At 37.9% G+C, this 107,946-nt stretch carries 94 protein-coding genes, 2 tRNA genes, 1 other RNA gene, 13 pseudogenes and 1 riboswitch; of the genes and pseudogenes, 25 read left to right on the forward strand and 85 right to left on the reverse strand.

What is annotated here, in order from left to right:
• The coding region (locus LEUFL_RS13300) for a helix-turn-helix domain-containing protein (protein ID WP_010007183.1) at positions 1-136 on the reverse strand (136 nt) is incomplete at its 3' end.
• A 41-nt stretch (positions 137-177) separates the two neighbouring features.
• Positions 178-2,354: pseudogene (locus LEUFL_RS11045) on the reverse strand (LTA synthase family protein).
• 66 nt (positions 2,355-2,420) lie between these two features.
• Between LEUFL_RS11045 and LEUFL_RS0102250 the strand changes: the two are divergent.
• A complete protein-coding gene (locus LEUFL_RS0102250; RefSeq protein ID WP_010007186.1) occupies positions 2,421-2,861 on the forward strand; it encodes a GNAT family N-acetyltransferase in 441 nt (146 codons plus the stop codon).
• Between the two features lie 39 nt (positions 2,862-2,900).
• On the opposite strand, the pseudogene LEUFL_RS13470 reads toward LEUFL_RS0102250, so the two are convergent.
• A pseudogene (locus tag LEUFL_RS13470) lies at positions 2,901-3,694 on the reverse strand (DUF6681 family protein).
• Positions 3,694-4,173, reverse strand: a complete 480-nt coding sequence (locus tag LEUFL_RS0102260) for a hypothetical protein (RefSeq protein WP_010007188.1) — start codon at positions 4,171-4,173, stop codon at positions 3,694-3,696. Before LEUFL_RS0102260 ends, LEUFL_RS13470 begins: the two are co-directional and overlap by 1 nt.
• Before the next feature lie 282 nt (positions 4,174-4,455).
• Here LEUFL_RS0102260 and LEUFL_RS0102265 point away from each other — a divergent pair, with 282 nt between their 5' ends.
• A complete protein-coding gene (locus LEUFL_RS0102265) occupies positions 4,456-5,232 on the forward strand; it encodes a TIGR01457 family HAD-type hydrolase (protein WP_010007189.1) in 777 nt (258 codons plus the stop codon).
• Here LEUFL_RS0102265 and LEUFL_RS0102270 read toward each other — a convergent pair.
• Positions 5,212-5,868: a GntR family transcriptional regulator gene (locus tag LEUFL_RS0102270; RefSeq protein WP_010007190.1), complete on the reverse strand. Its 657-nt coding sequence runs from the start codon at positions 5,866-5,868 to the stop codon at positions 5,212-5,214. The genes LEUFL_RS0102265 and LEUFL_RS0102270 overlap by 21 nt on opposite strands.
• 136 nt (positions 5,869-6,004) lie before the next feature.
• Here LEUFL_RS0102270 and LEUFL_RS0102275 point away from each other — a divergent pair, with 136 nt between their 5' ends.
• Together LEUFL_RS0102275 and LEUFL_RS0102280 are read left to right on the forward strand one after the other, a co-directional pair.
• Positions 6,005-7,204 carry a quaternary amine ABC transporter ATP-binding protein gene (locus tag LEUFL_RS0102275; RefSeq protein WP_010007191.1) on the forward strand — a complete coding sequence of 400 codons (1,200 nt, stop codon included), beginning with the start codon at positions 6,005-6,007 and terminating at the stop codon, positions 7,202-7,204.
• On the forward strand, positions 7,197-8,906 hold the full coding sequence (locus LEUFL_RS0102280; protein ID WP_010007192.1) for an ABC transporter permease/substrate binding protein: 1,710 nt from the start codon (positions 7,197-7,199) through the stop codon (positions 8,904-8,906). The genes LEUFL_RS0102275 and LEUFL_RS0102280 overlap by 8 nt, the downstream gene beginning before the upstream one ends.
• A 63-nt stretch (positions 8,907-8,969) precedes the next feature.
• Here LEUFL_RS0102280 and LEUFL_RS0102285 read toward each other — a convergent pair whose 3' ends face one another.
• From LEUFL_RS0102285 to LEUFL_RS0102310, 6 genes and pseudogenes are all read right to left on the reverse strand, one after another.
• Positions 8,970-10,151 (reverse strand): MFS transporter, encoded by a 1,182-nt coding sequence (locus LEUFL_RS0102285; RefSeq protein WP_010007193.1) that lies wholly within the window; start codon positions 10,149-10,151, stop codon positions 8,970-8,972.
• A gap of 391 nt (positions 10,152-10,542) precedes the next feature.
• A complete protein-coding gene (locus LEUFL_RS0102290; protein ID WP_010007194.1) occupies positions 10,543-11,760 on the reverse strand; it encodes a DUF2075 domain-containing protein in 1,218 nt (405 codons plus the stop codon).
• An 83-nt stretch (positions 11,761-11,843) separates the two neighbouring features.
• On the reverse strand, positions 11,844-13,190 hold the full coding sequence (locus LEUFL_RS0102295; RefSeq protein ID WP_010007196.1) for a DEAD/DEAH box helicase: 1,347 nt from the start codon (positions 13,188-13,190) through the stop codon (positions 11,844-11,846).
• Between the two features lie 37 nt (positions 13,191-13,227).
• Positions 13,228-14,180 (reverse strand): annotated as a pseudogene (locus LEUFL_RS11055) (DHH family phosphoesterase).
• Between the two features lie 44 nt (positions 14,181-14,224).
• The gene (gene dinB / locus LEUFL_RS0102305; RefSeq protein ID WP_010007199.1) at positions 14,225-15,310 is read right to left on the reverse strand and encodes a DNA polymerase IV; all 1,086 of its coding nucleotides are present in this window, start codon (positions 15,308-15,310) and stop codon (positions 14,225-14,227) included.
• 41 nt (positions 15,311-15,351) lie between these two features.
• A complete protein-coding gene (locus LEUFL_RS0102310) occupies positions 15,352-15,990 on the reverse strand; it encodes a hypothetical protein (protein ID WP_141557407.1) in 639 nt (212 codons plus the stop codon).
• A 167-nt stretch (positions 15,991-16,157) separates the two neighbouring features.
• On the opposite strand from LEUFL_RS0102310, the gene LEUFL_RS0102315 reads away from it, so the two are divergent.
• From LEUFL_RS0102315 to LEUFL_RS0102325, 3 genes are read left to right on the forward strand one after another with little or no spacing between them, the layout of a single operon-like run.
• The gene (locus LEUFL_RS0102315; RefSeq protein WP_050792570.1) at positions 16,158-16,985 is read left to right on the forward strand and encodes a sulfite exporter TauE/SafE family protein; all 828 of its coding nucleotides are present in this window, start codon (positions 16,158-16,160) and stop codon (positions 16,983-16,985) included.
• An 8-nt stretch (positions 16,986-16,993) separates the two neighbouring features.
• Complete coding sequence (locus LEUFL_RS0102320; RefSeq protein ID WP_010007204.1) at positions 16,994-17,350, forward strand: DUF1634 domain-containing protein; 357 nt, start codon at positions 16,994-16,996, stop codon at positions 17,348-17,350.
• An 8-nt stretch (positions 17,351-17,358) separates the two neighbouring features.
• Positions 17,359-18,579 carry an LCP family protein gene (locus LEUFL_RS0102325; protein ID WP_029508610.1) on the forward strand — a complete coding sequence of 407 codons (1,221 nt, stop codon included), beginning with the start codon at positions 17,359-17,361 and terminating at the stop codon, positions 18,577-18,579.
• A 50-nt stretch (positions 18,580-18,629) separates the two neighbouring features.
• On the opposite strand, the gene nrdF (LEUFL_RS0102330) is transcribed toward LEUFL_RS0102325, so the two are convergent.
• The 4 genes and pseudogenes from nrdF (LEUFL_RS0102330) to nrdH all read right to left on the reverse strand — a co-directional run bounded on the left by nrdF (LEUFL_RS0102330) (position 18,630) and on the right by nrdH (position 22,564).
• Positions 18,630-19,610 carry a class 1b ribonucleoside-diphosphate reductase subunit beta gene (nrdF, locus tag LEUFL_RS0102330; protein WP_010007208.1) on the reverse strand — a complete coding sequence of 327 codons (981 nt, stop codon included), beginning with the start codon at positions 19,608-19,610 and terminating at the stop codon, positions 18,630-18,632.
• A gap of 2 nt (positions 19,611-19,612) precedes the next feature.
• Positions 19,613-20,053: a class Ib ribonucleoside-diphosphate reductase assembly flavoprotein NrdI gene (locus tag LEUFL_RS0102335; RefSeq protein WP_010007210.1), complete on the reverse strand. Its 441-nt coding sequence runs from the start codon at positions 20,051-20,053 to the stop codon at positions 19,613-19,615.
• A 67-nt stretch (positions 20,054-20,120) separates the two neighbouring features.
• Positions 20,121-22,288: pseudogene (nrdE, locus tag LEUFL_RS11060) on the reverse strand (class 1b ribonucleoside-diphosphate reductase subunit alpha).
• Between the two features lie 45 nt (positions 22,289-22,333).
• Positions 22,334-22,564 carry a glutaredoxin-like protein NrdH gene (gene nrdH, locus LEUFL_RS0102345; RefSeq protein ID WP_010007211.1) on the reverse strand — a complete coding sequence of 77 codons (231 nt, stop codon included), beginning with the start codon at positions 22,562-22,564 and terminating at the stop codon, positions 22,334-22,336.
• A 477-nt stretch (positions 22,565-23,041) separates the two neighbouring features.
• Here nrdH and LEUFL_RS0102350 point away from each other — a divergent pair, with 477 nt between their 5' ends.
• Positions 23,042-24,391 carry a hemolysin family protein gene (locus LEUFL_RS0102350; RefSeq protein ID WP_010007212.1) on the forward strand — a complete coding sequence of 450 codons (1,350 nt, stop codon included), beginning with the start codon at positions 23,042-23,044 and terminating at the stop codon, positions 24,389-24,391.
• Positions 24,392-24,436: 45 nt separating this feature from the next.
• On the opposite strand, the gene LEUFL_RS11065 is transcribed toward LEUFL_RS0102350, so the two are convergent.
• The 18 genes and pseudogenes from LEUFL_RS11065 to LEUFL_RS0102440 all read right to left on the reverse strand — a co-directional run bounded on the left by LEUFL_RS11065 (position 24,437) and on the right by LEUFL_RS0102440 (position 44,979).
• The gene (locus LEUFL_RS11065; protein WP_010007213.1) at positions 24,437-25,012 is read right to left on the reverse strand and encodes a hypothetical protein; all 576 of its coding nucleotides are present in this window, start codon (positions 25,010-25,012) and stop codon (positions 24,437-24,439) included.
• A 160-nt stretch (positions 25,013-25,172) separates the two neighbouring features.
• The gene (locus LEUFL_RS0102360; protein WP_010007215.1) at positions 25,173-26,081 is read right to left on the reverse strand and encodes an XRE family transcriptional regulator; all 909 of its coding nucleotides are present in this window, start codon (positions 26,079-26,081) and stop codon (positions 25,173-25,175) included.
• 501 nt (positions 26,082-26,582) lie between these two features.
• On the reverse strand, positions 26,583-27,368 hold the full coding sequence (locus LEUFL_RS0102365) for a hypothetical protein (RefSeq protein ID WP_029508611.1): 786 nt from the start codon (positions 27,366-27,368) through the stop codon (positions 26,583-26,585).
• 39 nt (positions 27,369-27,407) lie between these two features.
• Positions 27,408-28,157 carry a hypothetical protein gene (locus LEUFL_RS0102370; RefSeq protein ID WP_029508612.1) on the reverse strand — a complete coding sequence of 250 codons (750 nt, stop codon included), beginning with the start codon at positions 28,155-28,157 and terminating at the stop codon, positions 27,408-27,410.
• A 38-nt stretch (positions 28,158-28,195) separates the two neighbouring features.
• Positions 28,196-28,573, reverse strand: a complete 378-nt coding sequence (locus tag LEUFL_RS0102375; RefSeq protein ID WP_010007217.1) for a hypothetical protein — start codon at positions 28,571-28,573, stop codon at positions 28,196-28,198.
• A 643-nt stretch (positions 28,574-29,216) separates the two neighbouring features.
• Complete coding sequence (rpsI, locus tag LEUFL_RS0102380; RefSeq protein ID WP_010007218.1) at positions 29,217-29,612, reverse strand: 30S ribosomal protein S9; 396 nt, start codon at positions 29,610-29,612, stop codon at positions 29,217-29,219.
• Between the two features lie 19 nt (positions 29,613-29,631).
• Complete coding sequence (rplM, locus tag LEUFL_RS0102385; RefSeq protein WP_010007220.1) at positions 29,632-30,075, reverse strand: 50S ribosomal protein L13; 444 nt, start codon at positions 30,073-30,075, stop codon at positions 29,632-29,634.
• 209 nt (positions 30,076-30,284) lie between these two features.
• Positions 30,285-30,357 (reverse strand) — tRNA-Lys (locus tag LEUFL_RS0102390).
• A 75-nt stretch (positions 30,358-30,432) separates the two neighbouring features.
• Positions 30,433-31,299, reverse strand: a complete 867-nt coding sequence (locus tag LEUFL_RS0102395) for an ROK family protein (RefSeq protein WP_010007221.1) — start codon at positions 31,297-31,299, stop codon at positions 30,433-30,435.
• Between the two features lie 164 nt (positions 31,300-31,463).
• Positions 31,464-32,746: pseudogene (locus LEUFL_RS11070) on the reverse strand (glycoside hydrolase family 32 protein).
• 5 nt (positions 32,747-32,751) lie between these two features.
• Entirely contained in the window at positions 32,752-34,713 is a 1,962-nt protein-coding gene (locus LEUFL_RS0102405; RefSeq protein ID WP_010007222.1) for a sucrose-specific PTS transporter subunit IIBC, read from the reverse strand.
• A gap of 162 nt (positions 34,714-34,875) precedes the next feature.
• Positions 34,876-35,946 carry a glycosyltransferase gene (locus LEUFL_RS0102410; RefSeq protein ID WP_010007224.1) on the reverse strand — a complete coding sequence of 357 codons (1,071 nt, stop codon included), beginning with the start codon at positions 35,944-35,946 and terminating at the stop codon, positions 34,876-34,878.
• Positions 35,947-35,991: 45 nt separating this feature from the next.
• The gene (locus LEUFL_RS0102415) at positions 35,992-38,478 is read right to left on the reverse strand and encodes an ATP-dependent Clp protease ATP-binding subunit (protein ID WP_010007226.1); all 2,487 of its coding nucleotides are present in this window, start codon (positions 38,476-38,478) and stop codon (positions 35,992-35,994) included.
• A gap of 146 nt (positions 38,479-38,624) precedes the next feature.
• Positions 38,625-39,739, reverse strand: a protein-coding gene (gene prfB / locus LEUFL_RS11075) for a peptide chain release factor 2 (protein ID WP_133264180.1) whose coding sequence is annotated in 2 segments (ribosomal slippage) — positions 38,625-38,839 and positions 38,839-39,739 — 1,116 coding nt in all. Because the reading frame shifts where the segments join, the coding sequence is not laid out codon by codon here.
• Between the two features lie 66 nt (positions 39,740-39,805).
• Complete coding sequence (gene secA / locus LEUFL_RS0102425) at positions 39,806-42,220, reverse strand: preprotein translocase subunit SecA (RefSeq protein ID WP_010007227.1); 2,415 nt, start codon at positions 42,218-42,220, stop codon at positions 39,806-39,808.
• Positions 42,221-42,365: 145 nt separating this feature from the next.
• Positions 42,366-42,914, reverse strand: a complete 549-nt coding sequence (gene hpf / locus LEUFL_RS0102430; protein WP_010007228.1) for a ribosome hibernation-promoting factor, HPF/YfiA family — start codon at positions 42,912-42,914, stop codon at positions 42,366-42,368.
• 81 nt (positions 42,915-42,995) lie between these two features.
• Positions 42,996-43,571: a ComF family protein gene (locus LEUFL_RS0102435; protein ID WP_237697873.1), complete on the reverse strand. Its 576-nt coding sequence runs from the start codon at positions 43,569-43,571 to the stop codon at positions 42,996-42,998.
• Between the two features lie 94 nt (positions 43,572-43,665).
• Positions 43,666-44,979, reverse strand: a complete 1,314-nt coding sequence (locus tag LEUFL_RS0102440) for an ATP-dependent helicase ComFA (protein WP_033192892.1) — start codon at positions 44,977-44,979, stop codon at positions 43,666-43,668.
• A 34-nt stretch (positions 44,980-45,013) separates the two neighbouring features.
• Between LEUFL_RS0102440 and LEUFL_RS0102445 the strand changes: the two genes are divergently transcribed.
• The 4 genes from LEUFL_RS0102445 (at position 45,014) to LEUFL_RS0102460 (ending at position 47,887) form a co-directional block, all read left to right on the forward strand.
• Positions 45,014-45,649 (forward strand): YigZ family protein, encoded by a 636-nt coding sequence (locus LEUFL_RS0102445; protein ID WP_010007231.1) that lies wholly within the window; start codon positions 45,014-45,016, stop codon positions 45,647-45,649.
• Positions 45,650-45,697: 48 nt separating this feature from the next.
• Positions 45,698-45,769, forward strand: a tRNA-Arg gene (locus LEUFL_RS0102450).
• 79 nt (positions 45,770-45,848) lie between these two features.
• Complete coding sequence (gene proB, locus LEUFL_RS0102455) at positions 45,849-46,646, forward strand: glutamate 5-kinase (RefSeq protein WP_010007232.1); 798 nt, start codon at positions 45,849-45,851, stop codon at positions 46,644-46,646.
• Positions 46,643-47,887: a glutamate-5-semialdehyde dehydrogenase gene (locus LEUFL_RS0102460; RefSeq protein WP_010007234.1), complete on the forward strand. Its 1,245-nt coding sequence runs from the start codon at positions 46,643-46,645 to the stop codon at positions 47,885-47,887. The genes proB and LEUFL_RS0102460 overlap by 4 nt, the downstream gene beginning before the upstream one ends.
• Positions 47,888-47,935: 48 nt before the next feature.
• Here LEUFL_RS0102460 and LEUFL_RS0102465 read toward each other — a convergent pair whose 3' ends face one another.
• The 4 genes and pseudogenes from LEUFL_RS0102465 to trpS all read right to left on the reverse strand — a co-directional run bounded on the left by LEUFL_RS0102465 (position 47,936) and on the right by trpS (position 52,049).
• Positions 47,936-49,147: an NADH-dependent flavin oxidoreductase gene (locus tag LEUFL_RS0102465; protein ID WP_373419063.1), complete on the reverse strand. Its 1,212-nt coding sequence runs from the start codon at positions 49,145-49,147 to the stop codon at positions 47,936-47,938.
• 25 nt (positions 49,148-49,172) lie between these two features.
• Positions 49,173-49,703, reverse strand: coding sequence for a hypothetical protein (locus LEUFL_RS0102470; protein ID WP_010007238.1), 531 nt, complete (start codon positions 49,701-49,703; stop codon positions 49,173-49,175).
• Between the two features lie 96 nt (positions 49,704-49,799).
• Complete coding sequence (gene adhP, locus LEUFL_RS0102475; protein WP_010007240.1) at positions 49,800-50,858, reverse strand: alcohol dehydrogenase AdhP; 1,059 nt, start codon at positions 50,856-50,858, stop codon at positions 49,800-49,802.
• 163 nt (positions 50,859-51,021) lie between these two features.
• Positions 51,022-52,049 (reverse strand): annotated as a pseudogene (gene trpS / locus LEUFL_RS11080) (tryptophan--tRNA ligase).
• Between the two features lie 111 nt (positions 52,050-52,160).
• Here trpS and LEUFL_RS0102485 point away from each other — a divergent pair.
• Complete coding sequence (locus tag LEUFL_RS0102485) at positions 52,161-53,147, forward strand: ketopantoate reductase family protein (RefSeq protein ID WP_010007242.1); 987 nt, start codon at positions 52,161-52,163, stop codon at positions 53,145-53,147.
• A gap of 109 nt (positions 53,148-53,256) precedes the next feature.
• A complete protein-coding gene (locus LEUFL_RS0102490; protein ID WP_010007243.1) occupies positions 53,257-53,925 on the forward strand; it encodes a phosphatase PAP2 family protein in 669 nt (222 codons plus the stop codon).
• 109 nt (positions 53,926-54,034) lie between these two features.
• Here the strand turns inward: LEUFL_RS0102490 and LEUFL_RS0102495 are convergent, their stop codons facing one another.
• From LEUFL_RS0102495 to LEUFL_RS0102540, 9 genes and pseudogenes are all read right to left on the reverse strand, one after another.
• A complete protein-coding gene (locus LEUFL_RS0102495) occupies positions 54,035-54,508 on the reverse strand; it encodes a universal stress protein (RefSeq protein WP_010007244.1) in 474 nt (157 codons plus the stop codon).
• Positions 54,509-54,532: 24 nt separating this feature from the next.
• Positions 54,533-55,914: pseudogene (locus tag LEUFL_RS11085) on the reverse strand (Nramp family divalent metal transporter).
• A 461-nt stretch (positions 55,915-56,375) separates the two neighbouring features.
• A pseudogene (locus LEUFL_RS11090) lies at positions 56,376-57,295 on the reverse strand (cation diffusion facilitator family transporter).
• 56 nt (positions 57,296-57,351) lie between these two features.
• On the reverse strand, positions 57,352-58,056 hold the full coding sequence (locus LEUFL_RS0102515) for an NAD-dependent protein deacylase (RefSeq protein WP_010007250.1): 705 nt from the start codon (positions 58,054-58,056) through the stop codon (positions 57,352-57,354).
• Positions 58,057-58,086: 30 nt separating this feature from the next.
• Positions 58,087-59,033: pseudogene (locus LEUFL_RS11095) on the reverse strand (nitrate ABC transporter ATPase).
• Positions 59,030-60,259, reverse strand: a complete 1,230-nt coding sequence (locus LEUFL_RS0102525; protein WP_010007253.1) for a hydroxymethylglutaryl-CoA reductase, degradative — start codon at positions 60,257-60,259, stop codon at positions 59,030-59,032. Before LEUFL_RS0102525 ends, LEUFL_RS11095 begins: the two are co-directional and overlap by 4 nt.
• Positions 60,252-61,178 (reverse strand): Ppx/GppA phosphatase family protein, encoded by a 927-nt coding sequence (locus LEUFL_RS0102530; protein ID WP_010007254.1) that lies wholly within the window; start codon positions 61,176-61,178, stop codon positions 60,252-60,254. Before LEUFL_RS0102530 ends, LEUFL_RS0102525 begins: the two co-directional genes overlap by 8 nt.
• A gap of 127 nt (positions 61,179-61,305) precedes the next feature.
• Entirely contained in the window at positions 61,306-63,291 is a 1,986-nt protein-coding gene (locus LEUFL_RS0102535) for an ABC transporter ATP-binding protein/permease (RefSeq protein ID WP_010007255.1), read from the reverse strand.
• 77 nt (positions 63,292-63,368) lie between these two features.
• The gene (locus LEUFL_RS0102540; RefSeq protein ID WP_010007256.1) at positions 63,369-64,355 is read right to left on the reverse strand and encodes an NAD(P)/FAD-dependent oxidoreductase; all 987 of its coding nucleotides are present in this window, start codon (positions 64,353-64,355) and stop codon (positions 63,369-63,371) included.
• 109 nt (positions 64,356-64,464) lie between these two features.
• Between LEUFL_RS0102540 and LEUFL_RS0102545 the strand changes: the two genes are divergently transcribed.
• The gene (locus tag LEUFL_RS0102545; protein ID WP_010007258.1) at positions 64,465-65,421 is read left to right on the forward strand and encodes a nucleoside hydrolase; all 957 of its coding nucleotides are present in this window, start codon (positions 64,465-64,467) and stop codon (positions 65,419-65,421) included.
• Positions 65,422-65,453: 32 nt separating this feature from the next.
• Here LEUFL_RS0102545 and LEUFL_RS0102550 read toward each other — a convergent pair whose 3' ends face one another.
• The 9 genes from LEUFL_RS0102550 to LEUFL_RS0102585 form a co-directional block, all read right to left on the reverse strand.
• Complete coding sequence (locus LEUFL_RS0102550) at positions 65,454-66,092, reverse strand: deoxynucleoside kinase (RefSeq protein ID WP_010007259.1); 639 nt, start codon at positions 66,090-66,092, stop codon at positions 65,454-65,456.
• Positions 66,093-66,257: 165 nt separating this feature from the next.
• Positions 66,258-66,500, reverse strand: a complete 243-nt coding sequence (locus LEUFL_RS12355) for a hypothetical protein (RefSeq protein ID WP_050792567.1) — start codon at positions 66,498-66,500, stop codon at positions 66,258-66,260.
• A complete protein-coding gene (locus LEUFL_RS11100; RefSeq protein ID WP_050792568.1) occupies positions 66,475-67,485 on the reverse strand; it encodes a zinc ribbon domain-containing protein in 1,011 nt (336 codons plus the stop codon). Before LEUFL_RS11100 ends, LEUFL_RS12355 begins: the two co-directional genes overlap by 26 nt.
• A 2-nt stretch (positions 67,486-67,487) precedes the next feature.
• Positions 67,488-67,796 carry a hypothetical protein gene (locus LEUFL_RS12360; protein ID WP_050792569.1) on the reverse strand — a complete coding sequence of 103 codons (309 nt, stop codon included), beginning with the start codon at positions 67,794-67,796 and terminating at the stop codon, positions 67,488-67,490.
• Positions 67,797-67,805: 9 nt separating this feature from the next.
• On the reverse strand, positions 67,806-68,696 hold the full coding sequence (locus LEUFL_RS0102565) for a hypothetical protein (RefSeq protein ID WP_010007260.1): 891 nt from the start codon (positions 68,694-68,696) through the stop codon (positions 67,806-67,808).
• 108 nt (positions 68,697-68,804) lie between these two features.
• Complete coding sequence (locus tag LEUFL_RS0102570; protein ID WP_010007261.1) at positions 68,805-70,244, reverse strand: amino acid permease; 1,440 nt, start codon at positions 70,242-70,244, stop codon at positions 68,805-68,807.
• A 112-nt stretch (positions 70,245-70,356) separates the two neighbouring features.
• Positions 70,357-70,526: riboswitch (Lysine riboswitch) on the reverse strand.
• Positions 70,527-70,567: 41 nt separating this feature from the next.
• Complete coding sequence (locus tag LEUFL_RS0102575; protein ID WP_010007262.1) at positions 70,568-71,746, reverse strand: MFS transporter; 1,179 nt, start codon at positions 71,744-71,746, stop codon at positions 70,568-70,570.
• A 242-nt stretch (positions 71,747-71,988) separates the two neighbouring features.
• On the reverse strand, positions 71,989-72,522 hold the full coding sequence (locus LEUFL_RS0102580) for a GNAT family N-acetyltransferase (protein WP_010007263.1): 534 nt from the start codon (positions 72,520-72,522) through the stop codon (positions 71,989-71,991).
• Positions 72,523-73,008 carry an MscL family protein gene (locus tag LEUFL_RS0102585; RefSeq protein WP_010007264.1) on the reverse strand — a complete coding sequence of 162 codons (486 nt, stop codon included), beginning with the start codon at positions 73,006-73,008 and terminating at the stop codon, positions 72,523-72,525. It abuts the gene before it with no gap.
• Positions 73,009-73,517: 509 nt separating this feature from the next.
• Between LEUFL_RS0102585 and nrdI the strand changes: the two genes are divergently transcribed.
• The 4 genes and pseudogenes from nrdI (at position 73,518) to nrdF (LEUFL_RS11115) (ending at position 78,160) form a co-directional block, all read left to right on the forward strand.
• A complete protein-coding gene (gene nrdI / locus LEUFL_RS0102590; protein WP_010007266.1) occupies positions 73,518-73,973 on the forward strand; it encodes a class Ib ribonucleoside-diphosphate reductase assembly flavoprotein NrdI in 456 nt (151 codons plus the stop codon).
• 19 nt (positions 73,974-73,992) lie between these two features.
• A pseudogene (gene nrdE, locus LEUFL_RS11105) lies at positions 73,993-76,202 on the forward strand (class 1b ribonucleoside-diphosphate reductase subunit alpha).
• A gap of 92 nt (positions 76,203-76,294) precedes the next feature.
• Positions 76,295-77,184: pseudogene (locus LEUFL_RS12365) on the forward strand (ribonucleotide-diphosphate reductase subunit beta).
• Between the two features lie 20 nt (positions 77,185-77,204).
• Positions 77,205-78,160: pseudogene (gene nrdF / locus LEUFL_RS11115) on the forward strand (class 1b ribonucleoside-diphosphate reductase subunit beta).
• A gap of 36 nt (positions 78,161-78,196) precedes the next feature.
• On the opposite strand, the gene LEUFL_RS0102615 reads toward nrdF (LEUFL_RS11115), so the two are convergent.
• From LEUFL_RS0102615 to LEUFL_RS0102635, 5 genes are all read right to left on the reverse strand, one after another.
• Positions 78,197-78,859 carry a Crp/Fnr family transcriptional regulator gene (locus tag LEUFL_RS0102615; protein WP_010007270.1) on the reverse strand — a complete coding sequence of 221 codons (663 nt, stop codon included), beginning with the start codon at positions 78,857-78,859 and terminating at the stop codon, positions 78,197-78,199.
• A gap of 18 nt (positions 78,860-78,877) precedes the next feature.
• Positions 78,878-79,420, reverse strand: a complete 543-nt coding sequence (locus LEUFL_RS0102620) for a ferritin family protein (RefSeq protein ID WP_010007271.1) — start codon at positions 79,418-79,420, stop codon at positions 78,878-78,880.
• 2 nt (positions 79,421-79,422) lie between these two features.
• Entirely contained in the window at positions 79,423-79,650 is a 228-nt protein-coding gene (locus LEUFL_RS0102625) for a heavy-metal-associated domain-containing protein (protein ID WP_010007273.1), read from the reverse strand.
• Between the two features lie 43 nt (positions 79,651-79,693).
• Complete coding sequence (locus LEUFL_RS0102630) at positions 79,694-81,541, reverse strand: heavy metal translocating P-type ATPase (RefSeq protein ID WP_010007275.1); 1,848 nt, start codon at positions 81,539-81,541, stop codon at positions 79,694-79,696.
• 158 nt (positions 81,542-81,699) lie between these two features.
• A complete protein-coding gene (locus LEUFL_RS0102635; protein WP_010007277.1) occupies positions 81,700-82,071 on the reverse strand; it encodes a DUF1304 domain-containing protein in 372 nt (123 codons plus the stop codon).
• Between the two features lie 240 nt (positions 82,072-82,311).
• Here LEUFL_RS0102635 and LEUFL_RS12955 point away from each other — a divergent pair.
• Positions 82,312-82,571: pseudogene (locus LEUFL_RS12955) on the forward strand (SemiSWEET family transporter).
• A 539-nt stretch (positions 82,572-83,110) separates the two neighbouring features.
• Here LEUFL_RS12955 and ssrA read toward each other — a convergent pair.
• The 18 genes from ssrA to LEUFL_RS12370 all read right to left on the reverse strand — a co-directional run bounded on the left by ssrA (position 83,111) and on the right by LEUFL_RS12370 (position 96,978).
• Positions 83,111-83,467: a transfer-messenger RNA gene (gene ssrA / locus LEUFL_RS12595) on the reverse strand.
• Between the two features lie 71 nt (positions 83,468-83,538).
• Positions 83,539-84,321: a carboxyltransferase subunit alpha gene (accA, locus tag LEUFL_RS0102645; RefSeq protein ID WP_010007279.1), complete on the reverse strand. Its 783-nt coding sequence runs from the start codon at positions 84,319-84,321 to the stop codon at positions 83,539-83,541.
• 1 nt (position 84,322) lies between these two features.
• Positions 84,323-85,165 carry an acetyl-CoA carboxylase carboxyltransferase subunit beta gene (locus LEUFL_RS0102650; protein WP_010007280.1) on the reverse strand — a complete coding sequence of 281 codons (843 nt, stop codon included), beginning with the start codon at positions 85,163-85,165 and terminating at the stop codon, positions 84,323-84,325.
• A gap of 3 nt (positions 85,166-85,168) precedes the next feature.
• Positions 85,169-86,545, reverse strand: coding sequence for an acetyl-CoA carboxylase biotin carboxylase subunit (gene accC, locus LEUFL_RS0102655; RefSeq protein ID WP_010007281.1), 1,377 nt, complete (start codon positions 86,543-86,545; stop codon positions 85,169-85,171).
• 1 nt (position 86,546) lies between these two features.
• Positions 86,547-86,978, reverse strand: a complete 432-nt coding sequence (fabZ, locus tag LEUFL_RS0102660) for a 3-hydroxyacyl-ACP dehydratase FabZ (RefSeq protein WP_010007282.1) — start codon at positions 86,976-86,978, stop codon at positions 86,547-86,549.
• Positions 86,979-87,077: 99 nt separating this feature from the next.
• Complete coding sequence (accB, locus tag LEUFL_RS0102665; protein ID WP_010007284.1) at positions 87,078-87,539, reverse strand: acetyl-CoA carboxylase biotin carboxyl carrier protein; 462 nt, start codon at positions 87,537-87,539, stop codon at positions 87,078-87,080.
• Positions 87,540-87,542: 3 nt separating this feature from the next.
• Positions 87,543-88,796 carry a beta-ketoacyl-ACP synthase II gene (gene fabF / locus LEUFL_RS0102670; protein ID WP_010007286.1) on the reverse strand — a complete coding sequence of 418 codons (1,254 nt, stop codon included), beginning with the start codon at positions 88,794-88,796 and terminating at the stop codon, positions 87,543-87,545.
• Positions 88,797-88,819: 23 nt separating this feature from the next.
• Positions 88,820-89,548 carry a 3-oxoacyl-ACP reductase FabG gene (gene fabG, locus LEUFL_RS0102675; RefSeq protein WP_010007288.1) on the reverse strand — a complete coding sequence of 243 codons (729 nt, stop codon included), beginning with the start codon at positions 89,546-89,548 and terminating at the stop codon, positions 88,820-88,822.
• A gap of 1 nt (position 89,549) precedes the next feature.
• On the reverse strand, positions 89,550-90,494 hold the full coding sequence (locus LEUFL_RS0102680) for an ACP S-malonyltransferase (RefSeq protein WP_010007289.1): 945 nt from the start codon (positions 90,492-90,494) through the stop codon (positions 89,550-89,552).
• A gap of 44 nt (positions 90,495-90,538) precedes the next feature.
• On the reverse strand, positions 90,539-91,507 hold the full coding sequence (locus LEUFL_RS0102685) for a DUF561 domain-containing protein (protein WP_010007290.1): 969 nt from the start codon (positions 91,505-91,507) through the stop codon (positions 90,539-90,541).
• A 46-nt stretch (positions 91,508-91,553) separates the two neighbouring features.
• Complete coding sequence (locus LEUFL_RS0102690) at positions 91,554-91,793, reverse strand: acyl carrier protein (protein WP_010007294.1); 240 nt, start codon at positions 91,791-91,793, stop codon at positions 91,554-91,556.
• Positions 91,794-91,862: 69 nt separating this feature from the next.
• On the reverse strand, positions 91,863-92,834 hold the full coding sequence (locus tag LEUFL_RS0102695) for a beta-ketoacyl-ACP synthase III (protein ID WP_010007295.1): 972 nt from the start codon (positions 92,832-92,834) through the stop codon (positions 91,863-91,865).
• Positions 92,835-92,843: 9 nt separating this feature from the next.
• Positions 92,844-93,290, reverse strand: a complete 447-nt coding sequence (locus tag LEUFL_RS0102700) for a MarR family winged helix-turn-helix transcriptional regulator (protein WP_010007296.1) — start codon at positions 93,288-93,290, stop codon at positions 92,844-92,846.
• An 8-nt stretch (positions 93,291-93,298) separates the two neighbouring features.
• Complete coding sequence (gene fabZ / locus LEUFL_RS0102705) at positions 93,299-93,748, reverse strand: 3-hydroxyacyl-ACP dehydratase FabZ (RefSeq protein WP_010007297.1); 450 nt, start codon at positions 93,746-93,748, stop codon at positions 93,299-93,301.
• A 137-nt stretch (positions 93,749-93,885) separates the two neighbouring features.
• Entirely contained in the window at positions 93,886-94,695 is an 810-nt protein-coding gene (locus LEUFL_RS0102710) for a metallophosphoesterase (RefSeq protein WP_010007298.1), read from the reverse strand.
• 54 nt (positions 94,696-94,749) lie between these two features.
• Complete coding sequence (locus tag LEUFL_RS0102715) at positions 94,750-95,505, reverse strand: tyrosine-protein phosphatase (protein WP_010007299.1); 756 nt, start codon at positions 95,503-95,505, stop codon at positions 94,750-94,752.
• A gap of 93 nt (positions 95,506-95,598) precedes the next feature.
• Entirely contained in the window at positions 95,599-95,865 is a 267-nt protein-coding gene (locus LEUFL_RS0102720; RefSeq protein ID WP_010007301.1) for a hypothetical protein, read from the reverse strand.
• Between the two features lie 75 nt (positions 95,866-95,940).
• Positions 95,941-96,978, reverse strand: a complete 1,038-nt coding sequence (locus LEUFL_RS12370) for a glycosyltransferase family 2 protein (protein WP_010007303.1) — start codon at positions 96,976-96,978, stop codon at positions 95,941-95,943.
• Positions 96,979-97,167: 189 nt separating this feature from the next.
• Between LEUFL_RS12370 and LEUFL_RS0102730 the strand changes: the two genes are divergently transcribed.
• Positions 97,168-98,346, forward strand: a complete 1,179-nt coding sequence (locus LEUFL_RS0102730) for a hypothetical protein (protein ID WP_010007304.1) — start codon at positions 97,168-97,170, stop codon at positions 98,344-98,346.
• A gap of 29 nt (positions 98,347-98,375) precedes the next feature.
• On the opposite strand, the gene LEUFL_RS12375 is transcribed toward LEUFL_RS0102730, so the two are convergent.
• The 7 genes from LEUFL_RS12375 to LEUFL_RS0102760 all read right to left on the reverse strand — a co-directional run bounded on the left by LEUFL_RS12375 (position 98,376) and on the right by LEUFL_RS0102760 (position 104,828).
• Positions 98,376-98,879, reverse strand: a complete 504-nt coding sequence (locus tag LEUFL_RS12375; RefSeq protein WP_010007305.1) for a GGDEF domain-containing protein — start codon at positions 98,877-98,879, stop codon at positions 98,376-98,378.
• On the reverse strand, positions 98,849-99,487 hold the full coding sequence (locus tag LEUFL_RS12380; protein ID WP_010007307.1) for a hypothetical protein: 639 nt from the start codon (positions 99,485-99,487) through the stop codon (positions 98,849-98,851). Before LEUFL_RS12380 ends, LEUFL_RS12375 begins: the two co-directional genes overlap by 31 nt.
• 1 nt (position 99,488) lies before the next feature.
• Positions 99,489-100,040 carry an EAL domain-containing protein gene (locus tag LEUFL_RS11130; protein WP_237697876.1) on the reverse strand — a complete coding sequence of 184 codons (552 nt, stop codon included), beginning with the start codon at positions 100,038-100,040 and terminating at the stop codon, positions 99,489-99,491.
• Positions 100,007-100,177: a hypothetical protein gene (locus LEUFL_RS13030; protein ID WP_010007311.1), complete on the reverse strand. Its 171-nt coding sequence runs from the start codon at positions 100,175-100,177 to the stop codon at positions 100,007-100,009. Before LEUFL_RS13030 ends, LEUFL_RS11130 begins: the two co-directional genes overlap by 34 nt.
• A gap of 46 nt (positions 100,178-100,223) precedes the next feature.
• On the reverse strand, positions 100,224-102,212 hold the full coding sequence (locus tag LEUFL_RS0102750) for a glycosyltransferase family 2 protein (RefSeq protein ID WP_010007313.1): 1,989 nt from the start codon (positions 102,210-102,212) through the stop codon (positions 100,224-100,226).
• 2 nt (positions 102,213-102,214) lie between these two features.
• Positions 102,215-103,282, reverse strand: a complete 1,068-nt coding sequence (locus LEUFL_RS0102755) for a family 8 glycosyl hydrolase (RefSeq protein ID WP_010007314.1) — start codon at positions 103,280-103,282, stop codon at positions 102,215-102,217.
• A 130-nt stretch (positions 103,283-103,412) separates the two neighbouring features.
• Positions 103,413-104,828, reverse strand: a complete 1,416-nt coding sequence (locus LEUFL_RS0102760; RefSeq protein WP_010007315.1) for an MFS transporter — start codon at positions 104,826-104,828, stop codon at positions 103,413-103,415.
• Positions 104,829-104,965: 137 nt separating this feature from the next.
• On the opposite strand from LEUFL_RS0102760, the gene LEUFL_RS0102765 reads away from it, so the two are divergent.
• The 4 genes from LEUFL_RS0102765 (at position 104,966) to LEUFL_RS0102775 (ending at position 107,935) form a co-directional block, all read left to right on the forward strand.
• Positions 104,966-105,940: a VOC family protein gene (locus LEUFL_RS0102765; RefSeq protein ID WP_010007316.1), complete on the forward strand. Its 975-nt coding sequence runs from the start codon at positions 104,966-104,968 to the stop codon at positions 105,938-105,940.
• Between the two features lie 81 nt (positions 105,941-106,021).
• A complete protein-coding gene (locus LEUFL_RS13035; RefSeq protein WP_237697874.1) occupies positions 106,022-106,645 on the forward strand; it encodes a hypothetical protein in 624 nt (207 codons plus the stop codon).
• Positions 106,642-107,001, forward strand: coding sequence for a phosphatase PAP2 family protein (locus LEUFL_RS13040; RefSeq protein ID WP_373419064.1), 360 nt, complete (start codon positions 106,642-106,644; stop codon positions 106,999-107,001). Before LEUFL_RS13035 ends, LEUFL_RS13040 begins: the two co-directional genes overlap by 4 nt.
• Positions 107,002-107,092: 91 nt before the next feature.
• Complete coding sequence (locus LEUFL_RS0102775) at positions 107,093-107,935, forward strand: NAD(P)H-binding protein (RefSeq protein WP_010007317.1); 843 nt, start codon at positions 107,093-107,095, stop codon at positions 107,933-107,935.
• The last annotated feature ends 11 nt before the right edge of the window (positions 107,936-107,946 follow it).

The following is a 107,946-nucleotide window of genomic DNA, read 5'->3' on the forward strand; positions in this document are numbered from 1 at the left end:
CTGGTTGCGTCATCCCTAACGCACGCGCTATTTCCCGAGTTGTTGTTTGTTCATACCCATTTTTCAAAAATAAAGTTGTTGCCGCGTCCAAAATATGTGTCTTTGAATCACTCGCTACATGTAGCGTATCAGACATGTTCAACCTCCGATATATTTTTACTTTAATCTATCTTAGTGTTACTCTGCACTCCAATCATCAGGGTTTCGTGGTTTAATTCTTGTTGTGTCGCCCTCTTCATCTTCTGCCTCAGGTGCATCTGTGACGTACTGGGACAGTGTTGAGCGATTACCATTCTTAGAAAAAACACTCGTCGACTTGCTTCCTAATGATTTATTAATTCGATTCAAACGATTCAAAGTTGTTTGCTGAGCGTAATCATACTTATCGCTTTGAACGGCTTTAAAGCCCTCTGGTGTATAAAAGCGTAATAAGTTTTTCTGGTTTAAATTATCAGAAATTGCTAATTTTTGATTCACTTGTTTTTGTAATTTAGCAACGCGCTTTGCCGTCTTTTCGTCAGATCCATCAACAACCTGACCAGTCTTAGTATTCCATATTTTACCGGAAATAACAGCTAAATCTGGTGTAATAAAATCTTTATTTCGAAAAGCTACAAGTTGTTGATGCTGATCACTTAGCAGATCTTGCCCTAATTGCATGTAACGCTGTGTACTAATACCCAATAAATGTTCAACAGTAGGCGCAACATCTATCTCCCCGCCATAGGTATGGTTGACATGTCCGCCCTTATAGTTGGGAATATGAACAATGAAGGGTACGCGTTGTAAGTTAGTATTGTCAAGATCCGTCCATTCATTTGAATTTTTACCTAAGACACCTGCAAGGTACTTATTATCTGTATTAGAGATACCATAATGATCCCCGTACATAACCACCATCGAATTCTTATACAATCCCGATTTCTTCAAATACGTAAAGAATTCTTTTAATGATTGATCCAAATAATGATTCGTTAAGAAATAATTATCAACTAACTTAGATCCAGAGTTCGTTGTTTGAAAATTAGGGTCGCGATCAATCTTATCTAAATTATACGGCGTATGGTTGGTAACCGTTAAGAACTTTGCATAAAACGGTTGTTGCAACTTCTCAAGATAGGGTACAGAATCGTTAAACAACAATTTATCCTTAAGTCCCCAGCCAGTTGCTTTAACACCACTAATGTCAAAGTAAGAACTGTCAATAAAGTTCTGGTACCCCATGCGTTTGTAAACAACATTTCGCTGATAAAAAGTACCGTTATTACCATGGAAAACTGCGCTTGAATACCCAGACCGCTGATTTAAAATTGCGGGCATCGCTTGAAATGTCTGATTTTCACCAATTTTTGAAAACAACGAGCCTTGTGGTAAACCAAATGTTGACGTTTCTAACATGTTTTCAGCATCAGAAGTTTTCCCCTGTCCAACTTGATGGAAAAAGTTATCAAAACTAATCGTCCCCTGTTCGTTAACTAAACTATTTAAAAACGGTGTGATTTGTTGACCATTAATTTTTTTACCAATGACAAACTGTTGAAAACTCTCCAAATGTATCACAATCACATTTTTATTCTTAGCAATCCCATAATACTTAGCATTAGCATCCGCATGATGTTCTTTTACATATTCTTTAACCGATTGAAGCTCCTCGGGTGTAGCGCTTTTACGAATCTGGTTCGTTTTGTAGGTGTTAATCCCATCATAAATGGTAAATGGTCCAATTCCCAAATACTTCACCATATATTCTCGATCAAATTGGCGGGTCAATAATTGTGGTCGATCTATATCTGCCAAAAGAAGATTCACAGCACAAATGAATAATCCTAAACTCGTCATTGCTAGTGGGACCAGTTTGGGTACATGCTTATCCGAGAAACGAATTTTACGTATGACAAACAATACCAAAATAATGATGATATCTAACCAAAATAAAATATCATGGACCCCAAGAGCAATCGAACCAGCGACTTTTGAACCTTGATTGACTGCACTATACCCCAAAATAGTATTGACAGACATGAAGTCCGAAAATTCACGAAAATAAACGACATTCAAGTAAAGTAACATCGTTAAAATTAAATCGATAAGAATTAATGCGCCATAATATAGCACTTTTGGGCGAATAAATAGTGCCAAACTAAATATTAAAACCGTAAAGCCAATCGGATTGGCTAACATCAAGAATACTTGTAATGGATCTTGAACATGCAACCATTCAAAATCAGCACCGTACGCCAAAATTGTTTTCATGGTAAACAAAATAATCAACCACCAAAAAAACCAATTCGTGTATTGAGCTGTTTTTGCCAATTACTTGGTGCTAATGTTGTCGTCCAAAAATTTTGCAAAATTTTTTCATAATCTTTATTATACCAATATCATTCAAAATAATAATAAAACTTTGTTAAAATATAGACATGACAATTAAAATTAAACATGCCTATGGATTAGGTGAAATTCAACAAGATGCCCGTATGATTCGCCAAGCAGTCTTTGTTGAGGAACAAGGCTTTAGTGCACAAGATGAATACGACCATTTAGATAGTACTACAATTCACATCGTTGCCTATACGAATACCCAAGCCGTCGCTACTGCACGTCTACATGAAGAACAATTAGGTACATGGCATATCCAACGTGTTGCAACACTAGCTAGCATGCGTCATCAAGGTATCGGTCGCTTACTCTTTGATGAAATCGAAGCATTAGCGCCACAGTTTAACATTCATACATTAACTTTAGGTGCGCAGCTTCAGGCGCGTCATTTCTATGAGCAACTTGGCTTCAACAGTCATGGTGATATATTTTTAGATGCCAATGTACCACATATCGAAATGATTAAGCTCTTAAACAGATAAAAATACGCTGCCGTAGCAACGTATTTTTATTTTAAGCAACTATCCTTTTTTGTCATCATATGCAATTTCAACATGTAATCGATATGGCAACGTCACGGTCTGGAGCTCTCGTCGACCATTAACATGACTTGGACCGCCTAAAATGAGGACCGTAGCTGCAGCTAAATTATACTGAGCGGCTACAGTTTCAACATCCGTCAAACCAATTTTACGGACATAACCAACTGGCATTGCACGTAATTGATTGACCCCAGCCATTATAACGGTATCACTTGCTATCTTTTCAATAGTAAAATAAGGTACTAATGTTCCGGGATAATTGGCACTAATAGCACCTTCTTGCGCAATAATTGCACGTTGTGCCGTTTCATCAAGTTCACCAAAATCTTGATGCAATACACCACTCTCCTGTAAGGATTGGGCTAACATATCAATATTTCTTTGATGAATATCATTTATCTCTACCGATGCTTCCATCACATGATCGCGCTGATATAAGCCATGAATCGGCATAATAACTGCTCGCTTTTTTCTACTTTTTCTTCGTGTGGTCCACCAAGCAGTTTTTCCACATGCGGTGAAATATCCCACTTTGTTCGCTTATTCGTAAAGTAATATAAAATATTTAATATTACAAAATATAATAAACCAATAAATAAGCCAAGTAGCAACGTTCCACGTAACCAACGCCCATTATCGTAAAATCGCCAAGCAAGATAAAGTAAATACCATATACCACCTGCACCAACGATTGTATAAATACGCCCTCGCGTTTTACTAGCAGTTGTGAAATATCCCAAATAATGATTAACTAAGTCTAAAATTGTTAGCATTACTGGTCTCCTTGAGCATTAGCAGCATTTTGATTGTTGTTAACTGTAGAACTCGATTGCACTGAACTTGAAGATTGAACACTAGAACTTTGCGTATCACTTGCTGAACGATTTTGAACAGAACTACTATCCGCGGCCGATTGTTCACTATTAGCTGATGAGGATTGCGTCGAGTTGCTAGCTGATGATGTGCTGTCGGAAGTAGCACTACTTTGCGAAGAAGACTTGTCTTGTGATGCATCACTTTCACTACTTGACGTCTCATCATCATCGGTTGAACTGCTACTTTTTGAATTATCAGATTGTGATTCACCTGATGATAATGTACTGCTACTTCTTTGAACCGTTGTCTGCGATTGGACAGTACCACCCTCAGACGTGCCAGTTGCCACGTTAACTGCTAAATTGGCAGCACTAATTGCGACAACTAATGACACAATAGCTGATGGTGTTAAAAATGGGGGTGTTCGATAAGCCATATTCGTTTCCTTATAAATTACTTCTCAAAATTGCAATTTCTATTTTAGTGTAGTTACTATTATACGCATTTCTGGGTTAAACAGAGATAAAATACAAACGAAAACCCGCAAATAATTGCGGGCGGACCAGTTTATAAAATATTTTTGGGAGATTTTTATTTTTTGGGAGATTGAGATTGGAGAGAGAGAAGTCCGTTGATTCGTTTTTGTATCAACTTTTGTTGATGGTTATACTATAATAGGTGTAAATTAAACGAAAATAAAAAGGACGGTATCACTATCATGACAGCATATAAAACTTATTTAATTGATCTAGATGGGACGATTTATCACGGTCAGAAACGCTTACCCAGTGGTAAACGCTTTATTGAACGTTTAAAAGAATCCAATGCGCATTATTTATTTGTCACGAATAATTCAACTTTAACAACTGCTGATGTGGCTAAAAATCTCTCCGAAAATCATGATATTCCGACCACTGCAGACCAAGTTTATACGAGCGCTTTAGCCACTGCTGATTATCTTAAAAGTCATGCCGAGCCAAACCAAAAGCGCGTCTTTATGGTCGGTGAGGCAGGACTAGGTGAAGCACTGACAAGTAGAGGTTTTGAACTTGTCAATGACGAACAGGCTGATTTTGTTGTCGCTGGATTAGACCGCCAATTCACTTATGAAAAATTAACAACAGCTACTTTAGCCATTCAAAACGGTGCCCAATTTATTGCAACTAATCGCGATACGAATTTACCGAATGAACGTGGTATGTTGCCTGGTGCTGGTTCTTTGATCGCCGCCATTGAAACAGCTACTGCAACACACCCTGTTGTTATTGCTAAGCCAGAACTTCCCATCATGACTGGCGCATTGGCTCTTGCTAATGTCGCACCTAGTGAAGCACTTATGGTTGGTGATAACTACAACACAGATATTCTAGCTGGTATTAATGCACATATCGATACTTTATTAGTTTATTCAGGCGTATCAACGCCGGAAGAAATTGCAAAAGTTTCAACAAAGCCAACATATACTGTCACAACATTAGACGAGTGGAAAATTTGATTTTCCGCTTTTTATTTTACACATCATAAAAAAGCCACGAACAGACTGTACACTCGTCTCAGAACCCACAAAATAAATAATATCGTGCAGTTCAATAACAGAATAAGGACCAGGTGAGATGACTAACTCACCTTCATGCATAATAGCAACCAAAGTGGCACCCGTCTTTTGCCAGAAATTCATATCCCCAATAGATTGTCCTAATTGAGGTGATACTTCCGACATTTCTAATTCATAAGGTGTCAACGGATTATGCCGTTGCATTTGTTCTGTTCTTTCCGTTAATTTAACGAGAATATTGGAAAGATGTGTTAATTCTTGTTTTTGGTTTTCAATACTTGTATGTACATCATCTTGTAATTGCTTCAAATCTGATGATTGCTGCATCTGGCTGATAAATGCTTTGGCTTTATCTCTTGATGTAATGGTTACACCACTACCCTGTTGTGTGCTAACAATACCCAAATCAGCAAGAATACTAATCGCTTTGCGCGCCGTTTCAGAAGACACACCATACGTCGTTGCTAATGTAGAGCGTGCATGTAATTTTGTACCAACGTCAATTTGACGATTGATAATTTGTTCAGCAATCAAATATGCAATTTGCCGATATCGTGGTTGTCTGATTTTTTTCATAATTAATTCATACCATATCTCTTGTCTATTTACAATCAATTCTATAAATTTGACACAAAGTGACAACTTGTGTAAAATTTTAAGTGGTCACTTTATCTTTTACAAAAAGGATAAAGTAGAGTAATTTGGAGGATGTATGCCTAAAGTAGAAATAAAACACTTAACAAAAATATTTGGCAAACGAATTAAACCCGCACTAGAACTTGTTAAACAACGCGTCTCTAAGAATGAAATCTTAGAACGTACCGGCAGTACCGTCGGTGTTTACGATATCAATATGTCTATTAACGAAGGTGAAATTTTCGTTATTATGGGATTATCCGGATCTGGAAAATCGACATTAATTCGGCTACTTAATCGACTAATTGAGCCTACCTCAGGTACCATGATGATTGATGGTTCTGACATCGCAAAGCTCAATAAGAAAGAAATGATTGAAGTTAGACGTAAAACAATGAGCATGGTGTTCCAAAATTTTGGACTATTTCCACATCGTACTATTTTAGAAAACACAGAATATGGTCTAGAAGTGCAAGGTGTTCCCGTTAAAGAACGTCGTGAACGTGCTGAAAAGGCCTTAGCTAACGCTAAACTATTGGACTTTAAAGACCAGTACCCTGACCAATTATCAGGTGGTATGCAACAACGTGTCGGCTTAGCAAGAGCTTTAACAAACGACCCCGAGATTTTATTAATGGATGAGGCTTTCTCTGCTTTGGATCCATTGGTGCGTCGTGAAATGCAAGATGAATTGCTTGATTTACAAGCCAGTGTTCAAAAAACGATTATCTTCATTAGTCATGATTTAAATGAAGCGCTTCGTATCGGTGATCGCATTGCCATCATGAAAGATGGTCAACTCATGCAAGTTGGTACTGGTGAAGAAATCTTGACACAACCAGCTAATGAATATGTCCGCTCTTTCGTTGAAGATGTTGATCGTTCTAAAGTGCTGACAGCTGAAAACATTATGATTCCAGCATTAACAGCAAATATAGAGGTCGATGGTCCTACTGTCGCCCTACGAAAAATGATGGCAGAAGAAGTTAGTGGGTTAGTTGCTGTTGATCGTCATCGTCATTTACATGGTTATTTATCTTCGGATAGCGCTATTGAAGCACGTCGCGAGAAGGTACCATTGAAGGATGTTTTGGATAAAATGCCGTCAGTGAGTCATGATACAGTTATCATGGACCTAATGCCTTTGATTTACGATTCTCCTACCCCATTAGCTGTTACTAAAAATGACAAATTAATTGGTGTTATTATTCGAGGCCGTGTGTTAGAAGCATTGGCAGATAGTACATCAGACGAGGAGGAGACGATCGATGTTTAATATTCCTAAAATACCATTGGGACCTTGGGTCAAAGACGGTGTTGATTGGTTAACAGATAATTTAAACGGTTTCTTTTCAGCTATTCAGCATGCTGGCCAAACGGTTATGGATGGCTTGACAACCGGTTTAACTGCAATACCAATACCAATCATGATTATTGGTATAACATTAATCGCTGTCCTTACTGCAAACAAGAAATTTGGCTTTCCTATCTTTGCTTTCTTTGGCTTAGTTCTAGTCGCTAACCAAGGTTTGTGGGAAGACCTAATGAACACGTTAACTTTAGTTGTTATGGCCAGTGTGATTTCACTGATTATCGGTGTACCACTAGGTATTTTAGCCGCTAAATCTGACCGTGCACGTGCCATTATTCAACCAATACTAGATTTCATGCAGACAATGCCTGGTTTCGTCTATTTGATACCAGCCGTTGCATTCTTCGGTATTGGCGTCGTACCAGGTGTTTTTGCCTCAATTATCTTCGCCCTACCGCCAATGGTACGCATGACTAATTTAGGTATTCGACAAGTACCAACTGATTTAGTCGAAGCCGCTGATTCATTTGGTAGCACACCGTGGCAAAAATTAATTAAATTAGAATTACCAACTGCTAAGAATACAATTCTTGCAGGTGCTAATCAAACTATTATGCTAGCGTTATCCATGGTTGTGACTGCCTCAATGATTGGTGCGCCTGGACTTGGTCGTGGTGTTTTGGCAGCTGTTCAGCATGCTGACGTTGGTTCAGGTTTCGTCAATGGTCTGGGCTTGGTTATTTTGGCCATTATTATTGACCGCTTCACTCAAAAACTCAGTAGCAATTCACGGCAACAGTCTGATAGCAGGTCACCGATCAAGAAATGGTTAGTTTTAGCTACGGCCATTGTCATGATCGGTAGTGGTGTTGTCAATCACTTAATGTCAAATCAAAGTACTGGTAAACAGGTTAACCTTGTTTATGTTGAATGGGATTCAGAAGTTGCTTCTAACAATGTCTTAGCAGAGGCAATGCGCCAGCATGGCTATAAAGTTAACATGACGCCGCTGGACAATGCTGTTGTATGGCAATCAGTCGCCAGTGGTCAAGCAGATGCTTCAATCTCTGCTTGGTTACCTAATACTCATAAAGCATTAGCCCAAAAATACAAAAATGATGTCACAAATCTTGGCCCTAACCTTAAGGGTGTTAAAACCGGCCTTGTCGTGCCTGACTATATGGACGTTAATTCAATCGCCGATTTATCTAATCAAGCTAACAAAACAATTACCGGTATTGAACCTGGTGCCGGTATTATGACATCTACAAATAAGGCTATGAAAGACTATAGTAATTTATCAGATTGGAAATTAACTTCTTCTTCTTCTGGTGCAATGGCTATTGCCTTAGAGCGTGCCTATAAGAATCATCAAGATATTGTCATTACTGGTTGGTCCCCACACTGGTTGTTTAGTAAATATAAGTTAAAGTACTTAGAAGATCCAAAACAATCAATGGGTAAAACTGAAAACATTGAAACAATCGTTCGTAAAGATCTTAAGCAAGATAAGCCGGACGTCTATAAGATTTTCAATAATTTCCATTGGACTTCTCAAGATATGCAATCTGTTATGTTAGATGTTCAAAACGGTAAGTCACCCGAACAAGCTGCTAAAAATTGGATAAGCCAACATAAATCCGAAGTTGATAGCTGGTTCAAATAATTAAATGATTGCAATAAAAAAACTACCTTAATCATTAAGGTAGTTTTTTATATGCTCATAATATTACATTACTTTTGTATCGACATATTTTGGTCGATAGAATAACGCATAAAGTATTGCACAGATAACTGGAATAATTGCGCAGACGATATATAGTTGACGGAAACCTAATATCGCATGTAAATCACCCAAAACGTAAGGACCAACCCCTAAGCCTAAATCTAGACCAATAAAGTATGTGGATAATGCAATACCAATACGGTGGCTTGCCACTAACTTCAAAACAATGGCCTGTCCATTAGACATAAATGTACCATAACCCAAACCAATAAATGCACCAGCCACTAACAACACTATACCATCAGTCGTAGCTGCCAAGACAAGTAATCCAAGTGCCAAGAAAATGTAACTTGGATACATGACATAATTTTCACCCTTTAAATCAAAGATTCTACCAGACATTGGTCGTGTTAATGTTACCACTAATGCGTACACAACGAAGAAGAATGAGCTGATGCTAACCAAATTGATTTCTTCGGCATATGAAGAAAGGAATGATAGCACGCTTGAGTAAGAAAGTCCCATTAAGAAACCGATTGCAGCAATAAACAATGCTTTTGATTCAACAAAACTACTAAAAGTCCACTTTTTCAAGCTTTCTTTGTGTTCATCTGTTAACTTGATATTAGTGATTTTGATACTAAATATAGCAATTGTAGATAACAGAATTAAAATTGATGAGAAAATAACAATAAAATCAAAGTTAGTTGTGCTTAACAAAATCAAACCAATGAACGGTCCAATTGCAGCAGCCAAACTTGTACTTAAGCCATAATAATTAATTCCCTCACCCTTTTTACGTTCGGGAATATAAGCTGTCACAATTGCATTTGCAGCAGTTGAAGTCATACCGTAAGCAAATCCGTTAAGTAATCTGATGAGATACATCACAGATATTGAAGGAATAAACAAGTACGCAATTGTCGTCACTAGATAGAAAATTGCACCTGCACGAACAACGAACTTCCGTCCCCATAACTCTAATTGTTTTCCCATAATGAGACGGGCTAACAGCGTACCAATAATATAAATACCAGAAGCAAATCCGGCTTCTGCAAATGATGCGTTTAACTGGTCATGTGCAATAACTGCTATGATAACCATCAATAAGTAATACACAAGGTAGACAATAAAGTTGATAATCGTAATGCTAATAAAGCCCTTATTAAATAATTTTTCTTCCATACTTCCAATCTCAATCCAATAATTATTTTTTACCGACACAATACACTAACTATAAAGCGTTAGGTCGGGCATAATTTATTGCATACGACTAAGTTATCGTGTCTTAACACAGTAACATCATTATCCATGACCACAATCATTCCTCAAGGTACTTTCTACAAATTTTCACTGAAACATTTTTATTTTTCAGTAAACACCTTTATAAAGATACCACTTTTTCACAAATAATAAAGTAAAAGTTACAATAAAAAATAATTTTTTATCATTTTTGTTATTTTTGTTGCAAGGAGACCACAACATGCATTAGAAATTTCCTATATGAAATAAGTTTCTGTTAGGCTTTTGCTTGTGAAATTATTTATCTATTCATTTGATACAGTTACAAATAACTTCATTGTTTTTTATCTTGTGCCAGTAATAAACGTTGCCTGAGTTTTTCATCAGCTGCTGTAATGTATAGCCCATATATACCACGTTTTAATAAAACATCGATAACATTGAACATCAGTCGTTGTTTAACCCACGCAATTTTTTCCGGATGCGTTAAATCGGGACGCTTTTTGTATATTTCAGTGTGCGTCACTTTATTTGGATTAACAATCATACAATCATGCTGTGCATCGTATTCAAAAGGTGGTCCGAGTATCACGCCAACGTAATTCAAGTCAAAACCTTGAACCGTATAAATGGAGCCCACTTCATGAATTGATGCGGGCCTTTGTGCCCATGGTGTTGGCTGAATATCATACTCATCCCAAGGTAAATCAAAGTCATCCATATACACATGGTGTTCATTTTGATTTTTGCGTACAAACCCTGTTGTCGCCACAATTCTGGATAAGCCCACTCGCTTATCACAATCTTGGATTTGCTGATACATATCTATCGCACGACGATAAATACGCAAGTCATAACGACCAGTTTCTGACGGTAATGGCAATATGTTACCGTCACTCAATGCATTTACCCAATTCATAACACTTGCCGGCGCCTGCATACGATATTGCATCGTCAAGTTAAAATATCGTGTGTGGTATGGTGCTAATATTTGATTTAAAAGGTGTTGATCCCAATACATCTTGGTCTGCATAACTTGCTTAAAATCAAAAACCACAATAACAACTTTAGCTAATTTTATAATTTCATCTAATTGATTCTGTTGTGTAAACTTAATATATGGTTCTGGTTTTGATAATAACAAATGGCCCTCATCAATCACAACAACATCATATTTTTGCCGTTGTTTATGTGCTTGGTTAATTAATGAGGTTGGCCGAACATAATCTTTTTTCCGTAATGCTGGCAATGTTGCTGCCAATTCTTGATAAACTTTTAGCAGTTCTGGATGATTAACTGTAAAAACATTATTGGTTCGAAAATACGGGCTCGTTGTATCTTGACGACCTTGTTGTATTTTTTGAAATAATTTAGTTAATATCACACTTTTTCCTGTACCTGCTTCACCTGATATAACACCTACCGCATGTGTTGATTGAGTGTCTTGTAAATGATGGTTGATAAACGTTTCAATTTGGTCTAATTGGGTACTTTGCTGATCAGTGAGTTGATCAACATTAAATTTTTTTAGCGTTAAATCTTTTCTTGTCATAATTCTTAGTATACCGCACATAAAAAAGCATAATTCAAAGGATACGTATCAACGTTTCAATTTAAATTATACTTTTAAATGACTTATTTATTTTTATTAGCTTTACGCGTTGCACGACGTTCTTCACGTTGGGCAATACGACGATCCATTTGGTTTTTGCGTTGAATGGCATTTTTGATACGACGCTTATAGCCTGGCTTAACATTTTTCTTTTTCTTTTTTACCATGCCAACCATTGTTGGGTCTAACTTTTTTGTTGTTGCAACACGTTGTGTTCGTGCCTTTCGGTCTTTGATGTCAACAATCTCATCCCCACGAATTTGCTTAGGCTTGAATTGAATACCCAAATTCTCCAGTTCCACAACTTCGTCTTCTTCATCAGGACCGTACAATGTAATAGCCAGTCCCGATAAATTATTACGACCTGTTCGACCAACACGATGTACAAAGAACTCTAGCTCGGAAGGAATGTCATCGTTAATCACATGAGAAACACCTTCAATATCAATGCCTCGTGCAGCTAAGTCCGTGGCCACAACGTATTGGAATTCCAAATTCTGTACTTGCTTCATAGTACGACGACGTTCACGTGGCGCAATGTCCCCATGAACTTCAGCAACCTTAAGCCCACGACCGCGTAGATTTCGGGTTAATGCCTTCGCGCGCTCTTTTGTATTTGTAAAAATCAAAGCCAAATAAGGATGTCCAATTGTTAATAACTTATAGATAATATCATCTTTATCCGCCGATTTTGTTGGAATCAACCAGTTATCAATAGTGTCGGCAATCACTGTATCCACAGGAATAGCTTCAAAGCGTGGATTATCCATATACTTCTTTAAAAATGGCTTGAGCTTTTCAGGCATAGTAGCACTAAATACTAATGTCTGTAAATCATCAGGCATGGCAGAAGCAATGGCATCAACCTCGTTAAGGAAGCCCATATCCAACGTCATATCTGCTTCATCCACAACCAATGTTCTAACATGATGTAACTTAAGCGCCTGCGAATCGACCAAATCTTTAATTCGTCCAGGCGTTCCAATAACGATTTGTGGTTGCTGATTACCTAATTGCTTAATCTGACGGGCCTTATCAGTACCGCCAACATAATCTGCAATACGTATATCTTCATCAAGTTGCTCTGCTAATGCTTTAGCAGCACGCGTAATTTGGTCAGCTAACTCTCTTGATGGTGTTGTGATAACTGCTTGTACTTCATTTGCATCAAACACGATACGATTAAAAATCGGAATTAAGAAAGTATGTGTTTTACCTGATCCAGTTTGAGATTGCCCGACAACATCACGCCCTTTTAATATATCCGGAATTAATTTTAACTGTACTGGTGTTGGTTGTGTAAAGCCAATTGCTGTCAAACCTGAAATGAGATCAGGTTTTAAATTAAATTGTCCAAATTGATTTGCCATAAATTTCCTCAGTCTATTGTGATTCTTATTATTTGATTCATGCCTTTAGTAATGCTGTTTCCACAGCTTGAATTAAACGTTCAATGTCTTCACGACTTTGTGCCCAAGCACCAGACGCCATTGGATGTCCACCGCCTTCAAAGCGATTTGCAATTTTATTAATGACAATTGAACGAGAGCGTAATCTTACGCGATAATTACCTTCATCTTGTTCTTCAAAAATTGCCCAAGCTTTAACTGTATCAATTTTTGAAGGTAAAGAAACAGCAAATGATGTGCCCGCTTCACCAAGATTAAATTGCTTAATGAGTTCACGTGTAAGAATCACATAAGCAAAACCTGAAGGCAAAATAGTAACATTTTGTAAAATATATCCTGATAATTTAGCCGCGTTTTCTGATATTGTTGTCATATTATAATGAATTTTGGCATAATCAAAATCATACTTAAACAATTCAGAAACAACTCTAAACGTCTCGGAATCATTACTATACATAAATCGGCCAGTATCACCAATAATACCAATATACAATAGTCGAGCTGCTTCTGCTGTCATAGTTAACTGAGGGCGAAGCGCTTCATAAAATTCATAAATCATAGTACTAGTCGCCGATTGACCTTCTTGGACCCATTGCCAATCACCAAAAGGATCATCATTTGGGTGATGATCAATTTTGATAACTGCTTGTCCTTCAGGCCAACGCTGGTCATCAACACGTGGCGCATTCGCCGTATCGGTTACAATAACTAACGCCTTATGATAGGCACCATTAGGCACAGCATCCATAAATGTCTCTGATTCGCTAATCCAAGACAACCCTGGCACGGCCTTACCCACAGCGTAAATCTTTTTTCAGGAAAACTGGCTTGTAACAATGCCTTCAACCCCAATTGTGAACCAAAAGCATCTGGATCAGGGCGTTGATGGCGATGAATAATAATCGTATCGTAACGCTTAATTTGTTCTAAAATTTCTTCTTGAATGGTCATAAATTAACTTTCTACTTCAATATGGTTAGCTTCCATTATAGCATTTAAAATAAGCTAACTTCCTCAAATGTACTGGATCGTAAATTACTCATAGATATGCCTAATAAACGGATTGAAAATGGCATTGATAGGTTTTTATCGAAAATATTCAATGCCTCTCTGACTAATACTTGCTGATCTAATACCCAAGGCTCATGGTGCGTTAAAGATCGCGTTAATGTATTAAAGTCAGCATCACGAATCTTAATATTCAAGGTGCGACCAACAACCTTTTGCTGTCGTAAACTGATAATCATTTTATCTGCTAATTGACCAAAAGCGTTTTGTACTTGAGCCTCTGTATGTAAAAAACGGTCGAATGTTGTTTCTTTTCCTACAGATTGGCGCTGGCGCTGCCATTTCACCTCACTAAAATTCATACCACGTGCCTGTAAATATAGGTGTTCTCCAAATTTACCAAATTGTGCACGTAACATTTCTTGTGATAGTTGTCGTAGTTGACGACCATCATGAATGTCTAACTGGATTAATTTTTCCTTGGTTTTTTGACCGACACCGCGAAATTTATCAATGGGCAGTGCATCAATAAATTCTAACATATTGCTATGGTTAATAACGGTTACGCCATTTGGTTTATTATAGTTAGAACCCAATTTCGCAAGTAATTTATTATGCGACACACCAACTGAACTTGTCAGATGCGTGGTTTTCAGAATTTCATGCCTAATTTGAGCAGCAATTGTCGCGCCACTAGTCGCATAGTGACTGATATCCAAGTAAGCTTCATCAAAGGCAACTGGTTCCACTTTTGGTGTGAATTGGTAAAAAATATCATGAATCTGTTGAGATACCGCTTTATATTTAGTAAAATCTGCCGGCCAAAAAATAGCATCTGGCGCTAAACGTTTAGCCTCAGCTGCACTCATAGCAGAATGAACACCAAGACGGCGTGCTAAATAGTTAGCAGTTGCAACAACACCTCGTCCACCCGATTGTGCTGGATCTCGCGAAATAATTAGCGCTTTATGTCTCAATTGTGGATGATCGCGCATTTCAATTTGTGCATAGAAGGCATCTAGGTCAACATGCAATATTTTACGACGATCAACAGTCCGTAAGAAGTCTGCCATCATTACTCCTACTTACATAACAAAATATTATAAACGACCACCTAAGGAAAAATAATTTGTCCTTTTTTGGCCAGTTTTAAATAAAGTTGTTGTGATAGTTGCCACCAAAAATAACCAAATAACATCGCCCCAATTAAAGTCGAAAGTGCAATTCCTCGTTGTAATTGTGCTAATAAAATACCAATCCAAATCAAGAACATCACACCCATCACAATGTATTGCGCTGATTGTGACCGCACCATTTTTGGAAAAATCAGTGTGAAAAACACACTAAATATTTCAAACCACCACGTCACCAACAGATTAGGTATCGTATCACCAATCTGTAACCCATTATCCCAATGGACATTAATGATAACAGTTAATAGCATGACAATTGGTAACAACAAACCTTGCATAAGCAAGAACCACATTGCCGCCACCTGAAAACGCACGAGATATAAAAAGCTTGCCACTAGTAACGTCATAATAATAGCAACTGGATAATGTGCTAATAAGCCACCTATGGTACTAAAAAGCATTAAAATCCGTGGTGTATACTCCTGTGTCACAACACTTGATAAATCATCAAGTAGCAACATCATATGGCTCCCGAGACGTACAATTAAAGCCAATACTAAGAAAAGGCCAAAAAAAATCGGGATCAATACTTTTCTGGTTCTATCTTTTGAAACTAACACAATAACGCTTCACCTCTTTAATAACCCAAAGACATTGTAATATTAATTTTTTTTAAATATAATTGCGTCTTTATAACCATAATTGTAGCATTATAAGCAGTAGTTCTTAACAAAAAATATTGAAACAGTGGGTTTTAATCTTGGCTTTAATTATATCAATTATTCTAATGTTAGTTGTTGGCATTTTTTCAGGTATTTTAGGCGCCTTATTGGGCTTAGGTGGTGGCATCATTGTTACGCCCATTTTAGTCATTGGGTTTAATTTACCGATTCACTATGCGATTGGTGCAAGTATTATTGCTGTCATTGCCACTAGTTCTGGTGCTTCAATTGCTTATCTTAAAGACGATATGCTCAATTTGAGGATGGCTATGTTCTTGGAAATTTTCACAACGATTGGCGCATTAGCTGGCGCTCTACTTGCTATCTTTTTCAAAGCTATTTGGTTAAACTTCTTATTCGGTATCTTACTTGTGTACCAAGCCTATCGGATGTGGCGAAAATTACATAGTAAAAAAGTTGATGCACCTTCTACCAAAGAAGATCATTTTGCCCAGAAAATGCAACTTAATAGTTCTTATTTTGACAAGTCAACCCACCAACAGATTGACTATAAAGTTGAGAATGTTGCTGGTGGCGCATTAGCTATGATCTGGGCAGGTATTGCTTCTGGATTACTGGGTATCGGTAGCGGCATGTTCAAAGTTTTTGCAATGGATACCGTCATGAAAATGCCTCTAAAACCATCAAGTGCGACATCAAATCTAATGATGGGTGTTACCGCCGCGACAAGTGCTTTAGTCTACTTTTTTAATGGTACAATAAAAGCCAATATCGCTGTTCCCATTGCTTTAGGTATATTATTGGGTGCGACGATTGGGGCGCGTCTGATGCCACACATTCCTGCTAAAAGACTACGCCAACTCTTTATACCAGTTGTGGGTATTGCTGGTCTGCAACTCCTATTAAAAGCATTTAACATTACGTTATATTGAGGCTAATCATGGAAGAAAGAAAAGATTTAGAACGTGAAATCGGTATTATTTTACGTATTGGTGTGCTTTTATCAGTAATTGTTATGATACTTGGTTTTAGTCTTTATTTATTATCTGGCGCTCATACTGGTTTTAAATACAATACATGGCCCACTAATTTTGGTACAATAGTTCTTAGTTCCTTACGTCTAAAGCCAGGCGCTTTGATGATGCTTGGATTATTTTTATTAATTCTAACACCCATCTTACGTGTTATCGCGTCTATCATTTCATTTGCAAGAATTAAAGATTGGCAATATGTCATTATCACAAGTATTGTCTTATTTATTTTGATTATTGCTATAAGTATTGGCGCATTAATTTAGGAGAAAACATTAGCCCCCATGCGAAATCAAAAAATAACCAAAGCCGCAGCGATCGTTACAAACCAAGAACCCACAAAATACGTAATATTTTCATTACTATTCTACTTGTCTTACTTATTGCAGGTAGTGCCTTGGGTTACCTTTTATATCGTAATGCCAAGTCAACGATAGACAATGTTTATAGTGGCACTGGATTAACAAAAAGTCGAAACGTATCCAAGGTAATCAAACAAGGAAAACCTTTTTCTGTTTTGCTTATGGGAACTGATACTGGTGCCTTAAATCGTAACTATAAAGGCCGTACCGACTCGATGATGGTGTTGATTGTTAACCCTAAGAAAGAAAAAACAACATTAATTTCTATTCCACGTGATGCAATGATTGCCATCGTGGGTTATGAAGATACTTTCCCGCAAAAGATGAACGCAGCATATGCTTATGGATCTGCTGCAACAGCTATCAAAACTGTGGAAGCTTACCTCAATATCCCAATTGACTTTTATGCCATGGCTAACATGGGTGGTTTGGAAAAAATGGTTGATCAAGTTGGTGGTGTTGAAATTAAATCACCACTTACCTTTACTTATACCCCAGATGAAGATGAAAGTCCCGCTACTTATAAATTCACCAAGGGCAGTGCATCATACGAATATGCTTCTGATGGTAAGCATTTTACTAAGCACACTGTAATGGATGGTAGTGCCGCGCTTGCCTTCTCTAGAATGCGTTACGATGATCCTGAAGGTGACTATGGCCGTCAGAAACGTCAAAGACTAGTCTTGCAAGCCCTAATGAAGAAGGCAGCTAATGTAACCAATCTGCTCAATGAAAAATTCATGAATTCCGTACAAAAGAATATTATGACTGATTTAACATTTGGTGATATGAGCAATATTGCAACTAAATATATCAAGGCTAAAAATAACGTTGTCACCGATCATTTGCAAGGTACCACTACGTCATATCCAGACGCAACTACTGGTGCATCAGTATCTTATGAAATTGTTTCAACGTCAGAAAAGCAACGGATCACCAATAAAGCACGTAAAGCACTTGGCCTTGAAGCCAAAACCACTGGTAGTATGTTTGGTGGCGAAGTGCCATCTACACTGGCTAGTATCGCTGAATCATTACAAGCTTCTAGTGATGGTACATCATCAAGTTCAAGTACTGATAGTAGTTCTAATACAACATTACCCGTTGATCCTAGTACCAGTCCTGCACAGTAGTCTTAAAATAAGCAAACTAAAAACGCCTTTCAAAGGCGTTTTTAATTTGCTTATTGTTTATCTAAACCAATATCATAATCATCATCTGCCATGGCTTCGACCTCACCAATCAAATAACCATTACCAACACCAGAGAAGAAATCATGGTTAGCAGTAGATGTTGAAATACCATTCATTACAACAGGATTCACATCTTCGGCACCATCTGGGAACATTGGCTCTTGACCCAAGTTCATGAGCGCTTTATTTGCGTTATAACGTAAGAATGTCATAACGGAGTCAGTCCAACCGATTTCGTCGTACAGTTCATGCGTAAACTTTTCTTCATTTTCGTATAATTCAAATAGTAAATCATACATCCAACTTTGCAATTCACTTTGTTCATCTTCTGATAACTGATTAAAGCCGATTTGGAATTTATAACCAATATACGTACCATGAACAGATTCATCACGAATAATCAATTTAATGATTTCAGCCACATTTAACATTTTATTATGACCAACAAAATAAAGTGGTGTATAGAAACCAGAATAGAATAAGAATGTCTCTAAGAACACTGATGCAACTTTCTTTTGTAAAGGTGTTCCATTATGGTAAATATCATTAATACGTTGCGCTTTGTACTGCAGATATTCATCATTATCAGCCCACTCAAAAACTGCTTCTATTTCAGCCTTATCATTCAAAGTTTCGAAAATAGAAGAATATGATTTGGCATGAACAGATTCCATAAACTGAATATTATTGAGTACTGCTTCTTCCTTTTGGTTAACGGCGTCTTTCTTTAATTCAGCCATACCATCTTGAGATTGCAGCGTATCTAATGTTGTTAAACCACCAAAAACTAGATTCAAAACTTTCTTTTCTTCAGCACTCGTATCACGCCAATTCCGTAAATCGTTTGAAATAGGGACACGTGTATCCAACCAGAACTGTTGTGTTAGCTTTTCCCAAGTAGCCTTATCTAGCTCGTCTTCAATGTTATTCCAATTAATTGCTACATACGAATTTTTTTGAATGTGTTCCATATTTATTCCTCAATTATCGTTTTTATTTTGTCATAAATACGCTGAGCATCAAACTTACTGCCACGTAGTTCATAACTCGCAATCATCGGTACCTGATACTTTTCAGCATATCGATTAGCTGTTAAGTTAAATTGTACATTAAAATTACGATTACCTGAACCAACAATGCCACGTAAATACTTTAAATTTTGAGAAAATTCAATATATTCACCTAAAGCATTCGTAAAAATTTCCTTCACTTCCGGACCCGTTCCTGTACCACCAGTTAAATAAGTTGGTACGAGTGCAATAAACGGAACTGTTTCTTGTTCAAATTCTGTTTCTTCACCAATTAATTTGGTATTGAGTTCATCACCATGGCTTTCTGCAACAGTGCGTAACTTCTCAACAAAGGACTTTGTATTGCCTTCCGTCGATGCATATAAAATGTTTATTTTTCCCAACGGTACTTCCCCCACTTACTTGTCTATTTATCAATTAATATTTGTCCAAGGCTCCCCCAAATATACATTAAATAGAGCAGCTCTCACATTCATTAACACCAGTCTCTTGATTATCATCGGTAAAAGTTCTCACGTAATACAAAGACTTAATGCCCTTGTTAAACGCATAATGACGTAGAATCGTCAAATCACGCGTTGTCATCTTAGGTGTCTTATCTTTCCACTCGTATAACTCTTGAGACAAGGTAGAACGCATAAATAATGTCAGAGCCATACCTTGATCAATATGTGCTTGAGCAGCAGCATAAACATCAATCACCTTACGCATGTCAGTATCATAAGCTGAGACGTAGTAAGGCATTGTTTCATTGCTCAAACCAGGCGCTGGATAATAAACTTTACCAATCATACCCTCTTGACGTTCTTCGATTTTGTTAACAATTGGCAATAAAGTGGCAGTTGTATCATTAACATAAGAAATTGAGCCTGTTGGTGCGATAGCATGACGGTAAGCATTATAAATACCATAAGTCATCACATCTTGTTTTAACTGTTCCCAATCAGCTTTCGTTGGTAAATGATGTTGTGCGAATGCGCGACGTACTTTATCTGTCTTAGGCATCCAATCCTGTGACAAGTATTGGTCAAAATACTGACCAGTTGCGTAATCGGACTTTTCAAACTCATAAAAATTTTCTTGGCGTTCTTTAGCAATTTTCATTGAAGATTGCAAAGAATAATAATTAAGCATCATAAAGAAAGTGGATGTAAAGTCTAATGACTCTTCATCACCATAGTACATTTTGTGTTGCGCGAAATAAGCAGCTAGTCCCATAGCCCCCAAGCCAATAGCGTGTTTTTCACGATTGCCTTCTAAGACTGAAGGTACAACATCCAAATTAGATGAATCAGACACAAAAGTTAGGGCTCTCACCATTGCATCTACTGACGTTGCAAAGTCGTCAGTTTGCATCATGTTCACAATATTAATTGAGCCTAAGTTACAACTAATATCTGATCCCATTTCTGTGTATTCCTGTTCATTATTAATAACAGATGGGCGTTGCACCTGCAAAATTTCAGAACAAAGATTTGATGAGATAATCTTACCAAAAATTGGATTAGCCCGGTTCGTTACATCCACATTAACAATATATGGATAACCAGATTCTTGTTGTAATTTAGAAATTTCTTCTTCTAACATACGCGCATCAACGCGATACTTTATGATTTTATCGTTTGCCACCATATTGTCATATTCAGCGGTGATGTCAACATAATTGAACGGTTGACCATACTCACGTTCAACATCAACCGGACTGAATAGATACATTTCCTTATTTTGCTTGGCTAAATCATAGAACTTATCTGGAATCGTCAAGCCAAGTGACAATGTCTTAACACGAATTTTTTCATCCGCATTTTCTTTTTTGTTGACAAGAAACTCAAAACATCTGGATGGAAGATCGACAAATAAACAACACCCGCACCTTGACGTGCACCGACTTGAGAACTAAAAGTAAAAGTATCCTCTAACAACTTCATCACTGGTACAACACCACCAGCAGAGTTGGCAATCCCCATAACAGGTGCGCCCGCTTCACGTAAGTTCGACAAATTAATACCAACACCACCACCCATTTTAGATAGTTGCAAAGCAGAATTAATGGTACGGCCAATTGCATTCATGTCATCAGTCGCTTGTAAAATAAAGCAAGATACCAATTCTCCACGACGTGCACGACCTGCATTCAAAAATGATGGCGTTGCTGGTTGATAACGTTGATGAATCATTTCATCTGCTATGTGCAATGCTAACTGCTCATCACCATTCGCGTAATACAATGCATTGACCGCTACACGATCTTCGTAAGTCTCAACATAATAGTTGCCGTCATTTGTTTTTAATGCGTATTGATTATAAAACTTGAAAGCAGCCATAAATGACTTAAACTGAAAATGCTGTTCATTTAAGAATTTGTATAGTGAAACGATAAAATCAAAGTGATACTTTTCAACAAAGTCACGCTCCAAAAATTCATGATCAAATAACCAATCAAATCGTTCTCTTAGAGAATTAAATTGCAAGACGTTAGGCTTAACATTTTCTTCTAAAAATGCAGCTAACGCTTCTTGATCCTTTTCTAGTTGAATTTGATTGTCTTTTGGAATATTCACTTGATTATTTAAATCAAAATACGTTACTTGATCAATGTTTAAGTCTTTTAAGGGCATAAATTTATCCTTTGAATTTATTAATTATCTAATGATAATTGAAGATTAAGCTGTAATTTTAGCTAGCATGTCTGGGCGAAAACCAGTAAATGTTGTAACACCTTTAACTGCTACGACCGGTGTTTGACGATGGCCATTAGCCTTCAATTCATCAACGTATTGTACTTCTTCATCAATATTAATTTCTTTAAACGAAACGCCCTTTGATGACAAAAACTTCTTTGTCATTTTGCATTGAACGCAATTATATTTTGTATATACTGTGATATTTTCCATCATTATCCCCTTATTCGAAAATTATTTACTGCTTAATAGTTTATCCTGTTTTTCAGTAAAGACAAGGTCTATATCTGACTTCACAAACAAATGTTCGAACAAATAAAAGCATACAGGTTTATTTTCACAAACTCACAATAGTTAAAAAATCCGAATATTAAAATGTTGATATATCAACATTCTAAAGTATGAAATTTTATTTTCAAATCACTTAGTTTGTGAAATAATAACTATTTATTCATTATACCTATCAAAATAACTAAGTATCGCTATCTCGTTATGCTCACTAAATAACTATTATAAATACATCACCGTTTTAATATTCGATTTCAGCCTGATTTGTCATATATTAAAATTTAATCGTTCAGTTTATATTTATTTACAATTATATTAAATAAATAGTTAATCTCTGATGATTTTGGTATAATGGTATGCAGATTATCTTTTTGTAGATTTAAAGGAAATGAGGAAATTATTTTGGATTCTGGTCCGTCTATGATCATCAACTTTTTTGTTATTCTGGTGGTCCTATTACTCGCAATATTGTTTACTTTAACAGAATATTCACTTGTTAAAGTTCGTTTGAGCGCCCTTAGGGCGATGCAAGATGATCGCGATAAGCCATCACGTAATACTAAAAATGCCATCCACATGGTAGAACATTTGACAGAGTACTTATCAACTGCTCAAGTTGGTATTACTTTGACAAGTTTGATTTTAGGTTGGATTGGTGAAGAAACGATTGCTGATTTAATTATTCAGGCTAATCTAATTCCAGCCGAATATGCACGCGCATTCTCATCTGTTGTTGCGATGATTTTGTTCACAATTATTCACGCTGTCTTTACTGATTTGGTACCAAAAAACATCGCTATCGAAGAACCAATCAAAGTCCTACTATTTATCGTACGACCTGTTCGTTTCTTCCACATTGCTCTGTTCCCATTAATTTGGACATTAGATCATTTATCTAATGCTATTACACATCTTCTTGGATTCAAAACAAACAGTGATGAAGATATTTATTCACAAACTGAAATACTTGCCCTATCTAAACATGCCGCACAAGCCGGTGAATTAGACCAAGAAGATTTAACCTTTATGCAACGTGCCTTTGCCATGAATGACAAGGTCGCCGTTGACGTTATGATTGATCGTACTTCTATGGTCACAATCAATGTTGATGCCCCAATTTCAGATGCGCTTAATCTTTACTTAGAAAAGCGCTATACGCGTTTCCCTGTGATTGCCGATAATGACAAGGATAAAGTGTTAGGATACGTCTACAGCTACGATATGGTACGTCAAGCACGTATCAATGCACAAGACCCCGTCGCTAAAATCATGCGTGATATGCCAGCAGTCCCTGAGAATATGGATCTGCATGACGTATTGGACGAAATGATTGTCAAGCGTGCACCTATCGTTATTGTTGTTGATGAATATGGTGGCACAAGTGGATTGGTCACCGATAAAGATATTTATGAAGAATTATTCGGTTCAGTTCGTGACGAAATTGATGATGTTTCTGATGATTACGTTACAAAGCTTGGCGGAAATAAATATAAGGTCGCTGGTAAGATGACACTCTTTGACTTCGAACGTTACTTCAATGTTCAAATCAAAGCGTTAGAGGAAGACGAAGCCGTTACATTAACCGGTTATGTTTTGAATCAGAACCCTGATTTTCGCGCTGGCGATACGCTAACTGTTGAGAACTTTGAAATGACCGCACTCGATTACGAGAATGCTTATATTAATAATTTTGAAATTCACGAATTGCCACGAACAACCATCGAGAATGCTGATGAACCTTCAGATGATTAATTAATCAAAAAACGCTTACTACTATAATGTAGCAAGCGTTTTTTATTATACAGTTAAAGCATTTGTCTTCTTAATGACGCGAAGCCATGTTAACCAAATAAACGGTAAACTTGTACCAATCATACTAACAAAAAAGTACAGTATTGGTTTTTGAATCGATACCCCCGATATCAAATTCAATAAAATACGATATAAGTGATAGCCAGGAAAGATCATTTGTATGGTACTAATAATCTGTACAAATCCATCATGCGCGATTGTACTAAACGGTACAATAAGTATTGCAATCACAATCATAATTGGGAAACCAATAGCATCTAATACTGGGCCCGATAGCAACAAACCCAAAGAAAAACCAATGATACTAAAATAAATTCCCAGCGTCGTTACTAGCAAAATAGCCAGTAACAAATGAGTATCAATCAATAACGTCTGCAACACAATACCACAAATCACAACAACCAAACAAATCATAGCGTTCAATACAATTTGAACAACTAATTGATCTAGTCCGAAGCGCCATAGCGTGTAATGCGATATTTTAGATTGGAGTACATAGTAGCGACGACCATTATTCATTCTTTTACTAAACGTGACGATAGAATTACCAGCCACTCCCATCAGACAAGAAGCCATAAACCAAATATACCCATATGTATCAGTAAAAAATGACCAGATTTAGCGGTCAATGTCATCATAACATACCATACAATTGGGATAAAAATTGTAAACAATAAAAAACGTTTATTACGTAAAACTTCTTTTAATTGGATAATTTGAATCATGACTCTACTCCTTTTGCTTCCAGAACACGATTAAACTGACGATACCATTGTTCAATCGTTTGATTATGTGCATGGATATCGCTCACTCGATCGTCACGTTTTATTTGACCATCCTTTAATAGAATTACTCGCGAAAAATATTTATCAATTTGATTAAAATCATGCGTAATGGTTAGCACAGCGCCACCAACATGATCCATATGCTTCCAAAACAAATCAATCGATTCTAAATCCATCCCCACGGTTGGTTCATCTAATATGAGTAACTTCGAGGGTCTCATTAAACTTAATACGAGAGATAATCGTCTTTTTTCACCACCAGATAATTTACTAATATACGTATGAGCTACTTGTCGCAAGCGGAACTGATCGAGCAATTGTTCAATATACGTTTTAGCATATACTTGGTTAATTCGCGCAGATAATTCAATTTGTTCAATCAATTTTAAGTCACTAATCAAAATATCATCTTGAGTCATAATATTAAGGTCATCACGCATATTGATATAGCGCTTAATTTCACCACTGTCTGCTTTGATGGTGTTATACATAATCTTCACCAAAGTTGATTTACCTGCACCATTACTACCTAATAACGCAATACGATCACGGCCATAAATATTTAAATTAACATCATTTAAGACTGGTTGTGTAAATGATTTTGTTAAATGGTTTATACTCATAATTAAGTCTGCCGTACTCTGCTGGCCAATTAAGAGATGATTTAAATCAACATTTAAAATCTCAGCTAAACTAATCAGTTTATCAATACTTGGTTCTGCATCACCATTTTCCCATTTCGAAACAGATTGACGGGTTACAAATATTTTCTGAGCTAATGCATGCTGCGATAACTTCTTTTTTTGCCGCAAAGTTATCAATTGTTCACTAAAGACATTTTCCATTGTGTACTCCTTTGTCTCATAACATAGTTGTTATTATACAAAGGATAGCAATATAAAATAGCCTATTATACAAAATAACCCGCTATTACTGGGTACCTAGCTCGCAACTCAAAGTTGCACAGGGACAATTAATGATTCTAGAGTAATTATCATGAGACTTTGATATTGTTGAAATGAAAAAGCACTAGTCAGTACTAGTGCTTTAAATATAATCAATTAACTCTAATCTTAATTAAAGCATTCTTAATTAATGCAACATACTAATTATGATTACAAGTAAAACTGTGTTGTGTTACACTCTACCAATACTAATATTACAAAATATATTCTAATCTCGTTACGCTTTAGCTTATTATGCATATCTACCGGGAATATATTTAACAACATTACCGTTACCAAAAGTTAAATCCGTTAAGCTTTTATTTGTTAAACAGAGTTTAAAATACTGATATTATTACTAAATCTTCTACCGCAACTACTAAATAGTACATACATAGTTTACTATTGCGTCCAGAATCCCTCTTTTCCCTCTAACAAGTTTTTTAAATGGAATTCTTCATTAATTTTGATTATATAGACAAAAATTACTGCCAATGAATATAAATAATCTTCTAGATTTTCTTCGTCTTTTTCTGCAATATAAGAATGATCATGCTTATTACGTAAAGCTTTTGCATTATTATACTCAGAATTATTTAGTAAGTAGTTCAAGTAATTAACTTCTGGAATTGAGAACAGTGTGCTCTCCGTCTTTAAATATCCTTGTCTTATTTTAGTATTAATGAGATTATGATATTCTTCTGAAAGGTCACCTGCTTTAACAAAGGGAAAATTGTAATAATTTATAACTCCATAAGCCCACAAAAATTTACAAATCAATATCATCTGTTTTTGATTATGAGTTACAAATATTTCACCATTTTTGCGGACGCTAATTATTTCTTCTTTAATTAAGAAATTAATATCCGATAACTGATATGTTTTAAAATCAGAATAAGAAACCTTGTGTTTATAAATTAACTCAATAAATGTATTTTCATACAAATTTTCATCAATATATCCTAGATTTTTTTGAGTAGAAAATAGTAGATTTTTTTGAGTAGAAAATAGTAAATTTTTTATTCTGATCATCTCTCTCGAGTCAACATATACATATTTATTAGGTACAATACTCTTAAGTTCCTCTATTTTGGGTGTATTTGTTAAATTAATGAGATCTCGATTAATTTCATGATACTGTGAATAAGAATGCCATTGTTTACGAATGTTTTCTTCAGCTATAAACATCACACTAACTTTTGTACCATATGATTCATCTCTAGAAAATTAATTGGTAACCATGGCAAGTTGAAAGTCCGTTCTGAATATTTTGAAAAAATAATTAAACATGTCTTCAAATTCTAAATGATGTTCCTGTTTAAGTACCTCTCTAGCCATTCGTAATTCATTTAAAATAATCCATTGTTTTGCTAAAAAGTAACTGCCTGTGTCATAATGACGATTAGATTTTAAAGTAAGTATACTAGAAATTTCCAACTCTTCAATATTAGGAAAACTCACTAAATTCCATATTCCATTGTCATTAAAAAAATTATATAAGTATTGAATACTATTAAGCAACGTAGGAATGTCCGAATATTGTTTCAAGAAATCTACATCGACGTATCCTTTAATTTCATGATTCGAATTTTCTTTATTAAAATCGCCTATATTCCCATATACAGCAAGGCCTTGCTTGTATCCCTTATTTTCATAGAAAAAATTGTTTGTCTGTCGCTCAATTTCTTTCTTTATTTTCAATTTTAGAATAGCATCAATGTCGATAAACTTCTCTATACCGCTCAATCCATTTTGCATCAATTTTAAATAATTCAAATTTGGCTCAAAATCAGAATTTCCATTAACATAACATACCGCTAATTTATAAAACTCTATTTTCGAAATATTTTCGGGTATCACATAATTATTTTTGCTATCTGTAAAATTACTTAACAGCAATTGAAAATTTTCTGGTTCATTTAAAAATAATTCTTTAACTAAGGGGTATTTTTTACCCCAGTATTTAGTTTTTAACAAGTCACTTAATGATATTAATTTATTTTCAAGAATATTCTTTAAATCATATTCTTTAAAAATTTTGTGCCAATTATACTCTTCAAATACTTTAAAAAACTAAAACGAAATTGATAGCGATCTACTTTTAATTCATCTTTATTATCATAGGTAAAAAAGTATTTAAATTCTCTTCTAATTTCTTCTACCGTCATATTATGATACTTACATGATAGCTTTTTATTTAGCTCAGCCTTAACCCTACATTCATCTTTAATGCTATGCTTTTTAGCCTTAATGATCTGTAATATATCAAATAATTCTATGAAATCTAAATCTGTAGCATCATCAATATCGATACACAAAAGTTCCGTTACACGCTTTTCAAATTCCGTATCCGTCCAAATTTGCCAATCTAAATCATGGATTCTCCTATTCATACCTACAAAAATCCCCCTTGCATCAAATTTTTTAAACTATTAGTGTAATTCTGTCACTAAAATTATCAGTAAATTCTAAATTTCATAATTATAACTCTATAGTAGTTAGCCGATACTCAACCTCAACTTTTTCCAATAACTTCTTTAGATTCAATACCAATCACTCCCCTATCATAAATATTATAACTACACACAATATCAACAATCTATTTACGTTTGAATAAGTATTTTTATAAAAAACACCTTTTCTAAAAATTATCTGTAATCCTCAAGTCAATTTCTCAATCGCAAGTATCAATTCATGATTATCCCTTCTTATGGGATAATCATACACTATTTTATAAGTTCAACCTGTCTATTTTATAATATCTTTTTCAATCAAAATCTTAATATTAATGGAAATTTCAAAAATCATTAATGTAACGTAGCCTATTCTGTAGAAATTTGTTATATTTCAAAATACGGAGCAATGATTTACTAAATTTTCTAATCTGAACATGTCTCATCTCATCACATCTAACTTTGAGTGAACGATTTTCTTAATGTAACTTCACCAGTCAATTTATCCAACAAAAAAGCACCAGCTTTCGCTGGTGCTTTAAATTTATATAGATTAACTCTAACCTTAATAAAAGACTTTTTATTAACGCTTTGAGAACTGTGAAGCTTTACGGGCTTTCTTCAAACCTGGCTTCTTACGTTCCTTCATACGTGCATCACGAGTCAACAATCCTGCTGTCTTCAATGCTGCGCGGAAGTCAGGATCTACTGTCAACAAGGCACGTGCGATACCATGACGCACTGCACCAGCTTGACCTGAGAAACCACCACCGTTAACGTTAACAAGAACATCATAATTACCCAATGTTTCTGTTACGTTAAATGGTTGCAAAACTACTTCACGCAAGTTAGCGAAAGGAATGTAGTCTTCGATAGCTTTGCCGTTCATTGTAATTTGGCCATTACCTGGAACCAAACGTACACGAGCAACTGAATTCTTACGACGACCTGTGCCGCCATACTGTACTGTTTTAGCCATTTCCACTTACTCTCCTTTCTTAAACCAACTTGTTGATGTCAAGTACTTCAGGTTGTTGTGCAGCATGTGCATGTTCTGAACCAGCATAAACATGTAAGTTCAAAGCTTGCTTGCGACCCAAAGAGTTCTTTGGCAACATACCTTGAATTGACAACTCCAACAACTTCTCTGGGTTGAACTCACGGTAATTACCTGCAGTACGTGACTTCAAACCACCTGGGTGGTTTGAGTGATGGTAATAAACCTTATCAGTAGCTTTCTTACCAGTCAATTTAACTTCGCTAGCATTAATAATGATAACGTTGTCACCCATGTCAACGTTTGGTGTAAACGTTGGCTTGTTCTTTCCACGCAAGATTGAGGCAGTAACTGTTGACAAACGTCCCAAAACGACGTCTTTGGCATCAATAATATACCACTTCTTCTCAATTTCACCTGGTTTTGCTAAAAATGTTGTACGCATAATCGCGCTCCTTTGATTAGTTGTTTACAAAGATTGGCGTTCCTTCCAATCAGATACAATAAGTTTCCGGGGCTTATCGTGAGGTAAACAATACCATGTACCATTTTACCGAAAACATCACGCTACGTCAATAAAAATTAGTAAAGTTAATCGCTTTTTATTAACTAACAACAAAACGAGTATCTAACAAAGATACTCGCTGTGTAAAGTGGACAGTCAGGGGCTCGAACCCTGGACCCACGGATTAAGAGTCCGTTGCTCTACCAACTGAGCTAACTGTCCATATCTGTGCTGACAAATAAATTGCAACAACAGATATTAATATAACACGATTATGATTTTATAACAAGCCTTATTTTAAACTAATGACTTAGCCAAGTAGAAGCAACCTAAGATACCTGCATTGTCACCGTTGGCAACTGGTACAATGTACTCATCCAAATCAGGGACAGCAAGGTAATCACTCATCTGTTCGGCAAAGCTTTCACGAATCAATGGGAACAAGATTTCACGGTGTGGCACACCACCACCAAAAATAATCTTTTCTGGGCGAAGAATCATTGTGTAATCCAACGCAGCCTGTGCTAAGTAATAAGCTTCAATCTTCCAAGCCAAATGATCATCTGGTAATTCTTTAGCTGAAATGCCCCAACGCTCTTCAATAGCAGGACCGGCAGCCAATCCTTCCAAACACTTGTCAGCGTGGAATGGGCAGTGACCCTTATAAGTGTCTTGCGGATGCTTTTGCAAGAAGATATGTCCAGCTTCTGGATGTCCAAATCCTTGAACCATCTTACCTTGAGAAACAATACCCGCACCAATACCAGTACCAACTGTTAAGTAAACCATTGAATCAACATCTTTAGCGGCACCGGTTACAAATTCAGCCCAACCTGCACCGTTAACATCTGTTGTCCAGTAATATGGAATATCACGCCATGCCTTCATACGACCCAAGAAGTCATAACCTGACCAACCATGCTTAGGTGTTGCCAAAACGCGACCGTATGTTGATGAACTCTCAACAATATCAATTGGTCCAAATGCTGCAATACCAATCGCATCAATGTTATCGAACTTATCGAAGAATGCAATCACTGAGTCCAGTGTCTTCTCACCATCTAGTGTAGGAAAACTTTCCCGATCAACAATGTTATAGTCGTGATCTGCCACGGCCACGACAAACTTCGTACCACCTGCCTCAATTGCACCTAATAAACCCATGATATACATCCTCCAATTAATAAGTAATTTAACAGCTTCCACTGTAATTTAAATGTGATTCATTTAACTACGTTTTAAATTGTAAACGTTTTCACAACTGCTGTCAACTGTTTTCCGTAAAAAGTGTAGCGCAATTCTCAAACGAGATATTGCGCTTACAAAAATTATTTAAAATACCTTGCTGTCATAACTTGCTGATACCCATCAGTATAAAGTTCAACAATATCGTGATCAATAATTAACGTCACTTGGTCCACATCACCAGTAATTTGTCGTGTTTCCCAAAGATTACTTTCCCACTGTCTTCGTCGCATAATAATGGTATTATCTGTACGCGCTATTTCAAAATCTTCACCCAGTGTTAGTTGCCAATTATCTGTTGTATTCAGCGTATATTGGCCAACTGGTGGGTCAACCAAATCTCTTAGTGGCTTTACCCGTAAAATCTCATCAATCGGTTCTTGTGTGAGCTTTAACGCATCCGTAACATGTAATTCTCGTGGCACTGTTAGCACATGCAACCAACCATCTTTAATTGTTGGTACCATCATTTCTCGTTCAGGTGTCATCATACCTGCCCAAGCCCACAAAATCTGTCGCACCGTCCCATCATCATGTGGAACGTGCATTGTTTGTGGTGCATAAAATTCAAAGCCACGATCCATTTCAGTAAACGACGTCTCGGGCACGAAGCGCGCCGTGTTTTCGTCAAATCGGCCAATGACATATCCAGTATTATGAATATTCTCATAACGATGACGAATTGCATCCGGCTCTAAACCTTGTGGTGAAAACGCCAGAACAGTATGACCGTCAACAACAAACAAATCTGGACATTCAATCATGTACCCACGGACATCTAATAACACGTCTTCGATTAAAGAGCCACGCAACTGCCATGTCTTAAAGTCACTTGATTCATAGATTAAGATATCACCCGTTAAATCAACTTGTCGTTGTGCACCAACAATTAAGTAATAATGCCCATTTTTCCCTTGCCAAACACGTGGATCACGCACATGACGGGTGTATCCTTCTGGATGTTCAAACAGTTCTCCTAATTTTTCAAAATGAATACCATCCTCACTTACAGCCCACATCTGATGAGAAGCGACACTATGGCCGTCAGCATCTCTCACATTGCCCGTATAAAAAGGTATAATTTGTCATCTTTAACAATTGCTGAACCTGAATAAATACCTGCCGAATCTTCAGGTAATGAGGGATGCAAAGCATTATCTAAGCGTTGCCAATGCTTTAAATCATCACTCACAAAGTGACCCCACTCCTTGTATTTATGGTTAACTGCCTGGTTATTCCATTGAAAGAAAACATGATATTGATCTTTAAAGTATACTAATCCATTTGGGTCATTCAATAACCCATGTGTTGGATATAGATGATACACTTCACGCTCAATGGTATCTTCAGGTACTAGCTTTGTCATATACATTATCCTTCCGCAATAGCCGATTCTGGTTGTGTCTGAGGTACAGCTGTCAACACGGTATCGCCTTGCTTAATCGCTGTACCAGAGACTTGATTCTCTATAATTTTATCAAAGTTTGCTGTATTTGTAATAATTAACATTGTTGTAACCGGATAACCAGCGGCCTTAATTTGCTCTGGATCAAATGATCCTAACTTATCACCCTTGCTAACAGTTTGACCTTGCTTAACGAAGCTTTCAAAGCCTTTACCTTCCATATTGACGGTATCTAGTCCAATATGAATCAAGATTTCAAGACCATCTACTGTTGTCATACCATAAGCATGCTTTGTCTCATAGGCCACAGTAATCTCACCATCAGCTGGTGCATAAACAACGTTATCATTTGGCTCAATGGCAATACCATCGCCCATCATACCGCTTGAGAAAACTTCATCATTAACTTGACTTAAATTGATCGTCGTACCAGAAACTGGTGCATCAACTGCCAACCCATCAACATCTTCCAGTACAACATCATTGGATACTGTATTGAGATGATTCGTTTGTGGCATATGTGCCTTACCGTAAACATAGGTTACAACAAAGGCAATCACGAAACTAATAATAACTGAGATGAAGAAACCAATCCACTTATTGGCTGGAATCGCAATGAAACCAATCAATCCGGCCGGGCCAAGGGAGACAGACATAATCTGGAATAGTCCCATAACCAAACTTGAAATACCAGCTGCACCTAAAGCAATGAAGAATGGGAACTTATATTTCAGATTCACACCAAACATTGCAGGTTCAGTAATACCAAGCATAGCTGAAACACCTGATGAGGATGATAAGGCACGCATCTTTTCATCCCCTTTGCTTAAGAAGTAAATAGCAAATGTAGCAGCACCTTGTGCAACGTTAGAAGCTGCGGCAATTGGGAAAATAAAATCACCACCAGTTTTGGCAATATCAGCTAATAACTGCGTTTCAATAGCAGGGAAACTTTGGTGTAAGCCAGTAATCACAATAGCTGAGTAAAATGATCCAAAGACACCGTAACCAATGAAGCCAAATGTTGTGACTAACCAAGTCAAACCATCTGTAATCCCATTAGAAACAATACGCAATACAGGGCCAACAACAATGAATGTTAAGAAGCCAGTAATCAAAATTGAAAACATTGGCGTAAAGGTAAAGTCAACCGCACCCTTTAAGTGCTTATGGAAAAACTTTTCTAAATTAGCCAGAATAAATGCCACACCAATCACTGGCAAAACTTGACCTTGATAACCTGCTTGTGCAACATGCAAACCAAACAAATCCCATGTTGGCATTTTGCCAGTTGCAACAGCTTCGGCTACGCTATAGCCATTAATCAAGCTTGGCATCACCAACATCATACCAGCAGCGGCACCCAATATTTCGCTACCACCAAACCGTCGGGTTGCGGTAATACCAATTAGAATTGGTAAGAAAGCAAATGGCGCACTGGCCATTAAGTTAACCATCTCGGCCATACCAGTAATTTGTGGATACATTTGAACTAATGACTTAGCACCAAACATCCCTTCACCAGTTAAGATGTTGTTTAAGGCCATTAATAGACCACCAGCAACCAAAGCTGGAATCAATGGCACGAAGATATCTGACAAAACCTTAATCAGCGCCATTACTGGATTGTTTTTACCACTCTCTGCTGCTATCTTCTTTAAATCATCTGGTGTTGCTTGTTTTGCACCAGTAATCTTAACAAATTCATCGTAGACTCGATTGACATCACCTGGTCCAACAATAATTTGGTATTGTCCGTTGGCATTAAATGTGCCCTTTAAATCAGGATCATTATCCAAAGCCTCTTGGTCAATATCTTTCACGTTCTTAACAACTAAACGTAATCGCGTTGCACAGTGGGCTGCTGCAATAATATTATCCGTATTAACAGCTTCAGCGATACGCTTGGCAACCTCTTTATGGTTCATAACTTCGCTCCTATTATTTCAATCCAACATCGAGTTATTTGTACTTTAGTCTTTTTTGGAACCGGTTTCATTAGCTAACAATTAAATTGTAACCGCTTTCAGTTAAGCTGTCAACAATTTATTCAAAATAAAAAGAGATAACACTTTGTTATCTCTTTTGACTCATTTAAATAGCTTTTCCCACTGTGCAATAATCGGTTCACTAGCAAATGCTTTAACGCGCGTTAATGACTGTTGTGCATAATATTGTCGCAATTCTAATCGTGCTAATAATGGCTCAACTGCAGCAACTAGTGCGTCAACATCCCCTTGTGGTGTCAAAACGCCATATTTACCAGAATCCAAAACCTCTTTTGATCCTGTGTTAGCCATCGCGACAATTGGTAAGCCAAAACTCATCGCTTCAGCTAATACTAACGGCAAGCCTTCCCATCGGGATGTTTGCAAAAACATACTAGCCTGTCGATAGTGCTGTCGTAGTTCGTCATCTTTTAATGGTCCGCGATAGATAATCTTATCTTGCGCCTGATACTTGACAACGAGACGCTGGAATTCTGCCATGTCACTATCAGTACCACTACCAGCCATGGCCAATCGCCAACCCTCTGGTAACTTTGAGGCAAAAGCCACAGCAAAATCAATGCCTTTATGCTGAATAGCGATACGCGCAGTAAACGCAATCGTTTTCTGTTGTAAATCTGCCTGACCATCTGGTTGAATTGTTAGCGGGTTCCATATTTTAACGGTTCGATGGTTATATTGATAAAAGCCTGCCAAATCACTATCGGTCAAAGCCACAATATGGTCTAACACGCTCAAGCCACCAACAAACTCATCTTGCATAGCGCGATAATATTCGGATACATAAGTCGCCATATTATTGTGCATCCAACCAATTAACTTCACCCCCGGCAACTGTGGTTTCATAACTTTAGCAAAGCTAGATAACAAGCCACCCGATAAAATGACGACATCGTACTGATTTTGTTGAATAACCGTAATAAAATCATTGATTTCAGTTTGGAAGTGTTCAAAAGGTTGTGCATCATTTGTGAGCGTCACCGGATTTTTAGCAGATAATAAGGGTGCTGTTAATGTATAAAATGGCGGTATATCAGAAAATGAATAATAAGTGACCTCGTGATGCTGTGATAATACATTACCCACTACCGTTGTTGCGCGCTTCATGCCACCCAAACTAATATTTTCAAGTGCAATTAAAATTTTTACCATGGCAACACACTCCAGACATCATTCATTGTATTTGCAAACAGCCGATTAATTCATTGTTTCTTTCTCTAATGATACATTGGGCTTCACAGTAATTCTAATTTCACCATTCTTAGCGCCAATTGTCACGCTATCTGTTGTTGTAATTTTACCGTTCAAGAGTTCTTCACTTAAGATATCTTCGACCTTTGTCTGTAAAGCACGACGAATCGGACGCGCACCGTATTCTGGATCAAATCCAGCTGACGCTACAACATCAATTGCTGCTGGCGTTATCTTCACTTTAATGCCTTGTTCTGCAACGCGCTGTAATAAGTTACGACTCATTAATTTAACGATATCATGCAATTCTTCTTTGGTTAATGGATTAAAGACAATGGCTTCATCCAAACGATTAATAAATTCAGGGCGGAATGTTTCTTTCAGCGTTTCACGAATCTTGTTAGCGATGGCTTCGTTATTACTTGACAAATCAACTGCACCAAAGCCCATATTTTTCTCATCACGCAAACGTGTTGCGCCCAAGTTTGACGTCATAATGATGATGGTATTACGAAAATCAACTTTTCTTCCCTTTGAATCAGTTAAGAAACCATCATCAAATACTTGTAGCAAGAGATTAAAGATATCGGCATGCGCCTTTTCAGCTTCATCAAGTAAGACAACAGAATAAGGATGGTTACGTACACGTTCAGTCAGTTGACCGCCTTCATCATAGCCAACATAACCTGGTGCTGAACCAATTAAACGTGATGATGACCACCGTTCTTGATACTCGCTCATGTCAACACGAATTAGATTTTCTTCACTGCCAAACATCGCTTCTGCCAAAGCTTTAGCTAATTCTGTCTTTCCAACACCAGTTGGTCCCAAGAACATAAACGTTCCGATTGGTCGATTTGGATCTTTTAATCCTGAACGTGCACGACGTACCGCTCTTGCCACTGATGTAATGGCTTGTTTTTGACCAATAACACGCTTACCCAATACTTTCTCTAGGTTCACTAAACGCTCTTGTTCATTTTTATTCAATTGTGTTAACGGAATACCCGTTTGCTGCGCAATAACTTCAGCAATATCTTCTTCCGTAACATGCAAATCATATTGCGGGCGTTCACCCTCTTGATTTTGTTCTAATTGTTTTGCCTCTAATTTTGCTAACTTTTCTTTCAACTTCATTTCTTTTGTTCGCAATTTAGCAGCTTCTTCAAAATTAAGTTCAGTAATCGCCGTATCTTTTTGATCCTGCAAATCAGAGATCTGCGCTGTCAACTTTGCTTGTGGTGTCTCTTTTTCAGTAGCATCAATTCTGACTTTTGCACCAGCCTCATCCATTAAATCAATCGCCTTATCTGGTAAAAAGCGATCTGTAATATAGCGGTCAGCAAGCTTCACTGCAGCTTGAATGGCCGCGTCTTCAATTTGGACATGATGGTGTGCTTCATATTTTGGCCGTAACCCGGTCAAAATAGTAATAGCGTCTTCAACACTTGGTTCTTCAACTGTCACGCTCGCGAAACGACGTTCCAATGCCGCATCACTTTCGACATATTTTTGATACTCATCAAATGTTGTCGCACCAATTGTTTGTAGTTCTCCACGTGCTAGGGCTGGCTTTAAGATATTAGAAGCATCAATGGCACCTTCAGCGCCACCCGCACCAATCAAAGTGTGCAATTCATCAATGAATAAAATGACGTTGCCATCATTATAGATTTCATCAATAATCTTTTTCAAGCGATCTTCAAACTCACCACGATACTTCGTCCCAGCTACCAAAGAACCCATATCTAGCGCCATTAATCGCTTATTAGTTAATGCAGATGGCACCTCACCAGCAACAATTTTTTGCGCTAACCCTTCAGCGATCGCTGTTTTACCAACACCTGGTTCTCCAATTAATACCGGGTTATTTTTTGTACGACGTGATAAAATCTGAATCACACGACGAACTTCAGCTGCGCGACCGACTACTGGATCCATTTGTTTCTCGCGCGCTAACTTGGTTAAATCACGTGCTAAATTATCTAATGTTGGTGTCCCAATTGTTTGCTGCTGTTTTTCACGGGCTTTAACCTGACGACGAACATCTGTAATCCCTAATTTACGTAGAATTGCACGACGCATTTCTTGTAAATTAACATCCAAAGCCAATAAAATACGTGAGGATAAAATACTTTCGTTTTGCAATAAAGAAAGCAACATATGCTCAGTGCCAACTTTTACTTGTGCCAACACTTTAGACTCTTCGACAGCTTGACGTAATACATCCCCTGCCTTGGGTGAATATGGTAAATAAGCATTTTTATCGCGTTGATTATTCATACCATAACCAGTAAAGTGTTCGATTTCTTCACGAATATCATCATCGGTTACATTAAATTGAACTAATATTTTACTAGCAATGCCTTCTTTTTCAATTGCTAAGGCTAACAACAAATGTTCCGTTCCTACTGCTTGATGTTTAAAATACTTTGCTTGTTCCTGTGCCAAAACGAGTACATTTTGTGCACTGGGTGTGTAATTATTTTCCATGTGGCACCTCCTTAAATCGGCGGACACAAACATTCACGGCCTGTAAATGTTTTAATATTGTTTATATTATAACGCATTGATTTACAATGACCAACTAGAGTGCAATTATCATAAAAAGTCGAAACACAATGTTTCGACTTTTGTTTTTAATTTGGATTTTTCTTACTTAATTGCCATTGTAAATAAGCATTAATGAAAGGATCTAAATCGCCATCCATAACAGATTGTGGGTTATTCGTTTCATAGTCCGTTCTATGATCCTTAACCATTTGGTAAGGATGGAAGACATAAGAACGAATTTGAGAACCCCACCCATTTTCTTGCTTATCGCCTGTCAAAGCTGCACGTTCTGCTTCTTTTTCTCTAATTCAATCTGATATAACTTGGCTTTTAATAAACGCATGGCATAATCACGGTTACCATATTGTGTCCGTTCCACAGTCGATGAAACAACAATTCCTGTTGGTTCATGTGTTAAACGAACACCCGTTGAAACTTTGTTGACGTTTTGTCCACCAGCACCGCCAGAACGGAACACATCCATTTTAACATCATCGTCACGTATCTCGACCTCAATTGAATCATCTAACTCAGGCATTACATCAACTGATACGAAACTCGTATGACGTCGTCCTGCCGAATCAAATGGGCTCACACGTACAAAACGATGTACGCCACGTTCGCTACGTAAGAAACCATAAGCATTGTGCCCCTTAATCATGATGCTAGCTGAATCAATACCAGCTTCATCCCCAGCACGGTAATCTAAAACTTCAATGTCAAAATTATGTTGATGTGCCCAACGTGTATACATTCGATATAAATTAGCACCCCAATCTGTTGATTCAGTACCACCAGATCCTGGATGAATTTCTAAAATTGCATTGTTGGCATCATATGGCTCTGTTAACAATTGTTGCAAATTATACGCTTCGATGTCTTTTTGCGTTTGCACAATGCCGCTTTCAAGTTCAAGCAACATATCATCATCGGGCTCTTCTGCTAATAATTCCACTAACGTTTCAAGCTCCTCAACTTGCTGCGTTAAATGAACAAAAGAATCACGACGATTCTTTAAAACATTATTTTCCTCAATGACTTTTTGTGCTTTTTCATTGTCGTCCCAAAATCCTGGTTCAGACATACGATTCTCATAATCAGCAATTTCTTCAGTTAATGCTTCTAAATCTAAAGAATTTCGGAATCTTTTGATATTCTCATGCATCTCTGCTAGTGTTTGTCTCGCTTCGATTAGTTCCATTGAATCCATTCCCTCCTTCACATGAAAAATGAACTGCCTCATCAGCATGTTCATTTTTCATCAGTATTAAGCCTTTAAGTTTTGGCGAATTTCTGCCTTCATAAATGTTCGCGTTGCATCATACTCAACATCTTCTATCATACGATTAAAGTTATGGTACGCTTCATTTTGATATTCAATCAATGGATTTAACTGACCATAACCACGTAAGCCAACACCTTGTCGCAAGCGATCAAGTGAATCAATGTGATCTGTCCAATGTTGATCAACTGCACGTAAAATAACAACCTTCTCAAATTCTAACATTTGTGATGGTTCGTATAATTGCGTTGCTTTTTCAGCGTAATTATCACGTGCCACTTTCTTTAAGCGTTGCTTAATATCATCACGTGAAAGACCTGTTAACTTCGCTGTTGTCATTGTCCCTTCAGCAGTTAATGCATTCTCAGCAAATGTAATGATTTGATCTAAATGCCAATCTTTTGCTTGCTTACTCTTAGTATGCGCATCAACAACACGGTCAATTGTCCGTTCAACCATGGGCATGAGTACCCATTTCAAATCTTGCGCTTCATCAATCACAGTATTTCGTTCATGATAAATTAGCTCACGTTGTTCACGTACAACGTCATCGTACTGCAAAACATTTTTACGTGTATCGTAATTGTTACCTTCAACACGACGCTGTGCAGACTCAACCGAACGTGTAATGAAGCGATTCGTAATCACTGTTTCATCTTCATCTAAATTAAAACGTTGCATCATTGCCCGAACACGTTCGGCACCAAAACGCACCATCAAATCATCTTCTAATGACAAGAAGAATTGTGAAAAGCCTTGATCGCCTTGACGACCAGCACGACCACGTAACTGATTATCAATTCGTCGTGATTCATGGCGTTCTGTTGCAATAACGGCTAGTCCACCTAATGCTTCGACACCAGGGCCTAACTTGATATCTGTTCCACGACCAGCCATATTCGTTGCAACTGTTACCGCACCACGTTGGCCAGCATTCGCAATAATTTCAGCTTCTTTCACATTATTTTTCGCATTCAAAACATTATGCGGAATATGACGTGTTTCCAAAATTTTTGATAGTAATTCTGAAGATTCGACAGAACCTGTTCCCACCAAAATTGGTTGACCCTTTTCATGTAGTTCAGCAATCATTTGCACAACAGCATTATATTTTGCACGCATTGAAGGGTATAACAAATCAGGATAATCAACACGCTTTACAGGACGATTAGTTGGAATTGTGATAACTTCCATATTATAAATTTCCCGTAATTCTTCTTCTTCCGTTTTAGCAGTACCAGTCATACCAGCTAATTTTTTATACATGCGGAACAAGTTCTGATAAGTAATCTGGGCCATTGACCGGTTTTCTTCTTGAACTTCAACGCCTTCCTTAGCTTCAATTGCTTGATGAAGCCCGTCTGACAATCGCGTACCTTCGGAAATACGACCTGTTCCTTGATCAATTAGTTTCACTTCACCATCTTGCACAACATAATCCTTGTCACGTAGATAATTGAAGTTAGCGCGCAATGCTTGATCGATATGGTGTGTTAACGCCGTATTTTCGGCATCATACAAATTATCCAAATTAAAGAATATCTGTCCCTTTTCGATACCTTCAGGTGTTAATGAAGAAGTCTTCGCTTCTTCGTCCACTTTATAATCTTCATCGCGTTGCAAAGTTTTAACAAAACGATCTGCACGTGCATACAATTGCGAAATACCTGATCCTGGTCCAGAAATAATTAGCGGTGTTCTCGCTGTATCGATAAGCACAGAATCCGCTTCATCAATAATGGCAAAATTCAAGCCACGACGCATCACACGTTCTTTAGCACTGCGCACCATATTATCTCTCAAATAATCGAAACCAATGTTAAAGTTCGTTGAATAGGTAATATCTGCTTCATAAGCTGCACGCTTCTCATCAGCTGGTGCATCCCCAACGTTAACACCAACACTTAAACCAAGCCAATTATACAATTGCCCCATTTGTTCAGCATCTCGTGCACTTAAGTAATCATTGACTGTCACAACATGCACACCACGACCAGCTAAAGCATTAAGATACACTGCCATTGTGGCTGTCAAAGTTTTACCTTCTCCAGTACGCATTTCAGCAACATTACCACTATGCAAAACTGCGGATCCCATGATTTGAACACGGAAAGGATATAATCCTAAGACACGTTTAGCCCCTTCACGAACAACAGCAAAGGCCTCTGGTAACAATGTATCTAATTCTTGAGCCAATACCTTATTACGTTTATCTTTATCTTTAATGTCAGCTATGGCTGACTGAATATTTGCCTTGAATTCTGGTGTCTTGGCTTGCAGATCCTTGTCGCTCATAGCAGCCATTTCATCAGCATAAGTTTCAACTTGATCGGCAATTTTACTTAATTTTTTCAGTTGCTTTTTTGAATCATCAACTAATTTACGGATTGGATTTGCCATTATTCCCTCTAAAATCTATATTTAAGTGCTTTTGCGCACAATATTCTAGGTACCATTATACCAAAATAATAAACGTTATTAAAGCCAAATAAAAAGAGCCCCACATTGGGCGCTCTTTGAATCATCAATATAGTTAGTATCTGAATTACAACTCAGCTGTTTCAAGTAAACCATAGCGGCCATCACGGCGCTTATAGATCACATTAACACTCTGCGTTTCGGAATCTTCAAAGATAAAGAAGTCGTGTCCCAATAGGTCCATTTGCAAAGCTGCTTCTTCAGAATTCATTGGCTTCAAGCCAACACTCTTTGTTCGTACAATTTCGAGTGCTTCATCATCAGTTTCTTCAGTATCAAATTCATTTCGTGAATCAATACCCTTATAACCGGTTTCACGTGACTTACGGTTAATCTTAGTCTTATACTTTCGGATTTGACGTTCTAGCTTCTCACCGACATTATCAACAGCTGCATACAAATCAGCGTGTGTATCTTCAGCTCTCAATACAACGTAAGGTAACACAATCGTTACTTCCACCTTACCGGACTTATTTGAGTTATAAGTGCGTAAATTAACATTGGCGACTGCATCTTCCTCAATATATCGATTGAGCTTGTTTAAACGCTTAATCACATACTCACGGATTGCCTCTGTAACCTCAATATTCTCACCACGTACTTTATAGTCTAACATTATGAATATCCTCCTTACGTTGGTTCAACATTATTATACCACAGTTGTAAGCGTTTTCTGTAAAACATATTAAAATTTTTATCATCTTGCTAATGATACAGAACGCACCGCTTGCGCGCCAACACTGTACAATAAATCTGCAGCATAATACATCGTGTTGCCAGTGGTATAAATATCGTCAATGAGCAAAATTGACTTACCCTGTAAATTGATTGTACCATCAATCAATTCAAAAGGTTGCTTTCTTGTCATCCTTTTTTGACGGTTTAATTGTGACTGATGTGCTTTTTGATGCGCACGAACGCTTAACAGTTCTTGGTACTGGCATCCTTCCAGTAAGCCAGTCACTTGATTAAATCCCCGTGTTAACCAAGTTTGATCGCTAATCGGTATTGGCACTTTAATGTAATCTGAATAGTTTTTTAAATGTTGCAACAAAACTGATCTAAACACCTCACGCAAAGCATAATCACCACTAAATTTATAGCGTTGCATATAATCTTTCATCGTTGCGTTATAGCGATATAATGCACGATGTTCTAAGAGTTGCTTACCGTTACTTTGCCAGCGCTGACAATCTTGGCAAAGCGTGTCATCATGGCTTAGGCGACCACATCCAAAGCATATCCGTTCACCAATTGTTTCAAATTGTGTCAAACATTGTGCACAAACTGCCGGTTGGGTTGTACGTATGCCCAGTATATCTAAAACGTCGGATTTTGTTAGTATGCTTTCTTGACATAATAGACACTTATTCATCATTATTTTGCCTCAACACATTGCCTAGTTGGTTCATCTTTTTAATCTGTCGTTGTGCTAAACGCAGTGCTTGTGTTTTATAAGTCACATAGGCGCAGACCAAACCACTTGGCCGTTCATGACTTCGCCCCACTCGACCTGCAATTTGAACCAAAGCATTTTCTGAAAAGATCGGATCATCAGCGCCTAAAATCAACACATCAATGCCAGGCAAAGTAACGCCACGCTCTAATATTGTTGTCGTGATTAAATATTGAATGCGCTTATCACGCATCATTTGAACTTTTTCTTGCCGTTTTGGATCACCAGCATAAACACTTTCTCCCAGCATATCTGGCCAATGCTGTCGTATTATGTCAAGTAATGGTGCCAAATCCTTTATTTTAGGGACAAATAGCAAAAATCTTTGGCCTGATTGGTAATAACGTGATAATTGTTGATGCAAAGTAGGTGGTACTGTTGGTTGACGTTTCTTTTTACGCCAATCACCAACATACCGTACCGTTATTTGTGGTAATAAATGTTGATGAAAGCGCAATGGCAAATAAGATACAGATAATTTTTTACGTTTGACTTGTCGTTGTAGTTGGGGCGTTGGTGTCGCTGTTAAATAAATTTGTGTTCGATCTATCTTGCTTGCTTGTTCAACAGCATAAGCAAGCATTCGGTCTCCAGCAAAAGGAAAACTATCAACTTCATCAATAATAAGCAAATCAAATGCACGATAAAAACGTAGCAATTGGTGTGTTGTCGCTAATACCAACTGTGTGTAACGATACGGCAATGGCTGTTGCCCATGTAAAACAACCATATCACTCTTAGAAAATGCTTGTTCTAAACGCGGTGCAAGTTCAACAATCACATCAACCCTCGGAGAAACAATACCAATACGCAAATGCGCATTCAATGCCGTATGAAGCAACGGAAAAAGCATCTCCGTTTTACCAGCACCTGTAACTGCCCACACCAAGTGATTTTGCTGTTGTTTTAATTTTTGTACTAAAACTTGGCTTACTTCGTTTTGTTGTGGTGTCAACGTCCCTGTCCAAGTTAGCATATGTTTTTGATTAAAATGGTTTGGCTCTGGTAATGTTAAAAAATGATCCAACGAGCTTACTCGTCCTAAAGCCAAACACTGACGGCAATAAAATTGTTGACGCGGTAATCGCTCCAGATTACGACAGCCACATCTTTGACAGGTGTTCCCCTTAAATGTTGGCAATATTTCACAATTTTTAACAGGTTGTGCGACTACCTTGGGCCAAGTGACCAGGCGCCCATATAAACTTTCTGGCTGAATTATCATGAAAAAAAGATCCTTTCATGATATAGTACGAATTATGACACAATATCTAACAATTCAACCACAACAGTTTACTTGGGAACAAGACATTAAAAAGTCCCGTTTTATTCTTAATATTGCCCGTGTCACAACGGAAGAACAAGCGCAGGCATTCATTAATCAAATGAATAAACAGCATCATAAGGCAACGCATAACGTTTTTGCTTATATGCTCGGTGACACTGATCACATTCAACGCTATAGTGATAATGGCGAGCCGAGCGGCACTGCTGGTGTCCCAATGTTGGAAGTCCTACAAAAGCGAGGACTCCATGATATTGTTGCTGTTGTGACACGTTATTTCGGCGGCATCAAGTTAGGTGCTGGTGGATTAATTCGTGCTTATTCAGGGACAGTCGCTGACGGGTTAACACAAACAACGCTCGTTCAGCGTGTGACACGTCAAGCTATAACTATCACGACGAGCTATAAAAACCACCCTATATTAGAACACTGGCTTACCGAGCATGATTTTGAGATAATGCGTACTGAATATGACACAGCTGTTCATATTGTCGTGCCAGTTGCTGAAGCAACTGTTACCGATTTCATTGCTCAAGTCACTGATTTATTAGCTGGAAATGCCACAACCAGCATTGGTGAAACTATATTTTTTGAAATACCAATGACATGATGTTCTTCCATAACAACGTAAAATAGTTTATAATTGAGTAGTTGTTTTGCGCGGTTAGTGTAATGGATCGCACGCAAGATTCCGGTTCTTGAAATCCGGGTTCGACTCCCGGATCGCGCATCTAAAAAGCCACTTAAAGTGGCTTTTTTCTTTTATTTTCGTTTATAATAATAGTTACATTAAAGAAATAGGAAAAAACATGAGTGAATCATCATGGCAGCGATTAGTTGTCAAAGTCGGAACAAGTACATTAGTCGATCCAGCAGGTCATATTAAATATCCTGTGATTAACCGACTCGCACAAACATTATCATCATTACAGCAAAATGGTCATCATGTCATTCTTGTCACATCTGGAGCTGTAGGCATTGCTTTAGAACAAATGTCGTTGTCACAACGTCCATCTTCTATCCCGCATCAACAGGCATTGGCTGCCTTAGGACAAGGTTATTTGATGTCCATTTATAATCAAAGTTTTGCTTTTTATCATCAACTCACAGGACAAGTATTGCTCACCTATGACGTATTTGACAATCCTAAAATGCGACACAATATGATTAATGCGCTAGAAACAATGCTCGCACAACACATTATCCCTGTTATCAACGAAAATGATGTTATTGCCGTCGACGAGATGGATCATCGGCATTCATTCGGTGATAATGATAAATTAGCTGCTATGGTTGCCCAAGAAGTCAATGCAGATGGCCTCATTGTACTCAGTGACGTTGATGCCTTATATACTAGCAACCCCGCTTTAAATGCAGATGCTAAACCGATACATCGTGTCTATGAAATTACAGATGCTATTAGATGTAGCGCAACGGGTTCAACTTCTAATTTTGGTACAGGTGGTATGGCAACCAAGCTTGCAGCTGCTGAAATCATGTTACTTAATCATAGTAAGATGGTCCTCATTAATGGCGACAATCCGGCACTCATTTTAGACGTTGTTAAAGGTAAACAAATCGGGACACTTTTCGAGGAGGAAAAATGACATTATTAGAAACATTAGGTCGTCAAGCTAAACAGGCGACATCCGCAATTGCTAATTTATCATTAGACACACGCAATGCCATTCTAGAAACGATGGCACAAGCTTTAGAAAACCAACAAGATAGCATTATCACTGCCAACAAAAAGGACTTGGCACAATATCAAGCAACCCTATCAGGTCCTATGCAAAAGCGCCTTACTCTGACTGCCCAAGATATTCATAATATCGCAGTGTCATTACGTGCAGTCATTGATTTACCTGATCCTTTAGCTGGTCCATATCCAACTTGGCATAATCATGCTGATCTTAAAATCATTAAAAAGACAGTACCCTTAGGCGTCGTTGCTATGATATACGAAGCACGGCCTAATGTCACTGTCGATGCTGCTGCATTAGCCATCAAATCAGGTAATGCAATCATTTTACGTGGTGGAAAAGAAGCTTTAAACACAAATATAGTACTCACCCATATTTTACGGCAAGCATTACAACAACATAATCTCAATCCTAATATTATTCAGTTAATCACGGATACGAGCCATGAAACAGTAGCTGAATTGCTCCATTTACGCCAAGCGATTGATGTTTTGATTCCTAGAGGATCTGCAAAGTTCATTGATTTTGTTGTCAAAAATGCAACTGTACCGGTGATTGAAACTGGTGCTGGGAATACACATATTTTCGTTGACGACACCATGGATGAAAATAAAGCAATTCAAATTATCATTAACGCTAAAACACAAAAACCATCCGTCTGCAATGCCGCTGAAAAGCTCTTAATTCACGAAAACATCGCTGAAACATTTTTACCTAAAATTGCTAATGCGTTAATCGATGCGGGTGTTACTTTACGTGGTGATGAGGCTAGCCAAGCAATTGTTAGCAACATTCAACCTGCTACTGACCAAGATTGGTCTACTGAATATAACGACCTCATAATGGCTGTTCACATTGTTAAGAATATTGATGATGCGATTGATTGGATTAATCAATATACAACACATCACTCAGAAACCATTATTAGTACTCATCCACAGCATGTCACACAGTTTATGAATGCTATAGATGCTGCTGTCGTTTATCAAAATGCGTCTAGTCGATTTACTGATGGCTTTGAGTTCGGTTTTGGTGCCGAGATTGGTATTTCGACCCAGAAACTACATGCCCGTGGTCCGATGGGCTTACCAGCGCTAACAACCATTAAATATGAAATTTATGGCGATGGCCAAATTAGAGAATAAAAAACACCTGGTGATTACTCACTAGGTGTTTTTTAGGTTTTAATGTCATCAATTTAGTCGGATCGATCGGTTTTGGTGGGATAATCGGTACTTTTTATAGTAACGCCACGGTTGTGTCGCATCAAATTCAATATCCGTTGTGACCGGCAAACCATTTTTAAACATTGACAATAAGCGTCTTTTCAATGGATCAGGAATACCAAGTAATGCAAAATCACTCGGTGAAATGGCATATCGAATAGCTTTTTCATCGTTATTGCTCACTTTTTGGACCCAGTTCGGCTCGACAATTAACTCACGCGCCATGGCAGCCAATGTTACGCCATTATCTAATAAATCTTCAACGTCCTGTGGTCGTTTAAGCAAACCAGCAACCATTAACGGATAATTCACAGGTAATATTTTTCGGTAATGTTGCACAATCGTTTCCTGATCATTTTTATCTCTAAATGGTGTTTGACGGGCATCTTTTAATGATAAATGTAAATAATCAATCGGTAACTGAATTAATTTTTCAGTAAATAACAAAGAATCCGATAAAGTCAAACCTGGTGTTATCGTTTCTTCTGGGGATTGTCGATAGCCCAGCACAAATGGTCGTGTTGCATACCGGGCAATAATCTGTGATACTTTACCCACAACGGCCAATGGAAAACGCATACGCTTTTCCAAAGTGCCACCCCATATATCTTCACGTTGATTACTATCTGGTGACAAAAACTGTTGTAATAAATAGAGATTCGCGCCGTGTAGCTCAACACCATCAAAACCGGCTAGAATCGCACGTTTGGTTGCTTGAGCAAAATCATCAATAATTTCGACAATTTCATCATGAGTTAATGCACGTGGTGTTTCATGTTGCCCATGTGGATAAGGCCGACTTGAAGCAGAAATAGGTTGCTTACCACGTAATATAGCTGTTGTTGATTGTCGACCTGCTGAAAAAAGTTGCAAAACAGCTTTAGCGCCTTGTGACTGAATGGCACTAGCTAATTGACTAAGACCAGGAATTTTATCATCATCTGCCGCTGATAAACCACCTTCAAACCCTTTGCCCATATTGTGTACATGTGCAACTTCGGTAATAATCATGCCTGGTCCAGCACTGCGCATGCGATAATAATTCAATTCATTTTCTGTCACTGAACCGTCTTCAAAAGAAGACCACATCGTCGTTGGTGCCATAACGATGTGGTTACGCAAGGTCATATTTTGCTTAGAAAATGTATAATGATCTAAAAAATCATAGTTCATTGTCATTTCTCTCCTAGCCTCTAATTGTTGATTAATCGGGTAATATAATTTGTGTCCCACCATTATCATTTTGTTGTGCTTTTTCTTGCACTAAATGACTTGGAAATAGAGTCACTTCACGTTGATCAAAACCAATAATTGAAGAACCTAACACACGTGTAATGAGCGTCATCAATCGTTCTTCATAGCTTTCTTTTTCAATGGCTTCGATTTCTGGCTTTAATCCTTGTTGAAACATATTCAAATGAACCTGTGGTATTAATGCATATTCGCGCCCGACAAGTGCTGCCCACTCTTCTAATAGGCCATCTGGAATCTCATCGTCTTCTGCAATTAAAGGCATAAAGTTAATACTAAACGTATTGTCCGATTCATCGTCAGGGTTAAACTGCTCTGGCGTTAACGTCCCCTGCGTCATTTCTTTAGCGTAATCAAAGTTAAAGGGTCGTTGTTCATCAAAAATATGAATGAACCCCTTCGTTTGTTGTGAGTCATCATCTAAATCTACGACGCGTAAAATACGCTCTCGCTGTCCTTGAAACAATTGTTGTGTGTAATACATTTACTTTGTCTCCCAACTAGAATCATTTACTCAAGTTTAACATATTAAAATAAAAAGGCTGTGATCTAACCACAGCCTAGACATAACATTTTTAAATTATAGTGATGTAAAGTCAAATACCTTACGTCCAGTAATCTTACCCTTCTTCATTTCATCAACAACATCATTGATATCACGGAAATCAACGCGTTCAACAATTGGCTTAACCTTACCTTCAGCACCAAACTGGAAAGCCTCTGATAGATCTTGACGTGTACCAACTAATGAACCACGAACCTCGATACCGTCCAAAACTGTCTTAGCAATGTTCAATGACATATCACCTTGTGGCAAAGCAACGGCAACTAACTTTCCCATTGGACGTAATGCATTAACAGCTTGTGAGAATGCTGCATCATTAACAGCAGTCACTTGGGCATTATGAACGCCACCTGTTGCTTTTTGGATTTCTTGTGCAACATTGATACCTGGTTGCTTACGGTTAATCAATACTTCCGCACCATTTTGATGTGCTGCCTCTAACTTATCAGGGTTCCCATCAACAACGGCAACATGAGCACCAAATACACTATGTGCATACTGAACAGCCAAGTTACCAAGACCACCAGCACCATGAACAGATACCCACTGTCCTGGCTTAGTCTCCCCAACCTTAAGTGACTTATACATTGTCACACCAGCACAAGTAATTGATGATGCTTCCATTGGATCCAAACCTTCTGGAACCTTAACAGCGTACTTAGCATTTACAACCACTTGTTGTGCCATTGCACCGTCAACTGTATAACCTGAGTTACGAACATTACGACAGAATGTTTCGTTACCTGTAATACAGAACTCGCAACCACCACAGGCGTCATAAAACCATGCAATAGAAACACGGTCGCCAACTTTCAAATAATCTGAAGCACCTTCACCAAGCTTGGCAACACGACCAACACCTTCATGACCGATAACGCGACGGAACTTACCATTACGTTGACCAAGTTCGTTGGGGTTACCAAAGTCACCGCCGGCAACGTGCAAGTCAGTATGACAAAGACCACAATATTCAACGTCAACTAACGCTTCGCCAAATGATAATTGGCGTGGTTGCCAATCATCAATCAAATCAACATAACCATCTGGTGTTTCACGAACAACTGCTGCTTTCATGTTTCTTTCCTCTTATCTTATATGTGAATTTATTTACAATTAAATTATAACGACTTTTCCTTAAAAAGTAAACTATTCACTGATTATTTTTACACTATTAAAAAGTAACAAGTTACCTTTTTCACTTTATAAATAAAATAAAAAGCACCAAAAGGTGCTTTGATCAATTCATTGCATCAAAATAATTAATGCCCATAGCCTCGCGTACTTCTTTCATTGTTGCTTCCGCAACAATGTTAGCTCGCTCTGAACCTTCTTGGAGCATCTTCAAGACAGCTGGAATATCTTGTGCAAAAGCTTCTCGACGTTGACGAATTGGTGTCAATTCAGCATCCATTACATCAATCAAATGCTTTTTAATTTCATATCACCTAATCCACCAGCTGTATAATGATCTTTTAATTCTTGAACACGTTGCTTATCTGGATCAAAAATGTCCAAATAAGTAAAGACAACATTACCTTCAACATGTCCGGGATCCTCAACACGAATATGTTGTGGATCTGTATACATAGCCTTTACTTTTTTAGCAAGCGTTTCTGCATCATCAGCCAAATAAATGCCGTTATTCAGTGACTTAGACATTTTTGCATTACCATCAATTCCTGGTAAACGTCCTTGTCCTTTAGGTGGAAAAATCCCCTTTGGCTCAACTAGAATGTCGGTTGCATACGCATTGTTAAATGCACGCACGAGTTCGCGCGCTTGTTCAATCATCGGCTCTTGATCATCTCCAACTGGTACTTTTTTAGCTTTAAAAATTGTAATATCAGCCGCTTGAGATATAGGATAAGTTAAGAATCCTGCTGGAATACCTTCACCAAATCCGTTTTGTTGAATTTCAGCTTTAACTGTTGGGTTACGTTGCAAACGCGCAACACTAACTAAATTCATGAAATAAGTTGTTAATTCTGGTAAGCCTTGAATTTGAGATTGTACAAAAATAGTCGACTTGGTTGGATCAATCCCCACAGAAAGATAATCCAATGCAACTTCAGTTAATGAACGCCGAATTTTTTCAGGGTTGCGTGCATTATCTGTGAACGCTTGCGTATCCGCAATCATAATAAATGGATCAAAGTCACCTGTATTTTGCATCGCAACACGATTTTTCAATGATCCAATATAATGTCCAATATGTAATTTCCCGGTTGGACGATCTCCGGTTAAATAAATTTCCTTTTCAGACATGTCTTTACCTCTAATGACATTCTATCAGATAAATAATCTATTTTTATGAAAATAAATTGACAAAAAATGTGATAAACATTAGAATAATATCATTATACGGAGGTGACGTTTATGAAATACGCAATAGTTGGTGCTGGTGCAATGGGATTACGATATGGTATTTTGCTACAGGAAAATGCCGGTGTCCCCGTTGATTTTATTGAGCCTATTCAGGCAAGTCTCGATGCGATTCAGGCACAAGGGAATAAAGTTTGGAAATCACGCGATCATGAAGACCGGCATCTTATCGATATTAATATTTTCTCACCTGAAGCGTACAACGGTGATCCAGATGTTTGGATCTTCTTTATGAAGCAAATGCAATTACAAGATGCCTTAGACCGCTTATCATCTAAGTTCAAATCCCATCAAACGGCACTTGGTGCTATGAATGGCATGGGACATATTGAAAAATTAGAAAAATACTTTGACCAAGACAAAATCATTGGTGGTACAGCGATGATTGCCACTGTGTTAAATGATTATGGTGATGTTGACTTCATGGGAAAAGAAGGTGCAGGCTCCTCCGTCTATGCTAATTTAACGCAACAGGATTCTGAAACCATTCGTGCGCTTGAACAAGATTTTCAAGCAGCACATCTCAACCCTAGTATCACCAATAATTTTATGGGTACTTTACTGACTAAAGTATTTTTCAATGCGGTTGAAAACTCTATAGCCACAATGTTCCAATCACGTATGGGTGAACTCATGGCATATGATACTTTCTTAGAAGGTGTTGCTCGTCCATTAATCAATGAAGCGTACGATGCAGCCGAAGCAGCAGGCATCACCCTAATCGAAAGTCGAGATGATATGGTCAAACAAGTGGATTATGTTTCTAATGTGGCCAATCCTTTGCACTTCCCTTCAATGTATCAAGATTTTGTCAAAGGACGGCCCACAGAAGTCGATTACATTAATGGTTGGATTGCAGATTTGGCAGAGAAGAATGGTTTGCAAGCGCCAAATCATCGACTCGTTACACATTTCGTTCATCTTGCAGAAGCAATGCGCGAATTTAATCCGCCAGTTAACCAACTATTGCCTAAAGCCTAAATCATTTGTACTGATTAATCTTTACACTAATTTATAATTTTACCTTGTTTCAATCGCCGGACTTATTTATACTAGGGGTAGTGTAAAATTTAATATTTTGGAGTACCTCATGATTATTTCCGTCGAGAAGAAACAGATACGTCGTGCAATAATTGCCTTTATCGTCATGCTTCTATTAGGATTATTAGTTAAAATCAACTTTTTCTTTCCTATTAAAGTGGATGAGGCTATCTACAATTTCTTTGATAAGGTTCAAACACCTTTAGGAGATGTAATAATGTCAATTAGTACATTCCTTGGTGAACCAACTATTGACATTATATACGCGGTTGTCTTATCAGTGATTTTGGTAATTGCACGCTTAAAAATACCAGCAATGTGGGTTATCGCAACAGTTCTTAGCGGTGACGTTGTTGGTTATATCTTAAAGCATTTATTTGCTAGAGCACGACCAAGTGGCCATTTGTTAACAGATAGTGGATTTTCATTTCCGAGTGGTCATTCCTTAGGTATCACAATGATTATCATGATTCTGTTGATTCTAGTGATTCCGAATATTAACAGTTCACGAACTAGAATGTGGCTGACTTGGATCCTTTGGACATTTGGTGCATTGACATTGATGTCTAGAATTTATTTAAAGGCGCATTACTTCTCAGATATACTATCTGGTGCATTATTAGCCTATGCATGGGTTATTCTAACTGCATGGTGTTATCCAATCGTTGCTAATTGCCTCAAACAAAAAATTCCTTTCTTCAAAAATGAAGAAATCTAATAGCACATAAAAAAGCACTTTATCCGAAGTGCTTTTTTATTGCGTTCATTTACTGATAGGCAAATAAAAATCACCAGTGATTGTCCACTAGTGATTTTTACTACTATTATTAAGCTTGTGTTTGGTGACGTGCAATCATAGATGAGACGGCTGCGTTACGCGCAACATAAGCTGCTTGTGATCCCAATGTTCCCCAGAAACCCTTCTTAGAATGAGCACCAACGATAATTAAGTCAGCACCAATCTTAGGTGCGATTTCTTTAACGATGATTTCACCAGCTTTGGCACCATCTGCAAAGTAAGTTTCGACATTGTCAGCACCCTTTGCAATTGCATAAGCCTTATACTTTTCAAGGTTAGCTTGAATTTCATTACGCTTAGCAACAACTGATTCAAGACGAAGTGCATCAATTGTTGAGAGATCACCCATTTCTAATACAGAAACGATTGATAACTTAGCATCATCTTCACTTGCTTGATGAATGGCATGCGCTAAAGCAGTATACCCTTGCTCAGATTCATCGACACCTACTAAGATGTTTTTGAACTGTGTTGGTTCGATATCTAAATTCAAATTCGTCATCTCATCTCTCCTCTAACAGTAAAATTATGCAAACATACCAATAACTAGTTGAATGTTCAAAATTGTCAAAACAACGAAAGCAATCCAACCTAGTATTGTCAACCACATTGGGTTAACGAAATCTTCACCCATAATCTTCTTTGATGAAGTGAAGTGAATTAACGGTGCCATCGCGAATGGCAATGCAATAGACAAGAATACCTGAGAATTAACCAGTAACTTATCCAATTCAATTTCTGAACCACCATAGATAATTGTTGCAGCAACAACAGGAATCAATGCCAAACCACGTGTGATGACACGACGTAGCCACAAAGGCACCTTCATGTGTAAGAAACCAGCCATAACAACTTCACCAGTTAATGTTCCAGTGATTGTTGAGTTTTGACCAGAAGCAAGCAAAGCAACAGCAAACAATGTTGACAAGATTGGAGATGCAACTGCACCAGCAACAGTGTTGTTACCCAAGGCACGGTACATATCACCAAATGTTCCAACGCTATCTGCATGTCCGAAGAACAAAGCAGCACCCAAAATCAACAACATTGAGTTAATGATAAAGGCAAAAGTCAATTGGATATTTGAATCCCAAGTCATGAAACGAACAGCTTCTTTAAGTTCTTGCTTATTGTTACGATCAACCTTACGTGTTTGAGAAACAGATGAATGTAGGTACAAGTTGTGCGGCATAACTGTCGCACCAATGATACCCAACGTCATTGTCAACTGTGAATCAACACCAGGAGCTGCATGTTGATTCAACGCAGCAGCTTGTGGTACGTACCCACCAAGAATTCCTGAAATACTTGGATTTGATAGAATAACCAAGTATAGGAAGATTACCATAATTGTCACAATCAATGTAATAACGATTGCTTCAATCTTACGGAAACCAAAGTGCATCAACAATAACAATAAGATAACATCAAATGCTGTTGTTAACACAGATACAAGCATTGACCAACCAAACAACAAATGTAAGGCAATGGCACCACCAATAACTTCAGCGATATCGGTTGCCATCAAGGCAGCTTCAGTCATTAACCAAAGTATGATACCACCGGCTTTGTTAGTACGATTTCGTGTTGCTTGCGCTAAATCTTCTTGCTTAACAATTCCTAACTTACCAGCCATGTATTGCAACATCATAGCGATCAATGATGAAACCAAAACAACTGACAATAGGACGTAGTGGTAACGCGCACCACCACCTACAGATGTTACCCAGTTACCTGGATCCATATAACCCACAGCAACTAAAGCTCCTGGTCCTGAAAAGGCCATTAACTTCTGAAAAAAGAACCGTTCTTAGGTGGTTCAATCGAGCTGTTTACATCACCCAAACTCAAATCATCCGAAGCATTTTGAAATAATTTATGCTTTGGACTCGTCGTAGAATTTTCCATTCTATCTCTCCTTTGATTACTCTCAGGACATCATTAAACAAAGCTAGATTCATCTGTCAAAAATCAGGCAGTTAAAAGGAGGGCAATATCAGTAAATTGTCACTTTTCAAACGCAAAAAAGACCATAGTTACCCTATTATGTCTAATTTGGTTAAACACTTCCGTTGGTTAAAGGCAGGTGCTAAATAAGATTCATAAAGAATTTCATGCAACTTGGTTGTTGCAAGCTTATGAATTTTACCTAACTTGGCTATTTGTTGCCCCAGTTCTATATTTATGTTACTCGTAAATTGTTCAACGTCAAGATGCAAAATAAAAAATTCATTTTTAAAGGATGATCTTTTTTCAATAATGACAAAATGATAGCGGTTTAAACGTTTTTGTAAACGATTTCATTAAAATATTTCATTTTAATGACATCATAATTTTTTTAGTTATTCCAACTATTTTTTAAACATTGCTTAAATTTGATTACAATTTTGGTCAAATTTGTTCGTTTCAATTTGAATTGTGACATGACTAATGTGGTAAGTATGACGTAATTCTTGAGAAATTTCTTCTAAAATTTGCTGAGATAATTTCTCATTTGACACTGACAGATGAACAGTTAGTGCTGCTTCTGTCGTTGAAAGTGGCCAAATATGTAAATCATGAATGTGTGTCACACCTGAATGCGTAGTTAAATAATGTTTAACTGCATCTAAATCAACATTATCCGGCACACCATTAAGTGCTAGATTAAAGGTTGACTTGAATACAGACCATGACGTGACCAAAATAATCACACCAATAATCATTGACACAATGGCATCGATGGATTGCCAACCCGTGATTTGAATCAAGGCACCAGCGATAATCACACCTACTGAAACACCCGCATCAGATAACAAATGAATATAAGCTGTTTTGGCATTGAGATCTTGACCATGATGGTGGCCATGCTCATCAGGTGCACCGGATGCTTTAAATAACATTGCGGTAGAAAAGTTAATAATAATACCAACTGTTGCCACAATAGTGACCAACCAACCGGAAGTATGCGCACCAGTCGGCATGAGTAGGTCACGAATACCTTCATAAAAATCGTAATCACAGCAAATAACAGTAAAATTGTATTAAACAAACTCGCTAAAATTGACACATTGTGCCAACCATAGGTATGTTGCTTCGTTGCTTCTAAACCAAAAACAACAACTGCTAGCCAAGCAATCACAAGCGCCAACACATCACTTAAGTTATGAAAGGCGTCCGCAAACAGCGCTGTAGAATGGGCAATATTAGCGAATACTAGCTCGCCCAAAACAAATAAAATATTGAGTGAAATACCGATAAGATAAGGTGTTTGTTTCATGCTAGGATGTTGCGTTGTATGTTCATTCATAACGTCCCCTCACTTTCTATACTAACTTTACTACAATATGAAAAAAATTCATGCTTTTACACATGAATTTCTTCAAAAAATTCAACAGCATCCCCAATAACTTGTTGAACTGGGAATGGTGTATGAATATATTCTAAATTAATAGCAATAATTGGCCTGTCTTTTTGTGCATATTGTAGTAAGCCAGCAAAAGGATATACTTGAAAACTTGTTCCCACTACCACAATTAAATCAGCCTCTGAAACCCAGCGTACACTTTGTTCAACATCAAAGGGGACCTCTTCGTAAAAAGTAATCGCGGGTCGCAACAGAGCACCATCTTGTCGATACATGGATTGCATATAATTTTGCCATGGCGTACGTTTTTGATCTTTTGGTGCATACACATCGTACAACGATCCGTGAAACCGAACCAAATGTTGTTGTGGCGTGTTTGCTTGAACATGTAAATCATCGACATTTTGTGTCACAATCCTAGCGCGCCCTTGTTGTGCAAAGGTTGCCATTTTTTGATGAATGATATTAGGCTGCGCGTGTGGAAAGTACATATTATCAATCATAAATTGGTACTGCTTTTCTGGTTCACGTGCAAAAGCTGTTGCACTCAAAAGGTATTCCGGTCGCAAGCTAATACCATTATAAATACCATTTTTTGAACGATAATCTGGTATACCTGATGCTGTAGACACGCCCGCGCCAGTCATAAACACAATGCGCTTAGACTGATTAAAAGTTTGTTGAATCTCTGGTGTTACTAACAATTTTATATGCTTCTTTCATATGATATATGGTCAACGCTCAATATAAGGTAGGGCTAGTTTTTAAATAATGCCTCAACGGTCATTGCATAAATTTCCTTAAAGAAAGCGGGTTTTTGGCTCTCATCATCAGAAAATGTTAGAACAAAACTGTTCTGTCGATCTGTCTTATTAAGGCCAACATATGCTGTCTTCTTAGTTTGAAAATCCAACATTTCTGAATGAAAAATATCAAAAACTTGTCTCACTTCTTGGTTGAGCTGGCGCTTTGACAACACACTTGTTACCGTCACAAACTCATTGGCATTAATTGTTGGCTTTCCCCACTTTGCCAACACTTCGTCCACGTGAGTAAAGAGTTGCACTACTTGGCGTCGTAATTGGCGCGAAGAGGTTACATCTGCCTGTAAGATGGGTTCTACTAACTGCTTAGCTGCCGTATAAGCAATTGGATATGTTGTTTGTAGCGTTGTTAGAAAATACTTTTCTGGTACGAATTGGGCAAAGACCAAAGCATCAAGCAATGTTAATAGTCGCCACAAACTTTCATCGTCTAATTCACCATTCTCTGGCGTCAGACTATCTTGAATACCAGCTAAATAAGCCGTAGCTGTTTCACGTGTTAAAATACCTTTTTTAGCCAACTCTTGGTAAGTAATGGCATGCAATACGACATGATGCAAACGAGTCGCAATTTGGATCAATTGATCATCGAGCCCTTCATCATCAAATGATAATGCAAAAAAGACTTGCGGCATAATGTTATTTAAAGTGAGCAACATTTGCAAGAGTTCATTACCAATTTGAAAATCAGCGGCTGTACTATCTTCTAATTCAATTAATAAACGTTCACCAAGCACCGATTGATGAATCTGATCTACTAATAATCGACCAGATGCTGGTGCACTATCCCTCACCATAACCGTTCCAGGATAAATTTCATTAACAGTATCTAATAATTTTTGAATATTGGGTGTCATGATTTCTCTCTCAATTCATTTAAATATTGCGTTGCAATAGTTGTATCAACGCGCGACAATTGGGTTAATTTTTCAGTAAGCTGCGGCACCTCATCTGGTGTGGCACCAATTTGAAGCGCTAAAGCACGGTATTGCATACGCATATGGCCTTTTTGAATACCATCTGAAACAATGGCACGCAATGCCGCCAAATTCTGTGCCAGGCCAGTTGCCACAATCATGCGTCGTAATTGATTTGCACTCACGCGCTCACCAATAATGCGTAAAGCATTTTGTGCCTGAGGCAATGCCGAAATCGCACCACCTACAGTGCCAACTGATACAGGTAAAGTCAATGTTCCTTTAAGCTGTTGCTGTTCAATTGACCAAGTCGCTAATGCCGTATACCCGCCTGTTTTGGCTGCATAGGCATGACCTGCTGCTTCTAGTGCACGCCAGTCATTACCATTTGCTAATGTCACGGCACTGGCGCCATTAAATAGTCCTTTGTTTTCAGTTGTTGCACGATACACATCGTGATGCCCAAAGTGATTAATAGCGACAATACGCTCAGCGATATCTTGACCACCAACAGCTGAAAAAGGTAAGCAGACGGTTGCTGATACCAGTTGTTGTGTTGCGTAATTACTTAAAATACCAGCTAAAATTTGCGTATGAAATATATCAAAAATCGGTATAATACCGGCTAATATGGTATTCACAATATTAGCACCCATCGCATCACATGTATCAATAAAACAATCAATGCTTGCCATATTGTCAGTAACCATGCGTAATTCAATGTTTTTCAAACCACCGCCACGCGCCACAATACTAGGATGTGTTGCCTGTGCTTTGGCAAATATTTCATCTCGATGTGCCGTTAAGAATACTTGCAGTGCTGTGTAATCAGTAATCTGATGTATTAAAATTTGACCAATCATGGTATTGTCAGTTAATAATTCAGTATGAACACCACCGCCAGCATTTAGCATTTTAGCACCATGATTGGCTGCAGCGATAACGCTTGGTTCCTCTGTAGCCATTGGTATGTTATAAGCCGTACCATCTAATAATAGGTGCTTTAAGATGCCCATCGGTACCGTAAAATTTGACACATAATTCTCAATAATTTGTCCAGAAACTAAATCTTGTGCATTTTTAAGTGCCATCATGACATTTTCGGGTAAGTTCAAAGTTTCTAATCGTTGATTAGGCGTTAACTCGTAAAATTTTAATTCACTCATGTCGATAAGAGAGTAATTCAGCAATAATGCCCTCTCTAACCCCACTTTCTGAAAAAATAACTTTAGGTGATTGTAATGTCCGCATTAAGTTGACTAATGGTAAAAGGCCACTAACAATAATATCCGCGCGTGATTTCTCTAAACCAACAATATTCTCACGTTCATATCGTGATAACTGGCATAGCGCATCAAAAATCAATTCTACTGTTTCAAATGGTAATTCATAACCATGAATTTGTTCAATATTTTCCTCACCAAATTGTTGCCGTGACATTCTGGCTAATGACCGATTAGCACCACCTAATAAAATTACCGGTAATCCTTTTTGATGCGCTAGCCATGGTAATGTAGCATATTGTGACAAAATATAACCACAGGCAGCAGATATATCATTCAACTGCGCTTGATTTTCCAGATGAAAACGCTCGGATAGGCTCACTGCACCAAATGGCAAGCTAACGGTCGCTAAATGACGACCACCTGCAACTGGAATTAATTCCACAGAAGCCCCTCCGGTGTCTAAAATTGTCGCATTTTGGACATCTAATGTTGTCACAACACCAAGATAATCATAGTAAGCTTCTTGATCACCAGTTAGTACTTCAAACATAATACCGGTTTCTTGTGCTACACGTGATAAAAACATCGCCTGATTGTGCGCCATACGCACAGCAGCAGTCGTAATTGCCTTAACAGTAAGCGGCTGATAATGTGCATAAAGCTTTTGGAACGCTTTTAGGGCACGAATAGTGCGCATAATTGGTTCTTCTTTTAGCAATAATTCCTCGCCCATGCCTTGTGCAATTCTAGTATCCTGCTTTTCACGCATAATTTCATCATGAGTGCCATCATCATGTATCTCTTCAACAACAACTCGCAAAGAGTTGCTACCTAAATCAACAATTGCTAAATATGACATGTGTTCTCCAGTCACTTACTTTTTAAATATTCATCATTTCTTTCCAGTATAGCAAATATTGACAACGAAATAAAAAATGCTACGTCGTTAAACAACGTAGCATTCATTAAATATTTAAGACAGAATATTAATCCGCGGCCAAAGCATCAATGGTATTCAACTTAGCTGCCTTACGTGATGGCACTAAGCTAGCCAGCAATGCAATTAACAAACTAATAACAATCGCGAAAATCACATTACCAATAGATACCTGTACAATGTTAAATTTAATCAAATTATACAAGGCAACATTCATTAGTGCTTGTCCTGCATAAGCTGCAACAAGACCTAATACCGCTGAAATCAAGCCAATCAACAGACTCTCATTTGTAAATAAGCGACGAACATCTTTAGAACGAGCACCTAAGGCACGCAATACCCCAATTTCCTTTGTACGTTCTGCAACAGACATATACGTTGTCACGATAATCATAATTGCTGAAACAAGTAAGGAAATACCAGCAATAGCAGCTAAGACATACGAAGCGAGACTTGTAATGGTGTTAATCGTGTCGAGAATATCACCGATTGACATGCCGACAAAAGCACGCTTACCATCAATTTCAATCTGATTGACTTTCTTCACAACTGACTTTACATTTTCAGCATCGTCAATGCCAATTGTGGCATATGTTGGATCTGTTGTTGCCTTAGCTTTTGCTAATTGGTCTTTAACCGTGTCAAAACTCATGCTATAAATGGCACCTGATTGTCCACCTTCAGCAATACCTACAACCTTCAACTTATCTTTAATTTGGACAGGTTGATTGTCTTTATTAAAGGCAAAGTATGAAAATGATACTTCTTTACCAATTAAGCTCTTCCAGTTATCACTATCAATTTGTTGAGCAAAAGTCTTATCAATAACTAATTCATTGTGACCTGGTTTGTGACCAGCCTTAATACTCTTGCTTGAAAAGGCAGACGTCCAAGTTTGAATTTGTGCGCCTTGTGTTTTCTGCTTACCATACGTAAACGTCACATTACCAAATTGATAACCACGCTCTACCTTATCAATATGATTTACTTTTTGTAAACGATCAATATAGTTGTCAGGTAATGTTGCAGCGTTATAATCCGTTGCCATTGCTTGTGATGTTTCTTGCATCCGCTGAGAAGCCGGCGCATCCTTATCTTCAGTCACATTACGCATAACAGTCGGATAATTAGGATTAGCCAACTGTGTGACTTGATCGTTAATATATCCTTTAATACCATTACCTAATCCAAGGAATAAGATAACAGAAAAAATACCAATAGCTGAACCTAAAGTAATCAAGAAGTTACGTAGTTTATTGAAACGCAAGTGATCAAAAGCCATTTGCCATAGTGTTTTTGATGACAAAGGACGAGAAGGTATCCTATCTTGATGCGCTGGTAATTCAAATTTAGGCTTCAAACTCTTTTCATTATCAATTTTACCGTCAGCCATATGCAAAATACGCGTACCATAGTTGGCAACTTCCTGAGAATGTGTCACCACAATGACTAACTTACCATCTTTAGCGATGTCTTCTAATAATTCTAATACTTCGCGTGTGTTAACAGAATCTAACGCACCAGTTGGCTCATCGGCAATAATGACATCAGGAGATGAGGCCAAAGCACGCGCAATGGCAACACGTTGCTTTTGACCCCCTGATAGTTGGCTTGGATACTTGTGCATATGTTCAGCCAAGCCAACCTTATCGAGTAATTCAGTTGCCTTTTTCTTACGATCAGCACTAGACAACTTCGTCATGTTTAAGCTTGTTAAAACGTTTTCCAAGTTCGTTTGGTAATTAATTAAGTTAAAACTCTGGAAAATATAGCCTACCGTTTGGCGACGATAAAGATCCAATTGTTTCTCTTGCTTATGATCTAACAGATTGCCATTAACCGTAACAGTTCCCTCAAAGTTACGATCCAAGCCACCAATGATATTCATCAATGTTGACTTTCCGCCACCTGACTCACCTAAAATAGAAACAAATTCACCCTTTTCAAACTTCAAATCAATACCTTTAAGGACAGGAAATTCTTCCTTACCCAAAAAATATGATTTATGTATTGCTGATAACTCTAAAAATGCCACTAAATCCACCCCTTACTTATCGCTTTTTATGTAGTTAAAGTCTAGTATAGCATACACTTTTATTCTATTTACTAGAATTATAGTGACATTGCGCTTGAATGTCCGGGTCCACCACGATGTGGATCAAAGAAACGGATTGCCGCATTAATGGCGGCCGGTGCTTCACCAAAGCCAATTGCAATCAAATCATTCTTACCATCATAGTAATTTGCATCCCCGATAACGAAATAACCCGGAATATTTGTTGCCATTTCCTGATTTACAATCATCCCTTGCATGACACTTTCTGGTTGCGCTTGCCAGCCCAAAACCGTTTTATTTTCAGAAATAAAACCATAATTAATAATTAAGTCGTCTACAACAATCGTTTGAATATCATCAGGATTTTTAACATGCGCCAAAGTAATTTCGAGCTTTTGGCTGACTGTGGGCATCACTTGAACCACTCGTCTTGGCGTTGCTTGATCAATATCACTTGCATTTAACGCTTTAACGCTTTGTTCCATCGCTCTAAACTGTTCGCGTCGATGTATAATTGTTGTCTGATTTGCCACTTCATTAAGCATAACCGCCATATCAACAGCTGAATCACCACCACCAGCAATCGCAATATCATGGTTTCGAAATTGCTCAGGATTAGGGACAAAATAATGTACACCATGTCCAACCAATGGCTCAACGCCTTCAATTTGCATTTTACGGGGTTCAAAAGCACCCTTACCCGTTGCAACAATAATACTTTTAGCCACAATCATTGATTGATTTGTTGTGATGATAAAACGTTCATCTTGTTTGACCACATCACTAACTGTTGTGTGTGTTAAAACTTCTATTGGAAACTTAGCCATTTGTTGGGTGAGTTGTTCCACTAAATCCCGACCTTTAATATTTGGAAAACCCGCAACATCAAATATATGCTTTTCAGGATATAAAGCACTTACTTGACCACCCAAAGTCGCCATACTTTCAATTAAAACTGCCTTTGTATCTCTTAATCCAGCATAAAAAGCAGCAAACATACCGACTGGACCGCCACCAATAATGGCAATATCATATTCTTGCATTTATCGTCCCTCCTTTACTTCATTATTATACGATAAAGGCAGATATTGTTTTATAATAGAATTATTAATTAAAGGAGAATTGTGCTGCAAGCAGCACCTTAATAAATTCATGGCAAAATACAAAATGATTTTAGACTTAGATACAGGCGTTGATGATGCATTAGCCCTTGCTTATGCAGTTGGGGCGCCAGAAGTAGATCTTATTGGTATCATTTCAAGTTATGGCAACACACTAGTTGATATCGCTGCTCAAAATTCTCTTGACTTATTACATTTACTAGGTGCAGATGATGTCCCTGTATTCATTGGTGAAAGTCATTCTAGCACCACAGACCATTTTGATGTCATGAACATTTCTCAGTTAATTCATGGTAAAAATGGTATCGGTGATGTCACATTAACCCCTTCACCACGACAGGTTGAAAAAGAAACTGGCGTTGATTTCTTAATCAGAGCAGCACATGATTACCACGAAGACTTAATTCTTGTCCCTACTGGTCCTCTAACCAACTTAGCAGCGGCGATTAAAAAAGATAATCAAGTTGCTGAATTAATCGGACAAACAACTTTGATGGGCGGCGCATTAACTGTACCTGGTAACGTTACACCATTTACAGAAGCCAATATCCACCAAGATCCAGAAGCAGCTGATTTTGTCTTTACACATCAAAAGAACTTAACAATGGTTGGTCTAGATGTTACTTTACGTACACTCTTAACTAAAAACGAAACAGCCGAATGGCGCCACCTTAATTCTGAAGCGGGTGAGAAGTTTGCTAGCTTAATGGATTTCTATATCGATGCTTATTATAATCTCGATATTGATAAACGTGGCGCTGCGTTGCATGATCCTTTGGCGGTAGCAGTGAGCATAGACCCAACATATATTACGGGATTACCGCTGAATATGCGTGTGACCTACAATACAGAAAACGGCGACTACGGGCGTACCATTGGTGACAAGACACAATTATTAGCCCCTACGACATCTAAAGCAGCGGTTCTGGTTGACACTGATCGTTTTGTTAAAGATTTTCAAAATATGATGTTAACTGTTCTAAAATAAAAAGGTTGAGACGCCTAAGCGTCTCAACCTTTTTATTTTTGTCTAATTTCCGATAATTTAGTATCAATCATATCGATAACGTTATGGCGTGCCTCTTCGCTCTCAACAAAATCAAAACGATCGCCGTCAATTTGCATTTTTTCGGAACGATCATAATTTTCAAACCAATGATCATAACGTTGGTTGAGCTCTTCATAATAACGATACAAACTAGCGTCATTTTCAATTTGTTCGAAAGCACGACCACGTTTTTTAATGCGTTGTAGCATTGTATCAAAACTAACGCGAACATGGATTAATAATTCTGGATCTTTTGATACAGTCGTTGGTAATTCCATCATCATATTATTCACTAATGAATCATAGATTGTTACCTCAGTCTGTGTCGCACGACCCAAATCAGCATTCAGTTTAAATAAAAGTGAATCTTCAAAAATCGAACGATCTAAGACATTCAATTGATTTTCTTGTGCCCGCTTAATTTGTTCCAATCGCTTATTTAAGAAATAAATTTGTAGTAAGAAGCCATATTTTTTAGGATTTTCATAAAATAACGGCAGAATTGGATTATCATCCACACTTTCATAAAAAGCTTGCGAACCTAGATGATTTGCCAATAATTCTGTCAAACTTGTTTTCCCCGCACCAATCGTACCGGATAATACAATCATGTTTTTCTCCTGTGTTGTCTCGATTTATAACGATATATAGTATAACAAATATATCATGTGTATGTATTCACAATACAATTGTCTCACAATCTCATATCTTCTTCGTCAAAAATGGTTCAGCCCCAGATAGCAAGGATTACAATAAAAAAGTAGCCTTAGCCACTTTTAGTTGACGTTATCATCTTCAGAAATTTTCTTTTGATTTGGATCAATGCTATCAATTTGCCACTTATCTTTGGACTTATTATATACAGTATGGGCAATTAATTCGAAGGTTTGATACATATCCCCATAGGTGTCGTTATCATCATCTGTATCAGAAGAATAATAGAAATCATACTTGATATGGAAAACAACATTTGCTGCTGCTTTACCTGTTGGTTCAACTTTTTTGCACAGAAGTATCACTAAATGAAATCGAATCTGCATTACGCTTAGAATCATGCAAATTATGTTGAATCATCTTCTTAAAATCTTGATAACCTTTGTTTTGAACACCACCAGTGAAAACAGTATCCGCATCACTAGGATCACTTTCATTTGATGCATAGCTATTCATGAGCGATGACATATCAGAAATTAAGCTATCTGCGTCGGTTTGTGTTAAAAGCCCTTCCGCATCCAATGTCAAATAATCATCATCATTGACATCTGTCAGGGGCGTTGATTTTGTGCGTAAAGTGTCACTGCCAACTTGCTTTTGCACATAAACATTAGCACCCTTACTTACTGCCACATGATTAACGTTGGCTTTACCATTTTCAATCATCCCAATTTTATTGTTACCAACGTAAACGTCACCACCTTCTAAGTTAGACTCAATCGTAAAACTAATAAAGGTAATACTGAGGTCAACGTTTTTCTCTTGGCTACCACCAATAAAATTCGTGTTGCTCGTCTTAACACTACCGCCATTAATTGAGCCTGTTGCTGTGAAATTATATTCACCTGGTATTTGATGTTTCAAGGTTGTCGCATACCCGTCAGAATCCGTTGTGAGTAACTTTTTACCATTGAGACCGATATTAATATCTTTATGGTTTGTTGTGAGATGAATATTAACTGGCTTGGCTGTCAGTTGATAATTTGGGAATATTAAGAACTTATGCCCATTGTTTTGTAATGTTAAACCATCTGTACCAGTTGAAATCCAAGAGCGAAGCGCTGCATCACTCATCTTTTCACTAGACAAATACTGTACCATCGGTTGTAAATCACTTTTAGTGACACGCTTATGTGTATCAGACCACACCATTTGTTGCGCGTATTCACTGGTATCATAACTTTTAAGCGTTTTAACCGCACGTTCCATGCTACTTGATCTTGAATAATAATGATTACCAATAAGGTACCCAGCAATGATGGCAACCACTGCGATTGCGACAACAATCAAAGTTATTTTTTACCTTTTGACATAGGTGGCGTTGGGCGTGAGACGATTGTTGCTGATTGCTTTTCAGTAGCTTGTGATGTTGTTTTTTGAAAATCATTCTGTTTAGCCGCTGAAAATTCCTGCATTGATGGTCGTCGACCATTTTCTTGCTCAAATTGCTGTGCCCATTGTTGTGCTATATCATTTGTATGATGATCATCGCGTTCTTGTGTGCTAAACTGTTGTGCTTTAGCCGCACTAAATTCTTCTATTGTCGGTTCACGACCATGCTCTGCTTTAAAGTTGTTAAGCCATTCTTCTTTTGTCGTCATTTGATTCTCCTAGAAATCCAATCCTGCAAACAAACTTTTAAACATTGGTGCCACAATAAAACGAATAATCAAATAACTTAAGATACCTGTGCCAATTTGTTGGCATAATTGCCACCATAACGTATCAACTTTGCCTTCAAGCTTGTTGGCCGCATTAACTAAAGTAAATTGACCAATAGCCAAAATACTACTACTTAAAGTCAGCAAGAATGTCACCAGTCCAACAGTTGCAATTAAGAAATAAATCGCACTATCCATATTATCTAAACTATTTAATGTTGACGGTGTAATCGGTATCAAAAACGATGCAATAAAAGCAACAATATTAATACCTAATACAATCGCAAACCAATTAAGATAGCGCATCAACGCATCATAAAAGCGATAAGTGACTTTAGTTGTCCAGGCTAGTATTGGCACTCCCGCAAAATAAATCAATGCAAATGTAATCCAAAGCATTAATAATCCCGATGTTAAATACTGGCTAGCAGCATGAACCAAACTATCGCTGGTACCAGTAAAGGAGCCAACTGTTGCTGCAGCCGCATTGACAATACGACGGCAAAAATTCCAAACAGTTAACGCAGCAACTAAGCTTGCCAATGCATATGTGATCCATAAAAAGGTAGCCGAGAACTGCTCGTCTAGCATTGCATGCTTGGACGGCATCATCATACGATCCTTTAGCCATACAAAATAATTACCTGCATGCTGTTTAGCTGTTGAATAAGCATGATTCACATCCTGAGAAAGCTCACGTTGTGTTGTCGCACTATTAGCCACTTTTGAATGACTAAGGCTGATATCACCCGCTTCAATTGCTGCCAAAATTTCATCCGCTGTTGGTTGGCGATGATGCATTAATTCAAAATATTCAATCCATTCTTGCTTGTTAGCCATATGCCTCTTCCATTTAATCTTCATTTAATCTATTTACAGTTTAACGTTTACAAATACAAAAGGTCAATAAAAAAAGCATAGCAGCATTGCGCTGTTATGCTTTTTACTTTAGTCATGTCCTTGTGGTGTTAAATCAACATCTTCTAATTTAATTAATCTGGTACGATGCCGAATCTTATATGTGACATACAAAATAATAAACAATGGCACACTCAGATAAGTTAAGCCAATCTTTTCAAGGTTAAGCGTCGTAAAACTATGCGGATCTTGACCAACAATCACACCGATTGAAATAATCAAAGCAAGTAATGGGCCAAAGGGGAACCATTTTGCCTTATATCGTAAATCTTCTAGGCGCTTACCCTGCTTCATATAAGCACGTCGGAAGCGATAATGTGAAATTGCAATACCAACCCAAGCAATAAAACCGGTTAATCCACTTGCACTCACTAACCAAGTATAAGCTACGGCGCCACCTTTAGCATTAGCCACAAAAGCTAATAATCCAATAGATGTTGTCATAATAAGTGCTGGGACCGGCACACCACGACTTGAAATTTTAGCGAAAATCTTAGGTGCTTCACCCTTCAACGCCATTGCGTATAACATACGTGTTGAGGCATATGAACCAGAATTTGCACTCGAAATAATTGATGTTAAAATCACTGCATTCATTAAACTGGCGGCAAAGGCAATACCTGCATTCTTAAAGACAATTGTAAATGGTGATACTGCAATGTTTTCTGTTGAAGCACTTAATAGACGTGGATCTTGATAATAGACCAAGGCGCTGATCACAAAGATCGCAAAGATGTAAAATAGTAAAATCCGCCAAAAAACTTGATTAATGGCTTTGGGAATACTTTTATTGGGATCTTGTGCTTCACCAGCAGTAATACCAATTAATTCAGTACCTTGGAAACTGAAACCAGCTAGTATGAAGACCGACAAAACTGCCTGCCAACCACCAACGAACCCGTGTTGTCCAACACTCAAATTTTTCATTACATCGATATTTGAATGAATCACACCAAATATTGTCGCAACACCCATTAACAAGAAAGCAATAATTGTAATCACTTTAATCATGGAAAGCCAAAATTCTGTCTCACCAAAAGCACCAACTGAGAATAGATTAATAAGAAAAATTAGACCCAGAGCGGTAGATGAAAAAATCCAGCTCGGTATATCAGGGAACCAAAAATTAGCCACCAATCCTACAGCTACGATATCAACAGCTAAGGTAATCGCCCAGTTAAACCAATAGTTCCAGCCCATTGCAAACCCCAATGCTGGATCAACATAACGGCCGGCATAATCAGAAAAACTACCAGATGTTGGTGAATAAGTCGCCATTTCACCTAAACTTGTTGTCAAGAAATAAACCATGACGCCCATCGCAATGTAGGCTACCATTGCACCCATTGGGCCAGCCTGGGCTACAGTTGCACCTGAGGCAACAAACAATCCTGTTCCAATTGAACCGCCTAATGCAATCATGGAAACGTGACGTGTTTTCAGTCCACGTTTCATTTTATTTTCACTCATTGTTACTCCTATGACGTATGATCGATGCATACGTTTTATTTAAGTTTTGTCAAAAAGGGCAATAAAAAACCTCTTGCATTCATCAAGAGGCTACCAAAATCGTTGTTCACGTTTTTAGCAAAGCGCACCACAATCACTTGTGACAGTCCAACCGCTATTAACGATTAGCCCAAATATGAACTACCAATTCATACTTTCGGCAACTTCCCCTTTCATATTACTTCTGCGTGATTGGTTCACTCAATAATATTACTGTTGTCAGTCGCAACCTCTTTGATATCAATAGCATTTTATCATGTCACAACATCAAAAGCAAAGTGAAATTAGTGCGCAAATATGCGTCTGTCACGAATGGAAAACGCAATAAAGAACGAAATGAGCAAAATAACAGCGACCACAAGGTAAGCATAATGCTGATTAACATCTAGTAGCATCCCCGACATAATCGGCCCCACAACATTACCAACACTCGTTAATGACATGTTAATACCACTCACCAGACCTTGTTGGCGACCCGCCATCTTAGTAATCAAGGTTGTAATTGCTGGCCGTAACAAGTCAAATGCAGTAAAGACAATTAGTGTAGCCACGATAACGGACCACTTCGCATGAACAAAAACAATTAAGACAACGCCTATAAAACCGAAAAAGAAACAAAACTGAATAATTCGGCTTTCTTTAAAACGATTCACCAACGGTTCAAAGAACACAACTTGGGCAATCAACGAAATAATACCATTTAAAACTAACACAATCGCAATATCATCTAAGTCAAAATGATGCACACTATTGACATAAATACTATATACGCCTTCAAAACCAGCTAATCCAAAGGATGACACTAAAATCATGAAGAATAATAAAAGCAGCGATGTCGGAAATGACTTCATAACCGCCCAACTACCTAATTGGGGACCTTGATTCTGTGCTTGTGCTTCATCTTCAGAAATTGGTGCATTAGATAATGCCGTCAATGCTACGATGGCACTGATCAACCCTAAAACTGCTGCGCCCCAGAAAGGTAATTTATAATCAATGCGTGCCAGTACGCCACCAATACCAGGACCTAAAATCAAGCCACCACTAAAGGCGGCTGATAACCAACCAATCACTTTAGCGCGTTGCTTCATCGTTGTTAAATCAGAAGCCAAGGCCATTGATGTTGGGATGACCATAGCTGCTGAGATACCCCCGACAATTCTTGAGATGTTTAGCATTGCCAACGTATTTCCCAGAGCAAAAATCACCTCTGATATTGCATATAGTAACAAGCCAAATATAATAATCTGCTTACGCCCAATACGATCAGAAATACGGCCAACTAGTGGTGAAGCCAAAAATTGAGCAAAGGCATACAAAGCATTCATAATTCCCATATCCGTTGCTGTTAAATGTAATAAATTTTTGATATACGGAATGACTGGAATGACCATACTGATCCCCAGACAAATCAAAAAATTACTTAATATTAAAATACCAATTGCCCACTGCTTCGTCTTCATACTTCACCTCATATTAAAATCCACTAAACAATATTGTCCGCTTCATTGTCCTTTCTTATCACATTACCTCATCCTCATGAGCAATTTAAAAAGCCGAAGAGATAGCTATTATCAGCTATTTCTTAGGCCCTTAATGTCAGTAAAAGGTTGATAGTTCATGTTGATCCATCTATTTAGTTCTCAAGCTATTATTTAGTAAGTCTATACAAAAAAGAACCTGCCGTCAACTGAAAATGACATATCTATGGTAATACAATTTGATAAGCCCATCTTTTGTTACGGCTATTTCCTGAATCACCATTGAGCCATACAATACCACGATAGTCAAAACCACTTTTTTGAATGACATGTTGCATCCCCAAATTGTCAGGATGTGTATCAATTCTAATATCCTTAAAACCATCATGATACGCTATCGTCATTAATGAACTCATCAGTATTTGCGCTAAATGTTGACCGCGAAACTGCTCAGATACCGCCGTTCGATGTACTGCAACATAAGCTTGATGGGAACTAGAACACCACTGTCCATCAATTGCTGCATAAGTCGGATCCCCTTGTGTTGCTAAAACACCTACCGCTGCAATACGTGTGTCACAAATCAGTACGTAGCTACGCTGTTGTATAATATCGGCCTTAATACTTTCTTCATCTGGATATCCATCTTGCCACTGGTCAATCTGCTGCTGATGCAAATATTGTTTTGCTGCTGCATAAATAGCAAGCATCTCTGGTAGATCTGTTAATGTACTTTTTCTTAAATACTGCACCATCATTCAGTCACCTTTTGTTTGATTTTGTTCAATAAGTTGTTTCAATAATGCATTTGTTTCTTTTTGCTCTTGATGCAGTTGTGATATTTCCTCTAAACGTGCATCATATCCAAATCGTTCGGTCTTATCTTTTGCCAAAATATTATTAACAAGTTGTAGAAAGAAAAATACTGCACCAGCAATTAAAAGTAACGAACCTAGTGATTGTAAAAATTCTTCAAGGGGAATAATATGCCACTTCATCTCATGCTGTTTACCAAAAATGGCGGTCGTCAAAAAAGAAAAAATACCAAATATCAATGAAACGAACGCCTTAACAAAGCCAGAAAAACTTGCACCAATAACAACACCAATTGCTGTTCCAAGTAGGCTACCGCTCAACAAAAATTTTTTAAATTCTTGCATTTTATAAAAAGATTTACTGAAAACCTTGTTTGTCTGTCGATTAACATCTTTAATTGTTGCACCAAGTTCTGTTTTGTATTTCATTGTCATCCTCATAATTTGCATGATAAATGCTGATAATCAAAATATATTATTATCCCATAATATAAAAATTAAGTATATCAATCAAGTCAATTCCCCCGCTTATTTTAATCATTTTCTCATCTATTTCATGACACCTGTCATTGTACCTAGCGGCTCAGTAAAGCATGCATGTTATCGCCAAAATGCTAGCGTTGATTTTTTAATGTTATATATACCCTTATTATCAAGATGAGATGACGTTTCATGACATCTACCACCAGAATAATAATTTAGATAATGGACACGCAAACTGCGCTAGTTAACTAAAATTAAACGCCGGTATCATGAGAACCCTTAAATATTATTTATTAAAAACACAGCAGTCGCGCTATAGTCGATAAACTCAACTTCAAGTACTTATAATGTCATTGCAAACAAATTATACCCAATGCCATAATGATGTGGTGCAAAACAACGGCCGTTTACAGCACTAATTTAATCATATATATATGTCGAATAGGAGAATATTAGTGACTGAAAGTCTAGATATTATTTATATAAGCCTTAGTGGTAATACCGATATTTTTGTTAAACGCTTGGCACATCACCTTACTGATATCAATCAAGCTTCATCTGATATGCAACTCGTTAATGTCAAGTTTGTTGATGATTTTTATACTGTCACAAGACCGTTTATTGCGATATTACCAACCTATCTTAAGGGTGGCAATGGTACTGATAATGGCTTTGAAGAAATTTTAACAGACAAACTACGCCATTTTTTGGCGTATCACGATAACTATCGCCTTTGCCAAGGCATTATCGGTAGTGGTAACCGTAATTTCAATAAGCAATTTGCCTTAACAGCCAAGCAATATGCTGAACAATTCTCATTTCCAGTATTAGATGAGTTTGAACTTAGAGGCAATAAATATGATATTGAACGTATTACCAATACAATCATCAATTTAAAACAAACGAATTAATCATTATGGAGGCCGTTGTATTTTGACAAACACAAAGCAACACATTAAGAAAACATATTTTTATTTAAACAACGAATTAAATATCCCCGAAAATCATCAAATTCCTTTATATAAAGACAAAGAAGCTTTAGAAGCTTTTCTGAAGGAAGAAATTGCACCGAAAACCATGGCGTTTACCAGCTTAAAAGAAAAGCTCCATTTTTTGATCGACCATGATTATATTGATGAAACCTTGCTTCAAAAATATCCAGTATCTCCACAAAATAGCGATACTGATTTTAACTTTGATTTTTCTTTTATCACAGCACTTTTTGATAGGATTAATCAATTTCATTTTCAATTCAAGAGCTTTTTAGGCGCCTATAAATTTTATAATCAATTTGCTCTAAAAACCGATGACAATCAATATTACTTAGAAAACTATGCTGATCGTGTTGCACTAAATGCACTGTATCTTGGTAATGGTGATAAAACGTTAGCATTAGCTATGGCTGAAGAACTCATTACGCAACGCTACCAACCAGCAACACCAACTTTTTTAAATGCAGGTAGAAAACGTCGTGGTGAGATGGTCTCTTGTTTCTTAATCGACATGGATGACTCAATGTTGGGTGTCGGCCGTGGTGTCAATTCAGCTTTGCAACTCTCACGTTTAGGTGGTGGTGTTGGCGTTAACCTATCCAATATGCGTGCTGCGGGCGATCCCATTCGTCATATTGAAAATTTGTCTTCGGGTGTCGTACCTATTATGAAATTATTAGAAGACTCCTTTAGCTACAGTAATCAATTAGGTCAACGTAATGGTGCTGGCGTTGTTTATTTAAATGTATTTCATCCAGATATTCTCTCTTTCTTGTCCACTAAAAAAGAAAATGCTGATGAGAAAATCAGAGTTAAGACCTTGTCGCTAGGGCTTGTTGTACCAGATAAATATTATGAACTACTCAAAACAAACTTACCCATGTATTTGTTTAGCCCTTATGATGTTGAGCGTTATTATCACAAGCCTTTTTCATATATTGATATCACTCAGGAATACGACAATTTAGTTAACAACCCCGAAATACGCAAAACTAAAATTAATGCGCGTGAATTAGAACAAGAAATTTCACGACTACAACAAGAATCTGGTTATCCCTATATTCTCAATATTGATACTGCTAATCGCTATAATCCGGTAACCGGTAAAATTATCATGAGTAATTTGTGTAGTGAAATTTTGCAGCCACAAGAACCTTCAACACTCAATATTGACTTGTCATATGACCAAGTTGGGACGGATATTAGCTGTAACTTAGGGTCAACAAATATTCAAAATATGTTAACGGCACCTGATTTTGGTCAATCAATCATCAATGCGGTTAAGGGATTAACAACGGTGACAGATCATACCAATATTGAAGAAGTCCCAACGATTCAAAAAGGTAACGCTTTATACCATACAATTGGCTTAGGAGCGATGGGCTTGCATACAGCACTGGCTTGCCATGAAATCATGTATGGTTCTCCCGAAGCATTAGAATTTACAGATGCTTACTTCTTAGCACTTAATTATTACTCATTGGTCGCTAGTAATGAAATTGCTAAGGAAAACAAACGACGTTCAAAGACTTTGAAAAGTCGACATACGCCGATGGTAGTTATTTCGATCAATATCTCCAAAAACCATTTACATTTAAGTCTAATCAAGTAGCAGAAATCTTTAAAAATATCCAATTACCAACCATTGCAGATTGGCAAACGTTAAAACAAAATGTACAGCAATATGGTTTATATCACCGTAATCGCCTAGCAGTTGCGCCCAATGGTTCAACGGCCTATATCAATGAGACAAGTGCATCATTGCACCCCATTACACAGCTTGTGGAGCATCGTCAGGAAGAGAAAGTTGGCGCTATTTTCTATCCGGCACCTTATCTTTCTAATAAAACAATGCCCTACTATCAAGTTGCCTACGAAATGGATCAACGTAAGATTATTGATACTTATGCAGTTGCTCAAAAACACATTGATCAAGGTATGAGCTTAACACTCTTCATGCGTTCAATTTTGCCAAAGGGATTATACGAATGGAAGAATGATGATAATCCAACGATGACAACCCGTGATCTCAATCATTTGCGCAACTATGCTTGGCGTAAAGGCATTCGCTCACTTTACTATGTGCGTACATTTACTAATGATTTAGAAATACACACTGCTAACGAATGTGAATCGTGCATGATTTAATGAGGAGATAAGATATGAAGGATTATTTATACTACCGTGCTATTAACTGGAATGAAATTGAAGATACACTTGATCAATATACTTGGCAGCAAATGGTTGCTAATTTTTGGCTAGATACTCGAGTCCCTGTCATTGAAGATAAAACAGGATGGGAAGCATTAGCACAAGATGAACACGACGCATTAGCACAATCATTGGCTGATTTAGCCACACTAGAAAGTTTCCAATCAGAAATCAGTTTACCAACATTACAAAAAACAGAAGAACACAAGAAGAGTCTTCTGTCTTTAATAACATGACATTCATGGCATCAGTACATGCTAAAAGTATGAGTACTATCCTGTTAGCCTTTCAAGATAAAGCAGTGGTCAAAACATTATTTAAAAATGCTGGTGAAAACCCACAACTACAGGCTATGATTGCGACACTACGTAACATGTATGACAGCGATAATGTACTAGAAAAGCAAGCCGCTAACGTCATCATCACAACTTGTCTGACGTATGTTCATCTTTTTGATCTTTTTGAATTATCACAAGCTTATGATTTAAAAAATATCACTTTCATTGGCGAACTGATTATCCGTGACAATGCTATTGCAGCCATCTATACCGGTCATAAATTCAAGTTGAACTTTAACGAGGCCACACCGACACAACAGGCACATATTCAAGATAAAGTTACCCAAGTTTTGCAAAGTATTTTAACACAAGAAACCGCACGTTTAACGGCTAATAGTTGGGAAAACCAATATCAAAATGACGTCTTATCGCTATTGCAATTGGGTATTGACCGGACATTGACACTATTAGGTTTGGAAAATACCATGGCTTTGGTATTCAAAGCAACAACGCCAAGTACAACTTATACCAAAATCAATGCACAAGTTGTCGATGAAAATCAATTTACGCATGATGCCAGTCAGTATACGGTTGCACAACATAATACTGAAAATATGGATAGTCAAGATTACAATTTTTAAAATTGGGGGATAACGATAAGATGGCAAAAAATTATACAGCAATTAACTGGGATGACATTGAAGATGAATTAGATGAATTTGTTTGGGATAAGGCAACTGCCCAGTTTTGGCTAGATACACGTGTACCAGTTTCTCAAGATATGTCAGATTGGCAAAGTCTCACTGACGATGAGCGCGATGTGGTCAAAAAAGCAGTTGGTGGTCTTGCACTATTAGACACACTACAATCTGAAGCTGGCTGTCATGTTATGCGTGATGATGTGTTAACACGTAAAGAAACAGCTGTACTTAATGACTTCTTATTAATGGAGTCGATTCATGCAAAGAGCTACGGCACTATTTTAACTTCTTTGAACGTGCGCAAAGATATCGATGCCATTTATTCGTGGATGAACAATAACGAAAGAATGCAGTATAAAGCACAAGTCGTTAACGAAATTTATAAAACCGGAGATGGCTTACAACAAAAAATTGCCAGTGTCTTCCTGGAAGGTATTCTATATTATAGTAACTTTTTTACACCATTATGGTATTTGGGTAACAATAAACTAGCTAATTTAGCTGAAATTATTAAATTAGTCATTCGTGATGAATCTGTCCACGGGACTTATCTTGGCTACAAATTCAAACTCGGATACCAACAGTTATCTGAGCCAGAACAAAAAAGCTGACGGATTGGATGTACCCTGTTCTTGATGACTTGTTAGAAAATGAATTTGCTTATACAGATGACTTATATGCCAAGATTGGTTTGGCCGAAGAAGTCAAAACATTTGTTAAGTACAATGCCAATAAATCACTACAAAATATGGGATTTGACTCGCGTTATCCAGACATTTCACTAGAAGATATTAATCCGATTGTGATGAATGGCATCTCTAGTGAGACTGCAAACCATGATTTCTTCTCACAAGTTGGTGCTGGTTACTTAATGGGTACTGCTGAACCAATGGTTGAAGATGATTATGATTTTTAATGCCAACAAAAAACCGCTAAATAGCGGTTTTTTATTTTATAAATACATCTCTTGTAACGCCGGTATATTCAAAAGCTTAATATGCATATGATTTCTAACAACCAGTTGGTGACGTTCTAGCAATTTCAACTTGCGTGAAATTGTTTCAGGTGTCGTTCCTAAATAGGTCGCTAACTCTTTTAATTTATAAGGCATTGTTATGTCACTTTGATTTTGTTCTTGCTGTAACATCATCAGGTAGGCTGCAATACGTGCCTCAACACGACTAATAGCTAGAATCTGACGATGTTGCTCGAGATGATTTACTTTTTCAATTGTCAATTGTAACAATTGAATACTTAAACTTGGATACTGTAATAATAATTGATTAAAATTCTGATAGCGAATCAAACACACTTCAGAATCAACACGGGCCTGTGCATATAAGGTTTCATTCTTTTGGCCAAATAACCAGCGTTCCCCCGCATATTCACCAGCACTAAGTACTCGTAGTAACTGTTCTTGCCCATCAGTGCTTAACTGAAAGATTTTAATACTACCACTTTTAATCATAATCATTTGCTGTGACATTAATGGCGAAAAAACCATTTCACCACGCTTAACATAATGATATTCAACTAATTGTTCAATTTTTCTTTGACTTGCTAACCCTAGTTGCTTGAATAAGGGGACTAACTGGACACATAATTGTTCACTCACATTCATTCACCTTTATTTTTAGTCATCATCATCGTCCTCTTCATACAGCCCTTCTCGTATATCATGATTCAAGAAACGTTGTGTCAAACTAATTTGTTGTGCTATCCAAGCATACAATAACTTCAAGACCGCTGACAATGCCAATTTACCTTCTTTATCGGCCAAAGCGATAGCTTTAACAATAAAGAGCAATTGGGTATCAAAATCTTTAACTAAATCAAATAACTGTTGCTCTCCCGTAGCATATTTTTGTGCGCCTGACTCCGTTAAAGCAGTATATTCTTGGAACTGGGTTGTCAGTGTCGCCACCATTTCTTGTTCACTGATTAAAATATCGTTAATTTGGTTTAAAAAATCCTGTTCCTGATTGATCCATTCATCAGCATATTGTCTGATAAATAGTGTTTCTGATCCTTTAATAAACCATTTTGCCTGCCTAATTTTTAAGCTATGAATCACTAAATTCGCAACAATATGACTCGTCATTGCACCTGCTGTTGGTGTATGATGATCCCTTTGACTTTTGGTTTGTTCAGCTTCAAATAATGCTTCGTTTGTCATGACTACTGCTCCTTAATTGTAATTTTTTCGACTGTATAACCGAGTTGCTCAATAATATGTGCTAAATCTTTTGCTTGAATCTTTTCTTGATCAATAACTGTCTTTAATTTTCCAGCATTAAATAAAGTTTGCACATCTGTAACACCTGTTTGTTTTTCAATAACTTTTTGAATTTTAGTGAGACATGAAGGACAAGATAATTGTCCTAAGGTCATCGTTACCTTAACCATGATTTCCTCTTTTCTTAAATAATACTTTATCAATAACTATTCACTATAAGCGTAATAATCGAACGCCATTTAAGGTAACAACGATAATACTTAATTCGTGAATCAACATGCCTGATGCCATGAAGATATAACCGGTGAACAGCCCAATTAATAAAAATACAACGGTTAGCATCGCAATAATAATGTTTTGATACATATTCATGGCCGTAGCACGGGCAATTTTGACTGCCAAAGGTAATTTATTTAAGTCAGCATGCATCAAAACAATGTCAGCGACATCCATTGCAATATCTGTACCATTTCCCATGGCTATCCCCACATTGGCTGTCACCAAAGCTGGACTATCATTGACCCCGTCGCCAACAAATGCAACACGTTCTCCGTGTGATTGATATTGCTGGATGAGCGCCATCTTGTTTTCTGGTAAACAATCACCATAAGCTTGGGTTAACTTTAATTGGTGTGCCACTATTTCAACAGCTCTTTGCTGATCACCTGACATCAAAACCAGCCGTTGATTATCCAGCTCTCGTAGCTGTTGCATAATCTTTGTTGCTTCAGGCTTAAGTGGATCATGAATGCCTAATAACAGATGCAGTTGATGATTCATTGCAACATAAACTAATGAATAGCCTTCTCGTAGAAAATAATCAGTATCTTGCTGACCAATCGTCAAATCAATGTCGTAGTCGTGCATTAACTGCTGATTACCGACCACTACTTGTTGTTGTCCTACATTGGCAACAATCCCTTTCCCTTTGATGACCACCGTTTTATCAATCGGCATCAACTCAAGCGTTGTATATTCTTTCTGAATCGCCTGTGCTAATGGATGGTTAGACTCGTGCTCTATACTGGCAACTATGGCTAAATTCTGCATTTCAAGGCCTTGATAATTTTGAACCGCAGTTACTGTTGGCGTTCCTTTTGTTACGGTACCTGTTTTATCAAAAGCAAATGTTGTCACTTTTCTCAATTGAACAAGTGCTTCACTTCCCTTTACTAAAATGCCATGCCTTGCCGCAACACCAATACCTGCTACGGTAGATACTGGTACACCAATCACAAGCGCACCTGGGCATCCCAATATCAGTACGGTTATTGCTAAGCGAATATCTCGTGTTACAATACCGATCAAAACGGCCAGTACGAGTACAACTGGTGTGTAATATTTGGCAAAACGATCAATTATTTGCTGTGCTTGCGATTGACTATCCTGAGATGTTTCAACTAAATCAATGATTTTCCCAAAAGCCGTATCCTCACCAACTTTATCGGCTTGAATGACTAAAGTACCACTATCCAAACTCGTCCCAGCAAAAACATTCTGTGCCTGTGATTTAAAATTGATTTTTGATTCCCCAGTAATGCTTGCTTCATTAATGGCGCCCTCACCGTTCACAATTTTACCGTCTACTGGAATTTGCGAACCGGTTTTAACCAATACATAATCACCCACTTGAATATCATCAATATCAATCAGCTCAAATATTCTACTGGTTGGTGTTGAGATACGTAATGCTTGTTTGGGCATTAATTGAACAAGCTGTGCAATGGCTGAGCGTGTTCGGGTTAAGGTTCTAGCTTCTAAAAAGCGACCCAAGGCAAATAGCCACACCACAATACCAGATTCACTAAATTCCCCAATCAAAATAGCACCGATAACTGCGAATGAAACTAAAAGCTCGATGGAAACGACTTTATATCGTAAAGCCGAAATACCTTGGATAACAATTGGACTCCCCCCGAGAATCGTAACAACCAGCATGATAAAATGCCCAATCATCCCGTTTCCCAACCAACCACTTACAAAAGATACAATAATCAAACTTGTCATTAGCACGATGTAAATCTTTTGATGTTGGTTTGTCAATTGTAATATTTTCAACATACTTTCCTCCTCAACTACTAGTTTAGTTGAAGCGCCTTTTATTTTAATTGACGGTTGTCAAGTTTTCGGTCTTAATTGATGATAAAACGCTAAATGAGGTCAAAAATAAAAAGATCTCTTGCGAAGAAACTACTGCGCAAAAGATCTTTCGATGTTTGTTATTTTAAAAATAATAATGATAATAATGCCAAAATGGCTGGAGTGCCTTGTAATAATAAAATTTTAATATTTTGGGCTGTTATAGCACCATATACTGCCGCAAGACAGACAAAAATCACGAATAATATACTCCCAGAATATTGTGCATTGTCAGGAAAAGCAAAACGATTAATCAATAAACCAATACCGATAAAGCCATTGTAGAGGCCTTGATTCTTCATTGATATACGCGTCTCTGCCATCCTTGTATATGCTTCACTGAAACCAAATGCCACTGATAGCTTTTGAGGTGAACCAAACATCTCTAATAACATGATGCCAATAGCTTCTAACGCTACCACTATAACTAAAATAGTTGAAATAATATGCATCTTTATCTCCCATTCAATTAAATAACATACCCTGTATTGGCTTGTTAACCTATCAAGCATATCATTAATCTCATTAGCTTGTCAGCTGGATTGGAAAGAAAAACAGCTCTAATGGCAAACAGTATGCCAAAATAATCGACTGGTCAATATATTGGGTATTTTTAATTAATACAATCCATGTTGTGATTTTTTTCACTTTGATGTATTATTAAACCGCATAATAGAAAGGGAAAAAACATCATGCAAGAGACAAAATTTATAAAGTATCTAAGCTGGATTGCGACTGTCATGGCCGTATTAATGTATGTATCGTATATTCCTCAAATAGCAGATAACTTAGCTGGTTCCAAGGGAAATCCGCTACAGCCATTAGTAGCAGCTATTAACTGTACATTGTGGGTTGTGTATGCCCTCAAAAAAAGCACCACGATATACCTGTCGCGTTAGCTAATTTCCCCGGTATTGTATTTGGTCTCATTGCCTTCATCACGGCACTATGATTTCCAATCAGTTCTAATTGTGATTTAATTAACATTTAAATCACACGATTATGGCATCGCTATTCTTCTAGCTGATAATGATACTTATCCACTCTTATTCATCATCTCAATAAGTATCCTATTTTTACTTTATAAAGACATCTTAGCGCTTGTCATTGTGACTGTTACGCTAGGATGCTTTGTTGTCTTGTATTTACTGTTTTTAGTGTGATTGATTCAATTTTCCGATGCGATAAAATTATAAAATGCAATATTATAAAAAACCACGCGCTATATTTAATCTAACGCGTGGTTTTATTGTGTCTATTTTAATGCTGTGAAAGCTGTTTTACCATAAGAAATGTACTTATTTATATACTAACAATATCTGTATACAACCTTTAATAATTATGCCAAGTATCATACGTCGAATACTACCTGTCATCAAAATAGCGCTGTAGTAACTTAACATTGCCTAAATATGCAATACAGTGCAACATTTTTGTACAAAAAAGCGCCACATCAAGGTTTTAAAACCTTATGCAACGCCATGAAATGCTTAGTGGAGCCGAGGGGATTCGAACCCCTGTCCAAACTACCAGAAACATCAGCTTCTACGTTCATAGTGTCATCATTTAAATTTCACATTAATGTCCGCCATAACACGTAGCTCATCACTAATGCTAATCCGTCAATTTAATTTAATTTGTCCAGATTCAGCAAACTAAACGAGCCGACCTTTTTTATGGCCTGAATTAAGATGTCGGCACCCTAACCCAAGCTACGCACACTGGTTTTTAAGCAGCTACAGCGTAAGAGTTTTCGTTTTTTGCAGTTAAAATCTGCCCGCTTAACGCCCGGATGGCGAAACGCAGCCAATGCTCAAAAGTAACCTGTCGAATTCCAAGAACGACCCCAATATAAGTACGGTCTAAACTCAAATAACCTATACCTATTGTAACATTTTCACCATTAAATCACTATATTTTTAAAATGCGCGGAATCGTGCACGACGTTTTGCTAACAATTCATTAGGTGCTAATGTCTGTAATGATGTGATTTCGTCATCCAAACGTTTACGGATCAAATTAAATACGCGTGGATGATTACGACCTTCTGGTATGATATATTCAATAATTTGCTTTTCCATTAAGTCTTTTGGTGTCAGACCCATGACATCTGCAGCTTCATCAGCACGTTTTGAATCTTTCCACAAAATGGATGCAAAACCTTCAGGTGACAAAATAGAATACGTAGCATTTTGGAACATCCAAACTTGATCACTCGTTGCTAACGCCAAAGCGCCACCTGAACCCGCTTCACCATAAATAATGGCAATCATTGGAACAGTCAATTTCATTGATTTAAGAATACTTTGCGCAATAGCTTCCCCTTGCCCTTGTGCTTCAGCTGTCTTACCAGGAAAAGCACCAGGTGTATTAATAAATGTAATGATTGGTCGATTAAACTTATTAGCCTGTGCCATCAAGCGTTGCGCTTTACGATAACCATATGGTTCTGGTGAGCCATTTCGCTTGCTAATTTTATCTTGAATATCGGTTCCTCTGTCAATCACAATCACAGTTACCGGTTGTCCATTTAATCGGGCAATGCCACCAATAATACTATTATCATCACCACTTAAACGATCGCCATGTAATTCAATAAAATCAGTAAACACACCGTCAATGATTTCACGCGCAGCAAAACGATCTTCTCGTGATTTTTTGACAATTCGTGCTGGTGATAATTCTCGTTTAAATAAAGCCATGTTAAACCTCCGTAGATTGGTGTAATGCTACTAATTGGCCAATGGTATCAGCTAATGTTTCACGTGGCACTATTTTATCCACAAAACCATTCTTTAATAATGTCTCGGCACGTTGAAAATCTTTTGGTAACTTTTCATGAATCGTTGACTCAATCACTCGAGCACCAGCAAAACCAACTAATGCATGTGGCTCTGCCAAAGTGACATCTCCTTGCATCGCAAAACTAGCCGTAACCCCCCCAGTGGTAGGATCAGTTAAGACAACCAAGTATAGTAATCCAGCTTCTTGATGTTGTGCCACAGCAGCTGATATTTTAGCCATTTGCATCAAAGAATTAATTCCCTCTTGCATACGAGCACCACCAGAAGCTGTGAACAATACAACAGGTAGCTGATTTTCTGTAGCATATTCAAACAAGCGCGTGATTTTTTCACCTGTTTTGCTACCCAAAGAAGCCATCATGAAGTAAGGATCCATCACACCTAAGGCAACTTTTTGTCCCTTAATGACTGCTTCTCCAGTTAGAACAGATTCACCTAAATCAGTCTGTTCTTGCGCACGAGACAATTTATCTGCATAACCTGGAAAATCTGGATTTGTTTGTACAATATCCGCATCCATTTCAGTGAACGTATCAGTAAATAACGTAACACGCTCTCTAGCTTGCAAACGGAATCCATATCCACATTTAGAACAAACACGGTAGCGTCCAAGTTGCTTATTATACATTTGGGCGCCACAGTATGGACATGCTAAGAATAATCCATCTGGAATTCGCTCATTCACATTATCTTGTCGCTTTATTTTGGCAGTTTGATGTTTGTGCTGATCAAATATATTCATTGATTACTCCGTTCCTGGCAAACTTTCTGACCAACGAGGCAAAAATTCAGTTTCCAAATAACGCGTATTAAAATCACCACGTTGTACTTGCGGATCTGATACCAAAGCTTGTTGGAAAGTACGGTTTGTTTCAATTCCTTTAATACTAATCTCACCTAATACTCGTTGTAATTTCGCGATAGCTTGTCCGCGATCGTCCGCATGAACAATTACTTTACCAATCATCGAGTCATAAAACGGTTGGATTTTATCACCAGAGAATACGGCTGTATCTAAACGCACACCTGGTCCACCAGTTGGTAAGAAAACAAAATCAATTGTTCCCGCACTTGGCGCAAATTCTGCTGCAGGACGCTCAGCATTCAACCGTGATTCAATTGAATGGCCTTGTACTTGAACTTCATCTTGCGTTACTGGCAAATTCTCGCCGGCAGCAACTTGAATTTGTAATTTAATTAAATCAAGGCCAGTTACCATTTCTGTTACAGGATGCTCAACTTGGATACGTGTATTCATTTCCATGAAGTAGAAATTACCATCTCTATCTTCCAAAAATTCAATTGTTCCCGTATTGATGTAGCCAACAGCATCAGCGGCAGTTGTCGCAATTTTACCTAAATCAGCACGCATTGCATCAGTTATACCGGTTGCTGGACTTTCTTCCAGAACTTTTTGATTTTTACGTTGTAATGAGCAATTACGTTCTGGCAAATAAATCGTATGCCCTTGTTGATCACGAAAGATTTGTACTTCAATATGACGTACCTGTTGCATAACTTTTTCGATATACATATGATCGTCACCATAAGCAGCGCGGGCTTCATTTTGTGCATCATCAAATTTATCTGACAATTCGCTTTCAGAATAAACAAAACGCATGCCTTTACCACCACCACCAGCAGATGCTTTGAGTAGCAATGGATAACCTATACGATCAGCAACAGTTTTGGCTTCATCAAAATTATGAACAAAACCATCTGAACCGGGAATAACTGGAACGCCCGCTACTTTCATAGACTCACGTGCATGTTCTTTATTTCCCATTAAATCAATGGTTTCAGGTTTTGGTCCAATCCAAGTAATACCTACTTCGCCAACCATTTCAGCAAATAATGAATTTTCAGATAAAAAACCATATCCTGGATGAATCGCATCAGCACCAGTTAATAATGCGGCGCTTAAAATATTCTTCATATTCAAGTATGAATCTTTAGGTCGTGGGCCACCAACTGTAATGGCTTCATCCGCAATTTGAACATGTAAACTATCTTTATCTGCAGTAGAATAAATAGCTACTGAAGCAATACCCATTTCTTTTAAGGTGCGAATAATTCGAACGGCGACTTCTCCTCGATTGGCCACCAAAACTTTTTTAAACATATTAATCTCCAACTATGAATGTCAACTCTGCTGTCGTCGCCTTCTTACCATCAATGTACGCGATTCCCTTACCTGAGCCAACATTACCACGCAAACGATCTAATTTAACTTCGAGACGTAGTTGGTCACCAGGACGCACCATCTTACGATAACGCGCTTTCTTAATACCACCAAAATAAGCAGTCTTTCCCTTAAATTCTGGTAAAGAAAGTAAAGCAACTGCACCTGTTTGTGCCAAAGCTTCAACTGTTAAAGCGCCAGGGAACGTTGGGTTACCAGGGAAGTGCCCTTGAAAAATTTCTTCGTTGATACTGATATTTTTAATCGCAACTGCACGCTCACCTGGTTCTAGTTCTTCCACTGTATCTAACATCAACATTGGATAACGATGAGGTAAAATTTCTTGAATTTGTTGTGTGTTTAAAACTGTCATGATTATGTTGTCCTCTATATCAAAAATGCGAGCTACATACGTGCTCGCAATTTGTGCTCAAATTTGCACGTCACTTTTCTAATCAATTATTGAAATATTTTAGTCAGGAATAACGCGATAAATTGGCTTGTTATAGTCAACGACGTCTTCATTTTCGACCAAAATTTCACTAATAGTGCCGGCTACTTCACTATGAATTTCTGTCATTAATTTCATTGCTTCCACAACAGCCACTGTTTCACCTACCGAAACATGATCGCCGACTTGCTTGAAGGCGGGTGCTTCTGGCTTCGGTTGTAGATAAACAGTTCCCACCATTGGCGCAACAATTTCTACACCTGGTGTTTCTGGTTGTGCAAGTGGATGTACATCATTACTTGCAGGTGTTTGCGGAATAGCAGCAACGCTTGGTTCTGCTGCTACTGTTGTGGTAGTCATTGCAGGTGTATCATTTTTTGATAGGTGTAATTGAAAATCACCATCATGAATACTCAATTCGCGCAATGAACCATTCTCTAAATCTGTAATCAGTTCTTTAATTTCGGAAAGTGTTAAACTCATTTATTATGCCTCTTCATGCCACTTCTTAAATACGACAACTGCATTATGTCCACCAAAACCAAATGAGTTACTCATAACGTATTCTGGTGCAACATGACGATTTTCTTCATTAACAAGGTCAACAAGTTTTGTGTCGTCATCTTGTTCGTCAACGCCGACGTTAACAGGTAATTCTTCGCGTACCAAAGCACCAACAGAAATCACTGACTCAATGGCACCAGCTGCACCAAGAAGATGTCCTGTCATTCCCTTAGTTGAACTCACCAATACATTGTTAGCGCCAAACACATTAGCAATAGCATGTGCTTCACTACCATCATTGGCACCAGTTGCTGTACCGTGTGCATTAATATAGCTCACTTGTTCAGCCTTGATGTTCGCATCATCCAATGCGGCTTGCATGGCACGTGTTGCCCCTTCACCATCAGGTGCAGGACTTGTCATGTGATACGCATCAGAAGTTGCACCATATCCCACGATTTCGCCTAATATCTTAGCACCACGCGCTTGAGCATGTTCCAAACTCTCTAATACTAATACACCACTACCTTCACCTAATACGAAGCCATGACGATTTTTATCGAATGGCTTTGAAGCTTGTGCTGGATCAGCTTCAGTAGACAATGCTGTCAAAGCAGCGAAACCAGCAATCCCGATTTCGTTAACTGTTGCTTCAGCACCACCAGCTAACATAACATCTGTTTTACCACTTTGAATCTTCCAAAATGCTTCACCAACAGCGTTAGTTGCACTGGCACAAGCTGTCACGATTGTTGCGTTGATACCTTTTGCACCAAAGCGTAGTGACACGTTACCTGATACCATGTTAGGAATTGACATTGGGACGAATAATGGGCTAACACGTTGTGGCCCCTTATCGTGCATCTTAATAACTTGTTCTTGAATTGTTGTTAAACCACCAATACCATTACCCAAAAGTACGCCAAAACGCTTTGGATCAGCAACGTTAACATTACCTTCTTCATCTTTTAAGCCAGCATTTTCAAGTGCTTGGTCTGACGCGTCAATCGCATACTGCGCAAACAAATCCATCTTGCGGCCATCACGCTTACCTACACGTAATTTCACATCAAAGTCTGCTACTTCTCCTGCAACCGTGATGCCAGTTTCTGATGCATCAAATTTTGTAATTGGTCGAATACCAACTTCAGAATTGAAAATACCATTCAAAAATGTTTCTGTATCATTTCCTAAAGGTGCAACCGCACCCATACCAGTAATTACTACTCGTGTCATGTTAAAACCTCTCTCGCTTAAGACTAAATATACAAACCACCATCAATTGTGATTGTTTGTCCCGTAATATATTGGTTTTCTGCTAAGAAGAGTGCTGTTTGTGCGATTTCTTCTACATTACCAAATCGTTGCAATGGGATAGCTTGAAGTACTTGTTCTTTAACCTTGTCTGATAAATTATCAGTCATATCAGATACAATCATACCTGGTGCAATCGCATTGACACGGATACCACGTAAGGCACCTTCCTTGGCCAATGACTTTGTTAAGCCAACAATACCAGCTTTGGAAGCTGCATAGTTAGCTTGCCCCATGTTACCCATCAAACCAACAACTGAACTCAAGTTAATGATAGCGCCAGTACGTGCACGCAACATTTTCTTGAAAATTGGTTGTGTGACATTAAATGTGCCATTTAAATTGGTGTTGACCACTTGTGCAAAGTCAGTTGCTGACATGCCCATCACTAACTTATCGTTAACAATACCGGCATTATTAACTAATACATCAATACCGGCAAAACCTTCTTGTTTATATAATGCTTTAATTGCTGCTTCTGCTGCATCCGCATCCGCAATATCAAATTGGACAGTTTGTGTATCTGGTGCAAATTCGGCCAAAACTTCTGGCTTAATTGCTGAACGGCCATGTAAAATCACATGCGCACCAGCCTTGGCAAATGCTTTAGCAATAGCTAAACCAATGCCACGTGATGAACCAGTTACCAAAACGGTCTTATCTTCAAACATCATGTTAGACTCCCTCTTCACTTGTCAATAGTGCTTTTACTTCATTGAAACTCTCCAAATCAGTAATGGCATATCGCTTTACAGTTTTAGGTGCAATTTTCTTAGCGAACTTAATCAATGTACTGCTTGGACCTACTTCAATTAGTGTGTCAACACCTGCATCTAGCATTTTTTGTAATGCTTGAGCAAAATAAGTTGGTGACATCAATTGTCGTGTTAAAACATCATGCAGTTGATCAATGTCAAAGACATCAGATGTGGTATTTGAATAAATAGGGAAGGTCATCTCATGGAATGTTTCATCCGCAATTCGCTCACCTAATTGATCTGCTGCCTCTTGCAGCAATGGTGTATGAAAGGCACCCGAAACAGGCAATGCCACTGTTCGCTTAATACCTGCCTCTGTTAGGGCTGTCACTGCCTCATCGACATCTTCCGCAATACCGCCAATAACGAGTTGTGCGAAAGTATTGTAATTAGCTGCATATACACGCTTGCCCTGAGATTGCAACTTCTCCAATACACCTTCAATCAATGCTTGATCATCACCCATAATGGCAACCATCTTACCTGGATTAGCATTACCAACAGCTTGCATATAAGCACCACGATCTTTAATAATCGCTACTGCCTGCTCATAGTCCATAACACCAGCTGCAGTCAAAGCTGAATATTCACCCAAGCTCAAGCCAAGACCCGCGATTGGCTTTGGTAATGTATCTCCCAAAGCAGTGATAATCCCAGTACTCATTGCTAAAATAGCTGGCTGTACATATTGTGTTTGCGCTAATTTTTGCTCATCTTCTGCAGTCAGTTGCGCTAAGTCATAACCTAAAACCTGTGATGCACGATCAATGACTTGTTGATATTCTGGAACATTAGCATACAAGTCAGCACCCATGCCTACTTGTTGTGCACCCTGTCCACTAAATAGTAATCCGATTTTCATATTCGAAGTTTTCCTCAAACAGCTCTATTATACGAAGCTTGTGCTTAGTCTTTTGCTGGCCACTCAACGCCCATCAAATCAGCAGCTTGTGACCAGACATCTTCCAAGATTTGTGCTGCTGATTTTTCATCATGAATCAATCCAGAAATCTGTCCTGCCATGAAAGCACCACCATCTTTATCACCTTGCTGAACAGCCGCACGTAACGTACCACTTTCAAGTTTCTCGATAGCAGCAGCATCTGGCTTTGGCTTTTGTAATTCATTAACTTCGTTCTTAACAAATGCCTTGGCCATCTTATTCTTCAAGACACGCGCACGATTGCCCAAAAGGTTTCCCGTCACAATCGTATCGATATCACGTGCCTTCAATACTGCCTTCTTGAAATTATCATGAATTTCAGATTCAGTGGCTGTCAAAAAGCGTGTGCCCATCTGTACACCAGATGCACCTAACATAAAGGCAGCGGCAGCACCACGGCCATCACCGATACCACCAGCAGCAATAACTGGAATATCAACAGCATCGACAACTTGTGGAACCAAAGCCATTGTTGTCAACATACCAATGTGACCACCTGATTCCATTCCTTCAGCAACAACGGCGTCAACACCTTTTTTCTCCATCATACGTGCCAAACCAACTGAAGGCACAACTGGAATCACAATAATGCCAGCTTCATGGAGTTCTTCTAAGAATGGTGAAGGATCACCAGCGCCTGTGGCAACAACACGAACACCTTCTTCAATAATGACATCAAAAACTTCACGAATATGACGACTCATGAGCATAACGTTAACACCAAAAGGCTTATCAGTTAATGACTTAGCGCGACGAATTTCGTGGCGAACATCATCCCCATGCCAATAACCCGTTCCGATGAATCCCAAACCACCAGCTTCAGATATTGCGGCTGCTAAGGCGCCAGTTCCGGCCCAAGTCATACCACCTTCCATGATGGGATACTTCATGCCTAATTTTTCAAATATTGGATTTTCTATCTTAACAGTCATTACTTGTCTCCACTTAAAATTATTATGTACAGCAAAAGCTGCTTACTTAGGCAGCCAATTGCTCTTTGATCTTGTTAACCAAGTCTTGTACAGTCTTGATGTCTTCAGCAACTGCCAACTTAATATCGAAATCATCTTCAACACGGTTCAATACTTCAAACAAGTCTAATGAATCAGCATCGATATCGTTTGTCATATCAGTTGTTAATGACACTTCGTCATCTTCCAAATCAAATTGGTCAACCAAAATCTCTTTTACTTTGTCAAAAATTTCTGCATCTGTCATGTTATTTTTCTCCTGAAAAAATGAATAGTATAGTTATTTGACCTGCATTCTACGCAGTTTCAAATCAAATTAAATGTGCCAAATTTGTGCGCCGACCGTCAGGCCACCACCAAATCCGGCTAGTGCGATAGTTTGTCCTGGGCGCACCGTACCAGCCTCAAGTAATTCATCGAGTAAGATACCAATGCTAGCTGCACTCGTATTGCCATGTTTTTCCATATTCGTTGGGAATTTAGCAATAGGCTGTCCAAATCGCTTAGCAATTGATGAGACAATTCGTGAATTAGCTTGATGTAATAAATAATAATCAACATCATCAGCACTCAAATTTGCTTGTGTTAATGCTGCTTGTAAGGCATCAGGTACTTCGCGTGTTGCAAAGCCATAAACCTCACGACCATTTTGATGGAAATAAGGATCTAATGGGCTAATTTCTCCAGAGAAAGGATTCGTGTTGGCAAACTTACCTGCCACTAAGTTTTCCCCTTTGGCACCAAATGTTCTTAATTCTTCACTTAACAGGCCGATATTTTGATCTGTTCTTTCGACTAGGACACCTGCAGCACCATCGCCGAACAAAACAGCAGTTGTTCGATCCTGCCAGTCTACTAACTTCGACAATGTTTCAGCACCAATAACTAAACCACGCTGATAGCGTGTTGTTAAAAAGCTAGCAGCCACACTGAGACCATAAACGAAGCCAGAACAAGCAGCACTCAAATCAAAAGCAAAGGCATTTGTTGCGCCAATATTAGCTTGTACAATGGCAGCCGTACTAGGTGACATGCTATCTGGTGACATAGTGCTCACAATAATAAAGTCCAAGCTTTCAGGTGAAATACCGGCTTTGGTAATGATTTTTTGTGCCACTTGGCTAGCCAAGTCACTTGTATTTTCGGTTGTCACAATATGGCGCTGATGAATCCCTGTTCGGGTATAAATCCACTCATCATTGGTTTCCATCATTGTGCTCAACTCATCGTTTGTCACGTCACGGCCTGGAATCTGATGCGCCGAGGCAATGATTTTCAATTGTTCCATAACTTCCTCTTAATGCTTAATTACTCGTGCCAGATAATTGACCAAGTTGTGAATTGCTTTTTTAACAATTTGCACTTCTTCTGGTGGCATATCTTTTAACAAGTTATGTGCCAAATCACGATGAAAACCTTGATGAGCACGATAAACAACGCGCCCTTTATGCGTTAAACCCAATCGTACAACTCGGCGATCTCGATTAGAGCGGCGACGTTCAACGTACCCCTTCTCAACTAATCGGTCAATTGCTGTCGTCATAGCACTAGGTGTTAAGTGAATAATCTTCGCGACTTCGGAGGCACTCTTTTCATCGTACATTGAAATTGCATCAATCGTATGCATCTCTTTGATTGAAATATCAGAGAAATAACTACGCCGCAACGCAGCTTCTTCAATCCAGATAACATTATTAAAAACGCCAACTAGATCCGCATTCAATTGTTCAAAATCTGCATTCAATATTTAACTCACGCCTTAACTTCTTCATCTGGGGCAACGACGAACATCAAATCGGCGCTAGTCGCTACTTTGTCGTTCACACGTGCCTCAACAGCAACTGTTCCCATATTTGCACGAAGATTTTTAAATGATACATGCAACTTCAAAACATCGCCAGGTCGTACCATTTGCTTAAACTTTGCATTATCAATCCCTGTCATATAGGCTGTCTTACCTTGAAACTTTGGTGAAGATAAAATCAAAATTGAAGCGGCTTGTGCCAATGACTCAATAATCAATACTCCTGGCATCACTGGATTCCCAGGGAAATGCCCCTGGAAAAACTGTTCATTAATCGTCACGTTCTTAACCGCAACGATTGATTCATCTGGTACCATCTCCTCCACGTAATCCATATAAAGAATAGGATAACGGTTAGGGATAAGCTTCATAATATCTGTAGTATTCAGAACTGCCAAATTCTTGCTCCTTCCTGAACAAACTTCAAATTATTTCGATAATCGAAACATTCAATACGTCAAATCTTATCAGTTATTATTTCGATTGTCAAACTAATTACGGGGTCAACTAAAAAGCTAAATGTAGCATTTAGCTTTTACACATCTAGGACAACAAGTCGCTGTTGCCATTCAGTCAGAAAGTCGTCATGTGCCCATTCATTTACTCGCGTCGTGTGATACCCGACAGCCGGATTATAATACACATTATTACCCACTGTTACGGGTGCTGGGTGCAAGTGCAAATGGCCCGTAACTGTCGCAATAGTATAAGATTGATCCACTAATTCACCAACCTTTGGGCTACCTAAGAATGCATTGACCATGTCTAACTTCTGATTATGATTCGGGAAGCGCTTAATATAGTCAAACCGTGGTACAAAGTGAGACACAAGAATGGTCTTTTTGTCTGCCGCCTCCCGTAATTGTTGCGCCATTTGGTTTAGATTAATATTGAAACGTTCACGATCAGACATTGGTTGTTCAATACGACGATCATACCAAAAAGCTTTTTTAAACTGTTGAATTTCTTGATCCTGATAGGTATCTCCAACAAAGCCATAATCATACCAACCATTGTTACCAATTAGGCGTACCGTTGGCGTTAAATCAATGAATTTATTGTGTAAGTAAACGGTATCAATATCACTTTCTAATTCTTCATAAGTAACATTATTGCCCATGTCATGATTGCCAGCAATAAAACGAATGGTCACTTTATGGTCGACTAACGCTTCCATTTCTTGAACAAATCTTAAAGATTTTTCAAAATTATTAAACAAATCGCCGGCTAAAACATAAACATTAATACCCTCATTTAATAAGTAAAGCGCTTGCGCATTCATTGCCCGAGCAACCTCTATCTTATTTAAATCAAAGTGATTATCTGATGAAAAAGCAACTCTCACTTTACTATTTCTCCCTAGTTTAAAGTGAATTTATTATAGCATAATTAGTATGCGCTAAAAATCTCTTCTTTTTATTGGTACAGCTTCGAATGGGGTCAAAGCATCCCCGTTAACTAATGCTCGCGCATTTTCTTGATAGATTGCCACATAATCATCGCCCATTTGTTGTGCTAAGCGTTCAAAGGCAGCGCTCATTTCATAAGTACGACCTGGTAAATGATGCGCATCTGAAGCAAATAAATGTGCTAATCCAGAGCGAACAATGTCATCACTGAATTTTTGCACTGCCTTCCCAAAGGTACCAACATAACTGCTAGCAGTAACTTGTGCATATGCGCCCCGATCGATAAAATCATACAAAATATCAGGTTTGGCCATGAGTCTGGTATTACGTTCAGGGTGCACAATAATTGGTGTTATGCCACGTTGTTGGACTTCATACAAAACATCTTTTGAAAACGTTGGGACATCATTAGAAGGAAATTCAATTAAAATATAGTGCCCAGTTTCATCAGTGGTTAAAATATCGTGCTGATCCAGTGCTTCTAATAACTTACCTGTAATTCTGACTTCTTGTGATGGAAAAACCGTTAACGGGATTTGAGCATCATTTAGCGCCAACTGAAAATCTTGTGTCGCTTTAATGACATCATCACGATGATTCGTATAATGACCATTCATATGATGTGGTGTCATTAGTGCAGCTGTAATACCATCAGCAACAGCGTCTCGCGCCAACTGTAGTGAAATATCCAGGCTTTTTGAACCATCATCTATTCCTGGTAATAAATGACAATGTACATCAATCATCGATTTCATCCTTTCAACGTCGTTATTTTTAAGTATAACAAAAAGCTATCATCTGCTGTCGCAGACCATAGCTTTTTATCGATATATTATCAATTACTTATTGTTTTGCTTACCCAATTTTGGCATAAACAAACTTGCAACAAAAGCAGCAACTAATGCAATCGCTATCACACCGGCAAATACATTACCTTGCGCCAAAAACATCCCCAAAACAATTGTGACCAATGTTCCTGCAATAGTTAATACAATCGCTGTCTTTTGCATTGTTGTTAAACGGTTAAATTCACTATGGAAACTAATGCCTAACATAAGGGTGCCAATGAGTGACATAATTCCAAATAAGATATGTGCAATGAGCATAATCTTCCCCTGTTCCTATTTTCTTACATATATATAGTAACATATTATAACAGTCGTTGGGCTGTTCACGCTACCTTACTCCGACAAATTATGATGGTTAAGCATACGCTGGCTATCACGTAAAAGGCCCTTATCTTGACCTGATTCTTTTAAATAATCTTGATATTGTTGTGGCGTACTATGACGCGCAATTAAACTTGCTTCCTTAATACTGGCCATTGCCCGCCCAGTTTGTGTAATATAATTCGCATAATGCTGCATTGCTGACCAAATTTGGTCAATTAGGTCTAAACGTGGCGGCGTCAATTTAAAGAGTTCAGCCAATAATTGACTCAGCGCATAAAAGTTCTTAGCAGCAGCTGCTTCCGTCAAACGAATATTAATGTTAGACATACGCTCAAAAATCGCAGCCGTAATGTCTAACATAATTAATTCATTTTCATTAAAATGCATATGCATGATACTGCTCTCACGCTCAAGATAGACGTAATCTGTCTCTTGTCTTAAAATGACCTTTTTTGCTTTCAAAAATATTTTGGGTACAATTTCAAAATCTTCATATATAATTCCTGATTTAAACCTTAAATCGTGAAACAGCTCGCGCCGATAAATTTTTCCCCAACAACTCACGTCAATATTATCTTGTAATAATAACTTTTCAGTAGCACGATAACCATCTACGATTGTAAAACTTTGTTTTTGTACTGGTCGATTGAGTACAAGATTAGCTTCTTGATAGTTACCTACTTCAACACAACGGGTAGTCACAATATCAGCTTGTTCGTTCAACAATGTTGGCACACTATTCGCCAAATAAAACGGTGTAATCATATCATCAGCATCAACAAAGGTAATTAAATCACCCGTCGTCGCATCTAAGCCTGTATTTCTAGCATCGGCCACCCCTTTGTTTTCCTGATGATACACTTGAATACGTGCATCTTGATGGGCTAACTGATCAGCTACCTGCCCAGACCCATCGTTACTGCCATCATCGACCAATATCAATTCAAAATTACGATATGTTTGATTCAATATAGATACCACACCATGCGGTAAATAATCGTGAACATTATAAAATGGCATGATAATGGATACCTTGGGTTCTGTCATTATGACTCCTTTTTAGTTCTTAACTTCCTATATATACGTACTTTTATGATAACGCTATTAAATCACTTATGCATGATTTTGATTTCTTTTTTGTGTTAAATATTTTATAAATATTTCTTTAATGTTACATTGACATTTCAATTTTTAACAGTTATGATAGCTGTGTTCAATACTATTGGAGGAATAATCATGAGAAAAGAAGTCAGTTTATCCGTTGCTGCTTTACTATTAGGAACAGGCTTTATGGTTTCTAATGTATCGGCCGATGATACAAGCCAAGCAACAGCTACAAAAGTACTTACTTTAGCCAATCCTACTGCTTACTACAATATTTCCGTTAATGAAGCCAAACAATATATCAATCAAGTTGATTCATCAGCTATTCAGCGTATTCAAAATAGCACCTCACAATACCGGCAATCTCAGCTTAATAGTACCAGTGATTTGAATCATTTACTTAGTGCGCTACGTAACATTGAAAACAATGATCAAGCGCCTGTCCAGGTACGTGGTTATCTTGGCCCCATTGATGCCGCATTAAGTAGCATTGGCTCTCAATCTCGTCAAGCTAAGTCTAATGCCCTTAATCAATTAGATCAACTATTTGGCACAACCACAACGAATGTACAAAATAAAAATGCTGCACCAACTTTGACTAAAGTCAGTACAGCAAAGTCTAATACAATGAGTTGGCGTTTTGAAAAGAATAGTACGTTAGTATCAGTCAATATCAATCAACCAACCACCGTTAACATCATAGGTGGGCAACATTCAACTATCACTTATGCGGTGTATACACTAAAGAATCATCAGTTCATTAAAACGCAGACATTTTCTAGTGTTGGTCCCCGTCAGGTAAAATTAAGTGCGGGGCAACGTCTGGATATCTCAGCACAAACAGCCCAAGCGAATGGCGATCGTTATACAGTGACAATGCCGTATATCAGTAAAACATTCGATGTTAAGTCAACGCAATCACAACCATCTGTGACAAACAAACCCACAACGTCAACGGTTAAAAAAGCAAATCAAGCACAGCCAAATAAAAAGCCAGCAATCAAGACAACACCAAAAGCTAGTACAATGAGCTGGAAAGTACAACATAACGTTACCACAGTATCCGTCAACGCCAATCAAGCAACGACTGTCAAAATTACTGGTGCACAACATTCGACACTCACATATAAACTTTATACGAATAAAAATGGTAAAATAACTCAGACAAGCACTTTCTCTAGTCGTGGTCCACGCCAAATCAACTTAACCACTGGTCAAAGATTAGATATATTCGCTCAGACCCAATATCGTTCTGATCATTATACAATTACGATGCCTTATGTCACACGCACCTTTCAAGTAAAAAAGTAAAATAAAAAACATCCAAATATGGATGTTTTTTATTTTGTCTCAATTGTCGTTTGTGCCCGACCATTTGCTTTAGCCTGATAAAGTAATTCATCAGCTGAACGTAAAACACTCGACAAATCATGATGATGACGCAATAACCCGACACCACCGGAAAAGCTAATTGTTCGCCCGTCTATCTCATCCCAAGGCATTGTTTTGAGCTGACGTTGTAAAGATTCAAAGAATAATGCCAAATCACCAATGTGACTAGCATCAAATATCCAAACGAATTCTTCGCCGCCATAACGATACAAGTTTAATGGCTCATTACCGTTTTTATACTGGAGGTATTCCGAGAGAAATTCAGAAAAGTGCTGCAATAACTGGTTGCCATTCAGATGTCCAAATTCATCATTAATTTGTTTAAAATAATCTAAATCAAAAATTGCAATCCCTAGATTATCATTATCTTGAGAATACCAAGATAAATCTTTTTCTAGCTTACGATAATTGAACAGCCCCGTTAAATTATCGTGGTAACTATTTTGATACAATTTTTGTTCTGATACTGTAACTTAACAACTTGTAAATATAATTGCCGCACAATAATCAGTACAGCTATACCAACACCAACTCTATATAAGGACTGTATTAATTCAAACAATTCTGATCCAGATTGAACGGCCATTAATGGAATATCTGAAGCAAACCATAGCTTAGTCGTGACCGCTAATATTTCACACACAATAATTGCCAGTAATTGATTAGGAATGAGATAAGTCGTGACACTCATAAGTAAGAATACAAATAATCCAAAAGCAAAGCACATAATGATAACACGTAGAGATAAACTATCGTCAATAAAGAAAATAAAGAGTAATGCAAATAGTGGTGTAATTAGTGTTAAAAAGAAGGCTTGGCGCTTACTAATCAAAAAATATGTCAGAATTGCTAATAAATACTCATGCGCAATATTACCAACAAAGTTGTAAGAAACTGACATTGTGGTATAAACCATCGATCCTGACATCAAAACTTTAATTAAGTCAACGTACCCATTTTTAAATTCACTAATATTAATAAACCGCAAGCTAATGAGTGTTGATGTTGCTAAACTCGCTACAATCAGCATCAACATAAAATAATTATAAAACTCAACCATTTTACACTAATAACTCCTCAATTTTGTGTGGCTTACCAAAGTAATAACCTTGTTGTAATTGAATGCCAATGTCATATAATCGTTGTGCTTGTAATTCACTATTGACACCTTCCACAATGAACAATTTATCTTGTTGATTTAACTTTTCTTGGCAAATAGTCAATTGCCTTAGTACATCAGGTAATGCATTATTTTGAATTAAGTCCTGAGAAAATTTAAGACCATCAGCTAAACGTAACGTGTATAAATCATCATGCATCAAGAGGTTATCCACATCATCAAATAAAACACGATATCCTAATTGTTGTACATAGGCCATAAATTGTCGCGCTAAGGCCACATCTTTTTCGTCATATTGCCGTTCCGTTATTTCGATAAAAATCTGTTGTGCTAACGGTTGTAACTGATTCAAAAATTGAAATGTTTCATTAAATTGCAACTGAGCGATTTCAAAATTAATTGAGAACTTGATATGTGGATTGGTTTTCATGATTGGTCGCAACGCTTGTTGTACCCAGTCTAAGAAAGTGTGATTACCAACTTTCGTCCCAATCGTGCTAAAAAAGCTTGCCCAGGGAACTGATGCGTTTGCTGGTCGCGTAATAGCAATTCATAACAAAATATATCAAAATGCTGCTCATTATCTAATGCAACAATGGGCTGTACAACAAAATAGTACGTGTTCTTCATAAGGCAACCCCATTTTATCTAGAAAAGCGACGTCCGAGACAATGCCTTACGCATCTGTCTTTTTCTGATAAGCTTCACGCCGTTTCAATGTATTAAACCACCACACAGCTAAAATATGCCAAATACTATTATTACGCTGTGCTGATACAATCTGACTTGAAGGCTGGCCATAAGTATGACGAATAATGAAAGCATAAGCTTGCAAATCTAATGCTTTAAACGTCACCCCTAGCAACAACCCGTCATCAATTGGTTTTTGCCATTGGTTCTCAAAATTCATTTTAACATTATCGATAATTAACGTACTGTTATCAATGTGCGTGTTTTGTGAAAAATCACCCATCAATTTCATTCTGGCACCGTTCTCATTCCAATCCAATAAGTGCCCGGATAACATTGTGTGATCGGGCAGTTCAATCTGGATGGCATGCTGGCTTTCAAAGCGTTCTGATTGTCGCAAACGTGGTCGCTCATTCGATAGATAAGCCGCCAATATCAATGATACTAAATTATATAATAACCAGAAAATATTGATGTAAATTCCTTGCACGGGATAAGGGCTTGGCCAATAGCCACTAACAAAGCCAATCCCACGAACTAAACCAATGATCGATAGTACTAATAACACAAGCACTGGCCATGCTGTCGCCCAATTATAAAAACTTGCATCGCTGTTCACACCTTTACGGGTAACAGCAAAACCCTTTTTAGACTTTAAGAATAATTCATTAAATACGGCATAAGCCATAAATGGTGCAGTTGCGACTTCATAAATATTACTCAACATTACCGTTTGCTTCTTTTCGCTGACCAAGTTAAACGCTAATTGTGATGCAATAAATGCTGGTAACCAGAAAATCAATATCTGATACATATCAGTTTGCAAGCTATATTGTCCAAACACCAAAAATAATATGGGTGCCAACAAGAAAATCATTTTATAAATACCTGAGAACCAGTAATGAATACCATCGGCGTACAGAATGCGTTGAACTAGGCTCAAACCTTCTAATCGCCATGGATTCCACTTCTTGGCCACTTGGATATTACCCCGTGCCCAACGATCACGTTGCTTAATTAAATCACCAAATGTTTCTGGTGCTAAGCCACTCGCTAGGTTTTCATTAACAAAGCCAGAGCGCCAGCCTTTAGCTTGCAAAAACATCCCCGTCGCCATATCCTCGGTAATCACACCGGTACTAAAGCCACCGATACTATTTAAGGCTTCACGTCTAAATATTGCATTTGATCCGACGTACATCACTGCATTAAAGGCATCTTTTTGCGCTTCAATACTACGCATGAAGAAATCTTGATCATTACCAATCGTGTCACTCGCAAAAAGGTTAAATTGATACGGATCTTCGTTGAAGAACGTTTGTGGTGCTTGCATGAAGCCCATTTTAGGATCATGGAAATAACCTACCGTGAGTGCCAAGAAATCCTCACGCATCACCATGTCTGCATCCATCGTTACAACTAACTCCCCTTGAGAGACAGTCATCGCATGATTCAAATTACCAGCTTTCGCATGTTCATGTGTGAGTCGGCTGACATAATGTACGCCTAATTCTTGGCATAATTGCTCAACTTCAGGACGATCACCATCATCACACACATAAATGTTCACTAATTCTGGCTTCGGATAATACGCTAAAGTTGCGGCCACAATACCGCGTTTCAATATTTCTTTGCCTTCATTATAAGTAGCAATCATAATATCCACACTCGGATACTCGCCTTTAAACAAGCTCAATGGTTCGGCTGCACGCTTATATTTTCTAAGGAAGACACGATAGAATACTAGGGATAAAACGAAGCCCCCTACTTCAGCTGCCAATAATAATATGCCAAAAAAGATACTTAATGCATTATTTGTTGGTAACGTCCAACCTGCACGCCACACAATATAGACGCTCATCGTTACAATGTAGAGCAGTAACAGTAATTGTCGGCTTTTATGGTAACGTTTCCCCAAAAAATAGCTCATTAATAGTACCGCAATTAATATGCCTTCAAAAATCACAATATGCATCACTATTCCTCCAGTTTTAAATTGTTTTCAATCATGAGTAACGCTAACACTTGTAGCGTATCCGCATAATAATTCCCCGTTATTTTTTCTGACTTAACGCGCCGAACTAATCCTTTAGCATAGTCATTAAACGACTGCTTTTGCTGATAAGCCGCCACCGCCACTGGCGCTACAAATGCCATAGACGTGTAATCATTACGTGCTTGTCCGTTTAAATCATAAACTGCCTTAATCTGTTCTTGTTGGCTGAAAAAGTCAAGCATCTTACGATTTATTGCTTTTAACTGTGCATTATCCGACTGAAAAGCCAGACGCATTGGGATTCGATTAGCATTCCAACCATAATCACCATCATTTTTACTCTCAAATGTGTTCGCTGATACCGCACTAATACCATCTGATCTTGCCCAAATAAAATCAGGCATTAAACCAACTGAACTACTATCACTTAACTTTTGTAAAGTTTGTACTGATTTTTCAGATAGCTTATGCCAACGTTCATCTTGTGTTGTGGCATAGAAAGTTTCAAAATAAGCTGGTATCAAATCTGATGTCCGCACTAAGTCATGATACTTTGTATCTGATTTCGCCCAGTTACCCACATATGGTAGTTCATTTTGGCTGTTATAGTTGTAGCGTAATATATCATCTAATAGTGCTTTAGCAAGTTGACGATAATTATACTGTCCACTAGATCCCCACAATCGATCCGCTTGCAGCAACGCAAAAGCAATATCCAAATCACCGTCCGTGGCATTGGTCCGGTTATTTTTAAGCGTCACCATCTTTTGACCGCGCTGTACTTGTTTCCAAGCCATCAAATGATTCGATGCACTAATCGTATGCTTTTGATAGTAAACAAGCAGGCGATTAAATGCTTTTTGATCCGCCTGCTTGTTTTGTGCAGCCAAAACCGTAATCAGCATGCCATAACCTTGTGCCTCAGACAATGCGGTCTTACTTTTGGTTTTGCGATCACTACCGTTGACATACGCACCATCTTGATAGTTTGTCACATACTGCGCACGCCATTGTTCATAAATACCACGTTCTGGCTTACTTTTTATCATCTGATAGATACCAATACACAAAAAAATACAACGCCGATTACAATAATCAAAAATAGCTTTCGATTCTTCATACAATCATATTACCCTAGAATATTTAAATATGTCTATTGTTATATTCATGAAAGGGTTTTTATTTTGCGATATGTCCTGAATTGCGCCATAATCGGTACGCTACTAGGCACCATGCTACTAAAATCAAGCCGAGTGAAACATAAAAAGCAAAGTGCATCCCATTCAAAAATACTTCTGGATGTTGCGGCACATAATCTGTCACATGACGATTCAGTTGTGTTGACATACTGATGAAAAGTAATGTTGTTGCAAGTACTGTTCCCAACACAAATCCCATATTTCGTGCCAAAGCATTTAATGAACCCGCAATACCAAAATACTGATGGGTGACGTTTTCCATTACCAAAGCATTATTAGGCGATTGGAACAGCCCTGCCGCTGCACCATTTAAAATGAATGTCCCAATAAGCCAGATGAATGTACTTTCTGCATGAAAGACAATATATCCAAATTGAGAAATAACTAAACCTGTTAAGCCCACAATTGTGATAACTTCTTTATTCAATTTATCCGACAAAACACCTGAAATTGGTGCAAAAATAAACATCGCAGCTGGAATTGACATTAACAATAGCCCCGAAAAACCAGCTGTGAAATGACGGTAATTTTGTAAGTAAAATGGCATTAAAATATTGTTACATGCACTACTTGTGAACACTAATAAGCTCGAAATGACACTGATATTAAATAATTTATTCTTGAAAATCGCTAATGCTAGCAAGGGATGCTTTACCCGACGCTCCGTCATAATAAACCAGATAAATAACATCACTGTGATAAATAAGCCAAGCCAGGTCAATGTTGATGCATAGCCCAATGACTGTAAGCTATTTAAGCTTAAGAACAGCACCACAATCAATAAAAATAGCTGACTTGCACCAATTATATCGACTTCTTTTATATGCGTTGATTGTGTTTCCCGTGGTAAGACGCTATGTCCCACCGCAGCGGCAATAATGCCAATTGGTACATTCAGCCAAAAAATGTATGACCAAGGCAAAAATTGTAGCAATACACCACCAACTGCCGGACCACTAATTAAGCCCAACGAGACAAACATGGCAATAATTGACATCGAACGCGCTCGCGTACTGGGAGTTGAAATCATGGATGTAATACCGAAGCTATTACTCATTGTCATTGCAGCCCCAATCGCTTGTACAATTCGTGCCACAATCAAAAAAGATAAGCCAAAATTAAAGCCCGCTAATAATGAGCCAACGGTAAAAATTAATGTACCATAGCGAAAAATTGTTGTTTTCCCCATTAAGTCGCCTAATCGACCAAACAGTAACAACAAGCCAGAGATAACCACAAGATACACCGTTACCGTCCACGTGACCTCTTGCATACCAACACCTAGTTCACGCGAAATGGTTGGCAAAGCAATATTTACAATCGAACCATCCAATGTCGACATAAAGGCGAATAAACCAATGGAAAGTAAGGCCAATACTTTTTTACTTTTAATCATACGTCACTCCTCAAAACAGTCTGCTATCATTATAACCCGTTCATCAACTTTTCCAAATTAAGCGTGTTTGCTTTTGCCCAAATTAAAAACAGCGTAAACTAGAACTAGATGTTCGACCGTATTGAAAGGAGTCAACCATGAGTAAAACGATTTTAGGATTGCACCACGTCACTGCAATTACATCGAGTGCACCCAAAATCTGTGATTTTTTTATGAATAAACTAGGCATGCATTTTATTAAACGCTCTGCCAACCAAGATAACATTCTGACATATCATCTCTACTTTACCGATGATATGGGTGAGCCTGGTGCCATTATGACTTTTTTCGTCAATCCCGATGAAAAATCAAGACAAATTGGTAATAATGAAATTTCACGATTAACCTTTAGAGTGCCTAGTGATGCTGCATTGTCCTACTGGCAAAAGCGTTTTGATCGCTTACAAGTACGTTATGAACCGCAAATTCACACACAATTTGGTGCAAAATATCTTAATTTTTATGATTTTGACGGTCAACAATATGCACTGGTCAGTGAAGCGACTAATCGGCAGACAAATGTGATGACTCAACCACACCGCCCTTGGCGATACGCTGATGTCGATGAGGCTCACGCCATCATTGGTTTAGGACCGGTAACGATTACGTTGCATGAACCAAAGGCTATCGATCAGGTTTTGACTCAGATCTTAAAAGCTGAAAAAGTAACGAGCACAGCTGATCAAAAGTACCATCTTTATGAATTTGCTCATGGTGGCTTAGGCGCACAAATTATTATCCATAGTTGTGGTGATAATATCGATGGTGTTCAGGGATATGGGGGTGTCCATCATATCGCCTTTACAGTACAGGATGACCAGGCTTTAGCACAGTGGCAGGATTGCTTCCACCATCATGCATTACCACACTCTGATGTCATCGATCGTTATTACTTTAAGTCACAATACTTTCGACCAGTCCCACGTATTCTTTTTGAACTCGCTACGACTCAACCCGGCTTTTTCATTGATGAAACTTATGAAGAAGCGGATAAAAAGCTTGCGTTACCACCTTTCTTAGAACCAGAACGTCACAATATTGAAGCGCATCTTGCGCCATTCGATACAAAATAAAGTGCATTTCTTTACATTATTAAGACCGTTTGCTGATAATATTCTTCTATACTCAAGGTATATCTTGAGTCTTTGGAGGACATGATGATGCAACAGCTTAATGATGTTTTAGGTTCCGAGTTTGATGAGCACCGGCTCAATTTTTCAACCACTTCGGGTGAGTGGCGTGGTGTCAAAATTTATTTGAGTATCGTCCTTGTCGCCTTACTCATTGCCACTTTCTTTGATCAACAAATCAGTCATTTCATTGTTAATCAGAATTCTATTTTTGGTAATATTTTCCAAAACTACGCTGATGGTGGTGAATTTATTGTTTTATTTGTTAGTTTTCAAATGATTGCATGGTTTACATGGTTCGAATGTCAAGAACCCGTCACACGTGGTTTGATGACTGCTTTGGCGCTAGGCTTTTCATTTAATCAGCTATTCGATCAATTTACCGATGCGATGACCTATACGTATTCAATGCTTGGTAATATTGCCAAAGGTATTCCAGCTGGTGTGGCTAATAATGATACAGCGGCGACAAGCCTTTATCCACAAAGTTTACAGTGGTTCCTAACCGCACTCACTTTCCTTTTCTTATCTTGGCTGTTCTTTATCTATGTGAGCCACAAAAGTTCACAACAACGCCGTTATTTTTCTTTGCTGCACTTATTGGTATCCTCGTTGCCAAAACAGCTGATACGACAATCAATGATATGAAAGATCTTTGGGGACGTTTCCGCCCGTACGAAATATCTGCTAGTGGCGCTGAATTCACCCCTTGGTACCATCTCAATGGCGTGAATGGTCACAAATCTTTCCCTTCTGGTCACACAATGTCTGGCTTTCTATTCTTATATCTGACTTTTTTCGTACCACGTGAAAATAGAAGTTGGCAAAAAGGGATGACTATTTTCGGCTTGGCGATGGGCACTTTAACTGCCCTGAGTCGTGTACGTATTGGCGCTCACTGGTTGAGCGATGTCTCGATGTCTGCGCTAATTGTTGGGACCATCATTTTCTTAGCCAGTCGCTTACTCGGTGCGCATTTTATTGAACCTGATAAAGCATCTTAACTTAAATGAGTTGACTTAACGTCTACCTGTTACTATAATAATTACAGGTAGACGTTTTATTTTACTCTATTTTAGAAAAGAGGAATTATATATGAAATACGCCATTACAACTGCAACTGGAAAATTTGGTCGTGTTGCCGTTCAACACTTAGCAGAACTTGTGCCGGTTAATGATATTATTGCTTTAGCACGAAATGTGGATAAAGCCAAAACATTATTGCCAGAAGGCATTGATATTCGACCAGGTGACTATACAAATGTTGCTGAATTAACGCAATCACTCGCTGGTGTCGATCGTCTTTTATTTATCTCATCTCAGCCGGGCGATGTTGTGAGTCGTGAGCAACAACACCTCAATGTCGTTGAAGCTGCTAAGGCAGCAGGCGTTGGGTATATTGCTTATACGAGTTTCCCGCATGCTGATCAGGCTACTGCTATATTAGCAACTGACCATCAAACAACAGAAACAGCCATCTTAGAATCTGGTATCGCGCATTCTTTCTTACGCAATAACTGGTATCTTGAAAACGAAGCTGGTGCGATTAAAGCCGCCATGGCTGGTCAACCTTTCGTCTATTCTGCCGGAGACGGTCAAGTTGGTTGGGCATTGGAAAAAGAATACGCGCAAGCAGCTAGTCGAGTATTAGTGACACCTCATCCTAAGTCTGTCTACGAATTCTCAGGAGCGCCGTTAACTTACCAAGAATTAGCCAAACATATTCCTGGTGACTTTGAAGTGAAGTCTGTCGATGATGAAACATATGCCGATATTCTACAACGAAATGGCTTAGATGCAGGAACCGCTCACTTTGTCACTTTGGTACAAGCCTTCATCCGTAAAGGCGAACTTAGCATGACATCAGATGATTTACCAACTGTTCTTGAACATCCCCTGACACCAATTGATGAAGCCATTGCCATCATTACAAAATAAACAATAAAAAA

It is taken from the genome of Leuconostoc fallax KCTC 3537 (assembly GCF_000165675.1).
In the GTDB taxonomy this organism is placed as follows: Bacteria; Bacillota; Bacilli; order Lactobacillales; family Lactobacillaceae; genus Leuconostoc_B; species Leuconostoc_B fallax.

What these genes read in the sequence shown, in the direction of transcription:
- LEUFL_RS0102250 (WP_010007186.1), top strand. Translation starts at nt 2,421, where the DNA reads ATGACAATTAAAATTAAACATGCCTATGGATTAGGTGAAATTCAACAA.
- LEUFL_RS0102260 (WP_010007188.1), bottom strand. Translation starts at nt 4,173, where the DNA reads ATGGCTTATCGAACACCCCCATTTTTAACACCATCAGCTATTGTGTCA.
- LEUFL_RS0102265 (WP_010007189.1), top strand. Translation starts at nt 4,456, where the DNA reads ATGACAGCATATAAAACTTATTTAATTGATCTAGATGGGACGATTTAT.
- LEUFL_RS0102270 (WP_010007190.1), bottom strand. Translation starts at nt 5,868, where the DNA reads ATGAAAAAAATCAGACAACCACGATATCGGCAAATTGCATATTTGATT.
- LEUFL_RS0102275 (WP_010007191.1), top strand. Translation starts at nt 6,005, where the DNA reads ATGCCTAAAGTAGAAATAAAACACTTAACAAAAATATTTGGCAAACGA.
- LEUFL_RS0102280 (WP_010007192.1), top strand. Translation starts at nt 7,197, where the DNA reads ATGTTTAATATTCCTAAAATACCATTGGGACCTTGGGTCAAAGACGGT.
- LEUFL_RS0102285 (WP_010007193.1), bottom strand. Translation starts at nt 10,151, where the DNA reads ATGGAAGAAAAATTATTTAATAAGGGCTTTATTAGCATTACGATTATC.
- LEUFL_RS0102290 (WP_010007194.1), bottom strand. Translation starts at nt 11,760, where the DNA reads ATGACAAGAAAAGATTTAACGCTAAAAAAATTTAATGTTGATCAACTC.
- LEUFL_RS0102295 (WP_010007196.1), bottom strand. Translation starts at nt 13,190, where the DNA reads ATGGCAAATCAATTTGGACAATTTAATTTAAAACCTGATCTCATTTCA.
- dinB (WP_010007199.1), bottom strand. Translation starts at nt 15,310, where the DNA reads ATGGCAGACTTCTTACGGACTGTTGATCGTCGTAAAATATTGCATGTT.
- LEUFL_RS0102315 (WP_050792570.1), top strand. Translation starts at nt 16,158, where the DNA reads ATGTTAGTTGTTGGCATTTTTTCAGGTATTTTAGGCGCCTTATTGGGC.
- LEUFL_RS0102320 (WP_010007204.1), top strand. Translation starts at nt 16,994, where the DNA reads ATGGAAGAAAGAAAAGATTTAGAACGTGAAATCGGTATTATTTTACGT.
- nrdF (WP_010007208.1), bottom strand. Translation starts at nt 19,610, where the DNA reads ATGGAACACATTCAAAAAAATTCGTATGTAGCAATTAATTGGAATAAC.
- nrdH (WP_010007211.1), bottom strand. Translation starts at nt 22,564, where the DNA reads ATGGAAAATATCACAGTATATACAAAATATAATTGCGTTCAATGCAAA.
- LEUFL_RS11065 (WP_010007213.1), bottom strand. Translation starts at nt 25,012, where the DNA reads ATGGGAGTGGCTGGTAATTCTATCGTCACGTTTAGTAAAAGAATGAAT.
- LEUFL_RS0102360 (WP_010007215.1), bottom strand. Translation starts at nt 26,081, where the DNA reads ATGGAAAATGTCTTTAGTGAACAATTGATAACTTTGCGGCAAAAAAAG.
- LEUFL_RS0102365 (WP_029508611.1), bottom strand. Translation starts at nt 27,368, where the DNA reads ATGTTTATAGCTGAAGAAAACATTCGTAAACAATGGCATTCTTATTCA.
- LEUFL_RS0102375 (WP_010007217.1), bottom strand. Translation starts at nt 28,573, where the DNA reads ATGAATAGGAGAATCCATGATTTAGATTGGCAAATTTGGACGGATACG.
- rpsI (WP_010007218.1), bottom strand. Translation starts at nt 29,612, where the DNA reads ATGGCTAAAACAGTACAGTATGGCGGCACAGGTCGTCGTAAGAATTCA.
- rplM (WP_010007220.1), bottom strand. Translation starts at nt 30,075, where the DNA reads ATGCGTACAACATTTTTAGCAAAACCAGGTGAAATTGAGAAGAAGTGG.
- LEUFL_RS0102395 (WP_010007221.1), bottom strand. Translation starts at nt 31,299, where the DNA reads ATGGGTTTATTAGGTGCAATTGAGGCAGGTGGTACGAAGTTTGTCGTG.
- LEUFL_RS0102405 (WP_010007222.1), bottom strand. Translation starts at nt 34,713, where the DNA reads ATGAACCATAAAGAGGTTGCCAAGCGTATCGCTGAAGCTGTTAATACG.
- LEUFL_RS0102410 (WP_010007224.1), bottom strand. Translation starts at nt 35,946, where the DNA reads ATGGTAAAAATTTTAATTGCACTTGAAAATATTAGTTTGGGTGGCATG.
- LEUFL_RS0102415 (WP_010007226.1), bottom strand. Translation starts at nt 38,478, where the DNA reads ATGGAAAATAATTACACACCCAGTGCACAAAATGTACTCGTTTTGGCA.
- secA (WP_010007227.1), bottom strand. Translation starts at nt 42,220, where the DNA reads ATGGCAAATCCAATCCGTAAATTAGTTGATGATTCAAAAAAGCAACTG.
- hpf (WP_010007228.1), bottom strand. Translation starts at nt 42,914, where the DNA reads ATGTTAGACTATAAAGTACGTGGTGAGAATATTGAGGTTACAGAGGCA.
- LEUFL_RS0102440 (WP_033192892.1), bottom strand. Translation starts at nt 44,979, where the DNA reads ATGATAATTCAGCCAGAAAGTTTATATGGGCGCCTGGTCACTTGGCCC.
- LEUFL_RS0102445 (WP_010007231.1), top strand. Translation starts at nt 45,014, where the DNA reads ATGACACAATATCTAACAATTCAACCACAACAGTTTACTTGGGAACAA.
- proB (WP_010007232.1), top strand. Translation starts at nt 45,849, where the DNA reads ATGAGTGAATCATCATGGCAGCGATTAGTTGTCAAAGTCGGAACAAGT.
- LEUFL_RS0102460 (WP_010007234.1), top strand. Translation starts at nt 46,643, where the DNA reads ATGACATTATTAGAAACATTAGGTCGTCAAGCTAAACAGGCGACATCC.
- LEUFL_RS0102465 (WP_373419063.1), bottom strand. Translation starts at nt 49,147, where the DNA reads ATGACAATGAACTATGATTTTTTAGATCATTATACATTTTCTAAGCAA.
- LEUFL_RS0102470 (WP_010007238.1), bottom strand. Translation starts at nt 49,703, where the DNA reads ATGTATTACACACAACAATTGTTTCAAGGACAGCGAGAGCGTATTTTA.
- adhP (WP_010007240.1), bottom strand. Translation starts at nt 50,858, where the DNA reads ATGAAAGCAGCAGTTGTTCGTGAAACACCAGATGGTTATGTTGATTTG.
- LEUFL_RS0102485 (WP_010007242.1), top strand. Translation starts at nt 52,161, where the DNA reads ATGAAATACGCAATAGTTGGTGCTGGTGCAATGGGATTACGATATGGT.
- LEUFL_RS0102490 (WP_010007243.1), top strand. Translation starts at nt 53,257, where the DNA reads ATGATTATTTCCGTCGAGAAGAAACAGATACGTCGTGCAATAATTGCC.
- LEUFL_RS0102495 (WP_010007244.1), bottom strand. Translation starts at nt 54,508, where the DNA reads ATGACGAATTTGAATTTAGATATCGAACCAACACAGTTCAAAAACATC.
- LEUFL_RS0102525 (WP_010007253.1), bottom strand. Translation starts at nt 60,259, where the DNA reads ATGAGTGAATTAAAATTTTACGAGTTAACGCCTAATCAACGATTAGAA.
- LEUFL_RS0102530 (WP_010007254.1), bottom strand. Translation starts at nt 61,178, where the DNA reads ATGTCATATTTAGCAATTGTTGATTTAGGTAGCAACTCTTTGCGAGTT.
- LEUFL_RS0102540 (WP_010007256.1), bottom strand. Translation starts at nt 64,355, where the DNA reads ATGCAAGAATATGATATTGCCATTATTGGTGGCGGTCCAGTCGGTATG.
- LEUFL_RS0102545 (WP_010007258.1), top strand. Translation starts at nt 64,465, where the DNA reads ATGGCAAAATACAAAATGATTTTAGACTTAGATACAGGCGTTGATGAT.
- LEUFL_RS0102550 (WP_010007259.1), bottom strand. Translation starts at nt 66,092, where the DNA reads ATGATTGTATTATCCGGTACGATTGGTGCGGGGAAAACAAGTTTGACA.
- LEUFL_RS12360 (WP_050792569.1), bottom strand. Translation starts at nt 67,796, where the DNA reads ATGACGACAAAAGAAGAATGGCTTAACAACTTTAAAGCAGAGCATGGT.
- LEUFL_RS0102565 (WP_010007260.1), bottom strand. Translation starts at nt 68,696, where the DNA reads ATGGCTAACAAGCAAGAATGGATTGAATATTTTGAATTAATGCATCAT.
- LEUFL_RS0102570 (WP_010007261.1), bottom strand. Translation starts at nt 70,244, where the DNA reads ATGAGTGAAAATAAAATGAAACGTGGACTGAAAACACGTCACGTTTCC.
- LEUFL_RS0102575 (WP_010007262.1), bottom strand. Translation starts at nt 71,746, where the DNA reads ATGAAGACGAAGCAGTGGGCAATTGGTATTTTAATATTAAGTAATTTT.
- LEUFL_RS0102580 (WP_010007263.1), bottom strand. Translation starts at nt 72,522, where the DNA reads ATGATGGTGCAGTATTTAAGAAAAAGTACATTAACAGATCTACCAGAG.
- LEUFL_RS0102585 (WP_010007264.1), bottom strand. Translation starts at nt 73,008, where the DNA reads ATGAAATACAAAACAGAACTTGGTGCAACAATTAAAGATGTTAATCGA.
- LEUFL_RS0102620 (WP_010007271.1), bottom strand. Translation starts at nt 79,420, where the DNA reads ATGACAAACGAAGCATTATTTGAAGCTGAACAAACCAAAAGTCAAAGG.
- LEUFL_RS0102625 (WP_010007273.1), bottom strand. Translation starts at nt 79,650, where the DNA reads ATGGTTAAGGTAACGATGACCTTAGGACAATTATCTTGTCCTTCATGT.
- LEUFL_RS0102630 (WP_010007275.1), bottom strand. Translation starts at nt 81,541, where the DNA reads ATGTTGAAAATATTACAATTGACAAACCAACATCAAAAGATTTACATC.
- LEUFL_RS0102635 (WP_010007277.1), bottom strand. Translation starts at nt 82,071, where the DNA reads ATGCATATTATTTCAACTATTTTAGTTATAGTGGTAGCGTTAGAAGCT.
- accA (WP_010007279.1), bottom strand. Translation starts at nt 84,321, where the DNA reads ATGGCTTTATTTAAACGAGAATTATCACCAGCACGAATTGTCAAAAAA.
- LEUFL_RS0102650 (WP_010007280.1), bottom strand. Translation starts at nt 85,165, where the DNA reads ATGAATATATTTGATCAGCACAAACATCAAACTGCCAAAATAAAGCGA.
- accC (WP_010007281.1), bottom strand. Translation starts at nt 86,545, where the DNA reads ATGTTTAAAAAAGTTTTGGTGGCCAATCGAGGAGAAGTCGCCGTTCGA.
- fabZ (WP_010007282.1), bottom strand. Translation starts at nt 86,978, where the DNA reads ATGACAGTTTTAAACACACAACAAATTCAAGAAATTTTACCTCATCGT.
- accB (WP_010007284.1), bottom strand. Translation starts at nt 87,539, where the DNA reads ATGAGTTTAACACTTTCCGAAATTAAAGAACTGATTACAGATTTAGAG.
- fabF (WP_010007286.1), bottom strand. Translation starts at nt 88,796, where the DNA reads ATGACACGAGTAGTAATTACTGGTATGGGTGCGGTTGCACCTTTAGGA.
- fabG (WP_010007288.1), bottom strand. Translation starts at nt 89,548, where the DNA reads ATGATGTTTGAAGATAAGACCGTTTTGGTAACTGGTTCATCACGTGGC.
- LEUFL_RS0102680 (WP_010007289.1), bottom strand. Translation starts at nt 90,494, where the DNA reads ATGAAAATCGGATTACTATTTAGTGGACAGGGTGCACAACAAGTAGGC.
- LEUFL_RS0102685 (WP_010007290.1), bottom strand. Translation starts at nt 91,507, where the DNA reads ATGACTGTTAAGATAGAAAATCCAATATTTGAAAAATTAGGCATGAAG.
- LEUFL_RS0102690 (WP_010007294.1), bottom strand. Translation starts at nt 91,793, where the DNA reads ATGACAGATGCAGAAATTTTTGACAAAGTAAAAGAGATTTTGGTTGAC.
- LEUFL_RS0102695 (WP_010007295.1), bottom strand. Translation starts at nt 92,834, where the DNA reads ATGGAACAATTGAAAATCATTGCCTCGGCGCATCAGATTCCAGGCCGT.
- LEUFL_RS0102715 (WP_010007299.1), bottom strand. Translation starts at nt 95,505, where the DNA reads ATGATTGATGTACATTGTCATTTATTACCAGGAATAGATGATGGTTCA.
- LEUFL_RS0102720 (WP_010007301.1), bottom strand. Translation starts at nt 95,865, where the DNA reads ATGCTCATTGCACATATCTTATTTGGAATTATGTCACTCATTGGCACC.
- LEUFL_RS12370 (WP_010007303.1), bottom strand. Translation starts at nt 96,978, where the DNA reads ATGACAGAACCCAAGGTATCCATTATCATGCCATTTTATAATGTTCAC.
- LEUFL_RS0102730 (WP_010007304.1), top strand. Translation starts at nt 97,168, where the DNA reads ATGAGAAAAGAAGTCAGTTTATCCGTTGCTGCTTTACTATTAGGAACA.
- LEUFL_RS12380 (WP_010007307.1), bottom strand. Translation starts at nt 99,487, where the DNA reads ATGGTTGAGTTTTATAATTATTTTATGTTGATGCTGATTGTAGCGAGT.
- LEUFL_RS13030 (WP_010007311.1), bottom strand. Translation starts at nt 100,177, where the DNA reads ATGAAGAACACGTACTATTTTGTTGTACAGCCCATTGTTGCATTAGAT.
- LEUFL_RS0102750 (WP_010007313.1), bottom strand. Translation starts at nt 102,212, where the DNA reads ATGCATATTGTGATTTTTGAAGGCATATTAATTGCGGTACTATTAATG.
- LEUFL_RS0102755 (WP_010007314.1), bottom strand. Translation starts at nt 103,282, where the DNA reads ATGATAAAAAGTAAGCCAGAACGTGGTATTTATGAACAATGGCGTGCG.
- LEUFL_RS0102760 (WP_010007315.1), bottom strand. Translation starts at nt 104,828, where the DNA reads ATGATTAAAAGTAAAAAAGTATTGGCCTTACTTTCCATTGGTTTATTC.
- LEUFL_RS0102765 (WP_010007316.1), top strand. Translation starts at nt 104,966, where the DNA reads ATGAGTAAAACGATTTTAGGATTGCACCACGTCACTGCAATTACATCG.
- LEUFL_RS13035 (WP_237697874.1), top strand. Translation starts at nt 106,022, where the DNA reads ATGATGATGCAACAGCTTAATGATGTTTTAGGTTCCGAGTTTGATGAG.
- LEUFL_RS13040 (WP_373419064.1), top strand. Translation starts at nt 106,642, where the DNA reads ATGAAAGATCTTTGGGGACGTTTCCGCCCGTACGAAATATCTGCTAGT.
- LEUFL_RS0102775 (WP_010007317.1), top strand. Translation starts at nt 107,093, where the DNA reads ATGAAATACGCCATTACAACTGCAACTGGAAAATTTGGTCGTGTTGCC.